At 73.0% G+C, this 112,499-nt stretch carries 104 protein-coding genes, 8 tRNA genes and 1 other RNA gene (2 of these 113 running past the window's edge); 52 read left to right on the forward strand and 61 right to left on the reverse strand.

Annotated elements, in window-relative coordinates; genetic code table 11:
- The 3 genes from ACFYT9_RS04730 to ACFYT9_RS04740 form a co-directional block, all read right to left on the reverse strand.
- Nucleotides 1–396, reverse strand: partial view of a MerR family transcriptional regulator gene (locus ACFYT9_RS04730; RefSeq protein ID WP_389160939.1) — the 5' end (the start) only. 546 nt of this gene lie to the left of the window's left edge; 396 of the gene's 942 nt are visible here — the first part of the coding sequence; the start codon lies at nt 394–396; its stop codon lies beyond the left edge, outside the window.
- 217 nt (nt 397–613) lie between these two features.
- Entirely contained in the window at nt 614–2,413 is a 1,800-nt protein-coding gene (locus ACFYT9_RS04735) for an SDR family oxidoreductase (RefSeq protein ID WP_389160941.1), read from the reverse strand.
- On the reverse strand, nt 2,413–3,258 hold the full coding sequence (locus ACFYT9_RS04740) for a M24 family metallopeptidase (RefSeq protein WP_376599177.1): 846 nt from the start codon (nt 3,256–3,258) through the stop codon (nt 2,413–2,415). Before ACFYT9_RS04740 ends, ACFYT9_RS04735 begins: the two co-directional genes overlap by 1 nt.
- 261 nt (nt 3,259–3,519) lie before the next feature.
- Here ACFYT9_RS04740 and ACFYT9_RS04745 point away from each other — a divergent pair, with 261 nt between their 5' ends.
- From ACFYT9_RS04745 to ACFYT9_RS04760, 4 genes are read left to right on the forward strand one after another with little or no spacing between them, the layout of a single operon-like run.
- Nucleotides 3,520–4,485 (forward strand): ABC transporter ATP-binding protein, encoded by a 966-nt coding sequence (locus ACFYT9_RS04745; protein ID WP_376599191.1) that lies wholly within the window; start codon nt 3,520–3,522, stop codon nt 4,483–4,485.
- Nucleotides 4,482–5,384 carry an ABC transporter permease gene (locus tag ACFYT9_RS04750; RefSeq protein ID WP_376599179.1) on the forward strand — a complete coding sequence of 301 codons (903 nt, stop codon included), beginning with the start codon at nt 4,482–4,484 and terminating at the stop codon, nt 5,382–5,384. Before ACFYT9_RS04745 ends, ACFYT9_RS04750 begins: the two co-directional genes overlap by 4 nt.
- A 49-nt stretch (nt 5,385–5,433) precedes the next feature.
- Nucleotides 5,434–6,345 (forward strand): ABC transporter ATP-binding protein, encoded by a 912-nt coding sequence (locus ACFYT9_RS04755; protein ID WP_387272117.1) that lies wholly within the window; start codon nt 5,434–5,436, stop codon nt 6,343–6,345.
- Nucleotides 6,346–6,361: 16 nt separating this feature from the next.
- Entirely contained in the window at nt 6,362–7,081 is a 720-nt protein-coding gene (locus ACFYT9_RS04760; protein WP_376599182.1) for an ABC transporter permease, read from the forward strand.
- 54 nt (nt 7,082–7,135) lie between these two features.
- On the opposite strand, the gene ACFYT9_RS04765 is transcribed toward ACFYT9_RS04760, so the two are convergent.
- Together ACFYT9_RS04765 and ACFYT9_RS04770 are read right to left on the reverse strand one after the other, a co-directional pair.
- On the reverse strand, nt 7,136–8,407 hold the full coding sequence (locus ACFYT9_RS04765) for a CynX/NimT family MFS transporter (protein ID WP_376599184.1): 1,272 nt from the start codon (nt 8,405–8,407) through the stop codon (nt 7,136–7,138).
- On the reverse strand, nt 8,404–9,114 hold the full coding sequence (locus ACFYT9_RS04770; protein ID WP_389160944.1) for a FadR/GntR family transcriptional regulator: 711 nt from the start codon (nt 9,112–9,114) through the stop codon (nt 8,404–8,406). Before ACFYT9_RS04770 ends, ACFYT9_RS04765 begins: the two co-directional genes overlap by 4 nt.
- Nucleotides 9,115–9,265: 151 nt before the next feature.
- On the opposite strand from ACFYT9_RS04770, the gene lpdA reads away from it, so the two are divergent.
- Both lpdA and ACFYT9_RS04780 read left to right on the forward strand, forming a co-directional pair.
- Nucleotides 9,266–10,669: a dihydrolipoyl dehydrogenase gene (gene lpdA, locus ACFYT9_RS04775; protein WP_389160945.1), complete on the forward strand. Its 1,404-nt coding sequence runs from the start codon at nt 9,266–9,268 to the stop codon at nt 10,667–10,669.
- Between the two features lie 126 nt (nt 10,670–10,795).
- Nucleotides 10,796–11,446, forward strand: a complete 651-nt coding sequence (locus ACFYT9_RS04780) for a rhomboid-like protein (RefSeq protein ID WP_387272126.1) — start codon at nt 10,796–10,798, stop codon at nt 11,444–11,446.
- Between the two features lie 133 nt (nt 11,447–11,579).
- Here the strand turns inward: ACFYT9_RS04780 and ACFYT9_RS04785 are convergent, their stop codons facing one another.
- The 9 genes from ACFYT9_RS04785 to ACFYT9_RS04825 all read right to left on the reverse strand — a co-directional run bounded on the left by ACFYT9_RS04785 (nt 11,580) and on the right by ACFYT9_RS04825 (nt 21,389).
- Nucleotides 11,580–12,386 (reverse strand): HAD family hydrolase, encoded by an 807-nt coding sequence (locus ACFYT9_RS04785; protein WP_376597882.1) that lies wholly within the window; start codon nt 12,384–12,386, stop codon nt 11,580–11,582.
- Nucleotides 12,383–13,672, reverse strand: a complete 1,290-nt coding sequence (serS, locus tag ACFYT9_RS04790; protein ID WP_389160948.1) for a serine--tRNA ligase — start codon at nt 13,670–13,672, stop codon at nt 12,383–12,385. The genes ACFYT9_RS04785 and serS overlap by 4 nt, the downstream gene beginning before the upstream one ends.
- Nucleotides 13,673–14,138: 466 nt before the next feature.
- The gene (gene pheA / locus ACFYT9_RS04795) at nt 14,139–15,074 is read right to left on the reverse strand and encodes a prephenate dehydratase (protein WP_376597886.1); all 936 of its coding nucleotides are present in this window, start codon (nt 15,072–15,074) and stop codon (nt 14,139–14,141) included.
- 102 nt (nt 15,075–15,176) lie between these two features.
- The gene (efeB, locus tag ACFYT9_RS04800) at nt 15,177–16,496 is read right to left on the reverse strand and encodes an iron uptake transporter deferrochelatase/peroxidase subunit (protein WP_387272130.1); all 1,320 of its coding nucleotides are present in this window, start codon (nt 16,494–16,496) and stop codon (nt 15,177–15,179) included.
- Complete coding sequence (locus ACFYT9_RS04805) at nt 16,497–18,416, reverse strand: copper resistance protein CopC (protein ID WP_389160950.1); 1,920 nt, start codon at nt 18,414–18,416, stop codon at nt 16,497–16,499.
- Nucleotides 18,417–18,439: 23 nt separating this feature from the next.
- Complete coding sequence (locus ACFYT9_RS04810) at nt 18,440–18,892, reverse strand: copper chaperone PCu(A)C (protein WP_389160952.1); 453 nt, start codon at nt 18,890–18,892, stop codon at nt 18,440–18,442.
- On the reverse strand, nt 18,889–19,623 hold the full coding sequence (locus ACFYT9_RS04815) for an SCO family protein (protein WP_389160954.1): 735 nt from the start codon (nt 19,621–19,623) through the stop codon (nt 18,889–18,891). Before ACFYT9_RS04815 ends, ACFYT9_RS04810 begins: the two co-directional genes overlap by 4 nt.
- 49 nt (nt 19,624–19,672) lie before the next feature.
- On the reverse strand, nt 19,673–20,443 hold the full coding sequence (locus tag ACFYT9_RS04820; protein ID WP_387272136.1) for a YcnI family protein: 771 nt from the start codon (nt 20,441–20,443) through the stop codon (nt 19,673–19,675).
- 169 nt (nt 20,444–20,612) lie between these two features.
- Nucleotides 20,613–21,389 (reverse strand): hypothetical protein, encoded by a 777-nt coding sequence (locus ACFYT9_RS04825; RefSeq protein WP_389160956.1) that lies wholly within the window; start codon nt 21,387–21,389, stop codon nt 20,613–20,615.
- Between the two features lie 271 nt (nt 21,390–21,660).
- Here ACFYT9_RS04825 and ACFYT9_RS04830 point away from each other — a divergent pair, with 271 nt between their 5' ends.
- Entirely contained in the window at nt 21,661–22,110 is a 450-nt protein-coding gene (locus ACFYT9_RS04830; protein ID WP_376597896.1) for an ATP-binding protein, read from the forward strand.
- A 125-nt stretch (nt 22,111–22,235) separates the two neighbouring features.
- Here ACFYT9_RS04830 and ACFYT9_RS04835 read toward each other — a convergent pair whose 3' ends face one another.
- Nucleotides 22,236–23,693, reverse strand: a complete 1,458-nt coding sequence (locus ACFYT9_RS04835) for an aminopeptidase P family protein (protein ID WP_389160958.1) — start codon at nt 23,691–23,693, stop codon at nt 22,236–22,238.
- 137 nt (nt 23,694–23,830) lie between these two features.
- A complete protein-coding gene (locus ACFYT9_RS04840; protein WP_387272142.1) occupies nt 23,831–25,312 on the reverse strand; it encodes a PP2C family protein-serine/threonine phosphatase in 1,482 nt (493 codons plus the stop codon).
- A gap of 493 nt (nt 25,313–25,805) precedes the next feature.
- On the opposite strand from ACFYT9_RS04840, the gene ACFYT9_RS04845 reads away from it, so the two are divergent.
- Together ACFYT9_RS04845 and ACFYT9_RS04850 are read left to right on the forward strand one after the other, a co-directional pair.
- The gene (locus ACFYT9_RS04845; protein WP_389160959.1) at nt 25,806–26,615 is read left to right on the forward strand and encodes a bifunctional DNA primase/polymerase; all 810 of its coding nucleotides are present in this window, start codon (nt 25,806–25,808) and stop codon (nt 26,613–26,615) included.
- A 248-nt stretch (nt 26,616–26,863) separates the two neighbouring features.
- Nucleotides 26,864–27,652 carry a hypothetical protein gene (locus tag ACFYT9_RS04850; RefSeq protein WP_389160961.1) on the forward strand — a complete coding sequence of 263 codons (789 nt, stop codon included), beginning with the start codon at nt 26,864–26,866 and terminating at the stop codon, nt 27,650–27,652.
- Between the two features lie 218 nt (nt 27,653–27,870).
- Here the strand turns inward: ACFYT9_RS04850 and ACFYT9_RS04855 are convergent, their stop codons facing one another.
- From ACFYT9_RS04855 to ACFYT9_RS04865, 3 genes are all read right to left on the reverse strand, one after another.
- Nucleotides 27,871–28,848: a DUF5926 family protein gene (locus ACFYT9_RS04855; RefSeq protein WP_376597904.1), complete on the reverse strand. Its 978-nt coding sequence runs from the start codon at nt 28,846–28,848 to the stop codon at nt 27,871–27,873.
- Between the two features lie 320 nt (nt 28,849–29,168).
- Nucleotides 29,169–29,774, reverse strand: coding sequence for an ATP-binding protein (locus ACFYT9_RS04860; RefSeq protein ID WP_389160963.1), 606 nt, complete (start codon nt 29,772–29,774; stop codon nt 29,169–29,171).
- 78 nt (nt 29,775–29,852) lie between these two features.
- Nucleotides 29,853–30,692, reverse strand: coding sequence for a glycerophosphodiester phosphodiesterase (locus tag ACFYT9_RS04865; protein WP_376597906.1), 840 nt, complete (start codon nt 30,690–30,692; stop codon nt 29,853–29,855).
- A 187-nt stretch (nt 30,693–30,879) separates the two neighbouring features.
- On the opposite strand from ACFYT9_RS04865, the gene ACFYT9_RS04870 reads away from it, so the two are divergent.
- The 11 genes from ACFYT9_RS04870 (at nt 30,880) to ACFYT9_RS04920 (ending at nt 42,615) form a co-directional block, all read left to right on the forward strand.
- A complete protein-coding gene (locus ACFYT9_RS04870; protein WP_389160966.1) occupies nt 30,880–32,358 on the forward strand; it encodes a S1C family serine protease in 1,479 nt (492 codons plus the stop codon).
- 119 nt (nt 32,359–32,477) lie between these two features.
- A tRNA-Ser gene (locus tag ACFYT9_RS04875) sits at nt 32,478–32,562 on the forward strand.
- 574 nt (nt 32,563–33,136) lie between these two features.
- The gene (locus tag ACFYT9_RS04880) at nt 33,137–33,661 is read left to right on the forward strand and encodes an O-acetyl-ADP-ribose deacetylase (RefSeq protein WP_389161100.1); all 525 of its coding nucleotides are present in this window, start codon (nt 33,137–33,139) and stop codon (nt 33,659–33,661) included.
- Nucleotides 33,662–34,240: 579 nt separating this feature from the next.
- The gene (locus tag ACFYT9_RS04885) at nt 34,241–34,546 is read left to right on the forward strand and encodes a hypothetical protein (protein WP_360316376.1); all 306 of its coding nucleotides are present in this window, start codon (nt 34,241–34,243) and stop codon (nt 34,544–34,546) included.
- Between the two features lie 217 nt (nt 34,547–34,763).
- Nucleotides 34,764–35,930 carry an acyl-CoA dehydrogenase family protein gene (locus ACFYT9_RS04890; RefSeq protein ID WP_389160967.1) on the forward strand — a complete coding sequence of 389 codons (1,167 nt, stop codon included), beginning with the start codon at nt 34,764–34,766 and terminating at the stop codon, nt 35,928–35,930.
- On the forward strand, nt 35,927–37,054 hold the full coding sequence (locus tag ACFYT9_RS04895; RefSeq protein ID WP_389160968.1) for a bifunctional MaoC family dehydratase N-terminal/OB-fold nucleic acid binding domain-containing protein: 1,128 nt from the start codon (nt 35,927–35,929) through the stop codon (nt 37,052–37,054). Before ACFYT9_RS04890 ends, ACFYT9_RS04895 begins: the two co-directional genes overlap by 4 nt.
- Nucleotide 37,055: 1 nt before the next feature.
- Nucleotides 37,056–38,165, forward strand: a complete 1,110-nt coding sequence (locus ACFYT9_RS04900; protein WP_389160970.1) for an acyl-CoA dehydrogenase family protein — start codon at nt 37,056–37,058, stop codon at nt 38,163–38,165.
- 110 nt (nt 38,166–38,275) lie between these two features.
- Complete coding sequence (locus ACFYT9_RS04905) at nt 38,276–38,674, forward strand: MaoC/PaaZ C-terminal domain-containing protein (protein ID WP_389161102.1); 399 nt, start codon at nt 38,276–38,278, stop codon at nt 38,672–38,674.
- The gene (locus tag ACFYT9_RS04910) at nt 38,671–39,837 is read left to right on the forward strand and encodes a lipid-transfer protein (protein ID WP_389160972.1); all 1,167 of its coding nucleotides are present in this window, start codon (nt 38,671–38,673) and stop codon (nt 39,835–39,837) included. The genes ACFYT9_RS04905 and ACFYT9_RS04910 overlap by 4 nt, the downstream gene beginning before the upstream one ends.
- 228 nt (nt 39,838–40,065) lie before the next feature.
- Nucleotides 40,066–40,677 carry a SigE family RNA polymerase sigma factor gene (locus tag ACFYT9_RS04915; RefSeq protein ID WP_376597526.1) on the forward strand — a complete coding sequence of 204 codons (612 nt, stop codon included), beginning with the start codon at nt 40,066–40,068 and terminating at the stop codon, nt 40,675–40,677.
- Between the two features lie 285 nt (nt 40,678–40,962).
- Nucleotides 40,963–42,615 (forward strand): long-chain fatty acid--CoA ligase, encoded by a 1,653-nt coding sequence (locus tag ACFYT9_RS04920; RefSeq protein ID WP_389160974.1) that lies wholly within the window; start codon nt 40,963–40,965, stop codon nt 42,613–42,615.
- A 173-nt stretch (nt 42,616–42,788) separates the two neighbouring features.
- Here the strand turns inward: ACFYT9_RS04920 and ACFYT9_RS04925 are convergent, their stop codons facing one another.
- Nucleotides 42,789–46,715 carry a PAS domain-containing protein gene (locus ACFYT9_RS04925; protein ID WP_389160975.1) on the reverse strand — a complete coding sequence of 1,309 codons (3,927 nt, stop codon included), beginning with the start codon at nt 46,713–46,715 and terminating at the stop codon, nt 42,789–42,791.
- A 150-nt stretch (nt 46,716–46,865) separates the two neighbouring features.
- Nucleotides 46,866–47,330, reverse strand: a complete 465-nt coding sequence (locus ACFYT9_RS04930; protein ID WP_389160977.1) for an SSI family serine proteinase inhibitor — start codon at nt 47,328–47,330, stop codon at nt 46,866–46,868.
- A 357-nt stretch (nt 47,331–47,687) separates the two neighbouring features.
- Here ACFYT9_RS04930 and ACFYT9_RS04935 point away from each other — a divergent pair.
- The 13 genes from ACFYT9_RS04935 to ACFYT9_RS04995 all read left to right on the forward strand — a co-directional run bounded on the left by ACFYT9_RS04935 (nt 47,688) and on the right by ACFYT9_RS04995 (nt 60,850).
- A tRNA-Ser gene (locus ACFYT9_RS04935) sits at nt 47,688–47,778 on the forward strand.
- Nucleotides 47,779–48,167: 389 nt separating this feature from the next.
- Nucleotides 48,168–48,240: transfer RNA gene (locus ACFYT9_RS04940), tRNA-Arg, on the forward strand.
- A gap of 138 nt (nt 48,241–48,378) precedes the next feature.
- Nucleotides 48,379–48,744, forward strand: coding sequence for a PH domain-containing protein (locus tag ACFYT9_RS04945; RefSeq protein ID WP_360315850.1), 366 nt, complete (start codon nt 48,379–48,381; stop codon nt 48,742–48,744).
- A gap of 146 nt (nt 48,745–48,890) precedes the next feature.
- On the forward strand, nt 48,891–49,742 hold the full coding sequence (locus ACFYT9_RS04950; protein ID WP_389160979.1) for a BRO family protein: 852 nt from the start codon (nt 48,891–48,893) through the stop codon (nt 49,740–49,742).
- A 109-nt stretch (nt 49,743–49,851) separates the two neighbouring features.
- Nucleotides 49,852–50,718 carry a DUF2797 domain-containing protein gene (locus ACFYT9_RS04955; RefSeq protein WP_389160981.1) on the forward strand — a complete coding sequence of 289 codons (867 nt, stop codon included), beginning with the start codon at nt 49,852–49,854 and terminating at the stop codon, nt 50,716–50,718.
- A gap of 229 nt (nt 50,719–50,947) precedes the next feature.
- Nucleotides 50,948–51,283, forward strand: coding sequence for an antibiotic biosynthesis monooxygenase family protein (locus ACFYT9_RS04960; RefSeq protein ID WP_387277426.1), 336 nt, complete (start codon nt 50,948–50,950; stop codon nt 51,281–51,283).
- Entirely contained in the window at nt 51,270–52,172 is a 903-nt protein-coding gene (locus ACFYT9_RS04965) for an amidohydrolase family protein (RefSeq protein WP_387277428.1), read from the forward strand. Before ACFYT9_RS04960 ends, ACFYT9_RS04965 begins: the two co-directional genes overlap by 14 nt.
- Before the next feature lie 193 nt (nt 52,173–52,365).
- Nucleotides 52,366–53,121 carry a response regulator transcription factor gene (locus ACFYT9_RS04970; protein WP_389160983.1) on the forward strand — a complete coding sequence of 252 codons (756 nt, stop codon included), beginning with the start codon at nt 52,366–52,368 and terminating at the stop codon, nt 53,119–53,121.
- A 5-nt stretch (nt 53,122–53,126) separates the two neighbouring features.
- On the forward strand, nt 53,127–54,722 hold the full coding sequence (locus ACFYT9_RS04975) for a sensor histidine kinase (protein WP_389160985.1): 1,596 nt from the start codon (nt 53,127–53,129) through the stop codon (nt 54,720–54,722).
- Between the two features lie 129 nt (nt 54,723–54,851).
- Nucleotides 54,852–56,135 (forward strand): glycosyltransferase, encoded by a 1,284-nt coding sequence (locus ACFYT9_RS04980; RefSeq protein WP_389160986.1) that lies wholly within the window; start codon nt 54,852–54,854, stop codon nt 56,133–56,135.
- Nucleotides 56,132–58,399, forward strand: coding sequence for an ArnT family glycosyltransferase (locus tag ACFYT9_RS04985; protein WP_389160988.1), 2,268 nt, complete (start codon nt 56,132–56,134; stop codon nt 58,397–58,399). The genes ACFYT9_RS04980 and ACFYT9_RS04985 overlap by 4 nt, the downstream gene beginning before the upstream one ends.
- Nucleotides 58,400–58,489: 90 nt before the next feature.
- On the forward strand, nt 58,490–60,016 hold the full coding sequence (locus tag ACFYT9_RS04990; protein ID WP_389160990.1) for an MFS transporter: 1,527 nt from the start codon (nt 58,490–58,492) through the stop codon (nt 60,014–60,016).
- A 60-nt stretch (nt 60,017–60,076) separates the two neighbouring features.
- Entirely contained in the window at nt 60,077–60,850 is a 774-nt protein-coding gene (locus ACFYT9_RS04995; RefSeq protein ID WP_389160992.1) for a TetR/AcrR family transcriptional regulator, read from the forward strand.
- Between the two features lie 197 nt (nt 60,851–61,047).
- Here ACFYT9_RS04995 and ACFYT9_RS05000 read toward each other — a convergent pair whose 3' ends face one another.
- Together ACFYT9_RS05000 and ACFYT9_RS05005 are read right to left on the reverse strand one after the other, a co-directional pair.
- Nucleotides 61,048–62,640 (reverse strand): MFS transporter, encoded by a 1,593-nt coding sequence (locus ACFYT9_RS05000; protein ID WP_389160994.1) that lies wholly within the window; start codon nt 62,638–62,640, stop codon nt 61,048–61,050.
- 88 nt (nt 62,641–62,728) lie between these two features.
- Nucleotides 62,729–63,208, reverse strand: a complete 480-nt coding sequence (locus ACFYT9_RS05005) for a MarR family winged helix-turn-helix transcriptional regulator (RefSeq protein WP_389160996.1) — start codon at nt 63,206–63,208, stop codon at nt 62,729–62,731.
- A 142-nt stretch (nt 63,209–63,350) separates the two neighbouring features.
- Between ACFYT9_RS05005 and ACFYT9_RS05010 the strand changes: the two genes are divergently transcribed.
- Nucleotides 63,351–63,578 carry a hypothetical protein gene (locus tag ACFYT9_RS05010; RefSeq protein WP_389160998.1) on the forward strand — a complete coding sequence of 76 codons (228 nt, stop codon included), beginning with the start codon at nt 63,351–63,353 and terminating at the stop codon, nt 63,576–63,578.
- Between the two features lie 108 nt (nt 63,579–63,686).
- Here ACFYT9_RS05010 and ACFYT9_RS05015 read toward each other — a convergent pair whose 3' ends face one another.
- Nucleotides 63,687–64,304 carry a TetR family transcriptional regulator gene (locus ACFYT9_RS05015; RefSeq protein WP_376597917.1) on the reverse strand — a complete coding sequence of 206 codons (618 nt, stop codon included), beginning with the start codon at nt 64,302–64,304 and terminating at the stop codon, nt 63,687–63,689.
- A 95-nt stretch (nt 64,305–64,399) separates the two neighbouring features.
- Between ACFYT9_RS05015 and ACFYT9_RS05020 the strand changes: the two genes are divergently transcribed.
- Nucleotides 64,400–65,347 (forward strand): oxidoreductase, encoded by a 948-nt coding sequence (locus ACFYT9_RS05020; RefSeq protein ID WP_389161000.1) that lies wholly within the window; start codon nt 64,400–64,402, stop codon nt 65,345–65,347.
- Here the strand turns inward: ACFYT9_RS05020 and ACFYT9_RS05025 are convergent.
- The 9 genes from ACFYT9_RS05025 to ACFYT9_RS05065 all read right to left on the reverse strand — a co-directional run bounded on the left by ACFYT9_RS05025 (nt 65,334) and on the right by ACFYT9_RS05065 (nt 71,236).
- On the reverse strand, nt 65,334–66,227 hold the full coding sequence (locus ACFYT9_RS05025; protein ID WP_389161002.1) for a hypothetical protein: 894 nt from the start codon (nt 66,225–66,227) through the stop codon (nt 65,334–65,336). The two genes, ACFYT9_RS05020 and ACFYT9_RS05025, sit on opposite strands and share 14 nt — an antisense overlap.
- A gap of 50 nt (nt 66,228–66,277) precedes the next feature.
- Entirely contained in the window at nt 66,278–67,201 is a 924-nt protein-coding gene (locus tag ACFYT9_RS05030) for an RNA polymerase sigma factor SigF (RefSeq protein ID WP_376597914.1), read from the reverse strand.
- Between the two features lie 236 nt (nt 67,202–67,437).
- Nucleotides 67,438–68,286, reverse strand: coding sequence for an RNA polymerase sigma factor SigF (locus ACFYT9_RS05035; RefSeq protein ID WP_389161004.1), 849 nt, complete (start codon nt 68,284–68,286; stop codon nt 67,438–67,440).
- A gap of 246 nt (nt 68,287–68,532) precedes the next feature.
- The gene (locus tag ACFYT9_RS05040) at nt 68,533–68,826 is read right to left on the reverse strand and encodes a Dabb family protein (protein WP_389161005.1); all 294 of its coding nucleotides are present in this window, start codon (nt 68,824–68,826) and stop codon (nt 68,533–68,535) included.
- Nucleotides 68,827–68,835: 9 nt separating this feature from the next.
- On the reverse strand, nt 68,836–69,000 hold the full coding sequence (locus tag ACFYT9_RS05045; protein WP_199806607.1) for a hypothetical protein: 165 nt from the start codon (nt 68,998–69,000) through the stop codon (nt 68,836–68,838).
- Between the two features lie 522 nt (nt 69,001–69,522).
- Nucleotides 69,523–69,610, reverse strand: a tRNA-Ser gene (locus ACFYT9_RS05050).
- A 66-nt stretch (nt 69,611–69,676) separates the two neighbouring features.
- Nucleotides 69,677–70,105 (reverse strand): tRNA adenosine(34) deaminase TadA, encoded by a 429-nt coding sequence (gene tadA / locus ACFYT9_RS05055; protein WP_376597782.1) that lies wholly within the window; start codon nt 70,103–70,105, stop codon nt 69,677–69,679.
- 47 nt (nt 70,106–70,152) lie between these two features.
- Complete coding sequence (locus ACFYT9_RS05060; protein WP_387277454.1) at nt 70,153–70,692, reverse strand: hypothetical protein; 540 nt, start codon at nt 70,690–70,692, stop codon at nt 70,153–70,155.
- A 325-nt stretch (nt 70,693–71,017) separates the two neighbouring features.
- Nucleotides 71,018–71,236: a hypothetical protein gene (locus ACFYT9_RS05065; RefSeq protein ID WP_376597779.1), complete on the reverse strand. Its 219-nt coding sequence runs from the start codon at nt 71,234–71,236 to the stop codon at nt 71,018–71,020.
- A 110-nt stretch (nt 71,237–71,346) separates the two neighbouring features.
- On the opposite strand from ACFYT9_RS05065, the gene upp reads away from it, so the two are divergent.
- Nucleotides 71,347–71,982 carry a uracil phosphoribosyltransferase gene (gene upp / locus ACFYT9_RS05070; protein WP_389161008.1) on the forward strand — a complete coding sequence of 212 codons (636 nt, stop codon included), beginning with the start codon at nt 71,347–71,349 and terminating at the stop codon, nt 71,980–71,982.
- A gap of 46 nt (nt 71,983–72,028) precedes the next feature.
- Here upp and ACFYT9_RS05075 read toward each other — a convergent pair whose 3' ends face one another.
- Entirely contained in the window at nt 72,029–72,655 is a 627-nt protein-coding gene (locus ACFYT9_RS05075; RefSeq protein ID WP_387277457.1) for a LytR C-terminal domain-containing protein, read from the reverse strand.
- 117 nt (nt 72,656–72,772) lie between these two features.
- Complete coding sequence (locus ACFYT9_RS05080; protein ID WP_003999914.1) at nt 72,773–73,069, reverse strand: type II toxin-antitoxin system VapB family antitoxin; 297 nt, start codon at nt 73,067–73,069, stop codon at nt 72,773–72,775.
- A gap of 97 nt (nt 73,070–73,166) precedes the next feature.
- Here ACFYT9_RS05080 and ACFYT9_RS05085 point away from each other — a divergent pair, with 97 nt between their 5' ends.
- On the forward strand, nt 73,167–74,966 hold the full coding sequence (locus tag ACFYT9_RS05085; protein WP_389161009.1) for a helicase HerA-like domain-containing protein: 1,800 nt from the start codon (nt 73,167–73,169) through the stop codon (nt 74,964–74,966).
- Between the two features lie 39 nt (nt 74,967–75,005).
- Here ACFYT9_RS05085 and ACFYT9_RS05090 read toward each other — a convergent pair whose 3' ends face one another.
- The 5 genes from ACFYT9_RS05090 to ACFYT9_RS05110 form a co-directional block, all read right to left on the reverse strand.
- Entirely contained in the window at nt 75,006–76,559 is a 1,554-nt protein-coding gene (locus tag ACFYT9_RS05090) for a M28 family metallopeptidase (protein WP_376597772.1), read from the reverse strand.
- A gap of 115 nt (nt 76,560–76,674) precedes the next feature.
- On the reverse strand, nt 76,675–77,313 hold the full coding sequence (locus ACFYT9_RS05095; protein WP_389161010.1) for an HhH-GPD-type base excision DNA repair protein: 639 nt from the start codon (nt 77,311–77,313) through the stop codon (nt 76,675–76,677).
- 96 nt (nt 77,314–77,409) lie between these two features.
- Nucleotides 77,410–78,345 carry a prolyl aminopeptidase gene (pip, locus tag ACFYT9_RS05100; protein ID WP_389161011.1) on the reverse strand — a complete coding sequence of 312 codons (936 nt, stop codon included), beginning with the start codon at nt 78,343–78,345 and terminating at the stop codon, nt 77,410–77,412.
- Nucleotides 78,346–78,355: 10 nt separating this feature from the next.
- On the reverse strand, nt 78,356–78,928 hold the full coding sequence (locus tag ACFYT9_RS05105) for an RBBP9/YdeN family alpha/beta hydrolase (protein WP_387277464.1): 573 nt from the start codon (nt 78,926–78,928) through the stop codon (nt 78,356–78,358).
- A 140-nt stretch (nt 78,929–79,068) separates the two neighbouring features.
- Complete coding sequence (locus tag ACFYT9_RS05110; protein WP_389161012.1) at nt 79,069–79,758, reverse strand: TetR/AcrR family transcriptional regulator; 690 nt, start codon at nt 79,756–79,758, stop codon at nt 79,069–79,071.
- Nucleotides 79,759–79,933: 175 nt separating this feature from the next.
- Between ACFYT9_RS05110 and wrbA the strand changes: the two genes are divergently transcribed.
- Nucleotides 79,934–80,542, forward strand: a complete 609-nt coding sequence (gene wrbA / locus ACFYT9_RS05115) for an NAD(P)H:quinone oxidoreductase (protein ID WP_376597764.1) — start codon at nt 79,934–79,936, stop codon at nt 80,540–80,542.
- A gap of 81 nt (nt 80,543–80,623) precedes the next feature.
- Here the strand turns inward: wrbA and ACFYT9_RS05120 are convergent, their stop codons facing one another.
- Both ACFYT9_RS05120 and ACFYT9_RS05125 read right to left on the reverse strand, forming a co-directional pair.
- Nucleotides 80,624–80,911 carry a metal-sensitive transcriptional regulator gene (locus tag ACFYT9_RS05120; RefSeq protein ID WP_376597763.1) on the reverse strand — a complete coding sequence of 96 codons (288 nt, stop codon included), beginning with the start codon at nt 80,909–80,911 and terminating at the stop codon, nt 80,624–80,626.
- Nucleotides 80,912–81,010: 99 nt separating this feature from the next.
- Complete coding sequence (locus ACFYT9_RS05125; protein ID WP_376597762.1) at nt 81,011–81,427, reverse strand: YciI family protein; 417 nt, start codon at nt 81,425–81,427, stop codon at nt 81,011–81,013.
- Between the two features lie 134 nt (nt 81,428–81,561).
- On the opposite strand from ACFYT9_RS05125, the gene ACFYT9_RS05130 reads away from it, so the two are divergent.
- Nucleotides 81,562–82,197, forward strand: coding sequence for a MarC family protein (locus ACFYT9_RS05130; RefSeq protein WP_389161105.1), 636 nt, complete (start codon nt 81,562–81,564; stop codon nt 82,195–82,197).
- A gap of 82 nt (nt 82,198–82,279) precedes the next feature.
- Here the strand turns inward: ACFYT9_RS05130 and ACFYT9_RS05135 are convergent, their stop codons facing one another.
- Complete coding sequence (locus tag ACFYT9_RS05135; protein WP_389161014.1) at nt 82,280–83,170, reverse strand: alpha/beta fold hydrolase; 891 nt, start codon at nt 83,168–83,170, stop codon at nt 82,280–82,282.
- 141 nt (nt 83,171–83,311) lie between these two features.
- Between ACFYT9_RS05135 and ACFYT9_RS05140 the strand changes: the two genes are divergently transcribed.
- Nucleotides 83,312–84,163, forward strand: a complete 852-nt coding sequence (locus ACFYT9_RS05140; RefSeq protein ID WP_376597759.1) for a helix-turn-helix transcriptional regulator — start codon at nt 83,312–83,314, stop codon at nt 84,161–84,163.
- Between the two features lie 214 nt (nt 84,164–84,377).
- On the opposite strand, the gene ACFYT9_RS05145 is transcribed toward ACFYT9_RS05140, so the two are convergent.
- The gene (locus ACFYT9_RS05145) at nt 84,378–85,442 is read right to left on the reverse strand and encodes an aldo/keto reductase (protein WP_389161015.1); all 1,065 of its coding nucleotides are present in this window, start codon (nt 85,440–85,442) and stop codon (nt 84,378–84,380) included.
- Between the two features lie 10 nt (nt 85,443–85,452).
- Nucleotides 85,453–86,244, reverse strand: coding sequence for an alpha/beta fold hydrolase (locus ACFYT9_RS05150; protein ID WP_389161016.1), 792 nt, complete (start codon nt 86,242–86,244; stop codon nt 85,453–85,455).
- Between the two features lie 190 nt (nt 86,245–86,434).
- Between ACFYT9_RS05150 and ACFYT9_RS05155 the strand changes: the two genes are divergently transcribed.
- On the forward strand, nt 86,435–86,908 hold the full coding sequence (locus ACFYT9_RS05155; protein ID WP_389161017.1) for a carboxymuconolactone decarboxylase family protein: 474 nt from the start codon (nt 86,435–86,437) through the stop codon (nt 86,906–86,908).
- A gap of 15 nt (nt 86,909–86,923) precedes the next feature.
- Here ACFYT9_RS05155 and ACFYT9_RS05160 read toward each other — a convergent pair whose 3' ends face one another.
- The 8 genes from ACFYT9_RS05160 to ACFYT9_RS05195 form a co-directional block, all read right to left on the reverse strand.
- Nucleotides 86,924–87,130 carry a DUF4287 domain-containing protein gene (locus ACFYT9_RS05160; protein WP_376597755.1) on the reverse strand — a complete coding sequence of 69 codons (207 nt, stop codon included), beginning with the start codon at nt 87,128–87,130 and terminating at the stop codon, nt 86,924–86,926.
- Between the two features lie 73 nt (nt 87,131–87,203).
- Nucleotides 87,204–89,462: an FtsX-like permease family protein gene (locus ACFYT9_RS05165; protein WP_389161019.1), complete on the reverse strand. Its 2,259-nt coding sequence runs from the start codon at nt 89,460–89,462 to the stop codon at nt 87,204–87,206.
- Nucleotides 89,459–90,133: an ABC transporter ATP-binding protein gene (locus tag ACFYT9_RS05170; RefSeq protein ID WP_389161020.1), complete on the reverse strand. Its 675-nt coding sequence runs from the start codon at nt 90,131–90,133 to the stop codon at nt 89,459–89,461. The genes ACFYT9_RS05165 and ACFYT9_RS05170 overlap by 4 nt, the downstream gene beginning before the upstream one ends.
- A 62-nt stretch (nt 90,134–90,195) precedes the next feature.
- On the reverse strand, nt 90,196–90,612 hold the full coding sequence (locus tag ACFYT9_RS05175) for a hypothetical protein (RefSeq protein ID WP_389161022.1): 417 nt from the start codon (nt 90,610–90,612) through the stop codon (nt 90,196–90,198).
- A 491-nt stretch (nt 90,613–91,103) separates the two neighbouring features.
- Nucleotides 91,104–91,538, reverse strand: coding sequence for a PIN domain-containing protein (locus ACFYT9_RS05180; RefSeq protein WP_389161024.1), 435 nt, complete (start codon nt 91,536–91,538; stop codon nt 91,104–91,106).
- The gene (locus ACFYT9_RS05185; protein WP_387277147.1) at nt 91,535–91,684 is read right to left on the reverse strand and encodes a hypothetical protein; all 150 of its coding nucleotides are present in this window, start codon (nt 91,682–91,684) and stop codon (nt 91,535–91,537) included. The genes ACFYT9_RS05180 and ACFYT9_RS05185 overlap by 4 nt, the downstream gene beginning before the upstream one ends.
- On the reverse strand, nt 91,663–93,750 hold the full coding sequence (locus ACFYT9_RS05190) for a helicase-associated domain-containing protein (RefSeq protein WP_389161025.1): 2,088 nt from the start codon (nt 93,748–93,750) through the stop codon (nt 91,663–91,665). The genes ACFYT9_RS05185 and ACFYT9_RS05190 overlap by 22 nt, the downstream gene beginning before the upstream one ends.
- Nucleotides 93,751–94,389: 639 nt before the next feature.
- Nucleotides 94,390–94,477: transfer RNA gene (locus ACFYT9_RS05195), tRNA-Ser, on the reverse strand.
- A gap of 118 nt (nt 94,478–94,595) precedes the next feature.
- Here ACFYT9_RS05195 and ffs point away from each other — a divergent pair.
- From ffs to ACFYT9_RS05225, 6 genes are all read left to right on the forward strand, one after another.
- Nucleotides 94,596–94,694: signal recognition particle sRNA small type (gene ffs, locus ACFYT9_RS05200), an RNA gene on the forward strand.
- A gap of 299 nt (nt 94,695–94,993) precedes the next feature.
- Complete coding sequence (locus tag ACFYT9_RS05205; protein ID WP_389161026.1) at nt 94,994–97,114, forward strand: DNA polymerase III subunit gamma and tau; 2,121 nt, start codon at nt 94,994–94,996, stop codon at nt 97,112–97,114.
- Between the two features lie 61 nt (nt 97,115–97,175).
- Entirely contained in the window at nt 97,176–98,426 is a 1,251-nt protein-coding gene (gene purD, locus ACFYT9_RS05210) for a phosphoribosylamine--glycine ligase (protein WP_376603476.1), read from the forward strand.
- 251 nt (nt 98,427–98,677) lie between these two features.
- Nucleotides 98,678–100,576: a hypothetical protein gene (locus ACFYT9_RS05215; RefSeq protein WP_389161027.1), complete on the forward strand. Its 1,899-nt coding sequence runs from the start codon at nt 98,678–98,680 to the stop codon at nt 100,574–100,576.
- 241 nt (nt 100,577–100,817) lie between these two features.
- Entirely contained in the window at nt 100,818–102,278 is a 1,461-nt protein-coding gene (locus ACFYT9_RS05220) for a N,N-dimethylformamidase beta subunit family domain-containing protein (protein WP_376603472.1), read from the forward strand.
- Between the two features lie 84 nt (nt 102,279–102,362).
- On the forward strand, nt 102,363–103,271 hold the full coding sequence (locus tag ACFYT9_RS05225; protein ID WP_387277137.1) for a phosphoribosylaminoimidazolesuccinocarboxamide synthase: 909 nt from the start codon (nt 102,363–102,365) through the stop codon (nt 103,269–103,271).
- Nucleotides 103,272–103,387: 116 nt separating this feature from the next.
- Here the strand turns inward: ACFYT9_RS05225 and ACFYT9_RS05230 are convergent.
- The 8 genes from ACFYT9_RS05230 to ACFYT9_RS05265 all read right to left on the reverse strand — a co-directional run bounded on the left by ACFYT9_RS05230 (nt 103,388) and on the right by ACFYT9_RS05265 (nt 107,955).
- Nucleotides 103,388–103,460, reverse strand: a tRNA-Gly gene (locus ACFYT9_RS05230).
- A gap of 22 nt (nt 103,461–103,482) precedes the next feature.
- Nucleotides 103,483–104,097: a response regulator transcription factor gene (locus tag ACFYT9_RS05235; RefSeq protein ID WP_351852383.1), complete on the reverse strand. Its 615-nt coding sequence runs from the start codon at nt 104,095–104,097 to the stop codon at nt 103,483–103,485.
- On the reverse strand, nt 104,094–105,359 hold the full coding sequence (locus ACFYT9_RS05240; RefSeq protein WP_389161029.1) for a sensor histidine kinase: 1,266 nt from the start codon (nt 105,357–105,359) through the stop codon (nt 104,094–104,096). Before ACFYT9_RS05240 ends, ACFYT9_RS05235 begins: the two co-directional genes overlap by 4 nt.
- Before the next feature lie 24 nt (nt 105,360–105,383).
- The gene (locus tag ACFYT9_RS05245; RefSeq protein ID WP_376599416.1) at nt 105,384–106,178 is read right to left on the reverse strand and encodes an ABC transporter permease; all 795 of its coding nucleotides are present in this window, start codon (nt 106,176–106,178) and stop codon (nt 105,384–105,386) included.
- Nucleotides 106,175–107,125, reverse strand: a complete 951-nt coding sequence (locus ACFYT9_RS05250; protein ID WP_389161031.1) for an ABC transporter ATP-binding protein — start codon at nt 107,123–107,125, stop codon at nt 106,175–106,177. Before ACFYT9_RS05250 ends, ACFYT9_RS05245 begins: the two co-directional genes overlap by 4 nt.
- Nucleotides 107,126–107,264: 139 nt before the next feature.
- Nucleotides 107,265–107,337, reverse strand: a tRNA-Gly gene (locus tag ACFYT9_RS05255).
- A gap of 81 nt (nt 107,338–107,418) precedes the next feature.
- Nucleotides 107,419–107,490: transfer RNA gene (locus ACFYT9_RS05260), tRNA-Gly, on the reverse strand.
- A gap of 123 nt (nt 107,491–107,613) precedes the next feature.
- The gene (locus ACFYT9_RS05265) at nt 107,614–107,955 is read right to left on the reverse strand and encodes an Lsr2 family protein (protein ID WP_387275290.1); all 342 of its coding nucleotides are present in this window, start codon (nt 107,953–107,955) and stop codon (nt 107,614–107,616) included.
- A 365-nt stretch (nt 107,956–108,320) separates the two neighbouring features.
- Between ACFYT9_RS05265 and purS the strand changes: the two genes are divergently transcribed.
- The 5 genes from purS to ACFYT9_RS05290 form a co-directional block, all read left to right on the forward strand.
- On the forward strand, nt 108,321–108,566 hold the full coding sequence (gene purS, locus ACFYT9_RS05270) for a phosphoribosylformylglycinamidine synthase subunit PurS (protein WP_015035032.1): 246 nt from the start codon (nt 108,321–108,323) through the stop codon (nt 108,564–108,566).
- Nucleotides 108,563–109,243: a phosphoribosylformylglycinamidine synthase subunit PurQ gene (purQ, locus tag ACFYT9_RS05275; protein WP_387275286.1), complete on the forward strand. Its 681-nt coding sequence runs from the start codon at nt 108,563–108,565 to the stop codon at nt 109,241–109,243. Before purS ends, purQ begins: the two co-directional genes overlap by 4 nt.
- Nucleotides 109,243–111,492, forward strand: a complete 2,250-nt coding sequence (purL, locus tag ACFYT9_RS05280) for a phosphoribosylformylglycinamidine synthase subunit PurL (RefSeq protein ID WP_376599410.1) — start codon at nt 109,243–109,245, stop codon at nt 111,490–111,492. The genes purQ and purL overlap by 1 nt, the downstream gene beginning before the upstream one ends.
- 94 nt (nt 111,493–111,586) lie before the next feature.
- The gene (locus ACFYT9_RS05285) at nt 111,587–112,084 is read left to right on the forward strand and encodes an ArsR/SmtB family transcription factor (RefSeq protein ID WP_376599409.1); all 498 of its coding nucleotides are present in this window, start codon (nt 111,587–111,589) and stop codon (nt 112,082–112,084) included.
- 17 nt (nt 112,085–112,101) lie between these two features.
- Nucleotides 112,102–112,499, forward strand: the 5' end (the start) of a protein-coding gene (locus ACFYT9_RS05290) for a M23 family metallopeptidase (RefSeq protein ID WP_389161032.1). 442 nt of this gene lie beyond the right edge of the window; 398 of the gene's 840 nt are visible here — the first part of the coding sequence; its start codon is at nt 112,102–112,104; its stop codon lies beyond the right edge, outside the window.

The following is a 112,499-nucleotide window of genomic DNA, read 5'->3' on the forward strand; positions in this document are numbered from 1 at the left end:
GCCCAGCTCGACCGCTTCCCTGACCGCCTCCTCGTCCGGCGTGCCGCCGAAGCGGGCGTCGAGCTCGGCGCGGGTGATCCGGGCGGCCTCCTCGTCCGTCCAGGGCCCCTGGACCTCCGCGACGAGCCCGAGCACCCCGCCCAGACCTCGGCCGGTGTCCCAGGCGTCGAGCAGCTCCTTGATCGAGGCCAGCGTGTACCCGCGGTCCAGCAGGTCCGCGATCTGGCGCAGCCGGGCCAGATGACTGTCCCCGTACACGTTCGACCTGCCACGCCGCTCCGGGCGGGGCAGCAGGCCGCGGTCCTGGTAGGCGCGGATGGTCCGCACCGTGGCCCCGCTGTGATGGGCGAGATCCTCGATCCGGTACTCCGGTCGCACTGCTGACTGCTCGGACAAACCCGCTCCCACCGGCCGATCGCTCCACCCCGCGCGGGGTCCCTCCTGCGAGGGATCGTACGACCGCCCCGCCCGCCCCGGCCCCGGACGGACGACCGGAACCCCTACCCCGCCCGCCCCGGCCCCGGACGGACGACCGGAACCCCTACCCCGCCCGCCCGGACCGCCCCCCAAACAGACGGCCGAACCCCGTCCCCGCCGGTCGACCGGCGTCCCGCTACGCCGGCGGCTGCCAGCGGGCCAGCGCGCGCAGGGCGCCCGGGGCCAGCCGGGAGAGGGCGTGGACGCCCCGGGCCTCCGGGGTGACCGGTACCACCGCCCGGTCGTGCAGCACAGCCCCCAGGATCGCGTCCGCGACCTTCTCCGGCGGGTAGTTGCGCAGCCCGTACAGCCGGGAGGCCTTCCGCTGCCGCCGCTTCTCCTCCGCCTCGTCCGTGACCCCCGCGAACCGGGCCGTCGCCGTGATGTTGGTGTTCACGATGCCGGGGCAGATCGCGCTCACCCCGATGGACCGGCCCGCCAGTTCGGCCCGCAAGCACTCGCTCAGCATCAGCACCGCCGCCTTCGAGGTGCTGTAGGCCGGGAGCGCCCGCGAGGGCTGGAAGGCCGCCGCCGAGGCGGTGTTGACGATGTGGCCGCCCTGCCCGCGCGCGGCCATCTGCGCCCCGAATATCCGGCAACCGTGGATCACGCCCCACAGGTTGACGTCCAGGACCCGCTTCCACTCCTCGCTGGTGGTCTCGAAGAAGGAGCCGGAAAGGCCGATCCCCGCGTTGTTGACGAGGACGTCGACGACGCCGTGGTCGGCGGCCACCTTGGCGGCCAGCTTCTCCATCGCCTGCTCGTCGGAGACGTCCACCGTCTCGCCCCAGGCGCCGGGGGCGCCGATCAGCCGTGCCATCTCCGCCGTCCGGGCCGCTCCCTCGCCGTCCCGGTCCACCGCGACGACCCGCGCCCCGGCCTCCGCGAAGGCGAAGGCGGTGGCCCTCCCGATGCCGCTGGCGGCGCCGGTGACCAGCACCAGTTGTCCGCCGAACCGCTCCGCGTACTCCGGTCGCACCCCGCGCTTGGCCGTCGCCTCCGCCACCGGCCGCGGCGCACGCGTCTGCGGCTCCTCGTGGGTGCGGACGAAGTCCGTGATCCAGTCGGCCAGCCGGTCGGGCCGGGTGCGCGGCACCCAGTGCTTCGCCGGCAGGCTGCGCCGGGTCAGCTCCGGCACCCAGGCACCCAGGTCGTCGTAGAGGCGCTCGGAGAGGAAGGCGTCCCCGGTCGGCGTGATCAGCTGCACGGGCACGTGCGCGAAGGCGTCGGCGCGCGGCCGGGAGAGGCGGGCCCGGACGTTGTCCCGGTAGAGCCAGGCGCCGTTGGCCGCGTCGCTGGGCAGTGACGGCGTCGGGTACTCGCCCGCCGGGATCTTCTCCACCCGCTCCAGGAGCTTCGGCCAGCGCTTGCCCAGCGGACCGCGCCAGGCCAGCTCCGGCAGGGCCGGGGTGTGCAGGGCGTACACGTACCAGGACTTGGCGCCCTGCCCGAGGAGCTGCCCGACCCGGCGCGGGGTGGGGCGGGCCATCCGGCGCTTCACCCAGTGCCCGAAGTGGTCGAGCGAGGGCCCGGAGATCGACGTGAAGGAGGCGATCCGGCCCTCGGTACGCTTCACGGTCACGAACTCCCAGGACTGCACCGAGCCCCAGTCGTGCCCGACCAGATGGACCGGCCGGTCGGGGCTGACCGCCTCGGCGACGGCCAGGAAGTCGTCGGTCAGCTTCTCCAGGGTGAAGCCGCCCCTCAGCGGCGCCGGCGCCGTCGAACGCCCGTGGCCCCGCACGTCGTACAGCACGACGTGGAACTCCTCGGCGAGCCGCACCGCGACCTCGGACCAGACCTCCTTCGAGTCCGGGTAGCCGTGCACCAGCAGTACCGTCGGCCGGTCGGCTTCGCCGAGCTCGGCGACGCACAGCTCGATCCCGCCCGTCCGGACCCGGCGCTCCCGCGCCCCGTCGAGTCCCGCGCCCGCCATCACACCGCTCCTTCGTTCCACCGCCGCACGTGCGGCAGGTCGTCATCCAGCCAGAACGCGCTCTGCTCGGGGTCCCTGGAGTCGGTGACGACCAGGATCTCCTCGAACTTCGCGCCCGTCCCCCGGAAACCGAGGTGCGGCTCGACCGCCCAGAGCCCGGGAGCGGGCGGGTGGTCGGAGAACTTGTACGGGGACCAGAGCGGCGACCAGCCGTCCCGGTGGCCGTGCACGGCGTCGCTCAGCAGGCCCTTGAGGGACTGCGTGCCGAAGCCGAACAGGGTCGGTGCGAACCGCCGCTCCTTCACCCGGTCGATCTTGTGGGCGATCACTCCGAACGGATAGGCCCGGTGCCGGTTGGCGTACCCCTGGCGGACCATGAGCCGGTCCACGTCCTCGTATATCTCACGCAGGCTGCGCCGCTCGCGCACCTCGCGCAGGATCAGCTCGCGGTGCTCGCGCAGGTCGGCGAGCAGCTTGTCGTGCAGTGGGTTGAGCCCGAGGCAGCCGCTGTAGCCGACGTCCGCGGTGTATCCCTTGTACACGGGTGCCATGTCGAGGATGAAGGGCATCCCCGCCTCGAGCCGCCGGTCGGTGGGGAAGAACTGCAGCGGGATCCTGAAGTCGGTGAAGGCGGTGCGGTCGCCGAACCAGGCGAAAGGCCGGTGGAACCAGTCCTTCACCCCGCGCTCGTACAGCCACTCGCGCTGCATCCGCGCCGCCTCGCGCTCGGTGACGCCGGGCCTGAGCTGGGCCGAGACCGCTTCCGCGCAGGCGTAGGAGAGCCGCTGTACTTCCCTGAACCCCCGCAGTTCCGCGGTCAGTTCGCTTGCCACTGCTGAGGTCATGCCACCCGCCCGTCCGGTGTGAGCGTCCGGTCGCACTACGCGTCCGTAACTTGACACCGATGAATGTGACAATGCCCGAGGGCTACGTCAAGGGGTGTGCATAACCCCCTGTGGAAAACTCGGCCCGCAACCACCGGCCGGGGCGCCGAACGACTTTCGTCGCGACCTTCTCTCAGGGTCCGTACGCCGGAAGTCGGAGAGGATTCGATCCGTAGGGCTGACGACCTCTGTGGGATTCGCCACTACCTTCGAACCGTGACTGTGATCGCCACCGAAAGCCTCAGCAAGCGGTTCCCCCGGGTGACCGCTCTCGACCGGCTCTCCCTGGACATCGGGCCCGGTGTGACCGGACTGGTGGGTGCCAACGGAGCCGGCAAGTCCACGATGATCAAGATCCTGCTCGGCCTCTCCCCCGCCACGGAGGGCAGCGCCGAGGTCCTGGGTCTCGACGTCTCCAAGCACGGCCCGGAGATCCGCGAGCGCGTCGGGTACATGCCCGAGCACGACTGCCTCCCGCCGGACGTCTCCGCCACCGAGTTCGTCGTCCACATGGCGCGGATGTCCGGCCTGCCGCCGACCGCCGCCCGCGAGCGGACGGCCGACACCCTGCGTCACGTCGGCCTGTACGAGGAGCGCTACCGCCCCATCGGCGGCTACTCGACCGGCATGAAGCAGCGGGTGAAGCTGGCCCAGGCCCTGGTCCACGATCCCAAGCTGGTCCTCCTCGACGAGCCGACCAACGGCCTCGACCCGGTCGGCCGGGACGAGATGCTCGGCCTCATCCGCCGTGTCTGGACCGACTTCGGCATCTCCGTGCTCGTCACCTCCCACCTCCTGGGAGAGCTGGAGCGGACCTGCGACCACGTCGTCGTCATCGACGGCGGCAAGCTGCTGCGGTCCAGCTCCACCAGCGACTTCACCCGCACCACCACGACCCTCGCGGTCGAGGTCACCGACTCGGACGCCCACCCGGACGGCACCGGCGCGCTGCGCGCCGCCCTCGCCGCCGCCGGCGTCACCCTCCACGAGGGCGTCGAGGAGGGCCTGCCCGGCGCCGGTCACATCCTGCTCCTGGAAGCCGCCGGCGAGGAGACGTACGACCTGGTGCGCGACACCGTCGCCGGCCTGGGCCTCGGCCTGGTCCGCATGGAGCAGCGCCGCCACCACATCGCCGAGGTCTTCCGCCCCGAGGCCGCCGCGCAGCACGAGGAGGTCAAGGCCCGATGAGCACTCCCGCCCCCGAGGCCGCCCCCGACACCACCCGGATCCACAACATCGGATACCGGTCCTACGACGGCCCCCGGCTCGGCCGCTCCTACGCCCGCCGCTCGCTCTTCTCGCAGTCCCTGCGGGGGGCGTACGGCCTGGGCCGCAGCGCCAAGTCGAAGGTGCTGCCGATGCTGCTCTTCGCGGTGATGTGCGCGCCCGCGCTGATCATCGTCGCCATCGCGGTGTACCTGAAGAGCGAGAAGCTCCCCATGCAGTACACCGAGTACGCGATCTACCTCCAGCTCGTCATCGCCGTCTACCTGGCCTCCCAGGCCCCGCAGTCGGTCTCCCGCGACCTGAGGTTCCGGACGGTGCCGCTGTACTTCTCCCGCCCCATCGAGCGGCTCGACTACGTGCTCGCCAAGTACGGGGCGATGGCCTCGGCGCTCTTCATCCTCACCGCCACCCCGCTGCTGATCATGTGGATCGGCTCCATGCTGGCCAAGATGGACTTCGCCGAGCAGGCCAAGATGTTCGGCCAGGGGCTCGTCTCCGTCGCGGTCCTCTCCGTGCTGTTCGGAGGCATCGGTCTGGTCATGGCCGCGCTCACCCCGCGCCGCGGCTTCGGCGTCGCCGCCGTGATCGCCGTCCTCACCATCTCCTACGGCGCGGTCTCCACCCTCCAGGGCATCTCCTACGCCACCGAGAACACCGAAGCGATCACCTGGCTCGGGCTCTTCTCGCCCCTCACCCTCGTCATCGGCCTGCAGAACGCCTTCCTCGGCGGCCCCGCGGCCTTCCCCGGAGAGGCGGAGGTCAGCGCCGGCCTGGGCGTGGTCTACCTGCTGTTCGTCCTCGCGCTCATCGCCGCCTGCTACGGCATCCTGATGCGCCGCTACCGAAAGGTCGGACTGTGAGTGCCCTCCCGTTGCCCGCCACCACCCCTCTAAGGAATGGGCTGCGCCCATGAGCACCCTCAACATCGACCACGTCTCGCGCTGGTTCGGAAACGTCGTCGCGGTCAACGACGTCACGATGTCGATCGGCCCCGGCGTGACCGGTCTCCTCGGCCCCAACGGCGCCGGGAAGTCCACGCTCATCAACATGATGGGCGGCTTCCTCGACCCCTCCACCGGCAGCGTGACCCTCGACGGCGAGCCGGTCTGGCGCAACGAGTCGGTCTACCGTTCCATCGGCGTCGTCCCCGAGCGGGAGGCGATGTACGACTTCCTCACCGGCCGCGAGTTCGTCGTGGCCAACGCGGAGCTCCAGGGCCTCGGCGACGCGGAGGCCCAGCGGGCCCTCGCCACCGTGGAGATGGAGTACGCGCAGGACCGGAAGATCGCCACGTACAGCAAGGGCATGCGGCAGCGCGTGAAGATGGCCTCGGCCCTCGTCCACGAGCCGTCCGTGCTCCTCCTCGACGAGCCGTTCAACGGCATGGACCCGCGCCAGCGGATGCAGCTCATGGAGCTGCTGCGCCGGATGGGCGCCGAGGGCCGCACGGTGCTGTTCTCCTCGCACATCCTGGAGGAGGTCGAGCAGCTCGCCTCCCACATCGAGGTGATCGTCGCCGGCCGGCACGCCGCCTCCGGCGACTTCCGCCGGATCCGCCGCCTGATGACCGACCGCCCGCACCGCTATCTGGTCCGCTCCAGCGACGACCGGGCGCTCGCCGCCGCGCTGATCGCCGACCCGTCCACGGCCGGCATCGAGGTCGACGCGGCGGAGGGCGGACTGCGGATCCAGGCCGTCGACTTCGGCCGGTTCACCGAACTGCTGCCGAAGGTCGCGCGCGAGCACGGCATCCGGCTGCTGACGGTCTCGCCCTCGGACGAGTCCCTCGAATCCGTCTTCTCGTATCTCGTCGCGGCCTGAAAGGAGCATGACCCCGATGTACGACCCCACCGTCGCCCGGCTCACCTACCGGGCCCTCCTCGGCCGCCGCCGGGCGGCGATCCTCTTCCTGCTGCCCGGCCTGCTCCTGCTCATCGCCACGGCCGTCCGCGTCATCAACGGCGCGGACGACCAGGTCGCGGCCGACCTCCTCGGCGGCTTCGCGCTCGCCACGATGGTGCCGCTGATCGGCGTCATCGCCGGCACGGGCGCGATCGGCCCGGAGATCGACGACGGCTCCATCGTCTACCTGCTCTCCAAGCCGGTGAAGCGGCCGACGATCATCGTCACCAAGCTGATCGTGGCCATCGCCGTGACCATGGCCTTCTCGGCCGTGCCCACGCTGATCGCCGGCTTCATCCTGAACGGCAACGGGCAGCAGGTCGCCGTGGCCTACATGGTCGCCGCGCTGGTCGCCTCCATCGCCTACAGCGCGCTCTTCCTGCTGCTCGGCACGATCAGCAGGCACGCCGTGGTGATCGGCCTCGTCTACGCCCTGGTCTGGGAGGCCCTGTTCGGCTCCCTGATCGCCGGCGCCCGCACCCTCAGCGTCCAGCAGTGGGCGCTCGCCCTCGCCGAGAAGGTCACCGGCGAGGGGCTGATCAGCTCGGACGTGGCCCTGCCGACGGCGTCGGTGCTCCTGGTCGCCGTCACCCTCGGCGCCACCTGGTTCGCCGGCCACAAGCTGCGCACGCTGAAGCTGGCGGGCGAGGAGTAGGACCGGCCCGGACGGGACGTCAGGGCGAGGAGCAGGACCGGCCCGGACGGGACGTCAGACGGTACGGTCGCGGGCGGCGAGCAGACCGACGCCCGCGGCCGCCGCGCAGACGCCCAGCACCAGCGAGATCGGCAGCGTCCACGAGCCGGTCGCCTGGTGCAGGGCACCGGCCGCGAGCGGCCCCACGGCCGCCAGCAGGTAGCCGACCGTCTGGGCCATCCCGGAGAGCCGGGCCGCGGTCGGGGCGTCCTCGGTACGCAGCACGATCAGGGTCAGGGCGAGCCCCAGGGCTCCGCCCTGACCGATGCCGAGGACGGCCGACCAGAGCCAGGCGCCCTCGGCCGGGGCGACCAGCAGCCCGGCGTAACCGGCCCCGACCATCGTCGTCACCAGCACCACCAGCGGGCGCTGGTCCCGCATGCGGCCCGCCAGCAGCGGGACCGCGAAGGCCCCGGCGATCTGGATCAGGTTGTTGAAGGCGAAGACCACACCGGCCTCGGACCGGCTCATCCCGTGGTCGGTGAAGATCGTCGGCATCCAGGCGATCAGCACGTACGACCACAGCGACTGAAGCCCCATGAAGAGGGTCACCTGCCAGGCGAGCGCCGAGCGCCACACGCGCGTGGGGGCGGCGCCGGCGGCCGGGACGGCCCGTACCTCGTGACCCGTACGGCCCCGGGCGATCAGCACCTGCGGCAGCCAGGCCACCGCCGCCACGACGGCGAGCAGCGACCAGAAGCCGAGCGAGCCCTGCCAGCCGCCGCCGAGTGCCTCCTCCAGGGGGACGGCGGCCGCCGCGGCGACCGTCGCGCCCGCGACCATCGCCCCCGTGTAGACCGAGGTCATGGTGGCGGCCCGCTCCGGGAAGTCCCGCTTGATCAGCCCCGGCATCAGCACGTTGAGCAGGGCGATGGCGGTGCCGACGAGGACCCCGCCGCCGTACAGCGCCGTCACCGAGGGCAGCAGCCGCAGCAGGATGCCGCCGGCGAGCAGCAGGAGCGCGGCGAGGACGATCCGCTCGGCGCCGAAGCGGCGCCCCAGCCAGGGCGCGACCAGCGCACCGAGGCCCAGGAAGAGCACCGGGATCGAGGTGATGAGCGAGCCCGCGGTCGAGGAGAGGCCGAAGGCCCCGGCTATCTCCCCCACCAGCGGCGCCACGCTCGCCAGAGCCACCCGCATGTTGAGCGAGGCGAGCACGATCCCGACGAGCAGCAGCACCGGGTGGGCGAGCAGCGCCCGCCGCGCGGCCGCCCCGGCGGACGACGGCCGTACGTCGGCCTCGGCGTCGACCAGTACGCGCGCGGGGCCCGTTTCCGTCCCCTTCACGCGCGTGCCTCCGGTTCCGGCTCGGCGGCCGTCTCCTCCATGAGCGCCGCCACCGTCTCCGCGGGCACCCGCAGCAGTTCACGGGCCTGCCGCTCGGCCGCGTCCGCGTCGCCCGCCTCGACGGCGGCGACCAGGGCCTCGTGGGCGTCGATGTCGACCGGCGGCATCGCGCGGTCGCCGAGCGCCTCGACCAGGACCTCGTGGACCTGGGTGGAGAAGAAGCGGTAGACCTCGATGAAGGCCTTGTTGTGGGTGGCGGCGACCACCGCGAGGTGGAAGGCGAGGTCGGCGTCGGCGTCCCGGTCGCCCTCCTCGCGCAGCGTGGTCAGGGCGGCCCGCAGCCGCAGCAGGTCATGGGTGTCCCGCCGCTCCGCCGCGAGCCTGGCCGCCTCCGCCTCCAGGGCGGTCCGCAGCTCCAGGACGTCCCGGGCGCCGGCGTGCCGGACCCCGCGCAGGACGGCCGCCGGGTCGGCGGTGGAGCGGACGAAGGTGCCGTTGCCCTGCCACGACTCCAGGAGCCCGGCGTGGACGAGCACCCGGACCGCCTCGCGGACGGTGTTGCGGCCGACGCCGAGCTGCTGGGCGAGGTCGTGCTCGGTCGGGATGCGGTCCCCGACGGCCCACTCGCCCTCGGCGAGCTGCGCCCGCAGCTGCTCCACCGCGGAGTCCACCAGCGAGGTGCGCCCCGCCGCTCTCAGTGCCGCCATCCGCTCCGTACCTCCCGCGATTCGCCCGGTTGCCCAGTCATCCTACAAGTAATCCACAGCGGTGGCCGATCCACCGGGGCACCGCCCGGCGACCGGACTACTGTGGGCTCGTACGTGCACCGAACACCCTCACCACCCTCGGGAGTCAGTCATGTCAGACCGCTTCGACGTCGTCGTACTCGGAGCTGGCCCCGGCGGCTACGTCGCCGCCATCCGCGCCGCCCAGCTGGGCAAGCGGGTCGCGGTCGTCGAGGAGAAGTACTGGGGCGGTGTCTGCCTGAACGTCGGCTGCATCCCCACCAAGGCGCTGCTCCGCAACGCCGAACTGGCGCACATCTTCAACCACGAGGCCAAGACCTTCGGCATCAAGGTCGACGGCACGGTGACCTTCGACTACGGCGACGCCTACCGCCGCAGCCGCACGGTCGCGGACGGCCGCGTCAAGGGCGTCCACTTCCTGATGAAGAAGAACGGCATCACGGAGTTCGACGGCCGGGGCACCTTCCTGGACGCGAACACCCTCCAGGTGGCCAAGTCCGACGGCACCACGCAGACGATCACCTTCGACAACTGCATCATCGCCACCGGCGCCACCCCGCGCCTGCTGCCCGGCACCGCGCTCAGCGACCGCGTCGTCTCGTACGAGCAGCAGATCCTCGCCGAGGACGCCCCGAAGTCGATCGTCATCGCGGGCGCCGGCGCCATCGGCATCGAGTTCGCGTACGTGCTCAACAACTACGGCACCAAGGTCACCATCGTCGAGTTCCTCGACCGGGTGGCCCCGCTGGAGGACGAGGAGGTGTCGAAGGAGCTCGCGAAGCAGTACCGCAAGCTCGGCATCGACGTCCTGACCTCGACCCGCGTCGAGGCCATCGACGAGTCTGGCCCGCAGGTCCGCGTCACCGTCACCGGCAAGGACGGCGCGAGCAAGGTCCTGGAGGCCGACAAGGTCCTCCAGGCCATCGGCTTCGCCCCGAACGTCTCCGGCTACGGCCTGGAGAACACCGGTGTCGCCCTCACCGAGCGCGGCGCCATCGACGTCGACGGCCGCTGCCGCACCTCCGTGCCGAACATCTACGCCATCGGTGACGTCACCGCGAAGCTGATGCTCGCGCACACCGCCGAGGCCATGGGCGTCATCGCCGCCGAGACCATCGCGGACGCCGAGACCATGGAACTCGACTACGTCATGATCCCGCGCGCCACCTACTGCCAGCCGCAGATCGCCAGCTTCGGCTACACCGAGGCGCAGGCCCGCGAGAAGGGCTACGACGTCAAGGTCGCCAAGTTCCCCTTCATGGCGAACGGCAAGGCGCACGGCCTCGGCGACTCCACCGGTTTCGTCAAGATCGTCGCGGACGCCAAGTACGGCGAGATCATCGGCGCCCACCTGATCGGCCCCGACGTCACCGAGCTGCTGCCCGAGCTGACCCTGGCCCAGCAGTGGGACCTCACCGTGCACGAGGTCGCGCGGAACATCCACGCCCACCCGACGCTCGGCGAGGCCGTCAAGGAAGCGATCCACGGCATCGCCGGCCACATGATCAACTTCTGAGACCCGGTCGTTTCCCGAGGCCCCGCCCGGCCTCACAGGTCTCCCACGGCTTCAGGTGATAGGCACTGGGAAGTGCCGAGCGAAACCTTCCCGGGTGGCGAACCGTCCCGACCGATCAGGTCGTGGGTGCGTTCGTCACCCGGTACGCATCTCTGGCTCGCCGTCATCACGGCCACGAGCCTCACCCTCGCGCTGGCCCCGGCCGGCCTGGACGCCCACCTCCTCCACCGGAACAGCAGCAACCTCCACCAGCTCGCCCACCACCCGGTCCGCGCGCTGCTCGGCAGCGCCTTCTGGATCGAGAACCCGGCGGACCTGCTGCTGTACGCCCTGCTCTTCGAGACGCTGCACGCGCCCGTGGAGCGCTGGCTGGGCACGGCCAGGTGGCTCTTCACCGTCGCCGGCGCGCACATCGCGGCGACCCTCGTCAGCCAGCAGGTCGTGCTCCTGGCGATCCGCGACCACGACGTGCCGCGCAGCATGGCGCACGTCGTCGACATCGGCGTCAGCTACGGCCTCGCCGCCTCCGCCGGGATCCTGACCTACCGGATCGTCCGGCCCTGGCGGTGGCTCTACCTGACCGCCGCGGTGGCCTTCTTCCTCGTGCCGCTGCTCGCGAACCGCACGTACACCGACCTCGGGCACGCGATCTCGCTCGCGATCGGCCTGGCCTGCTATCCGCTCACCCGGCACCCGCCCACCCGACACCCGGGGATGCCGGTGTCGTCACCGCACGGAAAACCGATCGACCCCGAACGGGGTTCCGGAGCACACTAGTTGTGCGGGGGAAACGGGGGATCCCCCGGTGGCGGCCGCTTCGAGCGCGCGGATCTACGGTCCGCGCGGGCCGCGACCGACGAAGGCCCGCTCCCAGGGGGAGCGGGCCTTCGCACGGAATCTCCTGGACGGGTCAGCCCGCTAGCAGGCGTTCCAGGACGACCGCGATGCCGTCCTCCTCGTTGGAGGCGGTCACCTCGTCCGCCACGGCCCGCAGCTCCGCGTGCGCGTTGCCCATCGCGACCCCGTGTGCGGCCCAGCCGAACATCGGGATGTCGTTGGGCATGTCGCCGAAGGCGATGGTCTCCGCCGCCTTCACCCCCAGCCGGCGCGCCGCCAGCGAGAGACCGGTGGCCTTGCTCAGACCCAGAGGCAGGATCTCCACGATCCCCGGGCCCGCCATGACCACGTCGACCAGCCCGCCGACGGTCGCCCGCGCGACGGCGGTCAGCTCGTCGTCGGTCATCGCCGGATGCTGGAGGTAGAGCTTGGTGAGCGGCGCCGCCCACACCTCCGCCGGGTCCTCGTACGGCACGTAGGGCAGCGGCCCCTCCTGGGACCGGTAGCCGGGGCCCACCAGGACCTCGCCCTCCAGGCCGTCGCGGCTCGCGGCCAGCGCCACCGGGCCGACCTCCGCCTCGATCTTGGAGAGGGCGAGCCCGGCGAGCTGCCGGTCCAGGGTCAGCGAGGTCAGCAGCCGGTGCTCGCCGGCGTGGTAGACCTGCGCGCCCTGGCCGCACACCGCGATCCCCTCGTAGCCGAGGTCGTCGAGGATGTGCCGGGTCCAGGGCACGGCCCGGCCGGTGACGACGATGTGCGCGGCGCCCGCCGCCGTCACCGCGGCGAGGGCTTCCCGGGTGCGGTCCGAGACGGACTCGTCGGCCCGCAGCAGCGTGCCGTCGAGGTCCGTCGCGACCAGGCGGTAGGGGAAGGCGCTCACTTGGCGATCGGCTCCAGGACCTCGCGCCCGCCCAGGTACGGACGGAGTACCTCGGGGACGCGCACCGAACCGTCGGCGAGCTGGTGGTTCTCCAGGATGGCGACGATGGTGCGCGGGACGGCGCACAGCGTGCCGTTCAGCGTGGCGAGCGGCTGGACGGTCTTCTTGCCGCCCTTTTCCTCGCGCATGCGGACGGAGAGGCGGCGGGCCTGGAATCCGTCGCAGTTGGAGGCCGAGGTCAGCTCGCGGTACTTGCCCTGCGTCGGGATCCACGCCTCGCAGTCGAACTTGCGGGAGGCCGAGGAGCCGAGGTCGCCGGTGGCGACGTCGATGACCTGGAAGGGCAGCTCCAGGGAGGTGAGCCACTGCTTCTCCCAGTCCAGGAGCCGCTTGTGCTCGTTCTCCGCGTCCTCGGGCGCGACGTACGAGAACATCTCGACCTTGTCGAACTGGTGGACGCGGAAGATGCCGCGGGTGTCCTTGCCGTACGTGCCGGCCTCGCGGCGGAAGCAGGGCGAGAAGCCCGCGTACCGCAGCGGCAGCTTGTCGGCGTCGATGATCTCGTCCATGTGGTACGCGGCGAGCGGGACCTCGGAGGTGCCGACCAGGTAGTAGTCGTCCTTCTCCAGGTGGTACACGTTCTCCGCGGCCTGGCCGAGGAAGCCGGTGCCCTCCATGGCGCGCGGGCGGACCAGCGCGGGGGTGAGCATCGGGATGAAGCCGGCCTCGGTGGCCTGCGCGATGGCCGCGTTGACCAGGGCGAGCTCCAGGAGGGCGCCGACGCCGGTCAGGTAGTAGAAGCGCGAGCCGGAGACCTTGGCGCCCCGCTCGACGTCGATGGCGCCGAGCGCCTCGCCCAGCTCCAGGTGGTCCCGGGGCTCGAAGCCCTCGGCCGCGAAGTCGCGGATGGTGCCGTGCGTCTCCAGGACGACGAAGTCCTCCTCGCCGCCGACCGGCACGTCCTGGTGGACGATGTTGCCGAGCTGGAGGAGGAGCGTACGGGCCGTGTCGTCGGCCTCGTTCTGCTCGGCCTCGGCGGCCTTGACGTCGGTCTTGAGCTGCTCGGCCCGCTGGAGGAGCTCGGCGCGCTCCTCCGGGGTGGCCCTGGGGATCAGCTTGCCGAGCGCCTTCTGTTCGGATCGGAGCTCGTCGAAGCGGACGCCGGACGACCTGCGCCGCTCATCGGCGGAGAGCAGGGCGTCGACGAGGCCGACGTCCTCTCCACGGGCGCGCTGGGAGGCGCGAACACGGTCGGGGTCCTCACGGAGCAGGCGAAGGTCAATCACCCCACCAGGCTACCGGTGTGCGCTCGCGCGCCCCCACCGGATATGTGGGCGCGTGTTGGTATGCCCGAATTGAGTTTCTTGTGACAGCCCTCGGAATTCCAGTGAGCCGAGTTATCCACAGGGTGTGAGGAAGTTCTGTGGATTTCGACTCCGCCACCTCCGAATTGCGTGATCAAACACGATTCACGCACTCATTTCGAGGGGAATCGCTCGCTCCGGAGGGTGAGTGACGGGGGGTCGCTCTGACGTGGACAACGGTGGCCCCTGTGGACGGAGTCCATCTGCGCGAGGGGTGGCGCGGGCGATTTGTCGACCTTGTCGAGGGCGGGTGTCGACTTGTCCCCAGCCTGCGCCTTCAGTCTGTGGATAACTCTTGGGGGAAACCGAAAAGTATGCAGGTAGGACTAATGATGCTTGCCTGTGGATGACCGAACGCACGACGCGCGCCGATCGGTCACCATCGCGGTCAGGCCCTTCCGTCCTGGGCCCTCGCCAGCCAGTCGGAGGCAGCCGTGAACTCCTCGTCGGAGGTGCCCCGCCGCAGCGGCCTGACGTCCGCGCGGGACGCGCCCGCCCGCGGATACGAGCCGAGGAAGCGCACCTGCGGACAGATCCGCTTCAGACCCATCAGCGCCTCGCCGACCCGCCGGTCCGAGACGTGGCCCTCGGCGTCCACGGCGAAGCAGTAGTTCCCGATCCCCGCCCCCGTCGGCCGGGACTGGATCAGCATCAGGTTCACCCCACGCACCGCGAACTCCTGGAGGAGTTCCAGAAGGGCACCCGGATGATCGTCACCCAGCCACAGCACCACCGAGGTCTTGTCCGCGCCGGTCGGCGCCGCCGGCCGGGCCGGACGGCCCACGAGCACGAAGCGCGTCTCCGCGTTCTCCGCGTCGTGGATCTCCTTGACCAGTGCCTCCAGGCCGTACGTCGCCGCCGCGAACTCGCCCGCGAAGGCCGCGTCGAACCGCCCCTCCTGCACCAGCCGGGCCCCGTCCGCGTTGGACGCGGCGGACTCCCACACCGCCTCCGGAAGGTGCTTGCGCAGCCAGTTGCGCACCTGCGGCTGGGCCACCGGGTGACCCGTCACCGTCTTGACGTCCGACAGCGAGGTCCCGGGGCGCACGAGGAGCGCGAAGGCGATCGGCAGCAGCACCTCGCGGTAGATCATCAGCGGTTCGCCCGAGGCCAGCTCGTCGAGGGTCGCCGTCACCCCGCCCTCGACCGAGTTCTCGATCGGCACGAGCGCGGCGGCCGCCTCCCCGTTCCGTACGGCGTCGAGCGCGGCCGGGACGGAGACCATGGGGACGAGCTCCCGCGTGGCCGCCTCGGGCAGGCTCCGCAGCGCGGCCTCCGTGAACGTGCCTTCGGGGCCGAGGTAGGTGTACCGGGTGGCGGACATACCGTCACCCTAATGCGCCCCGGCCCCCGGCCCCGCCCCGTCTCAGCCCTCAAACGGGTCCCGGCCCGAAGGCGGTCGCCCGCCCGCGGCCCGCGACGGGCGTCAGCTCTCCAGGAGGCGCTGGCCGACGTACTCGCCCTCGGCGGCTCCGCCCGGTACGGCGAAGAGGCCGCTCGACTCGTGCCGGATGAACGGGGACAGCGCATCGCCCCGGTCGAGCTTGCGCTGCACCGGTACGAAGCCGCGCAGCGGATCGGCCTGCCAGCAGATGAAGAGGAGCCCCGCGTCCGGGGTGCCGTCCGCGCCGATCCCGTCGTGGAAGGAGAAGGGCCGGCGCAGCATCGCCGCACCGCCGTTCTGTTCGGGGGCGGAGATCCGGGCGTGGGCGTTGTCGGCGATGGCGAGCTTCCCGTCCGGGCCCCTCTTGTCCAGGTCCAGCGGGGTGGTCTCCGAGCCGCCGGACAGCGGCGCCCCGTCCGCCTTGCGGCGGCCGATGGTCCGCTCCTGCTGCTCCTGCGACAGCCCCTCCCAGTCGTCCAGGAGCATCCGGATCCGTCGCACGACCGCGTACGAGCCGCCCGCCATCCAGTCCTGGGAGCCGGTCGCCCCGGCGGGGACGAAGATCCGCCGGTCGAAGTCGGCGTCGGCGGGCTTCGGGTTGTTGGTGCCGTCGACCTGGCCCATCAGGTTCCGGGCGGTCATGGGGCGGGCGGTCGCCCCGGCCGAGCGGTTGAAGCCGTTCATCTGCCAGCGCACTCGTGCCGCGTCCCCGGCCTCCTTCTGGAGCGCGCGCAGCGCGTGGAAGGCCACCAGGGCGTCGTCCGCCCCGATCTGCACCCACAGATCGCCCTCCGACCGCTTCGGGTCGACCGCGTCGGAGGAGAAGGCGGGCAGCGGGTCGAGCTGCGTCGGCCGGCGGGCGGCCAGTCCGGTCCGGTCGAAGAAGGTGCGGCCGAAGCCGAAGGTGACGGTGAGGGAGGACGGGCCCGCGTCCAGCGCGATCCCGGTGTCCGCGGACGGCGCGTCCCCGGCCATCAGCGTCCGGGCCGTCGCCGACCAGCGGCGCAGCAGCGCCGCGGCCTCCTTGCGGCCCGCGCCCGGGGCGAGGTCGAAGGCGACCAGGTGGCCGCGCGCCTGGAGCGGAGTGGTGATGCCGGGCTGATGTTTCCCGTGAAACATCACCTCGGTGGCCCCCACGGAGGTGAGGGCCTGTGGTCCACCGGCCCCCGGCGCGGAGCTGTCGTCGGAGCCGGCCGCCGTGATCCCGGCACCACCGGCGGCGCCGATCACGAGGCCGGCCGCGCCCGCCGCGCCGACGGTGCCGAGCAGCCGGCGCCGGGAGATGTCGAGGTGACCGCCGTCGGGCACGGGGTCGGCGGCCTGGTCGGACGCGGGGCCGGTCACGGGGTTGCTCACGGGCATTCAGCCGATCTTGACGTTCTTCTCGATGGTGGTCTGGTCGATGTCGGAGGTACGGACCGTCACCTGGATCCGCCATTCGCCGGGCAGCGGCAGCTGTACGCCGCTCGCGCTCCAGTGGCCGGTCTGGATCCGGTCCGGGGCGACGGGCAGCGGACCGACGCCCTTCTCCTCCAGGGTGAGGTTCACCTTGATCTCGGGGACGTCCAGCGGCTTGCCGTTGGGGCGGTCCACATAGAGGTGCAGGGCGTTGGCGCCGGTGCGGCCGGGGTCGAGGCTCAGCCGGACGACGCCCTTGCCGTCCACGCCGCCGGTGTCGAAGGGCAGCCGGATGTCGACCGGACGATCGGGCACCGCGGCCGATCCCGCCGTGGAGCCGCCGGTCCTGGCGGCCTCCTCCTCGGTGCGGCCCGGTTCGGTGGCGGTGAGGACGGTGGTCACGGCGAGCAGGACGACGGCCACGGCGGCCTCGGTCAGCACCGAGCGGCGCAGCCCGGTCCGCTCGGGGTCCGCGTCCCGCGCCTTCTTCCGCCGGGCGGTGGCCATGGCGGCGCGCTGCCGGGCGAGCTGGGCGGCCCGCGCGGAGTCCGGCGCCTCCTGGGAGTCCAGCTCCTGAAGCTCCTCTTCCTCGGAGTCCGGCTCCGTCTCCGGGCTCGTCTCCGGGCCCGCCCCGGCGGTGCGTTCCGCCAGGCGCTGGGTCCAGCGGCGGGATATCCAGGCGATGCCGACGAGCACGCCCATCAGACCGATCTTGACCAGCAGCAGCTGCCCGTAACGGGTGCCGGTGAGGGCGGACCAGGAGCCGACCTGGCGCCAGGACTGATAGATGCCGGTGGCCACCAGCACGGCGACCGAGGCGAAGGCGACGCGGGAGAAGCGCTCGACGGCCGAGCGTTCCACCGAGGGCGCCCGGTAGAGGGCGACCAGCAGGGTGGTGAGCCCGCCGAGCCAGGCCGCGACCGCGAGCAGGTGCAGGATGTCGACGGGCATGGCGATGCCCGTCTGGATGCCGGTGGAGGCGTGTTCGGCCAGCGCCCAGGTGCCGGCGATGCCCGCGGCGACCACGGCGCCGCCGAGGCCCAGGCCGAAGGCGAGGTCCTTGCGCTCCTTCGGGTCGGTGCGCCGGGCGTACGCGCCGAAGAGGACGGCGACGAAGAGCGCGGCCGCCCCGAGCAGGAGCAGCCGGGAGGTGAGCGCGGCCCCGGTCTTGGTCTGGAGCACGGCCTGGAGCACGGCCAGGTCGAAGGCGTCGGCGAGCTTGCCGGAGCCGGTGTACGGGCCGCGCAGCAGCAGCATCACCAGGGTGGCGCCGGTGAGGGTGAGCCACCCCCGGACGACGGTCTGCTGGACGGGCCGGACGCTCGCCCCGCGCGGCCAGCAGAGCAGCACGAAGGCGCCGCCGCCGACGAGGACGGCGAAGCTCGCGTACGACAGGTAGCGGGCGATCCCGTAGAGGGTGCCGACGAGCCCTCCGCCGGCCGTCTGCTCGGGCAGGGCGACCGATGTGGCGGAGGGGGCGCCGATGGAGAAGGTGAAGGCCCCCGCGACGGGGTGGCTGTCGGCGGAGACGGCCTGCCAGGCGACGGTGTAGGTGCCGTCCGGCAGCCCGGCCCGCAGGGCCACCCCGTACTTGACGACGGCGCCGCTGCACAGGTCGATGATCTCGCCGGTGTCGGCGCGCCGGCCCGAGGGGTCGAGGACCCGGATCGAGTCGGCGCCGATCGCGACCTGTTCCGAGAAGGTGAGACCGACCTCCTTGGGCGCGGTGGCGACCACCGCCCCGTCCCCCGGGTCGCTCCCGGTCAGTGCCGCGTGCGCGGAGGCGGGGGCGGCACCGGCGAGGAGCACGCCCAGGAGCGCGGCCGCGAGAACGAGGAGCCGGGCCAGGGCGGTGCCGAGGCGCGGGGCGGTGGGTGTCGTCACTGTGTCACTCCGTCAACGAGAGATCAGTGCTGCTGCGGGTTGTGGGTGGCGGCCTCGACGGGGAGCTCGACCTTGATCGGGTCGGCCTTCTCGAAGTGCAGCTCGACGCTGACCTTGTCGCCCTGCTTCGGCTTGTTCTTCAGTGCCATGAACATGATGTGGTTGCCGCCGCGTTCCAGCTTGAGCTCGCCCTCGGCAGGGATGTCGAAGGACTGCACCTGCCGCATCTTCTGGTCCTTCGTCTCGTGGATCTGGACGTCGTCGGAGAGCGGGCTGGTCACGGAGGTCAGCTTGTCGGCGGTGCCGCTGTCGTTCTTGATCGTGAGGAAGCCGCCGGCCATGTCCATCACCGGCTGGGGCATGAACGCGCCGCTGACCTCCAGCTTCGGCTTGTCGTTCGCCGAGGAGCACCCGGTGAGCGCGAGAGCGGCGGCGAGGGCCACGGCGGCGGACAGGGCGGTGGTGCGGCGGGTCACGGGTTCTCCCCCTTGATGAGCTTCGGCAGGTCCTTGGCGTACTCGTCGACGGTGGTGTTCTCCCCGTACAGGACGTAGCCCTGGTCGGTGGTGGGGGAGAACGCGACGACCTGGGCGCCGTGCATGGAGACGACGCTGCCGTCCTTCTCCTTCTTCGGCGGGTCGATGCCGATGCCCATGGCGCGGGCTCCCGCCTGGATCTTCGGGAACTCGCCGGTGAGACCGACGAAGGACGGGTCGCCGGCGGCGGGCAGCCACTTGGCCAGCGACGCCGAGGTGTCCCGCTCCGGGGCGGTGGTGACGAAGACGACCTGGAGCTTCTCCTGGTCGGCCTTGGGGAGCTGCTTCCTGGCGACGGCGATGTTGCTCATCGTCAGCGGGCAGACGTCGGGGCAGTGGGTGTAGCCGAAGTAGATGAGCGTCGGCTTGCCCTTGGTGCGCTCGCGCAGGTCGTACGTCTGGCCCTTGGTGTCGGTGAGGACGAGGTCGGGCTTGGTGTACGGCCGGTCGAGCACGGTCGCGGCCTTGCCCTGCTCGGTGCCGCCCTCGATCTGGACGACGCCGGACGAGACGCTGTCCTTCTTCTTGTCGTCGCCGAGGCCGACCGCGCCGACGACGACGACGGCGGCGACGATCGCGGTGGCGGCGACGATCAGCGGAGTGCGCCGCCCGGGGCGGCCTGTGGTGCCGTCCCCGCCGCTCTGCGACGGGGACGTCTTCTCAGTGGACATGGGGTGACTGTCTTTCGGGGTCTGGTGCTGGGCGTGCGGGGCGGTGCCGTCAGGCCGAGCGACGGCGACCGGCGAGGACGCCGAAGGCGACGCCGGCGATGCCGACGAGGATGCCGACGACGCCGAGGACACGGGCCGTGGTGTCGGTGGAGGAGGCCGAAGCGGTCTCGGTGTGGTCGCCGGCCTTCTCCTCGTGCCCGGCTCCCTCGCCGTGCCCGGCCTTCGCGTCGGCGGAGGCCGAGGCGGTGGGCGCGGCGGAGGTGGCGGCGCCGCCGTGGTGGTCCTCGCCGGCGGCCGAGAGCTTCAGGACGGGGGCCGGGTTCTGCGGCTCCTCGGCGCCCTTCTGCTCCTCGATCCAGCGCACGACCTCGTCGTTGTCGTAGGTCTGGATGGCCTTGAGGACGAGCTGGTCGGTGTCCTCCGGCAGCTGGCCGAGGGAGAGCGGGAACTGCTGGAACTGGCCGGGGCCGATCTTCGAGCCGTCCGCGGTCCAGGTGACCTTGGAGACGGCCTCGTTGATCTGCTTGCCGTGTGTGGTCAGCGGCTTGTCCAGCTTGGACTTGGTGACGACGGCCTTCCAGCCCGGCACCGGCTGCGGCATGACGGAGGCGAGCGGGTGGTCGAGCGGGAAGTTGACCTCCAGCTTCACCGTGGAGGCGTTGTCGCGCTCGTTCGGGACCTTGATGTTCACGGTCGCGTAGCCGCCCTTGGCGGCCTCGCCCTGGGGCTGCACGCTGACGTGCGCGAAGGCCGTGCCCGAGAGCAGGACGACGGAGGCGGCGGCGGTGGCGGCGGCGAGAGCGGCGCGGGACAGGTTCATGGAAGACACTCCGGCTCGGTGAGGGGCCCGTGGAAGGGACCCGGAAGAGGAAGGCGGTCCGGTCCGGCACACCGGGCCGCGGGCGGAGCCGGGCGGGCGGGTGCGGACAGGCGCGGCCGGCTCCTCCGCGGAGGACTCCCCCGTGGGGGTTCCCGTGGAGCGGACCGCGTCAGGCTGCGAGGACGCAGGGGGCGGCCGGCGGGCCGCGGCGGATCACCGTGTGCTGGAGTGCCCCGGCCACGGGCGGCGGCGAGGGGTCGAGGGAGGTACGGATCCGGCCACGCGGGCCGGACGGGGCCAGCGTCGCCAGACCGGCGAGCAGCGCCCGTACGAGTCGGAGCGCGGCGCGCAGCGAGCGCACCAGCGTGCTTTCGGCCAGCTCGGCCGCGCCCTGCCCGGAGAGTTCGACGAGCCGGACCAGGGCGAGGTCGCCGCGGCGCAGCAGCCAGCCGGCCACCACGGCGGCGAGCAGGTGCCCGAGAAGCATGGGCAGGCCCGGCAGCAGCGCGTCGGTCGGCGCCATGACCCCGTGCGCCCCGGCGTGGGCCTGCGCGGCGGCCGGGGCGATCCCGGCGCGGTCGAGGATCCCGGCGGCGTCACCGGGGGTGAGCGAGGCGGCACCGGCCCCGCAGACGAGCTTGGCCGCCATCCGTACCAGCGCGTCGTCGGCCTGGGTGCTCAGGGCGAGCTGCCGCTGGCCGAGGCCGAAGAGGAGATGGAGCCCGAGCTGCCCGCCCGCGAGGGTCGCGACGACGAAGCCGAGGGAGCGCTCGCGCCCGGTGAGCAGGACCGTGATCCCGAAGACGCCGAGGAATCCGGCGAGGAGGGACCACAGGGCGATGCCCGCGCAGGCAGCGAGGGCGTGTCCCAGCGCGGACAGCACGACGCAGACCGCGGTGAACACCGCGGCCCTCAGCAGCCGTGGAGCGAGCGCGGGGGCAGACATGGCGGCCCCATCATCGCACCAGGGCACCCGCCTCCATGCGGCAGGTCCACAAGGTCGTTCTTGAGGGTGTTCGGGATGACATACACCCGCCTCCGGGACGACACGCGCCGGTCTCCGGGGCGCCACCTACGGGGTCTGCGGTACGACATACACCGGCCTTCGGGCCCGTCACATCCGCCGAACGGGCGCTCTTGGCCGGTTCGGGCGCTTACGGACCGCCGTCCCCGGCAATAGCTAGGGGTATGTCGAGCCGCTGCCGGGAGGCTGGAGCATGAGCATCTGGTGGTCACTCCATCTGCGGCGCGAGGCTGCGAGCGTGCCGCTCGCCCGGCGCCTGTTCCTCGGCACCATGGAGACGGCCGGGGTCGATCCCGACGTGTCCTACGAGCTCTCGGTGGCCCTCACCGAGGCGTGTGCCAACGCGGTCGAGCACGGTGGCGGCGCGTCCGCGGGCCGGGGCTCGGAGGCGTACCGGGTCACGGCCTTCCTCGACGGCGAGACCTGCCGTATCGAGGTCGCCGACGCCGGTCCGGGCTTCTCCGGGACGCGGGCGGAGCCTGTCCCCGCCGCCGGTCCGGACGCCGAGCACGGTCGCGGGCTGCGGTTGATCGAGGAGCTCTCCGACCACGTCCACTTCGGCCGTTCGGGCCGTGGCGGCGCGGTGGTCAGTTTCGACAAGATCCTCAAGTGGCGGGACAGCCCTTCCCTCCTGATGGCCTGAGGCGCGGGCGGACGGCGCCTGAGGGACACGGGCGGACGGCCCCTGAATGGCACGGACGGACGGCCCGAGGCACGGGAAAGGCCCCCGCCGGAGTCCGGCAGGGGCCTCACCCACACGGCGGAGGGTCAGCCCTTCATGGCCGCCATCCACGCCTCGACCTCGTCCGAGCGGCGCGGCAGCTGGTCCGACAGGTTCCGGTTGCCGTCCTCGGTGACGAGGATGTCGTCCTCGATCCGGACGCCGATGCCGCGGTACTCCTCCGGCACGGTCAGGTCGTCGGCCTGGAAGTAGAGCCCCGGCTCGACGGTCAGGCACATGCCCGGCTCCAGCGTGGTGTCGACGTACGCCTCGGTGCGCGCGGCGGCGCAGTCGTGGACGTCCATGCCGAGCATGTGGCCGGTGCCGTGCAGGGTCCAGCGGCGCTGGAGGCCCAGCTCCAGGACGCGCTCGACCGGGCCCTCGACGAGGCCCCACTCCACGAGCTTCTCGGCGAGCACGCGCTGGGCGGCGTCGTGGAAGTCGCGGTAGGCCGCGCCGGGCTTCACCGCGGCGATGCCCGCCTCCTGCGCCTCGTACACCGCGTCGTAGATCTTGCGCTGGATCTCCGTGTACCGGCCGTTGATCGGCAGGGTGCGGGTGACGTCGGCGGTGTACAGCTCGGTGGTCTCGACGCCGGCGTCGAGGAGGAGCAGGTCGCCGGAGCGGACCGCTCCGTCGTTGCGGACCCAGTGGAGGGTGCAGGCGTGCGGGCCGGCCGCGCAGATGGAGCCGTAGCCGACGTCGTTGCCCTCGACGCGGGCGCGGAGGAAGAAGGTGCCCTCGATGTAGCGCTCGCTGGTGGCCTCGGCCTTGTCGAGGACCTTCACGACGTCCTCGAAGCCGCGGGCGGTGGAGGCGCACGCCTTCTCCAGCTCGGCGACCTCGAAGGCGTCCTTGACCAGACGGGCCTCGGAGAGGAAGACCCGCAGCTCCTCGTCGCGCTCGGCGGTCACCTTGTCGGTGAGGGCGGCCTCGATGCCGGCGTCGTGGCCGCGCACGGCGCGGACCGGGCCGGTGGCCTCCTTGAGGGCGGCGGTGAGCTCGCGCACGTCCTTCGCCGGGATGCCGAGCAGCTGCTCCGCCTCGGTGAGGGAGTGGCGGCGGCCGACCCACAGCTCGCCCATGCCGTCGAGCCAGAACTCGCCGTTCTCGCGGTCCGAGCGCGGCAGCAGGTAGATCGTGGCCTCGTGACCGGTCTCGGCCGGCTCCAGGACCAGGACGCCGTCGTGGGTCTGGTCGCCGGTGAGGTACGCGTACTCGGTGGCGGCGCGGAAGCTGTACTCGGTGTCGTTCGACCGGGTCTTCAGGTTGCCCGCCGGGACCACCAGGCGCTCGCCCGGGAAGCGGGCGGAGAGCGCGGCCCGGCGCGCGGCGGTCTCGGCCGCCTGCGGGATCGGCGCGAGCCCGGTCAGCTCCGTGTCGGCCCAGCCGGACTTCATGTTCTCGGCGAGCTCGTCGGAGACGCCCGGGTACAGGCCGTTCTTCCGCTGCTTGATCGGCTCTTCGGCCTCGTCCGGGGTCTCCGGAGTGAGCTCATCGGCCACGGGTCTGCCTCCTCTTGGTACGACACTGAACCCCCTCCATCGTACGGTCGTACGGAAGGGGGCCCAGGGCCGGAAGACCCGTTACCGCGTGGTCACCGGCCGGGATCGGTCGACTACCCCGTGGTCGTCGGCCGGGATCAGTCGAAGCGGGCGGCGAGCAGCACCACGTCCTCGCCCTCCACGGCCGGGTCGATCCCGTCCGGGAGCACGGTCCGCAGCACGTGGTCGGCGACGGCGCCCGGGTCGTCCCGGTCCGTCCGGGGCACGCTCGCGGCGGCCGCGTGGAGCCGGGCGAAGGCCCGGTCGATGGGGTCGCCGGTACGTCGCAGCAGCCCGTCCGTGTAGAGCAGCACCGTTTCTCCAGCGGCGGGCGACAGCTCCACGCTGGGTGCCTCCCAGCAGGAGAGCATCCCGAGCGGGGCGGAGAGCGAGGTCTCCACGAACTCGGTGCGGCGCTCGCCGACGAGCAGGGGCGGCGCGTGCCCGGCACCCGCGAGGACGAGCCGGCGGCGGGCGGGCTCGGCGTAGGCGAAGAGGGCGGTGGCCGAGCGGGCCGGTTCGGTGAGCCGGAGCAGCAGCTCCAGGTCGGAGAGGACGGCGACCGGGTCCTCGCCCTCCATCACCGCGTACGCCCGCAGCGAGGCCCGCAGCCGGCCCATCGCGGCCAGCGCGCTCGGACCGGTGCCGGAGACGGACCCGACGGCGAGCCCGAGGGCGCCCTCGGGCAGCGGCAGCGCGTCGTACCAGTCGCCGCCGCCGCGGGGGCCGGTGCGGTGACGGGCGGCGAGCCGGACCCCGGGGACGCGGGGGAGCCGGCTCGGGAGCAGCTCCTCGGCGACGGTGGAGACCTGGACGCGGGCGCGCTCGACCTGGAGGAGACGGGCGAGGTGCTCGGTGGCGAAGCGGCCGTAGAGGCCGACGAGGTGGCGCTGGCGGTCGGTGGGGGCGGCCGGTTCGTCGTAGAGCCAGACGCCGGCGCCGATCCGGCCGGCCTCCTCGGTGGCGAGGGGGAGGGCGTAGCTGGCGGCGTAGCCGAGCCGGGCGGCGACCTCGCGGTGGCGCGGGTCGAGGCCCTCCTCCGTGCGCATGTCGTGGATGGCGATGGGCTCGGGGACGCGGCTCGGGTCGGACGGGTCGGGGAGCCCGTCGAGGAGGCGGCCGTAGCTGGTGGCGCCGCGGGGGACGGTCTCGATGGTGCCGAGGTCGGCGTGGGCGAGGCCGAGGCCGATGGTGGCGGTGGGGCCGAGGCCGTCGGCCGGTTCGAGGACGGCCATGCCGCGGCGGGCGCCCACGAGGGCGGCTCCGGCGCCGAGCACTTCGTGGAGGGCGTCGTCGAGGGTGGCGGTCTTGATCAGCCGCTCGGTGAGCTCGTGGAGGGTGGTGAGGTCGGAGACCCAGCCGGCGAGGCGGTCCGTGATCAGGGCGCCGGGCGCGGAGGCCGCGTCGGCGGGAGCCGCGGCGGCGGGAACGCCCGCAAGGGGCGCCTTAGTGTGCGGTGGCGCGGGAACCGTGGAATCGATTCCGGCCACTTTCGGGACGTGCTTCGGCAGGTGTGGGGAGCTCATCTCAGTCGGCTTTCCGACCGGTGCGTTTGACGCCATGGCATCGCAAACCCCCATGTCATATTGCGCCGCTCGATGTCTCCACATGTACACGCACCCGAGGAGCGATGTCCAGCATTGTCCCTGTGGGACTTGTGGTGTCCGGGTGGTGTTCCGGGAGGTCGTGCGCAGGGGTTGAAGTGGGCCGGAAGTTGGCCGAAAATTACCCCCGGTGTGCACCATTTGCGGTCGACTGGCGTCGTTTGAAAGCGCGTCATTCTGAGCGTGTGGGGTACGTAATCGATGACAGGCGGGGGCAGTTGACTGTGCCCCGGGATCGAGAAGCGGAACCCCGGCGTCGTACGTGCCGCAGGCCGCGGCCCGTCCCCGCGTGGCGGGGATCGTGTTCCGAACCGGCTCCGACCCGACTGTGACCCGGCCTCGTTCCGGCCGGCCCCGCATCCGAGCGGGGCGACGCACCGCCGACGCTGTACGCGCTGATACGCACGGTGAAGAGATCTGCACATGGTGTGATGTGGATTCGGCGTTCAACGGAAAGGAACGAGCGCTCATGCGCGAGATCCTCGGAAGGCGACGCAGGTACCGGTTCCGGCGCAAGGCGAGGGCCGCACGACTGGACGCGGCGGTCACCTTCGCGGTCCGGTGGGACTGGCCCGTCCTGCCGGGCGTGGGAGTCCAGGAGCCCGCCCGTACGACGAAGACCTCCGGCCGGGGCCGCCTGATGGCGATGCCCGGTATCGGGAGGGCGGAGCGGTCCGGCGGCGGTGCTGCCGCCGAGCGGACCGGCGGGACCGATCGGCCCGGGGGCGCGACCCGGACCGGCGGAGACGGTCCGGTGTGCGCCTGCCCCGACACCGGCTGCGTGGTCCCCGGCGCCCACCCCCTCGACCCCGGGCTGCTCGCCGCCACCACCGACGAGCGGATGATCCGCTGGTGGTGGACCCGGCGCCCGGACGCCCCGATCGTGCTGGCCACCGGCGGCCGTGCCCCCTGCGCGGTGAGCCTCCCCGCCCTCGCCGGCGCGCGCGCCCTGCTCGCCCTCGACGGGATGGGCATGCGGCTCGGCCCGGTGGTGGCGACGCCGACCCGCTGGTCGATCCTGGTCGCCCCGTACGACCTCGAACGGCTCGGCGAACTGCTGTACGCGAAGGACAGCGTGCCCAGTTCGCTGCGCTTCCATGGAGAGGGCGGCTATCTGTTGTTGCCGCCGTCCGTGGTGGGCGCCGGCCAGGTCCGCTGGGAGCGGGCCCCGCTCGCCGGCTCCGCGCGCCCGTGGCTGCCGGACGTCGAGGCCGTCGTGGACGCCCTCGTGGAGGCGAGCACGGCGACACCGGGCGGCGGGAGCCGGCTCGCGTACTGAGCGGGGCTCGCTGATCGGCGCGTGTACGGAGCGGGGGCGGGCGGCGGGGTCGGCTGTGTGGCCACGCGCGCGTGGCGGGTGACTTCGGAAGCCACCCGCGTTCACCCGAACGGGTGTGTCCTGGGCCGACGCGCACGGGAATCGGGCGCGCGGCCCGCCGGGCGCCCGCCCGACGCCGGTAGGTTCGCCCCACCGCCCGTGATCGTTCCCGCCCCCGGGACGCTCCCCGAACAGAGCAGGTGGGTCGCATGAGTCGGCTGAGCCCGGCGCAACTCCGCATGGCCGGCCTCGGCACCGCCGTCGTGATCGCCGTGCTGGTCCCGCTCGCCGCGAAGGCCGGTCAGTCGGACGGCACCGGCACACCGCCACCACCGGCGGCGGCCCCCGGAGCCCCGGCGCATCCGCCCGTCCCACCGGCCCCCGCGGACGCGAAGCCGGGCGGCCCGGGCGCGGGTGAGCTCGCCGGAGACCTGCTCGGCGGCCTCCGGCCCGGCGACGATCCCGTTGCGGCCGAGGAGGCCCGTACGGCCGGGGAGCCCCGTACGGACGGAGGCGCTCGCATCGGCGCCGGGGAGCCCCGTACGGCCGAGGGCGCCCCCACGGCCGGGAGCGGCGGGCCCTCCGCGGCGCTCGCGCCGAGCGCCGCGACCGGGAGCCGTACCGCCGCGCCCGGCGGGGCGCCCGAGCGGGTCAGCCGCTGCGGTCCCGAACTCGCCTCGCCCAAGGGCGTCGAGGCGCAGACGTGTGTCCTGTCCGAGGGGCCGGACGTCTGGGCGCGTACGTACTACCGCAATGCCACGGGCCACGAGATCGACGCGATTCTGACCCTCATGGCACCCGGTGGACGGACCGTACAGGTGCGCTGCGCGGTGCCCGCGAAGGACGAGCCGGACACCTGTGAAACGCCGAGGGAAGCGGGAGCGGGAGCCGCCCGTTCGCATACGGCGGTGGCGGAATTCGCGGTGAGGGACAAAGGCGGCGATGCGCCGCTGCTGCTGCGGTCCGGCAGCAACACGGCCGACGAGCAAGCGAGTTGAGAGATCGCCCCGGCGCGACGGCGGGGCGGACATGGAAACGCCCGATCGCTGGCGACGGGGGATGCACCAGCGACCGGGCTTCCAGAACGGTAACAAGAGATCTGCTGTTCGCAAATTCGATCTCGGTTATTCGGACAGGGATTTACCGCTCCGTAGGTTCCGCTGTGGCGGAAGTCACCGACTGGTCGGTCTGTCAGTCACCGATACCGCCTGGGGTATCAGCTGAGAGTCACCTGACGGTTCGTGAGGCCGCCGCGCGCGCGGCGCTCCTCGGCGGTCAGCGGAGTGTCCACGGCGAGCGCCTCGGTCAGCCGCTCGGCGAACTCGGCGGCCGGCTTCTCGCACTCCTCGGCGGTCATCGCCGACGGCAGGTCCCACACCGGCACCATCAGACCGTGGGCGCGGAAGGAGCCGACGAGGCGGGTGTCCGCGCCGAGCGAGGTGGTGCCGGCGGCCTGGAGGCGGGCGAGCGCGTCGAGGAGCTTCTCCTCCGGGTGCGGCATGACCCAGCGCAGGTGGTTCTTGTCCGGGGTCTCGCACCAGTAGGCGGCGTCGACCGAGGCCAGCTTCACGGTGGGGATCGCGGCGGCGTTGGCCCGCTCCAGGGAGGCGGCGACCTCGGGGTCGGCGCCGTCCGCCGACTGCGGGATCCAGAACTCGAAGCCGGTGTGGACCTCGGGCGCGAAGGCGGCGTCCACGTCGAGCAGGTCCTGGAGGCGCGGGCCCTCGGGCTCGACGCGGCGCGGCGGCACCGGGTTGCCGGGCTCGGTCTCCAGCGCGCGCTGGAGCGTGTCGGCGAGGTCGCGGGACAGGTCGCCGGAGGTGCCGTCGTTCTGCAGGGCGAGCAGGACGGAGCCGTCGTCGCGGCGGAGCGCGGGCCAGGCCATCGGCAGGACCGTCGCGAGCGTCACCGACGGCACGCCCTCGGGCAGCCCGCCCTTGAGGGTGAGCGGGACGGTGGCGGCGGGCACCAGCTCGCGCAGCGCGACCAGGTCGCACTCGCCGGGCAGGCCCTCGAAGGGGCGCTGGACGTGCTCGGTCGCGGCGTGCGCGGCGGCCCGGCCGTGGCACGCCTTGTAGCGGCGGCCCGAGCCGCACGGGCACGGCTCGCGCGCGCCGACGACCGGGATCTCCCCGCTCGTGACCTGTGCCTGGCCGCTCTTGCCGGCCTTCGTCTGGGGGCGCTTCTTGGCCATGGTGTGGCTTTCTCCCGATCGCGGTGCTGTGTCGGGCGCGAGCCTAGCCGCCCGGACGCCCCCGAAGGCTCAGCCGTGCCACGACCACCCGGCGGCGCGACCCCGCCCCCGGACACGCGTCCGGAACGGGCCGCCGCGAGGGAGCACGCGCTCCTCCGCGCCGACTCCGACCGGGTACGTGCTTCTCCGCTCCGGCCCGGGTGGGGTACGTGTTCCCTCACGGCGGGCCCGGTCGGGTACGGACCCGTCCGCTGACGCGCCCGCCGGTACGGGCTCCGTGGCGCGGAGCCCGGGTGGGCGGCGGGTGCCGGAGGCGCCCGTCAGTCCAGGTCGCCGTACGCGTCGAGGAGGTCGAAGCCGGAGCCGCCGGCGCCGACCCGGGCCGCGAAGTCCTCGCGGCGGTGGCCCTCGGTGACGACCACCCAGACCGTGACCTCGCCCGTCGCGCTGTCGCGCACGCCCCAGTCCTGGGCCAGGGCGCCGATGATGTTGAGCCCGCGTCCGCCGCGTGCCGTGACCGAGGGGGTCGACGGGATCGGTCTCGTGGGACCGCCGCCGTCCGTCACCTCGACCGTCAGCCCGCCCGACGGATCCAGCCGCCAGGCCGCCAGCACGTCGCCCTCTCCCCGGTCGCCCCGGCCCAGCGGCCTGCCGTGCCGGCAGGCGTTGCTGAGCAGTTCGGACAGGATCAGGACCGCGTCGTCGACGACCGATTCCGACACCCCGCCGCGGTACAGCTCGTCCCGCATCCGGTGTCGCGCTTCCCCCACGCCCGCAGGGCCATGGGGTACGGCCATGCTCGACGACGTGGGCACCTTCTGTGCCACCACCAACGCCACCCCCGAGACCTCCTTCGCCCCACGCCACCGTGTGGATGCCCCGGGGACCGCGACCGGAAACCGCCTGTTCCGGGTGGGGTGGAGCACAAGTGACGATCGCGTACGCGTCGAACGCGCCGGTGCACACCCCCGGGGCGGCTCCCGTCGCCCCGCCGGAGCCGTGACTCAGGCGCGCCCGAGGTGCGCGAGGACCTGCTTGGGACGGTTGGTGATGATCGCGTCGACCCCGAGCCGCAGGCAGAGTTCGACGTCCTCCGGGTCGTCGACGGTCCAGACGTGGACCTGGTGGCCGGCCTTCTGCAGGCGCAGGATGACGGCCGGATGGTGGCGGACGATCCGGATGGACGGCCCCGCCACGCGCGCGCCCGCGGGCAGGCGCCCGTCGCGCAGGCGGGGGGTGACGAACTGGGTGAGGGAGACGGTGGGGAGGGTCGGCGCGGCGGCGGAGATCCGCTGCAACGAGCGGGCCGAGAAGCTCATGACCCGTACCGGGGACTCCTCGGCCGCCACGGGCGCGTCCAGGCCGAAACGCTTCAGGAGCGCGAGGAGCCGGTCCTCCACCTGCCCGGCCCAGCGGGTGGGGTGCTTGGTCTCGATGGCGAGCTCGACCCGCCGCCCGGCGTCGGAGACGAGCTCCAGGAGCCGTTCCAGGGTGAGGACCGAGGTGTACTCGGGGTCGCCCCAGTCGGGGCTCTCGCCCGTGGCGCCGGCTTCCTGGTCCTCCTTGAACGCCTTCCAGGCGCCGAAGTCCAGGGCGGCGAGGTCGGCCAGTTCGAGCGCCGAGACGGCCCCGCGGCCGTTCGATGTACGGTCGACCCGGCGGTCGTGGACGCAGACCAGGTGGCCGTCGGCCGTGAGCCGTACGTCGCACTCCAGGGCGTCGGCGCCGTCCTCGATGGCCTTCACGTACGCGGCCAGGGTGTGTTCCGGCGCGTCCTCCGAAGCCCCTCGGTGGGCGACGACCTGGACGGGGCCGGGGTGCGGTTGCTGCCGTGCGTGGGTCACCGCGTCATGGTGCCATTGGCGGGGCGGCCCGGGCACGCGGAACCTGTCCGTTCTGTCCGGTTATAAAGAATAGGGTGCGGATGCACAGCTCCGTCTTACCGTGGCCTGACGTCACGTGGGAAAAGCTGGTCCCAGCACCCTGGAGCGACTGTCACCGTCCCCGCGCCGTGAACGAGGAGAGCGAGCTGTGAGCACCGAGAACGAGGGCACCGAGGTTCCGGCGGACCCGACTGCCCCGTCCGCCCCCGCCACGCCTCCCGCCCCCGCCGCGCCGCCGGCCACCCCGCCGGTCGGGCAGGCCCCGCAGCAGGCGCACCAGCCGGCCCCCCAGCCGCAGCACCCCCCGCAGCCGGCCGTGCCGCCCGCGGCGGACGCGCCGACCCAGGTGCAGCCGACGGTCCCGCCCGTGCCCCCGACTCACGCACCGGCCCCGGCGCCCGAGCCCGCGGTGGCGGCCGCGGGCGGCGGTGCCTGGCCGCCCGCCCCGCCGGCCGTACCCGCCTGGGGCGAGCCCGTGCCGCAGCTGCCCGCGGAGCAGGCCGGCCCGCGCAAGCGCTCGGGCGGTCTCGTCGCCGCGGTCCTGGTGGCGGCGCTCGTCGCCGGCGGCATCGGCGGGGGCGTCGGATACTGGGCCGCTCAGCGCGAGGACGACGGCCGGGGGTCGACGACGGTGTCCTCGGGCGAGGCACCGGCCTCTTTCAAGAGAGAGCCGGGCACGGTCGCGGCGGTCGCCGCGAAGGCGCTGCCGAGCGTGGTCACCATCCAGGCGAAGTCCGGCGACGCGCAGGGCGACGGCGGCACCGGCACCGGCTTCGTCTACGACCAGGAGGGCCACATCGTCACCAACAACCACGTGGTGGCGTCGGCGGCGGAGGGCGGCGCCCTCTCGGTGACCTTCTCGGACGGCAGGACGTACGACGCGGAGGTGGTCGGCCGGGCCGAGGGGTACGACGTGGCGGTGCTCAAGCTGAAGGAGGCCCCGAAGGGGCTGAAGCCGCTGCCGCTGGGAGACTCGGACAAGGTGGCGGTCGGCGACTCGACGATCGCGATCGGCGCGCCCTTCGGCCTCTCCAACACGGTGACGACCGGCATCATCAGCGCCAAGAACCGCCCGGTGGCCTCGGGTGACGGCGGCGGCAGCAACTCGTACATGAGCGCGCTCCAGACGGACGCGTCGATCAACCCGGGCAACTCGGGCGGCCCGCTCCTCGACGCGAGCGGCGCGGTGATCGGCATCAACTCCGCCATCCAGTCCACCGGCGGCGGCTTCGGCCAGACGCAGGCGGGCTCGATCGGCCTCGGCTTCGCGATCCCGGTCAACCAGGCCAAGACGGTCGCCGAGCAGCTGATCAAGACCGGCAGGCCGGTCTACCCGGTGATCGGCGCGACCGTGAACATGAACGACAAGGGCGAGGGTGCCAGGATCGCCGAGCAGGGCGCCGGCGGCACCGAGGCGGTCACGCAGAACGGCCCCGCGGCCAAGGCGGGCCTGAAGGCCGGCGATGTGATCACGGGCTTCGACGACCACCCGATCGACAGCGGCCCGTCCCTCATCAGCGAGATCTGGACCCACAAGCCGGGCGACTCGGTCAAGATCACCTACGAGCGCGACGGCAAGTCGGCGACCACGACGGTCGTCCTCGGCGAGCGCACCGGGGACAGCTGACCCACGCGCGCGTAGGCAGGTTCGGCACAAGAGGGGGCGGTGCCGGGGCTTCCCCGGCGCCGCCCCCTCTCCCCACCCGGTACGCTGTAGCCCGCTCCGCCCAAGCGGTCGGGAGCGAGGGTGGGTTGCCCGAGCGGCCTAAGGGAACGGTCTTGAAAACCGTCGTGGCGCGAGTCACCGTGGGTTCAAATCCCACACCCACCGCGGGATGCGAGAGCCCCCGTCCGGCGATGACCGGGCGGGGGCTCTCGTCCGTCGCCGGGACGCCGGAGATGGTCTTCACGTCGGTGTCCGAAGGTGGTGTCCTGGGACGGTGTCCGCAGGCGGTGTCCGGGACGGTGTGGCGGGAGGGCGCGTGGTCGGGGAGCGGGCGGGGTTCGTCAGGTTCCAGGGGGTCGTCAGGCATCCGCGGGGGCACTTCCCCGGGGTCTTCGTCCTGGCCAACGAGCTCGCGGCGCAGGGCAGGCTGAGCGAGGAGCAGTACCGCTTCTGGCGGGCCGGCAACGACTGGTACGACGCCCACTATCCCAACCCGACCCACGTCGACCCCTCCGTGTACGACCCGGCGCTGCACCCCGGAGCGGTGGCCTGGTTCAAGGCGTCCGCGCACGAGCTCATCGCGCGCGTGGACGGCTATCTGGACCTGCTCGCCGCCCATGGGGTCGAGTGTCGGCGTCTGGAGTCCTCGGATCCCGGGCGCATCCTCTACGAGGACGCCTATCAGGTCGTCGTGGCCGCGGAGGGCGGCCGCGGGAGCGGTGAGCGGGAGGAGAGCGGCGTGGTGAGGATCGTGCTCGTACGGGGGGACATCACCGCGGAGGCGGTGGACGCGGTGGTCAACGCGGCGAACTCCTCCCTGCTCGGGGGCGGCGGGGTCGACGGTGCCATCCACCGGAAGGGCGGGCCGGAGATCCTCGCCGCCTGCCAGGACCTGCGTCGCTCGCACTACGGCAAGGGGTTGCCGACCGGGCGGGCGGTCGCGACGACGGCGGGACGGCTGCCCGCGCGGCACGTCATCCACACGGTGGGGCCGGTCTGGTCGGCGGACGAGGACCGCTCCGAGCTGCTGGCCTCCTGCTACCGGGAGTCCCTGAAGGTGGCCGACGAGCTGGGGGACCGCACGGTCGCCTTCCCTGCCATCTCCACGGGCATCTACGGCTGGCCGATCGACGACGGCGCGCGGGTCGCCGTCGAGGCGCTCCGGCAGGCCGAAGCGGCGGGGACGGAGGTCGAGGAGGTGCGATTCGTGCTCTTCGACGCGGTCGCGTACGCCGCCTTCGAGGCCGCCGTCGCCGAGGGGTAGCCGGTCGCCGAGGGACAGCCGTTTCGGAGGATTGCCGGTCGCCGAGGGACAGCCGGTTTCGGAGGATTGCCGGTTCCGGAGGATTGCCGGTCGCCGAGAGCTGACGAGTGGCGAGGGCTGTCGAGTGGTGGGGGCTGTCGAGCGGAGAGGGCGTCGAGTGGCGGAGCTGTCGAGCGGCGATGCGGGTTCGAGTTTCCTTTCCCTTTTTCTGTCCCTGTTCGAGGTGGAGAGGGGTGTCGGTGTCGAATCCCGGTCCGGTTTGTCGGGGGTTCTGCCGTAACGCTTCCTCCCTTGCCGCGTAACGGATCCGGGGGCACGGCGGCGGCCCCGGCCGCTGTGAGCTGGGGGTTTCTCGGCTACGAAGGGTTTATCGGCTTGTCCTCACGCTTGCGGGGGAATCAGCCGCTCCGGGGTGGTTCGCCGGGGATTCGGTGGGCAACTCTGGAGTCGCGACGTCGAGCAGAAAACGACCGGGGCGGTCGGCCAACCTCCCTGGTCAGGGCCGGAGTTCACGGCCTTCCTTCAGAGATCGATCATTCCGTGCACAGCAGACTGGCTTCAGTTCCCGGAGGAACAGACATGGCAAGCATCCGTACCGCCCGCATCGTCGCCGCCGTCGCCGCCCTGCCGCTCGCCGCCGCCTTCTTCGGTGGAGTGGCGCAGGCCGACAACGGCGGTTTCGCGGACGACGGATCGAACACGAGCGTCGCCACGATCATCGGCAGCGGCGTGGGTGGCGACAACAACGGCAACTCGACCACCACGCAGCAGGTGGCGACCGGCTCCGGTGCCTCCAACCAGAACAACACGGCGAGCGTCAACGGCTCCGCCTTCACCCACATCGCCCAGTCGAACAACGTGGTCAACTTCCACCCGTGGTGGTGACGACCCCACGGGGCCGGCCCGAGGGGGCGTGACCGCGGTGTGAACAGCGGCCTGTGCGGCGGTACTTCGGTACCGGCGCGCGGGCCGCTTCGGCGTTCCGCGCGGCGCTCGCCGGTGACGGTGCCCGAAGCCCTCGCCCGTCGCCCGCGTCCTTGACAGGGAAGCCATATCTGACGGACAGTCAGAAACCTTCGCCGTCACCCCGGGAGGCCGTCCCGTGCACCTCGCCCCGACCGAGCGGCAGCTCCTGCTGCGTGCCGAACTCCGCGCGTACTTCCGCGAGACGATGCCCGACGGACCGCCGCCGGCGACCGACGGCGCCGCTCAGCGCCGGCTCCTGCGGCGGATCGGCGCCGACCGGCTCCTGGGACTCGGCTGGCCGGAGGAGTACGGCGGCCAGGGGCGCGGCCCCGACGAGCAGTTCGTCTTCTTCGACGAGGCGTACCGGGCCGGCGCCCCGGTCTCGATGGTCACGCTCAACACCGTCGGTCCCACCCTCATGCGCTACGGCACCGAGGAGCAGAAGGCCACGTTCCTGCCCCGGATCCTGCGCGGCGAATGCGTCTTCGCGATCGGCTACAGCGAGCCCGAGGCGGGGACGGACCTGGCCTCGCTCCGCACCCGGGCGGCCCGGGACGGCGACTCCTGGGTGGTCGACGGGCAGAAGGTCTTCACCTCCAACGCGCAGAACGCGGACTGGATCTGGCTGGCCTGCCGCACCGACCCCGACGCGCCCCCGCACCGGGGCATCTCGATCCTCCTCGTGCCCACCGAGTCCCCGGGCTTCTCCTGGACGCCGATCGAGACCGTCGGCGGGCTCACCACGACCGCGACCTACTACGACGGCATCCGGGTCCCCGCCGGAAACCTGGTCGGCGAGGAGAACGGCGGCTGGGGGCTCATCACCAACCAGCTCAACCACGAGCGCGTCGCACTCGCCGCGATCGGGATGCAGGCGGAGGACTTCTTCGCCGCCGCCCTCGACCGCGCCCGTACACCCGATCCGGTGACCGGCCGGCGCCGGATTGACGAGCCGTGGGTGCGGATCCGGGCGGCCGAGGCGCATGCCCGGCTGGCCGCGACACGCCTGCTCAACTGGCGTCTCGTGGGGGATGTGGGGGCGGGCCGGCTGACCCCCGGCGACGCCAGCGGCGTGAAGTTCGCGGGAACCGAATCGGCGGTGGAGGTGTACCGAATATGTCAGGAGATCGCGGGTGACGCGGGGACGGTGCGAGCGGGATCGCCGGGGGAGCGGGACGGCGGCGAGCTGGAGCGCATGAACCGTGCCGCCCAGATCAACACCTTCGGGGGAGGGGTGAGCGAGGTGCAGCGGGAGATCGTGGCGCAGGCGCGGCTCGGCATGCGGGGGAGGGGGCGGCGATGAGCGGGGAGCGGCGAGCGGGACAGGGACGGCGGCCGCAGGAGGGACCTGACCGGGTGGACGACGGCGGGCGGGGCGGAGGGTCGAATCGGGCCGGTGACAGGCCGGACCGGGCGGGTGACAGGCCGGACCGGCAGGGTGGCGGGCCGGACCGGGCAGGCAGCGGGTCGGACCGGGCAGGTGGCGAGCGGGATCGGCTGTACGAGCGGCTGAAGGCGTACGAGGGGCGGCCGGCGGCCGTCGGGGGGCGCGGCAAGGACCCGGTGAACCTGCCGATGATCCGGCACTGGTGCGAGGCCATGGGGGACACCCACCCGGCGTACCGGGGGCCCGGCGCGGTGGCGCCGCCGACGATGCTCCAGGCGTGGACGATGGGCGGCCTCTCCGGGCACGAGGACCGCTCGGAGGCGTACGGGGAGCTGCTGGGCCTCCTCGACGGGGCCGGGTACACCTCGGTGGTCGCCACCGACTGCGAGCAGGAGTACCTGCGCCCGCTCCGGCCCGGCGACGAGGTCACCTTCGACGCCGTCGTCGAGTCGGTCTCGCCGCGCAAGACCACCAAGCTCGGCACCGGCCACTTCGTGACCACGCGGATGGACGTGCGGGCGGGCGGGGAGCTCGCCGGCACCCACCGCTTCCGGATCCTCAAGTACGCCCCCGCCCCGCGCCCGGCGAAGCCCCCGGCGCCCCCGGAGCGCCCCCGGCGGCCCCGCCCGGTGATCAACCGGGACAACGCCGGGTTCTGGGAGGGCGTCGCCGCGCACCGGCTGCTGATCCAGCGGTGCACGGCCTGCGGGACGCTCCGCTTCCCCTGGCTGCCGGGGTGCGGGGACTGCGGGGCACCGGAATGGGAGACCGTCGAGGCGAGCGGCGACGGCAGGGTCTTCTCGTACGTGGTCATGCACCACCCGCCCTTCCCCGCCTTCGATCCGCCCTACGCGGTCGGGCTGATCGAGCTGGCCGAGGGCGTCCGGATGATCAGCAACGTGGTGGGGGTGCCGTACGACAAGGTCCGGATCGGGATGCCGGTCCGGCTGGAGTTCCTGCGGGTCGACGAGGAGCTGGAGCTGCCCGTCTTCCGTGCCGTGGACGACCGGGACGCCGTGGAAGGCGAAGGGGAGCGCTGACATGGACTTCACGCCCACCGAGGAGCAGGAGGCGGCCCGGGAGCTGGCCGCCAGGATCCTCGGCGACCACTCCACCCACGAGCGGCTCGCCGCCGCCGGCGGTGCCACGGACGCCGGGCTGTGGAAGGCCCTGAGCGCGGCCGGACTGCCCGCCGCCGTCGAGGAGATCGGGCTGCTCGGGCTCGTCCTCCTCCTGGAGGAGCAAGGGCGGGTGACCGCCCAGGTGCCGCTCGCCGCGACCGGGGTGTACGGGATCCTCGCCGTCGCCCGGCACGGCACCGAGGAGCAGCGCGCCCGGCTCCTGCCGGGACTCCGCGACGGGACGACCGTGGCGACCGGGGCCTTCCCGGCGACCGGGGCGGTTACGGCGACCCGGGCGTCTGCGCCGACCGGAGAGGGGGCGGCCGGCGGATCGGGCGGGGGCGCCGACGGGGGTACGGTGCGCTGGGGGCGGCTGACCGGGACCGTCGCCTGGGTGCCGTGGCTGCGGGACGCCGCCTTCGTGCTCGTGCCGGACGCGCGGCGGGCGCTGTGGCTGGTGCGGACCGAGGACGCCGGGGTGGAGCCCGTCGAGCTGACCGCGCCCTGGTCGGCGGGGCGGCTGGTGCTCGAAGGGACGCCCGCCGAGCGGCTCGGCGACGGGGCGGGGGAGGCGGGTCCCTACGAGGACGTGCTCGCCTCCGCCCGGACCGCGTTCGCCGGGCTCCAGGCGGGCGTCTGCGCCGGGTCGCTGGCCCGGGCCGTCGCGTACACCTCCGTACGGGAGCAGTTCGGGCGGCCGCTCGCCACCCGGCAGGCGGTGCAACTGCGGGCCGCCGACGCCCATATGGACACCGAGTCCATCAGGGTCACCGCCTACGAGGCGGCCTGGCGCTCCGACGCGGGCCTCGACTGCTCCCGGGCCGCGCTGACGGCCGCCTGGTGGGCGTCCGAGGCGGGGAAGCGGGTGGTGCACAGCGGGCAGCACCTGCACGGCGGGATGGGCGCCGACCTCGACCACCCCGTCCACCGGCACTTCCTGTGGGGCCGGCAGCTCGACGCCTACCTGGGCGCCGGGACCGAACTCCTCGCCGAGCTCGGCGACCTGCTCGCGAAGGGGGACCCGTCGTGACGGAGAGCGGGGAGGGGGCTGTGCGCGAGGAGGCCGAAGGCAACGAGGCCGTGCGCGGCGAGGCCGTGCGCGAGGGCGCCGGGACGGAGGGCGCCGTGCGGGCCGGGGACGTGCGGGCCGGGGACGTGCTGGCGCCGCTGGAGATCCCGGTGACCCGTACCCTCGTCGTCGCCGGGGCCGTCGCCTCCCGCGACTACCAGGACGTCCACCACGACGCCGAGGCCGCCCGCGCCAAGGGCTCCCCGGACGTCTTCATGAACATCCTCACCACCAATGGCCTCGTCGGCCGCTACGTCACCGACCACTTCGGCCCGGGATCGGTGCTCCGCAGGGTCGCCATCCGGCTCGGTGCCCCCAACTACCCAGGCGACACGATGACGTTGACCGGCTCGGTGGCCGAGGTGGCCGCCGGTCCCGACGGCGCCGTCACCGCCCTCGTCCGCATCGCCGGGGCCAACGGCCTCGGCCACCACGTCACCGGCACGGTCACCGTGGAGGTGCCCCGATGAGCCTGAGCCACCCCGATCTCCTCGGCGGCCGGGCGGCCGTCGCCGGCATCGGCGCGACCGCGTTCTCCAAGGACTCCGGCCGCAGCGAACTCTCCCTCGCCGTCGAGGCGGTGCGCGCCGCACTCGACGACGCCGGGCTCGCCCCCGGCGACGTGGACGGGCTCGTCACCTTCACCATGGACACCAATCCCGAGATCACCGTCGCCCAGGCGGCCGGGATCGGCGAGCTCACCTTCTTCTCCCGCGTCCACTACGGCGGCGGCGCCGCCTGCGCCACCGTCCAGCAGGCCGCGCTGGCCGTCGCCGCCGGGGTCGCCGAGGTCGTCGTCTGCTACCGCGCCTTCAACGAGCGGTCGGGCCGCCGCTTCGGCTCCGGCGTGCAGCAGCGGGAGCCGTCCGCCGAGGGCGCGGCGCTCGGCTGGCAGCTGCCCTTCGGACTGCTGACCCCCGCCTCCTGGGTCGCCATGGCCGCCCAGCGCTACCTGCACACCTACGGACTCACCCCGGAGGTCTTCGGGCACGTCGCCGTCACCGACCGCCGGTACGCGGCGACCAACCCCGCCGCCTGGTTCCACGGCAAGCCGATCACGCTCGCCGACCACGCGGCCTCTCGCTGGATCGCGGAGCCGCTGCGCCTCCTCGACTGCTGCCAGGAGACCGACGGCGGCCAGGCGATCGTCGTCACCACGCCGGAGCGCGCCCGCGACCTGCGGCACCCGCCCGCCGTCGTGCTCGCCGCCGCCCAGGGCGCGGGCCGCAAACAGGAGGCGATGACCAGCTTCTACCGGGACGGGCTGGCCGGGCTGCCCGAGATGGGCGTCGTGGCGCGCCAGCTCTGGCGCACCTCGGGACTTCGCCCGGCCGACATCGACGTGGGCGTCCTCTACGACCACTTCACCCCGTTCGTGCTGATGCAGCTGGAGGAGTTCGGCTTCTGCGGGCCGGGGGAGGGCGGGGAGTTCGTCGCGGCGGAGGCACTGCCGCTCAACACCCACGGAGGGCAGCTCGGCGAGGCGTACCTCCACGGGATGAACGGCATCGCGGAGGCGGTGCGGCAGCTGCGGGGCAGCTCGGTGAACCAGATACCTGGCGCGGCCCGGGTCCTGGTCACGGCCGGTACGGGCGTGCCGACCTCCGGCCTGGTCCTGGGCGCGGACGGCTGACGCCCGACAGGTGACGGCCGGCGCCCGAACGGAGCCCGAACGGAAGGGGTGTCGGCTGACGGACGAGGATGCGGAGGGCGCGGTTCCTCGGGGCGACCCTGACCCCGGGTTGACGGCGGCTCCACCCAGAGGAGGTGGGGGCACCCCGAGGACTCCGACCTGAGGGGGAGCCCGGTTCGGGACCTGGGGCCGATCCGTCCGGTACCCCTCCGCTCCTAGCGTGGAGCCATGACTCCGCCACCCACTGGCCCCGTCTGCGCCGGCGCCTCGACGGTCGCCACCCGGACCGTACGGCGCACGGCCCCGCGCACCTCGCCGGGCCAGGGCCCGCGCCCGTTCGCGTACCCCTCGTTCTCCTCGTTCGTGAAGGCGCGGGGGCCGCTGCTGCTGCGTACCGCCCGCTCGCTGACCGCGAACCCGAGCGACGCCGAGGACCTGCTCCAGACCGCGCTCACCAAGACCTTCGTGGCCTGGGAGCGGATCGAGGACCACCGGGCCCTCGACGGGTACGTGCGCCGGGCGCTGGTGAACACCCGCACCTCGCAGTGGCGCAAGCGGAAGGTCGAGGAGTTCGTCTGCGACGAGCTGCCCGAGCCCGCCGGGCTGCCCGAGCCCGACCCGGCCGAGCGGCAGGTGCTGCACGACGCCATGTGGCGGGCCGTGATGAAGCTTCCGGAGCGGCAGCGGCAGATGGTCGTCCTGCGGTACTACGAGGACCTGAGCGAGGCCCAGACGGCCGAGGTGCTCGGAGTCTCCGTGGGCACGGTGAAGAGCGCGGTCTCGCGCGCGCTGGGCCGTCTGAGGGAGGACCCGGAGCTCACCGCGGGCGTCGCGGCCTGAGCGACGCCCGCGGCCGACCGCGAGCCGCCCGCGTACCGCCCGCGGCCGTCCGGCGTTCCGCCCGCGGCGCCCCGCGTACCGCCCGTGGCCGTCCGGCGTTCCGCCGCAGCGCCCCGCGTACCGCCCCGCGTACCGCACACCGGAGCGCGTCCATCAGGCCCGTCGTTGACATCCGCCAGTGATCACTGGCAATTTCGGTACTCCCGGGTAGTGACATACCGCGCGGTACGTGCGCAGAATCTGCACATCCTTACTGCCACGTAGCGCCCACCGGGAGGACGCCCCGTGTACAGCACCATGCAGGACGTACAGCTCGTCATCAGCCGGATCCTCGAGCACGGCCGACGGATCCACGGCGGGTCCACCGTCACGACCTGGACCGGGGAGCCGGAGCCGCAGCGCCGCACCTTCGCCGAGATCGGCGACCGCGCCGCCCAGCTCGCCAACGCCCTCCGCGACGAGCTGGGCGTCCAGCAGGGCGAGCCCGTGGCGACGCTGATGTGGAACAACGCGGAGCACGTCGAGGCGTACTTCGCCCTGCCGTCCATGGGCGCCGTCCTGCACACCCTCAACCTGAGGCTTCCCCCCGAGCAGCTGGTCTTCATCGTCAAGCACGCCGCCGACCGGGTCGTCCTGGTCAACGGTTCGCTGCTCCCCCTCCTCGCCCCGCTCCTGCCGCACCTGACGACGATCGAGCACGTCGTCGTCGCCGGCCCCGGCGACCGCTCCCTCCTGGAGGGCGTCGCCCCGCGCGTCCACGAGTACGAGGAGCTGATCGCCGGCCGTCCGACCGGGTACGACTGGCCCGAGCTGGACGAGCGCGCGGCCGCCGCCATGTGCTACACCTCCGGCACCACCGGCGACCCGAAGGGCGTCGTCTACTCCCACCGCTCCATCTACCTGCACTCCATGCAGGTCAACATGGCCGAGTCGATGGGCCTCACCGACCGCGACACGACGCTCGTCGTCGTCCCGCAGTTCCACGTCAACGCCTGGGGCCTGCCGCACGCCACCTTCATGACCGGCATCAACATGCTCATGCCGGACCGCTTCCTCCAGCCGGCCCCGCTCGCCGAGATGATCGAGAGCGAGAAGCCGAGCCACGCCGCCGCCGTCCCCACCATCTGGCAGGGCCTGCTCGCCGAGGTCACCGCCAACCCGCGCGACCTCTCCTCCATGCGCCAGGTCACCATCGGCGGCGCCGCCTGTCCGCCCTCCCTCATGGAGGCGTACGACCGGCTCGGCGTCCGCCTCTGCCAGGCGTGGGGCATGACGGAGACCTCCCCCCTCGGCACGATGGCGCACCCGCCGGCCGGGCTGACCGCGGAGGAGGAGTGGCCCTACCGCATCACGCAGGGCCGCTTCCCGGCCGGTGTCGAGGGCCGGCTCGTCGGCCCCGCCGGCGAGCACCTGCCCTGGGACGGCGAGTCGGCCGGTGAGCTGGAGGTCCGCGGCAGCTGGATCGCCGGCGCGTACTTCGGCGGCATCGGCGCGGACCCGCTGCGCCCCGAGGACAAGTTCAGCGAGGACGGCTGGCTGAAGACCGGCGACGTGGGCGTGATCAGCCCCGACGGCTTCCTCACCCTCACCGACCGGGCCAAGGACGTCATCAAGTCCGGCGGCGAGTGGATCTCCAGCGTCGAGCTGGAGAACGCGATCATGGCCCACCCGGCCGTCGCCGAGGCGGCCGTCGTCGCCGTCCCGGACGAGCGGTGGGGCGAGCGCCCGCTCGCGACCGTCGTGCTCAAGGAGGGCGCGGAGGCCGACTACACGACCCTGCGGGACTTCCTCGCCGACGAGGGCGGCATCGCGAAGTGGCAGCTGCCGGAGCGCTGGGCCATCGTGCCGGCCGTCCCGAAGACCAGCGTCGGCAAGTTCGACAAGAAGGTCATCCGCAGGCAGTACGCGGAGGGCGAGCTGGACGTCACCCAGATCTGACGGCTGACGGCTGACGGCTCACGCCTGACGCCTGACGGCTCACGCCTGACGAACCGGACCGGGCAAGGGGCCTCAGGTCTCACGCCCGGACCGGGCAGGTCCCGGATCTGACGCCAGGAAAACGGCAGCGGGGGGAGGGCTTCACGCCCTCCCCCCGCTGCCGTCCGCCGCGCTCAGTTGGTGCCGATCTTCGCCAGCAGGTCGACGATCCGGGCCTGCACCTCGGCGCTGTTGGAGCGCTCGGCCAGGAAGAGGACCGTCTCGCCCGACGACAGCTCCGGCAGCCGCTCGCCGTCGAGGTCGGCCGAGGTGTAGACGACCAGCGGGGTGCGGTTGAGCTGCCCGTTCGCCCGCAGCCAGTCGATGATCCCGGCCCGTCGGCGGCGCACCTGCATGAGGTCCATGACCACCAGGTTCGGCCGGATCTCGCCGGCCAGCGCGACCGCCTCCGTGTCCGTGGCCGCCCGCACCACCTGCATGCCGCGCCGCTCCAGGGTGGCGGCGAGGGCGTCGGCGATGTGCTCGTTCTCCTCGATGACCAGGACCCGCGAGGGGTGCTGCTCGCTGTCGCGCGGCGCGAGCGCCTTGAGCAGGACGGCGGGATCGGCGCCGTACGCCTCCTCCCTGCCCGCCTGCCCGAGTCCGGCCGCGAGCAGCACCGGCACCTCGGCGGCGACGGCCGCCTGCCGCAGCGACTGGAGCGCGGTCCGGGTGATGGGCCCTGTGAGCGGGTCCACGAAGAGCGCGGCCGGGAAGGCGGCGATCTGCGCGTCGACCTCCTCGCGGGAGTGCACGATCACCGGCCGGTAGCCGCGGTCGCTCAGCGCCTGCTGGGTGGCGACGTCCGGTGCGGGCCAGACGAGCAGCCGGCGCGGGTTGTCGAGCGGCTCCGGGGGCAGTTCGTCGTCGACGGGGAGCGGGGTGGGCCGGTTGTCGACCTCGACCGCGCCGCCGGGACCGTCGAGCGGCTCGGGGCCCTCGGCGGATCCCTCGGCGGGCGCTCCTATCGCGTACGCCCGCCCGCGCCCCTCGGACCCGGCGGCGGGCGCCGCCGGCACGGGCAGGGGCGCGGGTACGGGCGGGGACGCCGGTACGGGCGAGGCCGGAGCCGGCGGATCGGCCTCCGGCGGCGTCGCCAGCTTGCGGCGCCGGCCCGAACCGCTGGACGGCGCGGCGACGGGAGTCCCGGCCTGCGCGGGCGGCGCGAAGGGCACCCCCTGGCCGAGCGTCCGCACGCTGAACGCCCGCCCCTGCGTGGAGTCCTTCGGCAGCGGCGCCGGGGCGGGACCCGAGGCCGGAATCGGCGTCGGAGCCGGAGCCGGAGCCGGAGCCGACGTCGGAGCCGGATTCGGCATCGGCAGCTCGGGCGGCAGCGGTACGGAGCCCGTGCCGGTGCCCTTCGCGGGCGTGTCCGTCGAGGCGGCGGGTGCCGAGGGCGCCGGAGCAGCGGGCGGTACGACCACCGGGGCGGCGACCGGCGCGAGACCGGTGGCCGGGACCGGGGTGGCCGGCGCGAGGGAGCCGGGCCCGGCCGGAAGCGGATGCGGCTGCGGCGGGGTGTGACCGGAGGGGGTGGCCACGTCGCGTACGGATGTGTCCCGTACCGCCGCGTGCCCGTCCTCGTCCCGTACGGCCTCCGGCTCCTGCTCCTGCTCCGGGGCCTCGCGGTCGGCGTCGGCCGGCGGCAGCGCGAACGGCGTGCGCGGTCCGGCCTCGGCCGCCGCGGCCCGCTCCTGCGCGGCGGCGAGCGCGCGCCGCCGTCGCCCGGTCGGCCGTTCGGCGTCGTTCCCGCCGTGCACGGCGACCGTCCCCTGCGGGGCGGCCGGGAGGGGCGGGGCCAGCGCGGGCGGACCGGCCGGCTCGACGGCGACGCCCTGCGGCGGCACGGCGGCACCGAGTGCGGGCCGTTCCTGGGCGCCCTCGGCGGCGGTCACCACGGCACCCTCCGCGGGACGGCCCCGGCGGCGGCCGGTCGGTTCGACGCCGGCGGACTGCTGGGCGGGGATGAGTTCGGCCGGAGCGGCGGCCTCTTCCGTACGGGCGCGGCGGCGTCCGCCACCGGCCGCCGGAACGGCCACCGTCCCGGCTCCGCCCTCCGGGGAGACCGGGCTCTCCAGGAAGGCGTCGGTGGAACCGCGGCGGGCCCGGCGTCGCCCGGAACCGCCCGAGGTCCCGCCGTCCGAAGCCTCGGCAGCCTGCGCGGACCCAGAAGCCTGCGCGGGTCCGGAAGCCTGGACGGGCCCAGCGGTCTGCGCGGACCCGGAAGCCTGCGCGGACCCGGAAGCCTGCGCGGGCAGCGCGGGCACCCCCGCACCCGGCTCACTCACTGCGCCCGGCCCGTCCGGCACACCCGGCCCGCCAGGCCGCCCCGGCCCACCAGGCGCACTCGACACGCCCGACGCGCCCGACGTGCCCGAGATGCCCGATGCGTTCGACGCCCCCGGCCCACCCGGCGAAGTGCTCGGGGCCTTAGGGGACTCCAGGGCCTTCGCGTTCCGCGCGCCTCCCCGCTGGTCGGCCGCGGGCTTCGGCTCGGCAGCGGGAACGGTTCCCCGTCCCGCGCCGATCGGCACCTCCAGGACGTACGCGCCGCCGCTCGTCCCCGGCACCTCGTGGGTCTGCACGACACCGCCGTGCGCCGCCACGATGCCGCGCACGATGGGCCCGTGGACCGGGTCGCCGCCGGCGTACGGACCCCGGACCTCGATGCGTACGACCTCGCCGCGCTGTGCCGCCGCGACCACGATCGTCGAGTCGGCGGGGGTGCCCTGCGCCGAGGCACGGGTCTTGCCGGTGGCGTCCACCCCGGCCACGTCGGCGACGAGATGGGCGAGCGCGGTCGTCAGCCGGGCGGCGTCGATCTCGGCCTCGATCGGCGGCGCGTGCACCGCGAACTGCGCCCGGCCGGGGCCGATCAGCTCCACGGCCGCGTCGATGCCGCCGGTCACGATCTCGTCGAGCAGCGCGACCTTCCGGTCCAGCTCCTCCTCGCCCGCGTCCAGACGCTGGTAGCCGAGGACGTTGTCGACGAGCGCGGTCATCCGGGCGTATCCGGCGACCAGGTGGTGCAGCACCTGGTTGGCCTCGGGCCACAGCTGCACGCCGTCGTCGGCGGCCAGCGAACCCAGTTCGCCGCGCAGTTCCTCCAGGGGCCCGCGCAGCGACTCGGCCAGCACGGCGGTCAGCTGGGCGTGCCGGGAGGCGAGGGCCGCGTACTTCTCGGCCTGCGCCTCGCGCTCGGCCGCGTGCCGCTCGGCCCGGTCGGCGAGCTCGACGGCGTGCTTCTCGACCAGCTCCTCGTGCGGCCTGCGGTCGGTGAAGGTCATCACGGCGCCGACGAGCTGGTCGCCGTCCCGCACCGGAGCGGTCGTCAGATCGACCGGCACGCGGTCGCCGGCCTTCGACCAGAGCACCTGGCCGCGCACCCGGTGCTTGCGGCCGGACTTGAGCGTGTCGGCGAGCGGGGACTCCTCGTACGGGAACGGCGTGCCGTCGGCGCGCTTGGCGAGGATCAGCGGGTGGAGCTCGGCGCCGCCCAGCTCACCGGCCCGATAGCCGAGGATCTGCGCGAACGCGGGGTTCACGAGGACGACGCGGCCGTCGGTGTCCGTGCCGACGACGCCCTCGGAGGCGGCGCGCAGGATCATCTCGGTCTGCCGCTGCGAGCGGGCCAGCTCGGCCTCGGTGTCGAGGGTGCCGGTCAGATCGCGGACGACGAGCATCAGCAGCTCGTCACCGGTGTAGCCGCTGTACGAGTCGTACGCCTCCCGCCCGTCCTCCAGGTTGGCGCTCGTCACCTCGACCGGGAACTCGCCGCCGTCGGTCCGGCGGGCCATCATCCGCATCGGTTTGGTGCGGCCCCGCTCGTCGGCGGGGTCGGGCAGGCGCATGGAGCCGGGGATCAGGCGCGAGTCGAACGTCGGCAGCAGATCGAGCAGCCCGCGTCCGACCAGAGCGGTGCCGGGCGTCTCGAACATGCCGAGCGCGATGGTGTTGGCGTTGACGACCGTGCCGTTGCAGTTGACGAGCACGAGACCGTCGGGCAGAGCGTCGAGTATGGCTGCGAGGCGAGCAGCGCCTCGGGATGGCCTGCTGCTCACGACGACGTTTCCTCCCTGACGCCTGCAATTGCCTGCGAGCTGTGCCCGCGGTGTTCGCCGTCCGGCATGTGCCGGGTCGGCGGGCCGGCCCCATCTTGCCCCTCGGGCGGCGGCCCTGTCACTGAGGGAGTCTAACGACACCCCCGATCGTCAGCCCCGGATGCTCGGAAGGAGCGGTTCCACGTTCTCCCAGCGGTCGATCTCGCAGCCGTTCGCGCGGGAGAAACGGGCGTCGATCCGCCGACCCTGCCATGTGCCCGTCACCTGGGCGGTCACCGGCCCTCCGTACACCTGCGCGCACATCCGGTCCGCCGCTACTGGCGCGAAGGGGTTCTCCCCGGCGCGCGCGAAGCCCTCCAGAAGCTCACAGGCACGCTCCGCCGCCGGGTGATCGCTCCCGGCCCGGTCGCCGCAGGTCAGCTTCCAGCTCCCCTCGGCGGCCGGGTTCCCGCTCCCGCTGACGGCGACCGTCAGTGAGTCGGGCGGCGAGAGCAGCGGAAGCGGCGGAAGAGGTACGGCCGCGGCGGCGCCGGCGAGGCCGGCGGCGACAGCGGTGACAGCGGTGACGAGGGAGGTGACCAGGGCGGTCGCGAGAACGGGGCGGCGCAGCGGCATGGAACGACTCCGGATGCGTGGGGGCGGGCCGGGCGGGCCGGTCGGGGAGCGGACGAGGTCGGTCGGGAGCGGGCGGGGCACGCCGGGCACGACCACCGCGCCCCCGCCCCTCTAACGCTCCGGCCGCTGCGGCGTTGCGCAACCGGGGTGCGCCGGGCGGGGAGGCGGGAGGACTGCCGGGAAGGCGGACGGCGACGCGGACGAGGGTGGACAGGCACGCGGACGAGGGCGTGGACAGGGACGCGCCGGGCTTTGCCCTGGGCACCGCCCGCCTAGTACGGTGAAAGCGATTGGTGACACGAGGCGTGCCTGTGTCATCATCTGCACGCACCGTCCGCGCATGCGCGGGGGTGTGGAGGAGGCGTCGCCTAGTCCGGTCTATGGCGCCGCACTGCTAATGCGGTTTGGGCTTTACCGCCCATCGAGGGTTCAAATCCCTCCGCCTCCGCCCTCTCGGAAGCCCCGGCCCCACGGCCGGGGCTTCCGCCGTTCCGGCGACGGACCCACGGCTCCCGCCCCACCTTCCCGTCGAGCCCCTCCCGTCGAGCCCGTCGCGCCTTCTCGTGCGGCCCTCTTGCCCTCGGGCCCGATCCGTGCGGCGCCGCCGCGGGGCTCCGCGTGTGACCCCGGTCTCTTCGCGCCTCCACGGCCGCGTTTCCGCCCCCGGAACCCCCTGCCCCGCCCGCCCGTGCGACCGCTCCCCTGAGTGCGTTTTCGCAGGTCAGAAGGGGTGGGGTAATCGGATTTCACATGGCGGCGGGACTCATGTAATGTTCTTCCTGTCGCCGGGACAGCGGGCCGAAAGGGCCGAAGAACGGAAACAAGAACTAAAAACAAGCACTCGTAGCTTAACGGATAGAGCATCTGACTACGGATCAGAAGGTTGCAGGTTCGAATCCTGCCGAGTGCACACAGATGAGAGGCCCCGGACTTCGTTCCGGGGCCTCTTGCGTTGTGCGCGGAGCGGGAGAGGGCGTTGCCAGGAGGGGGAGGTGTGGGGTTAGGTTCAGGTGATCGTCTTTTTGACTGAAAAGTGGGGGGTAGGGCCATGGCGCTCTTCGGGAACGCGCACGCGATCGATCCGGCGCAGGCGCAGCAGGACTACGCGCGGCTGCTCGGGCAGGGGGAGCAGGTGCACGCCGCGTACCTGCTGATCCGCGACACCATCTTCTTCACCGACCGGCGGCTCGTGCTGGTCGACAAGCAGGGCATCACCGGCAAGAAGGTCGAGTACCACTCGATCCCGTACCGGAGCATCACCCACTTCGCCGTCGAGACCGCCGGCACCTTCGACCTCGACGCCGAGCTGAAGATCTGGATCTCGGGCCAGCAGCTGCCCGTCACCAAGACGTTCACCAAGGGCGTGGACATCTACGAGGTGCAGGCGATCCTCACGCAGTTCGTCGCCCGCTGAGCGTGAATCGGACGGATCCGTCGGGATCCGGACGGATGGGAAGGCCCCGGGTTTACCCGGGGCCTTCCCCTTTTGGGTGAACCCATCTGATTTGCATGTCAGTTGAATATGCCTTCGGCCTACCGTGCGGGTGGAGGTGATGATCGTTGGACGCGATCGACATCGATGACTTCGTACGGGCCGCCGCCGGGGGCCGGTTGAGGCGACTGACCGCCGTCGACGGGGTGCACTGGTTCCCCGTCGTGGACGTGGCCCGGAGGCTCGGGTACGCGGGGCCGCGCGAGGCGCTGCGGAGCGTGGCGCTGCCCGCCTGGTGCCTGGCGCCGGCCCGTGAAGTGGCCCCGGGACCGGACGTACTCGCGCGCAGCGGCATCCGCGGTACCGCGCGCATGGTGAGCCTCCCCGGGCTCGTGCAGCTCGTCACGGCCTGCCGCTCGCCCGAGGCCGGGCCGTTCCGGGCCTGGGTGGGCGAGCTGGTGGCCGAGGTGCAGCGGCACGGCGGCTACGGACTCGAACCGGCACCGGCACACAGCGGGTTCGTCCTGCCGCCCGAACTCGTCGACGTCCTCGTCCGGCTGGAAGGACGGCTCGACGAGGGCGCCGCCGGACTCGCGGGCCTCGCCGGGCACGACTCCTACGCGGAGCTGCTGCGGGAGACGCGGCTCAGCCTCTCAAGGGTCGCCGACTCCCTTGAGCGCTCCTTCGCCGTTCCCCGCCAGCGGGGCGCCGAGAGCCCGCCCCGGCTCAGTGCCCAGGAGCTCGTCGCATCCTGGGAGAGCAGCGGCGACATCAGCGGAGACATGCGGGTCGTCGCCGGCTTCCTCGCCCCCGCCCTCGTCCGCGGCGGCGTCCGCTGCCGGCCCCAGGACGTCACCCGCCGCACCGGCCTCTCCGGCGAGCGCGTCCGCGACTGCGTGCGGCTGCTCATCGAACGGGGCTGCATACGCGAGGTCGGCGACCCCTGCCCGGACGGGACCCGGATCTACGTACTGCCGTGAGCGGCGGCGCGCACCGCGGTGAGTGGTCTCCGCGTACGGCCGTGAGCGGCGGCGCGGTGGGGCCGTGGCGGAGACTGGGGGCGAGAGCGAAGAGGGAGGTGCCGGGGGCGTGTGGCGGAGTGGCGGGCTCGGGTGGAGCGGGGGCTCGGCCGGGCTGCGGTGGTGGGGCGGGCGCGTGAGCCCGGTCGCGTACGGGCAGGACCTCGCCTTCCGGGCCGTGGGCGGCCGGCTCTGCGCCGGGGCGCGGGGGAACGCCTGCCCCGTCGCCGCCGCCGTGCCCGGGCGGTCGACCGGCGGGCTGTGCCCGGAGTGCGCGCGACTCGACCGGGCGCACTCCGTCGCCGCCGACACCTTCGCCGACGACCCCCGGCCCTACCGGGTCTACCTCGCCTGGTTCGGGACCGGCACCGTCAAGGTCGGCATCACCGGGGAGCACCGGGGCGACGCGCGGCTGCGTGAACAGGGGGCCGTCTCCTTCTGCTGGCTCGGACGCGGGCCGCTGATGGCCGCCCGGCGGACCGAGGAAGTGCTGCGGCAGGCGCTCGGTGTGCCCGACCGGGTGTCGTACGAGCGGAAGCGGACGCTGCGGGTCGGGCTGCCCGGAGCCGCCGCCCGTGCGGCGGAGATCGAAGCCCTGTACGGGCGTGCCCTGGACGTCGGCGGCTGGGGGGAGACGCTGGACGTGCTGCCGTTCACCGCGTACGACCACGAAGCGGTCTTCGGCCTCGGCGCGCTGCCGCCGCTCGACGGGACCGTCACCGAGCTGGTCGACGGCGGGATCGTCACCGGGCGGGTGCGCGCCGCCGCCGGGCCCGATCTGCACCTGCTCGCGCCCGACGGGCGCCACCTCGTGCTCGACGGACGGCTGCTCGGCGGCTGGGGGCTGGAGCGGGTCGGGCCGGACGACGCCTGGAGCGTGCCGGTCGGCGCGCCGCCGCCGGAGGACAGGGGCGAGCGGCAGGACGGACTGTTCTGACCCGTCGGCCGGCGTGCCGTACCGGCCGGGCTTCGGGCTCCGGGGGCCGGCGTGCCGTACGGGCCGGGCTCCGGGGGCCGGGAGGTCGTGCGTTGAGTGGGTGTTCGGGGTGGCCGGGACGGCGCGCGTGGAGTGGTGTTCCGGGGGGCCGGACGCCGTTCGTAAAGTCTTGGATCCCTTTGGCCGGTGGCCGTGGACACCGGGTGGGCGGCCCGGCGAGGGTGATCACATGACCCAGAAGTTGATCTCCGGGCTCGAACCGCCCTACTACACGGCCGTGTTCACCTCCGTCCGGCCCGATGCCCCCGAGGGGTACGCCGACACCGCCGCCGAGCTGAACGAGCGCGTCGCCGGGGTCCCCGGCTTCCTCGGCTACGAGGCCGCCCGCACACCCGGCGGCATCGGCATCACCGTGGCCTACTTCCGCGACCTGGAAGCCCTCGACGCCTGGCGCCTCGACTCCGTGCACGCGGCGGCGAAGAAGCACGGGCGCGAGCACTGGTACGACGCGTACAGCGTCCACATCGGCAAGGTCGAGCGGAGCTACGGCTTTGAGCGGGAGTGAAGCCGCGGAGACCCCGGAGGCCGTGGCCGTCCGGGAGCTGACGGCCGGGCTCGGGCTGCCGGGGCTCGTGGACGTGCACACCCACTTCATGCCGAAGAACGTCCTCGACAAGGTGTGGGCGTACTTCGACGCCGTCGGGCCGATGACCGGGCAGCCCTGGCCCATCACCTACCGGGAGGAGGAGAGCCGGCGGGTCGAGCTGCTGCGCGGCTTCGGCGTGCTCGCCTTCACCTCGATGCTCTATCCGCACAGGCCCGGAATGGGCGCCTGGCTCAACTCCTGGGCGGCGGACTTCGCCGCGCGGACGTCCGACTGCCTGCACACCGCGACCTTCTTCCCCGAGCCCGGAGCCGCGGGGTACGTGCGGCAGGCGCTCGACGCCGGCGCCCGGGTCTTCAAGGTGCACCTCCAGGTCGGCGGCTTCGACCCGAACGACCCGCTGCTCGACGAGGTGTGGGGGCTGCTCGCCGAAAGCGGGACGCCGATCGTCATCCACTGCGGCTCCGGGCCCGCGCCCGGCGCCTTCACCGGGCCGGGACCGGTCGGGGCGCTGCTCGCCCGGCACCCTCGGCTGCGGCTGGTCGTCGCGCACATGGGCATGCCGGAGTACGAGGACTTCCTCGGGCTCGCGGAGCGGTACGAGGGCGTGCGTCTGGACACCACGATGGCCTTCACGGACTTCAGCGAGCGGCTCGCGCCCTTCCCGCGCGAGGCGCTGAGGCGGCTGGCCGGGCTTCAGGACCGGGTCCTGCTCGGCTCCGACTTCCCGAACATCCCGTACCCGTACCTCCATCAGCTCCACGCCCTGGAGCGGCTCGGGCTCGGTGACGACTGGCTGCGGGCGGTGCTCCACGACAACGGCGCCGCGTTGTTTCACGTGAAACCCTGAACGAGAGCCGCCCCCGGGTCTCACGTGAAGCCGTGAGCGAGTCGTCCCCGCTCCCACGTGAAGCCGTGAGCGAGCCGAGCCGCCCCGTTTCACGTGAAACCCCTGCGCGGGGGTGGCCGAGGCCGGGCCGTTTCTCAGGGAATTCACAGGAAAGGGCAAGAGGGCTCTCAGCGGCGGCGGCGAGCGTGGGCCCATGACCGTCACCACTCGCAGCACTTCAGCCCGCCGCGGCACCCGCGCCGATCTGCTCCGTGCCGACGGCACCGCCGTCCGCGTCCTCGTCGTCGACGACGAGGCGTCCCTCTCCGAACTGCTCTCCATGGCCCTGCGCTACGAGGGCTGGCAGGTCCGCAGCGCGGGCGACGGGGCCGGTGCCCTGCGGGCGGTCCGCGAGTTCCGGCCCGACGTCGTCATCCTGGACATCATGCTCCCGGACGCCGACGGGCTCAGCCTGCTCGGTTCGATCCGGCGCGAGCTGCCCGAGGTGCCGGTCCTCTTCCTGACGGCGAAGGACGCCGTCGAGGACCGGATCGCCGGGCTCACGGCCGGCGGCGACGACTACGTCACCAAGCCCTTCAGCCTGGAGGAGGTCGTCGCCCGGCTGCGCGGCCTCATCCGGCGCTCTGGGGCGGCGCAGGCCCGCAGCGAGTCCCTGCTGACCGTCGGAGACCTCACCCTCGACGAGGACAGCCACGAGGTCACGCGGGGCGGCACCTCGATCCACCTCACCGCCACCGAGTTCGAGCTGCTGCGATACCTCATGCGGAACCCGCGCCGGGTGCTCAGCAAGGCGCAGATCCTCGACCGCGTCTGGTCGTACGACTTCGGCGGCCAGGCCAACGTGGTCGAGCTCTACATCTCCTACCTGCGCCGGAAGATCGACGCCGGGCACCCGCCGATGATCCACACCCGGCGGGGGGCCGGCTACCTCATCAAGCCGGGCGAGTAACCACCGTGCGCCTCCCGCTCCGGGGCCGCGTCCGGCGCCCCTGGTCGCTGCGGACGCGGCTCGTGGTCGCCGCCGTCGGGCTGATCGCCGTCGTCGCCACCGTCATCGGCACGGTCACCACCATCGCGTACCGCTCCTACCTCTACGACCGGGCCGACGAGCAGCTGACCGAACTCTCCCGGCGGGCCGCGGGACCGCCGGTCGAGATGCCGGGGCCGGAGCACGGCCGGGAGCGCGATCTGTCCGTCTTCCTCGACTCGCCGGGTTCCCCGATAGGGACCGTCGGCGCCGTGGTGGAGGGCGGGGAGATCACCGAGGCGGGGTACTCGACGGAGGTCGCCGGCGGCGGCACGGCGGACCGACCCCCCTTCCGGGCCGCGGCGCTGGACTCCGGCCAGGTGGCCGCGCTCGCCGGCGTCCCCCGCGACGGCCGCGCACACACCGTGGACCTGCCCGGGCTCGGCTCGTACCGGGTCCTCCACGCCGAGGGCCGCAACGGCTCCTTCCTCGTCGGCGCCCCGCTCGCCGAGGTCGAGAACGCCCTCTCCACCCTCGTCCTCGTCGAGCTCAGCCTCACCGCCGCCTCCCTCGCCGCCGCCTCCCTCGCCGGGACGGTGCTGGTACGGATCGCGCTGCGGCCGCTGGCCCGGGTCGCCACCACCGCGGCCCAGGTCGCCCGACTGCCGCTGGAGAGCGGCGAGGTGGCGCTCCACCAGCGGGTCCCGGAGGCCGAGGCCGATCCCCGGACCGAGGTCGGGCAGGTCGGCGCCGCGCTCAACCGGATGCTCGACCACGTGCACGCCGCGCTCGACGCCCGCCAGCAGAGCGAGACCCGGGTCCGGCAGTTCGTCGCCGACGCGAGCCACGAACTCCGCACCCCGCTCGCCTCCATCCGCGGCTACGCCGAACTCACCCGGCGCGGACGGGAGGAGTGCGGGCCCGACACCCGGCACGCCCTCGGCCGCATCGAGTCCGAGGCCACCCGTATGACGGGGCTGGTCGAGGACCTGCTGCTGCTCGCCCGGCTCGACGCCGGGCGCCCCCTCTCGTACGAGCCCACCGACCTCGTCCCGCTGGTCGTGGACGCCGTCGGGGACGTCCGTGCCGCGGGGCCCGGCCACCACTGGCGCCTCGAACTGCCCGGCGAGGACGGGCCGACGGCGGTGCGCGCCGATCCCGCCCGGGTCCAGCAGGTGCTGCTCAACCTGCTCGCCAACGCGCGGACCCACACCCCGCCCGGCACCACCGTCACCGCCCGGGTCCGGGGCGAGGACGCGGCGGTCGTCGTCGAGATCGAGGACGACGGGCCCGGCATCCCGCCCGAGCTGCTGCCCACGGTCTTCGAGCGGTTCGCGCGCGGTGACGCCTCCCGCTCCCGGCAGGCCGGCTCCACCGGGCTGGGCCTCGCCATCGTGCGAGCCGTCGTCGTCGCCCACGGCGGCGAGGTGACCGTCGACTCCGGGCCCGGCCGGACCGTCTTCCGGGTGCGATTCCCGGCGGCGGCCCCGGCCTCCCGAGAGGCCCCGGCCCCCCGAAAGGCCGCGGCCCCCCGAGAAGCCGCGGCCCTCCGGGAGGCGGCGGAGACACCGTCCGTGGTCTGAGCGGAGGCGCGGGACACCGTCCGGCCTCCGGCCGGAGACCCTGGCGGCGACCCCGGACGCCACGGACCCACAGCCGGATCACAGGCTCATCACACAGCCGTGACAGCGGGCCCGGCGAGGGTCGTGGACATGCGAACCCACACCCTCGCGGGGCCCGCGACGCAGGCCCCCGGCGCACTCCCGGCCCGGGAGCACCTGCCGGTGAGCGAAGCGGGACGGCCCGTTCTGGACGTGGTGATCCCCGTCTACAACGAGGAGAAGGACCTGGAGCCGTGCGTCCGCCGGCTCCACGCGCACCTGAAGCGCACCTTCCCGTACGGCTTCCGCGTCACCGTCGCCGACAACGCCTCCACGGACGCCACGCCCGCCCTCGCCGCCGCCCTCGCCGACGAGCTGCCCGAGGTCCGGTCCGTACGGCTCGAACAGAAGGGGCGCGGCCGGGCGCTGCGGACCGTGTGGTCGGCCTCCGACGCCCCCGTCCTCGCCTACATGGACGTGGACCTGTCCACCGACCTCAACGCGCTGCTTCCGCTCGTCGCGCCGCTCATCTCCGGCCACTCCGACCTGGCCATCGGCTCCCGGCTCGCCCGCTCCTCGCGGGTGGTGCGCGGGCCCAAGCGGGAGTTCATCTCCCGGGCCTACAACCTGATCCTGCGCGGCTCGCTCGCCGCCCGCTTCTCCGATGCCCAGTGCGGCTTCAAGGCGATTCGGCGCGAGGTCGCCGAGCAGCTGCTGCCGATGGTCGAGGACACCGGCTGGTTCTTCGACACCGAGATGCTGGTGCTCGCCGAGCGGGCCGGGCTGCGCATCCACGAGGTGCCGGTCGACTGGGTCGACGACCCCGACTCGACCGTGCACCTCGTGCGGACCGCCACCGACGACCTGAAGGGCGTCTGGCGGGTGGGGCGGGCGCTCGCGACCGGCTCGCTGCCGCTCGACCGGCTCGCCCGGCCCTTCGGCGACGACCCGCGCGACCGCGACCTGTCCGGCGTCCCCGGCGGGCTCGCCCGCCAGCTCGTCGGCTTCTGTGTGGTCGGCGTGCTCTCCACGCTCTTCTACCTCGCCCTCTACTCCCTCTTCAGGCTCGGCGCCGGCGCGCAGATCGCCAACGCCGCCGCCCTCCTCGTCTCCGCCGTCGCCAACACGGCCGCCAACCGCCGGCTCACCTTCGGCGTCCGCGGCCGCGACCGGGCGGTCCGTCACCAGGCGCAGGGGCTCGTGGTCTTCGCCATCGGCCTCGCCCTGACCAGCGGCTCGCTCGCCGCCCTCGGCGCGGCGACCGGCGACCCGGCGCACTCCACCGAACTCGCCGTGCTCGTCGTCGCCAACCTCGCCGCGACCGTGCTCCGCTTCCTGCTCTTCCGGCTCTGGGTCTTCCCGGAGCGCCGACACCCCACGGGGGACCCCCGATGACCGCACCGATCCCGGCCGCGACCCCGGTCGTGACAGCGGCCGCCCACACGGCCCCCCGGGCCTCCGGCCGGCTCGCCCGGCTGTGGCGCGGCCGCCCCGAGGACGCCCCCTGGGCGCGCCCCGCCCTCCTCGGCCTGCTCGCCGTCACCACCGCGCTCTACCTGTGGAACCTGAGCGCCTCCGGCTACGCCAACTCCTTCTACTCGGCGGCCGTCCAGGCCGGCGGCGAGAGCTGGAAGGCGTTCTTCTTCGGCTCGCTCGACGCGGCCAACGCCATCACCGTCGACAAGCCGCCGGCCGCGCTCTGGCCGATGGCGCTCTCCGTCCGCCTCTTCGGGCTCGGCTCCTGGCAGATCCTGCTGCCCGAGGTGCTGATGGGCGTGGGCACGGTCGCCGTGCTGTACGCGGCCGTCCGCCGCCGCTTCGGCGCGGGCGCCGGCCTGATCGCGGGCGCGGTCCTCGCGCTGACCCCGGTCGCCGCGCTGATGTTCCGCTTCAACAACCCGGACGCGCTGCTCGCGCTGCTCATGACCGTGGCGGTGTACGGCGTGCTGCGGGCCCTGGAGTCGGCCGAGAGAGGGACGAAGTGGCTGGTCGTGGCGGGGGTGGCGTTCGGGTTCGCGTTCCTGACGAAGACGCTCCAGGCGTTCCTGATCCTGCCGCCGCTCGCGCTCGTGTACGCGGTGTGCGCCCCGGTCCGGCCGCTCCGGAGGTTCGGCCGACTGGGCCTCGCCGGGCTCGCGCTGATCGTCTCCGGCGGCTGGTGGGTGGCGCTCGTCGAGCTCTGGCCGGCGGGCTCGCGCCCGTACATCGGCGGCTCGCAGAACAACAGCTTCCTGGAGCTGACCTTCGGCTACAACGGCCTCGGCCGCATCAACGGCAACGAGGTCGGCAGCGTCGGCGGCGGAGGCGGCCCCGGTGGGGGCGGGGGCGGCCGCTGGGGCGAGACCGGGCTGCTGCGCATGTTCAACGACTCCGTCGGCGGGCAGATCTCCTGGCTGCTGCCGGCCGCGCTGATCCTGCTCGCCGCCGGACTCGTCGTCACCTGGAAGGCGCCGCGCACCGACACCGCCCGGGCCGCGTTCCTGGTGTGGGGCGGGGCGCTGCTGATGACGCTGGGCGTCTTCAGCTTCATGGCCGGCATCTTCCACGAGTACTACACGGTCGCCCTGGCGCCGTACCTCGCCGCCCTGATCGGCATGGGTTCGGCGGTGCTGTGGGAGGAGCGGACCCGGCTCCTCGCCTCGGCGACCCTCGCGGTCGCGGTGGGCGTGACGGCCTGGTGGGGCTGGGTGCTGCTCGGCCGTACGCCGGACTATGTGCCGTGGCTGCGGTGGGCCGTGCTCGGCGCGGGCGCGGTGGCCGCGCTCGGGCTGCTCGCGGCGGGCCGGCTGGACCGGCGCCTGGGCCTCGCCGCGGCGGGCCTCGGCCTGGCGGCGGGACTCGCGGGGCCGTTCGCGTACACCCTGGAGACGCTCTCCACCGGCCATCAGGGCTCCATCGTCACGGCCGGCCCGGCAGGCGCCGGCTTCGGCGGCCGGGGGCCGGGCGGCGGCGGGGGCGGTGGCTTCCCGGGCGGCAGCCGCGAGGGTGGTCAGCGCATGGACGGCGGCCAGGGCGGGGGCGGAGGCCGCGACGGCGGCATGCAGCCCCCGAACGGCTTCCCGGGCGGCGGCAGCCAGATGCCCGGCTGCCAGGGCCAGAACGGCCAGGGCCAGAACGGCCAGGGCCAGAACGGCCAGGCCCCGGGAGGCCAGGGGCAGATGCAGCCCCCCACCGGCCAGGGCGCCGGCCAGAGCGCCGGCCAGGGCGCCGCTCAGATGCCGACCGGCCGGATGCCCGGCGCGGGCGAGCGCGGTGGCATGGGCGGAGGCGGCGGCATGGGCGGTCTCCTCAACGGCGCCAGCGTGGGTACGGCGGCGAAGGCGAAGCTGCTCCAGGACGCCGACGCGTACACCTGGGCCGCCGCCGCGATCGGCGCCCAGAACGCGGCGAGCTACCAGCTCGCCACCGAGAAGCCGGTGATGGCGATCGGCGGCTTCAACGGCAGCGACCCCTCCCCGACCCTCGCCCAGTTCAAGCAGTACCTCGCCGAGGGCAAGATCCACTACTTCATCGGAGGAGGCGGCATGGGCGGAGGCATGGGCGGCGGCGCGGGTGGCATGGGCGGAGGCTCCGAGATCAGCGGCTGGGTCCAGGAGAACTTCACCTCCACCACCGTCGACGGCACGACCTTCTACGACCTCACCAGCCAGAAGCGGTAGTAGCAGTAAGAGCAGTAATCGCTATACAGCGTACGAGAGTCCTTGTACGGTGTACGAGCCTGAGTCTCGTACACCGTATAAGGAGTTTTCATGACGGCCACGGCCACACCCACGGCCACCGCCGGCCACCCCCAGCGCTGGCTGATCCTCGGCGTCATCTGTCTCGCCCAGCTCACCGTGCTCCTCGACAACACGATCCTCAGCGTCGCCATCCCCTCGCTGACCACGGAACTGCACGCCTCCACCAGCGACATCCAGTGGATGATCAACGCCTACTCGCTCGTCCAGTCCGGCCTGCTCCTCACGGCCGGCAACGCGGCCGACCGCTACGGCCGCAAGAAGCTGCTCGCCGTCGGCCTCGCGCTCTTCGGCATCGGCTCGCTCGCCGCCGGCCTGGCCGACTCCAGCGCCCAGCTGATCGCCGCCCGCGCGGGCATGGGCGTGGGCGGGGCGCTGCTCATGACCACCACCCTCGCCGTCGTCATGCAGATCTTCGACGACTCCGAGCGCGTGAAGGCCATCGCCCTCTGGGCCACCGTCAGCTCCCTCGGCTTCGCCGGGGGACCGCTCATCGGCGGCGTGATCCTCGACCACTTCTGGTGGGGGATGATCTTCCTCGTCAACATCCCGGTGGCCGTGATCGGCCTGGTCGCCGTCCTCAAGCTCGTCCCGGAGTCGAAGAACCCTCAGGGCGACCGCCCCGACCTCCTGGGCGCGCTGCTCTCCACGATCGGCATGACCGCCGCCGTCTACGCGATCATCACCGGACCGGAGCACGGCTGGACCTCCGCGGAGGTGCTGGTCCCGGCGGCGATCGGCGTCGTCGTCCTCGCCGCGTTCGCGCTGTGGGAGCTGCGGACCCCGTACCCGATGCTCGACATGCACTTCTTCCGCGACCAGAGGTTCGTGGGCGCGGTCGCCGGCGCCATCCTGGTGATGTTCGGGATGGGCGGCTCGCTGTTCCTGCTCACCCAGCACCTCCAGTTCGTGCTCGGGTACGAGCCGCTGGAGGCCGGGCTGCGGATGGCGCCGCTGGCGCTGACCGTGGTCGTCCTCAACCTCAGCGGCATCGGCCCGCGGATCGTGATGAAGCTCGGCACCCCGCTCACCGTGACGGTCGGCATGACGCTCGTCGCGGCCGGTCTCGCCTCGATCGCCCTGATCGGCGGCGGCACGGACGGCGCCTACTGGGGGATGCTGCTCGGCCTGGTCCTCATGGGCACCGGCCTCGCGGTCTCCAACCCGGCGATGGCCAACGCGATCATGAGCGCGATCCCGCCGGAGAAGGCGGGCGTCGGCGCGGGCGTCAACGGCACCCTCGCCGAGTTCGGCAACGGCCTCGGCGTCGCGGTCCTCGGAGCCGTCCTCAACGCCCGCTTCGCCGCCCTCGTCGCCGTCACCGCGACCTCCCTCCCGGCGGCCCTGGCGGCGGCCGGCGGCGAGGCCGAGCGGGCCCGGATCTCCGACGCGTTCGCCTCCGGGCTCCAGACCAGTCAGCTGGTCGGCGCGGTCGCGGTCCTCGTCGGCGGTCTGCTCGCCGCCTTCCTGTTGAAGCGGGCGGAGCGGGCGGGGCAGGCGGAGCAGCCCGTGGCGGCCGAGCCGGTCTCCGCTGCCTAGCATGGTCCCGACGCATGGTCACCACGGTTGACCACGAGTGCTGACGGACGGAGAAACCGCATGGTCAAGGCCGCGGACCGGGCCAAGAACCCGACGGGCTCCAGCGTCTGGCTGGAGCAACGGGCCCCCCGCGCCGGCGGCGGACCCGCCGGGCTCGACCGGGACCGGATCGTGGCCGCCTCCGTCCGGATGCTCGACCGGGACGGGCTCGCCAAGCTGTCGATGCGACGGCTCGCGGCCGAGCTCGGGGTCACCGCGATGTCCCTGTACTGGTACGTGGACACCAAGGACGACATCATCGAGTACGCGATCGACACCGTGTACGCGGAGATCGACCTGGACGCGGTGGCCGCGGGGGCCGACTGGCGCGAGCGCCTCAGGACGCTCGCCCTGCAGTACCGCAGGATGCTGGTCCGCCACCCGTGGATGTCGCCGTGCGCGGGCCAGTACCTGAACATCGGCCCGTACGCGATCGCGGTCGGGGCCAAGATCCAGGAGGCGATCCGGGAGACCGGGCTGCCGCTCGGCGGGCAGCCGGGCGCGACGGCGGCCCTCTTCCAGTTCGTGTACGGCTACGGGACGATCGAGTCGCAGTTCGAGCGGCGGGCGGCCGAGGCGGGCATGTCGCAGGACGACTTCTACACCGGCTCCGTCGCCGCCTTCCGTGACGACCCGCAGTTCCGTGAGGTGCTGGAGCCGATGACGGACATCCTCGACGAGCGGGCCTCGCACGGCAGCGTCAGCGCCATCTGGGAGCGGGACTTCGCCTATGCCCTGGACATCCTGGTGGCCGGCATCGAGGTGATGGTGGCGCGCGAAGCCCCGGGGACGTGACGCAGCGGCGGGCCGTGACCTGTCGGATCACCGGGCCGGGACATGACGGAGAGGCGGGCCGTGACCTGCCGGATCACCCGGCCATGACATGACGGACCACCGGCCCGTGACATGACGGAGCGGCGGGCCGTCCCCTGCCCGCCGCTCCCTTTCGCCCGGCCGCGCCTCCGCTCGAAGCGCGGCCGGGAGCCTGTGCGTTACCCGGCGTCCGCCGCCGTGGTCGTGCTGCTCTTCAGCGCGACCTCCTTGATGAAGAGCGTCACCACGAAGGCGAGCAGCGCGAAGGGCGCCGAGTAGAGGAAGACGTCGCCGACGCCGTGCCCGTACGCGCTCTCCATCACCGTGCGGATCGGAGCGGGCAGCTTGTCCATGTCGGGGATGGCGCCGCTGCCGCCGCCCTGGCCCATCGCCGCCGCGGCCTTCGGGCCGAGCTCGGCCATGCCCTCCTTGACGTAGTCGGTGACCCGGTGGGCCATGACCGCGCCGAGCGCCGAGACGCCGATCGCGCCGCCGAGGGAGCGGAAGAAGGTGACGACGGAGGAGGCGGCGCCGAGGTCGGCGGGGTCCACCTGGTTCTGGGTGCAGAGCACCAGGTTCTGCATCATCATGCCGAGGCCGAGGCCGAGGACCGCCATGAAGATCGCGATGTGCCAGTAGGTCGTGTCGTACCGGATGGTGCCGAGCATCCCGAGGCCGCCGGCGGCCAGGGCGCCGCCGCTGACCAGCCACGCCTTCCACCGGCCGGTCTTGGTGATGATCATGCCGGAGGCCGTCGAGGAGACGAAGAGGCCGGCGATCATCGGGATGGTGAGGACGCCGGACATGGTCGGCGACTCGTTGCGGGCCAGCTGGAAGTACTGGCTGAAGAAGACGGTGCCGGCGAACATCGCGACGCCGACGAAGAGCGAGGCGAGCGAGGCGAGGGTGATGGTCCGGTTGCGGAAGAGGCGCAGCGGGATGATCGGCTCGGACGCCCGCGACTCGACGAACACGAAGAGCGCGCCGAGCAGCACCGAACCGGCCAGCATGGCGGCGGTCTGCCAGGACATCCAGTCGTACTTGTCGCCGGCGAAGGTGACCCAGACGAGGAGCAGGGAGACGGCGGCGCTGATGAAGAAGGCGCCGGCCCAGTCGACCTTCACCTCGCGCTTCACGACGGGGAGCTTGAGGGTCTTCTGGAGGACGACCAGGGCGATGATCGCGAAGGGCACGCCGACGTAGAAGCACCAGCGCCAGCCGAGCCACTCGGTGTCGGTGATGACGCCGCCGAGCAGCGGGCCGCCGACGGTGGCGACGGCGAAGACCGCGCCGAGGTAGCCGCTGTAGCGGCCGCGCTCACGGGGGGCGATCATCGCGGCGAGGATGATCTGGGAGAGGGCGGTGAGACCGCCGACGCCGATGCCCTGGACCACGCGGCAGGCGATGAGCATGCCGGTGGACTGCGAGAGGCCGGCGACGATCGAGCCCGCCACGTAGATGGTCAGGGCTATCTGGATGAGCAGCTTCTTGGAGAAGAGGTCGGCCAGCTTGCCCCAGAGCGGGGTGGTGGCGGTCATCGCGAGCAGGGTCGCGGTGACGACCCAGGTGTAGGCGGACTGGCCGCCCTCCAGGTCGGTGATGATCTGCGGCAGGGCGTTGGAGACGATCGTCGAGGACAGGATGGCGACGAACATGCCGAGCAGCAGCCCGGAGAGCGCCTCCATGATCTGACGGTGCGTCATCGGAGCGGAGGTGTCTCCGGTTTCGGCCGGGGCGCCCCGCACACCGGTGTCGGGTGTGGTCGTAGCCATGAAGTTCCTCTGGTTTCCAGCGTGTTCGAGCGAGCGGAAGCGTGGACGCGCGCTGCCCGGCGTGGGTCGGGCGTGGGTCGGGCGCGGGTCAGGCGTGGGTGGCCCGGCAGTCCCCGAAGGAGTCGCGGAGTCGGGCGAGCAGGGTGGTGAGCAGTGCGACGTCGTCGTCGGACCACTCCGCGAGGTAGTGGGTGAAGGCTTCGGTCACCCGGCGGTCGAGCTCGGTGAGCATCGCGAAGCCCTCGGGGCTCAGCCGCAGGATGCGGGAGCGGCCGTCGTCGGGGTCGGGCAGCCGCTCGACCCAGCCGCGGGAGACGGTGTGCGCCACGTGCCGGCTGCACACCGACATGTCCACGGCCATGAGCTCGGACAGCCGGCTCATCCGCATGTCCCCGTGACGCTTGAGCATGGCGAGCACGGCGGCGGCACCGCCCTGGCAGTCGCCCGGCAGGACGCGGGCGACACCGCGCTTCACGGCGCCGATCGCGCTGATGGCGCGCGCGAGGTCCTCGTAGCGGCTGCTCGGCTCCACGGGGACCCCTTCCAACTTGTTGCTTAGGGCAACCATAGAGATGGATGGTTGCTCCAGGCAAACTAATTCGGTCAAACGGCGCTAAAGAATCGGCAAAGGGGAGGCGCGGGAGAGGCGCGGGGGAGGACGGGGACCGGGGCTTGGGCCCCTCACCCCGCTTTCGCTAGGGTCCTGGCACATGGCACACAACCCGCAAGCACCGTACGGCCAGGGCGCCCAGGGCCCCGAGGGCTACGACCCCGCCGGCAGCACCCAGATGTTCCGCGCCTTCGTCGACGAGGGCACCCCGCCCCACCAGCCGCAGCAGGCCGCGGCTGTCTCCGGCGGCCCGCGCGTCGGCGTCATCGCCGGCGTGATCGCCGCGATCGTGATCGTGGCGGGGGTCGTCTGGCTCGCCGTCTCCTGACCCGCACCACCGAGGAGGGGCCGGTTCCGTACGTACGGAACCGGCCCCTCCTGTCGTTCCGGTTCGTCCGCCCGAACCGGGCCCCCGCTCCCCGGCAGGCGCCCGCCCCTACTCCCCGGCGGCGTCCAGCGCCGGGGTCAGCAGGGCGAAGGCCCGCGCGATGAGGTCGAGCGGATCGGGCTCCCCGGCGTCCTCGCTCCACCGGCGCAGCACCGTGTCGAAGGCGGTGAGCGCGATCCCCGCGGCGAGCGGCGGGTACAGCCCGGCCGGATCGGTCCCGCGCCGGGCCGCCAGCTCCCCGGCCAGCTCCTCGCGCCAGCCGGCCTGGTGCTCCAGGAAGCGGGCGAGCAGGGCGGGGGTCCGCAGGATCAGCCGGACCACGGGCAGGGTGCGGTCGGCGTGGTCGCCGCAGGCGGCGAGGGGCACGGAGACGGCGTGCAGCAGCGCGACCGAGGGCGGTTCGGCGGCGGGCCGGGCGGCCAGCTCCGCCCGCATGTCGGCGCCCATCCCGGCGAGGAACTGGACGACCACGTCCTCCTTGGAGGCGAAGTAGCGGAAGAAGGTCCGCTTGGAGACGCCGGCGGCGGTCGCGATCTCGTCGACCGTGACGGCCTCGAATCCCTTGTGCGCGAAGAGCTGGAGCGCGGTCTCCGTCAGTTCGGTCGCGACGAGCTGACGCTTGCGCTGGGCGAGGGTCGGGGTGCTGGGGCCGGGTGAGGTGCTCACCCGCCGATGCTAGCGCGCGAACGCGAGCATCGTGCCGCTGATGACATTACCCGCCATGTTTGACACCAAGTGACACCCAAGGCAATGTGTGCCGCATGACTGGTACGCGTACGCAGCACTGGACCGCCGACGCCATCCCCGACCTCGCCGGCCGGGTCCACGTCGTCACCGGGGCCACCGGCGGCCTCGGCCTCGCGACCACCCGCGCCCTCGCCCTGCGGGGCGGCCGGGTGGTCCTCGCCGTACGGGACGAGGAGAAGGGTCTCCGGGCCGCCGCGGCCCTCGCCGCCGACGGGATCGCCCCCGGCCTCCTGACCGTCCGCCGGGTCGACCTCGCCGACCTGGACTCGGTGCGCGCCTTCGCCGGGGCCCTGCGCGCCGAGCACCCGCGCCTGGACGTCCTCGTCAACAACGCGGGCGTGATGGGCCCGCCCCGGACGCTCAGCGCCCAGGGCCACGAGCTCCAGTTCGCCGCCAACCACCTCGGCCACTTCGCCCTCACCGGTCTGCTCCTCGACCTCCTGCCGGAGGACGGCCGGGTGGTCACGGTCAGCTCGCTGGTGCACCGGCAGGGCCACCTGCGCCTCGACGACCCCGCCGCCCTCGCCGCCGAGCGCGGCTACGCCCCGATGGCCTTCTACAAGCGCTCGAAGCTCGCCAACGCGGTCTTCGGCCTGGAGCTGCACCGCCGCCTCGCCGCCGCTGGGCGTCCGGTCCGCAGCGTCCTCGCCCACCCCGGCTACACCGCGACCGGCCTCCAGACCAGGGACGTCACCGGCTTCGCCCGCTTCTTCTACGGCCGGATCGGCAACCCGCTCCTCGCGCAGCGCCCCGAGCGCGGCGCCCTGCCCCAGCTCTACGCGGCGACCGCGCCGGACGCGGCGGGCGGCGACTTCATCGGCCCGGACGGCGCCGGCGAACTCCGCGGCCTCCCGACCCGGGTGAAGCCCTCGGCCGCGGCGGCCGACCCGGAGGCCGGCCGCCGCCTCTGGGACCTCTCCGAGGAGCTGACCGGGGTCCGCTACGGACTCACCGCCAGGTAGCGGTCACCTCGCGGGTGTCGATCCGCATCCCGAGCGGCACCCGCCAGGGCTCCACGCAGACCGTGTAGGTCTCCGTCCGCGCCGCTCCGGCGGCGATCGGGGCGGGCAGCGGCTGGGAGGTGCTGACCGTGCCCCAGTCGACGCCGAGCGCGCCGATGATGTGGGTGGCGAAGGTGGCGGTGCCGGCGGCGGCGGGGGAGCCGCCGGTGTTCCGGAAGGTCACCGTGACCCGCTCGCACCAGCGCTTCTCGCCGTCGGCGGTGACCGGCGCGGAGACGGTGAGCGCGGCGGGGCCGGGCGGCGGCGGGGTGGTGGCCGGCGGCCGGGGCGCGGGAGTGGTGGGCGCGGGGGCCGGCCCGGGGGTACGGGTCGGGGTCGTGGACGGTCGCGGCGAGGACCCGCCGCCGGGCGACGCGCCGCCGCCGGAGGAGCCGCCGGGCGCCGCCGCGGACTCCGTACGCCCTCCGGAACCGCCGGCCTGCCCCGTACCGGAGCCCGACCCGGAGCCCGACCCCGAGCCCGTACCGGAGCCCGGTCCCGACCCGGATGCCGCACCCGACTCCGGGCCCGCAGCAGAGTCCGAGCCCGAGGCCGTACCGGAGCCCGTGGTCCTGCCGGGGCCGGGGGACGGTGAGGCGCCCGGCGGCGATTGCGGGGCCGGGGGAGGGGAGGAGGTGCTGGAGGTGGTGCCGCTCGCCGTGGGGCTGTCCAGCGGGACCAGTGTGACCGCGCCGGAGGGGGCGACCGCGCCGCCGGGCGAGGGACCGGCGCCGACCGCCGCGAACCCCTCGCCGTCCCCTCCGCCTCCGCACGCGGTGAGCGCTCCGCCGAGGCAGAGCGCCACCGCCACGAGTACGGGCTGCTGCTTCCTGCGCCTCATGCGCCCCAGTGTGGCTGACGGAGCGTCAAGAAGAGGCGGCCTTCGGGAAGTCAGTCGGAGATCAGGCCCTCGCGGAGCTGTGCGAGCGTGCGGGTGAGCAGCCGCGAGACGTGCATCTGCGAGATGCCGACCTCCTCGCCGATCTGCGACTGGGTCATGTTCGCGAAGAAGCGGAGCATGATGATCTGCCGCTCCCGGGGCGGGAGTTTGGCGAGCAGCGGCTTCAGCGACTCGCGGTACTCGACGCCCTCCAGGGCCGCGTCCTCGTAGCCGAGGCGGTCCGCGAGGGAGCCCTCGCCGCCGTCGTCCTCCGGGGAGGGCGAGTCGAGGGAGGAGGCCGTGTACGCGTTGCCCACCGCGAGGCCGTCGACGACGTCCTCCTCCGACACCCCGAGCACGGCGGCGAGTTCGGGCACGGTCGGCGAGCGGTCGAGCTTCTGCGCGAGCTCGTCGCTCGCCTTGGTGAGGGCGAGCCGCAGTTCCTGGAGCCGGCGCGGCACCCGCACCGACCACGAGGTGTCGCGGAAGAAGCGCTTGATCTCGCCGACGACCGTCGGCATCGCGAACGTCGGGAACTCCACGCCCCGCTCGCAGTCGAAGCGGTCGATCGCCTTGATCAGGCCGATGGTGCCGACCTGGACGATGTCCTCCATCGGCTCGTTGCGCGAGCGGAAGCGGGCCGCCGCGTACCGCACGAGCGGGAGGTTCAGCTCGATGAGGGTGTCGCGGACGTAGGTCCGCTCCGGGCTGTCCGAGGCCGCGCCCACCTCGTCCAGGGCGCGCAGCCGCAGGAACAGGGAGCGGGAGAGGGTGCGGGTGTCGAGGGCTTCCGGGGCGACGGCCGGGGCCGGGGACGGCAGTGCGCCGCTCTCGGCCGCGGTCGGAGCCGTCGTCTGCGTGGGTACGGGCTCAGGCACGAGGACCGGAACGGGCGTGAGCGTGAGCACCTTCGAGCTGCCCTGATCTGCGGACATGCCACCCCCTAGAGGTCGCGGACGGTCGCGGTGGGCCGCGACCATCGGAGGAACGCAGCTTCCACCTGAATACCGGCCGTGGGGCTGCGGCAAACGCGTCCCCAGCAGAATGTCACATGTCGGCAACACGCTGTAGTGACTTGTCGACAAGGAGAGGGCGCATATCCGCAGGAAACAAGGGGTGTACGGCAATTGGGGCGCCGGCGAACTGCTCCGAACCGGTCTACCCGTTCCGGTTACGCCTCGATCTTGTTTGCGGATCTCAGCCGGGCGAAACTGCGGGCGAGGAGCCTTGACACGTGCATCTGCGAAACCCCGAGCTCCTGGCTGATCTGAGACTGCGTCAAATTGCTGTAGTAACGCAGCATCAGGATCCGCTGCTCCCGCTCGGGCAGCTGGACGAGGAGGTGCCGGACCAGATCGCGGTGCTCGACGCCCGCGAGCGCCGGGTCCTCGTAGCCGAGCCGGTCGAGCAGTCCGGGCAGCCCGTCGCCCTCCTGGGCCGCCTCCAGGGAGGTGGCGTGGTACGACCGTCCGGCCTCGATGCAGGCGAGCACCTCGTCCTCACCGATCCGCAGCCGCTCGGCGATCTCGGCGGTGGTGGGGGAGCGCCCGTGAGCGGTCGTCAGGTCCTCGGTGGCGCCGTTCACCTGCACCCACAGCTCGTGCAGCCGGCGCGGCACGTGCACGGTGCGGACGTTGTCGCGGAAGTACCGCTTGATCTCGCCGACCACGGTGGGCATGGCGAAGGTGGGGAACTGCACGCCCCGGTCGGGGTCGAAGCGGTCGATCGCGTTGATCAGGCCGATGGTGCCGACCTGGACGACGTCCTCCATCGGCTCGTTGCGCGAGCGGAAGCGGGCCGCCGCGTACCGCACCAGCGGCAGGTTGGCCTCGATGAGCGCCCCGCGCACCCGGTCGTGCTCGGGGGTGCCGGGCTCCATGTTCTTGAGCTGCCCGAAGAGCACCTGGGTGAGCGCCCGGGTGTCGGCGCCCCGGCTGCTCCGTTCCCGGGGGCGCGGGGTGTCCGGGGCCCCGCCCGCCTCGTGCTGGGGCGGGACCTGAGGCGCTGTACTGGCCGGCACGTTCACGCCACCCCTTTGGCTGGTGTAGCTGGTCGACTGGGACAACTACGGTCAAATGTCCAACTCATCCGTCAAAAGCGGTCATAGCATCACAAGACATGTCCACTGTGTGCAAGCACCGCATCACCACGTGTTGAAGGCATGGTGGACGAAGAACCGGAGGCCAGGCGCGCGCGAGGCGGCAACGCGCGAGACCCCCCGCCCGGACGGCGGGGGGTCTCGGAGACGTACGGGGCCGAATGGCCTCTAGAAGGGGTAGTCCGCGATCACCCAGGTGGAGAACTCGCGCCAGAGCGCGACGCCGGCCTGGTGGGCCGGGTGGTCCAGGTAGCGCTGGAGCGCCTCCGCGTCCTCGACCGCCGAGTTGATGGCGAAGTCGTAGGCGATCGGGCGGTCCGACACGTTCCAGTCGCACTCCCAGAACCGCAGCTCGGGCACCTGGCCGCCGAGCGCGCGGAACGCCTCGACGCCGGCGACGACCCGCGGGTCGTCACGCGTGACGCCCTCGTCGAGCTTGAAGAGGACCAGATGGCGGATCACGGAGGGCTCCTAGTTGATGAGTTCGGTCATGAACTCTCCGACACCCTTGGCGGCGCTGGAAAGGCCCTCGAAGCCTATCTGGACCAGATCGGCGGACCGGTCCGGGGACGTGATGATCGCGTACAGCACGAAGACCCCGAACGCGTAGACCGCGACTTTCCTCGCCTGGGACATCCGTCCTCCCCCTCCGCTGCCGGGACCCCGTCTCGGCGGTGGCCCACTCTAACCGAGCCTTTATGGACCAAGGGCCCGGGCTTCTGGGTCTTTCGCCGTCCCCCGAACGGGTGCGGGGGGAGCAGGATGGATGTCGAGCCCGGCGGATCTGGCAGGAATCCGCGGGGCACATGGAACCGGACCGCACTGCGGGGTCCGCGCCGCGAGCTTCCCCCCTGACTGCGGCGCAGGACTTGTCGGCCCGGTTCTCATCGGGGGGAGCGGCTTGTCCCCCCGATGCCGCTCCCCCCGTCCCTCACTCAGGGCGGACGCGGGCAGGACGCGTGAAGGGCCCCGGCGACGCCGCCGGGGCCCTTCGTCGTTCCCAGGGCCGTGCGCGGGGCCGCCCGGGGCCTCGCGGGCCCTCGCGGGCCAACTCCCCGGTCCTGACGGGGAAAGCCGAAGGGCGCGCGGGGAACCGCAGAAGGGTGCGGCGCGGGGAACGCCGAAGGGCCCGGCGCTTTCGCGTCGGGCCCTTCGTAGTGGCGGTAGCGGAGGGATTTGAACCCTCGGTGAGTTTCCCCACACTCGCTTTCGAGGCGAGCTCCTTCGGCCGCTCGGACACGCTACCGAGAGAGAGCTTAGCCCAAAGTCGCCCAGCCATGAAATCCGTATCCATCCATGGCTGCTCCGCAGGTCAGCGGTCGCGGAAGAAGGCGGTGAGCTGCTCGGCGCACTCCTCGCCCAGGACGCCCCGGACGACCTCGGGGCGGTGGTTGAGGCGGCGGTCGCGGACCAGGTCCCAGAGGGAGCCGGCGGCGCCCGCCTTCTCGTCGTCGGCGCCGTAGACGACCCGTTCGACCCGGGACTGGACCAGCGCGCCCGCGCACATCACGCAGGGCTCCAGGGTCACGACGAGGGTGCAGCCGGTCAGCCGCCACTCGCCGGTGGCGGCGGCGGCCCGGCGCAGCGCCAGGACCTCCGCGTGGGCGGTCGGGTCGCCGGTGGCCTCCCGCTCGTTGCGGCCGCGGGAGAGGAGTTCGCCGGAGGGGGAGAGCACGACCGCGCCGACCGGTACGTCACCGGCCGGCACGGCCGCGGCCGCCTCGGCGAGGGCGAGACGCATGGCGTCCCGCCAGAGGTCCGGCACGGGGCCGGGCACTGCGGGCGGCACTAGCGGACGGCCTCCAGGATGTCGGAGGCGCCGATGGCGTCGGCGATCTCCCCGAGGGCGTCCTCGGTCACGGCGAGCAGCCCCCGCTCGGACAGGCCGAGGTCGGCGAGGATCCGGCCCTCGCCGAGCGGACCGGCCGGAGCGATGCCGGCGCTGCCCGCGGACGCGTCGTCATCGTCCTCGCCGGGCGCGGGCTCCGGCTCGCCGTCCTCGGTGCCGTCCAGGGCGGTGAGCCTGTCGAGCTCGCTGTCCGGGTCGTCGTCACCGAGCAGTTCCGAGGTGAGGATCTCCCCGTACGAGGAGCGGGCCGCGGCCGCCGCGTTGGAGACGTAGACCCGGGGGTCGTCCTCCCCGTCGACGCGGACGATGCCGAACCACGCGTCCTCCTGCTCGATGAAGACGAGGACGGTCTCACCCTCGTCGGCCGCCGCCTCACGGGCCAGATCGGCCAGGTCCGCCAGCGTCTCCACGTCGTCGAGCTCCGTATCGCTCGCTTCCCACCCGTCTTCGGTGCGCGCGAGCAGTGCGGCGAAGTACACCTGACTCTCCCACTGATCAGAGGTGTGATGATCCGGCGGCGCGCTCCTGAGCCCCGCCCAATCGGCATCGTGACAGAAACGACGGCTTCAGGAGAGGTCTTCGGCTCTTGCGTCGTGCATCAGTCTGAACCACACCGCGTTCGGGTGGGCGTGCGACCCCGGCGCGCGGAGGGGGCGCGCTCCCCGGGGCCGCCGGAGCCGTGACCGGGGTGTCACCGCGCCGCCGCCCGGCCTCCACCGTGCCGCCGCCCGGCCGCCGCCGGGGCATCGCCGTGATGCCACCGTGTCGTCGCCGTGTCGTGGCCGGGGGGCGCCTGCCGGGCCGTCACCACCGGAAGGTGCGCATGCGCATGGCCTGTCTCATCCGGGCGGCCCGGGCGCGCCGCGGCTGCACGCGGTCGCGCAGCGCCTTGGCCTCGCCGAGCTCACGGAGGAACTGGGCGCGGCGCCTGCGGCGCTCCGCGTCGGTCTCCGGCTGTGTCTCCGGCTCCCGGGGCTCCGTGCCGCCCCGGACCTGGCCGGATGTGTTCTTCGGGTCGGGCATCGGCCACACCACCCCATCACTGGGTCCCTGTGCCCCCACCTTGCCGCAGGGGCGCGGTTCGGTGCCAGTGGTGGGCGGGTGCCAGTGGTGCGGCGGGCTACTGTGGGGTCATGCGTCTCCACGTCGTCGATCACCCGCTGGTCGCCCACAAGCTCACCACCCTGCGCGACAAGCGCACGGACTCCCCGACCTTCCGCCGGCTCGCCGACGAGCTGGTCACCCTGCTCGCCTACGAGGCGACCAGGGACGTGCGGACCGAGCAGGTCGACGTCGAGACCCCCGTCACCCGGACGACCGGGGTGAAGCTGTCGTACCCGCGTCCGCTGGTCGTCCCGATCCTGCGCGCCGGGCTCGGCATGCTGGACGGCATGGTCCGGCTGCTCCCGACGGCCGAGGTCGGCTTCCTGGGCATGATCCGCAACGAGGAGACGCTGGAGGCGTCGACCTACGCCACCCGGATGCCGGAGGACCTCTCGGGCCGCCAGGTGTACGTTCTCGACCCGATGCTGGCGACCGGCGGCACGCTGGTCGCGGCGATCCAGGAGCTGATCCGGCGCGGCGCGGACGACGTGACGGCCGTGGTGCTGCTGGCCGCCCCGGAGGGCGTCGAGGTCATGGAGCGTGAGCTCGCGGGCACGCCGGTGACGGTCGTGACGGCCTCGGTGGACGAGCGGCTCAACGAGGCCGGCTACATCGTCCCGGGCCTGGGCGACGCCGGCGACAGGATGTACGGCGCCGCGGAGTAGCGGCACCGGATGCCCGGGGTGCGGTGCCGCCGGAGGGCGGCTCCGCTCAGCAGCGGGCCGGCGCGGGCTTGGGCTTGTTCAGGGCCACCAGGGCCGCGTCCGCCGTCGCCTTGGGCGACAGGGCCTTGAACGCCGTACCGATGATCAGGTCGACGTCCGCCGTGCCGCGGGCGTCGACCTTCGTCGTGGTGCCCGCGAGCTGGGTGCCGAGGACGGCGAAGGCGCCCTTGCTCGCGGTGGGGGCGCCGAGCAGCAGTCCGGCGCCCTTGACCTTCTTGTCGTAGGCCGCGGGCGCGTTCCCGATCTTGCCGATGGCGAAGCCGCGCTTCTTCAGCTCGTCGGCGGTCGCCTTGGCGAGTCCGCTGCGCGCGGTCGCGTTGTAGACGTTCACCGTGACCTGGGCGGGCTTGGGCAGCGTGGCGGCGGCCGCGGTGCTCGGGGTGGGAGCGGGCTTGCAGTCCGCCTGCTTCCCGGCGACGGTCTTCACGCCGTCGTCGCCGGAGAAGACGTCGACGAGCTGGAGCGTGCCCCAGCCGGCCGCGCCGAGCACGACCACGGCGGCGGCGGAGGCCAGGACGATCCTGCGCCGGCGGTGGGGGCGACGCATGCGCGGGTAGACATCCCCCGTGATGCGGTACTTTCCGCCCATGCCGGGGGGAGTGAGCATGCTCATGGGCGCAGCGTAATGCCGCCCGTGCGCGATGCCTACTTGATGATCATGTGATCGCGGCCGGATGGGCGTGAACTGCGCCCGAAAGGATCAGTGCGGGGCGCCGTCCGGTGGGCCGGGTCAGTCCAGTTCCAGCACGCGGGCGTGGAGCACCTGCCGCTGCTGGAGTGCCGCGCGGACGGCGCGGTGGAGTCCGTCCTCGAGGTAGAGGTCGCCCTGCCACTTCACGACGTGCGCGAAGAGGTCGCCGTAGAAGGTGGAGTCCTCGGCGAGCAGGGTCTCCAGGTCCAGCTGTCCCTTGGTGGTGACGAGCTGGTCGAGGCGGACCGGGCGCGGGGCGACGTCCGCCCACTGCCGGGTGCTTTCCCGGCCGTGGTCGGGATACGGCCTGCCGTTTCCGATGCGCTTGAAGATCACACGGAAAGCCTACCGGGCGAGCGGCTCCCGGCGCAGCCACGCGGAACCGGTGGGATGCTGGTGCAGACCATGACATAGCAGACATTGGGGTGCCGCCATGAGCGAGACGGAGCAGCCGCCGCCGGCCTCGGAGCCGCCGCCGACGACCCCGGAGCCGCCCGGCACCACCGACGCGGCGCCCGCTCCGACGCCCCCGGCACCCCCGGCGCCCCCGTCCCCCGCTGAGGCACCCGCCACCGAAGCGTCCCCCGCCGAAGCGCCCGCCACCGAAGCTGAGGCGCCCGCCACCGAAGCGCCCGCCGGCGCGCCCCCGTCCGCCGGGCTCCCCGCCCCCGTCGCGGAGATCGCCGCCGGGTACGCCTTCGAGGGGCCCGCGCTCGATCTGGGTGCCGTGCTGTGGGACGGCGCGTGTCACCCGGACGCGCCGGTACGCATCCCGCTCCCGGTCCTCAACCGGCACGGTCTCGTCGCCGGGGCCACCGGCACCGGCAAGACCAAGACCCTCCAGCTGATCGCCGAACAGCTCTCCGCCCAGGGAGTCCCGGTCTTCCTCGCCGACATCAAGGGGGACGTCTCCGGCGTCTGCGCCCCCGGCGAGGACGGCGAGAAGGTCCGGGAGCGGGCGGCGCAGGTCGGCCAGGAGTGGACCCCCACCGGCTTCCCCTGCGAGTTCTACGGCCTCGGCGGCACCGGCCCCGGCATCCCCGTCCGCGCGACGGTCACCAGCTTCGGCCCCGTGCTGCTCTCCAAGGTCCTCCAGCTGAACCGGACCCAGGAGCAGTCGCTCGGCCTGATCTTCCACTACGCCGACTCCAAGGGCCTGGAGCTGGTGGACCTGAAGGACCTGCGGGCGGTGGTCGCCTTCCTCGTGTCGGACGTCGGCAAGCCCGAGCTGAAGGGGATCGGCGGTCTGTCGACGGTGACCGCGGGGGTGATCCTGCGCGCCCTGACCGCCTTCGAACAGCAGGGCGCGGGCGGCTTCTTCGGGGAGCCGGAGTTCGACACCTCGGACTTCCTGCGGACGGCCCGGGACGGGCGGGGGACCGTCTCGGTCCTGGAGCTGCCGTCGGTGCGGGAGCGGCCGCAGCTCTTCTCGACCTTCCTGATGTGGATGCTCGCGGACCTCTTCAACGACCTGCCGGAGGTCGGCGACCTGGAGAAGCCGAAGCTGGTCTTCTTCTTCGACGAGGCCCACCTCCTCTTCAAGGACGCGTCGAAGGCGTTCCTGGAGTCGATCACGCAGACGGTCCGGCTGATCCGCTCCAAGGGCGTCGGCGTCTTCTTCGTGACCCAGACCCCGAAGGACGTGCCGGCGGACGTCCTCGCCCAGCTCGGCAACCGGGTGCAGCACGCGCTGCGCGCCTTCACCCCGGACGACGCCAAGGCCCTGAAGGCGACGGTGCGCACCTTCCCGGAGTCGGCGTACGACCTGGAGGAGGTGCTGACCTCGCTCGGTACGGGCGAGGCGGTGGTCACCGTACTGAGCGAGCGGGGCGCGCCGACCCCGGTGGCGGCGACGCGGCTGCGGGCGCCCGAGTCGCTGATGGGGCCTGTCGACGCGGCCGTGCTGGAGGCGGCGGTGCAGGGCTCGCCGCTCCACGGGCGGTACGCGCGGGCGGTGGACCGGGAGTCGGCGTACGAGCGCCTGACCGCGGACGAGGAGGCGCGCACGGCGGAGGAGGAGGCGCGTACGGCGGAGGAGGCGCGGGTCCGGGAGGAGAAGGCCGCGGCGAAGGCCGCCGGAACGACGCGGGCGAGGGCCCCTCAGGAGGAGCCCTCGCTCGTCGAACAGGTCGTGGGCAGCGGGATGTTCAAGTCCCTCGCCCGGTCGATCGGCACCCAGCTGGGCCGGGAGATCAGCCGCTCGATCTTCGGGACGGCCCGCCGCCGGCGGTGACCACCGGATCCGGTGACGGAACCGGTGGTCCTGCCGTGGCTACTCGGTGACCTCGTGGTGGTCGTCGTGCAGGCCGCCGCCGCTGCCCGCGTCGCCCTCGGTCGGGACGGTGACGACCGGCTTGCGCAGCGAGGAGATGTCGTGGGCGTAGGTGCCCACGGCGTTGGCGATGACGTCGATGTTGATGTCGAACGCCTTGCGGTTGACGTTCTTGATGTCGTCGCCCTTTGCGTGGTAGTTCACGTCGTAGGCGACACCGGCCTCACCGCCGAACTTGGCGACCTGCTCAGGGGTCTTGATGCCCTCGGCGCCGGTGAAGGTGCCGCCGGAGGGGATGCCGACCTCGATGAACGGGCCGTAGTCGGAGCGGCCGGTGAAGTCGGTGCCCTCGTGCGGCTGCCCGTTCTTGTCGAGGAACTCGTTGATGTCGCGCTCCAGCTGAGCGGAGCCCTCCGGCCCCGCGCCCGCGCCGACGTTGTCCGAGTTGTCGCCGTCGTACACGAACTGGCCGTAGTTCGGCGAGGCGATCATGTCGAAGTTGAGGTAGAGCTTGATCTCCTTCTTGTCGAGCTCCGTCAGGTTGGCGACGTAGTGCTCGGAGCCGAGGAGGCCGTTCTCCTCCGCGGACCACCAGGCGAAGCGGACCTTGTTGCGGACCTTCTCCTTCGACTCGGCGAGCTCCAGGGCGGCCTGGAGGAGACCGGCGGAGCCGGAGCCGTTGTCGTTGATGCCGGGGCCCGCGGTGACGGAGTCCAGGTGCGAGCCGAGCATCACGGTGTTGGCGGCGTTGCCGCCCTTCGTCTCCGCGATGACGTTGTTGGTGGAGCGGTTCTGGTTGAGCTGGCGGACCTCGAAGGAGAGGTTCACCGCGCCCTTGGCGAGGTCGGCGGCGAGCTGCTCGCCCTCGGCCTGGGAGAGGCCGGCCGTCGGGACCTTGCCGGCGTCGGCGGCACCGAGGGTGCCGGAGAGCACGCCCGCGGTGTTGTTGTAGATGATCGCGCCGACGGCACCGGCCGCGGCGGCGTTCTCCTGCTTGATGGCGAAGGCGCAGCCGCCGCGCTTGATCAGCGCGATCTTCCCGGTGAAGGTGCCGGAGGCGAAGTCCGCCGGCTCGCAGCCGCTGGTGCCGTCGGCGTCGACCGGGGCGGCCGCCAGACCGGCGGTGATGCCGCCGACCGGGGTGGACTTGGTGTAGGTCATCGCGCGGATGTCGAGCGCGCGGGGGGAGGCGCCGACGACGGACGCCTTCTCGGCGAGGGTCTCCGTGTAGACGAAGTCGAACCGCTCGTACGAGACGTTGTAGCCGGCCTTCTTGAGCTGCGTGTACACGTAGGCGGCCGAGGCGTCGTGGCCGAGCGAGCCGGCCGCGCGGTGACCGCCGGCCGAGTCGGCTATCGCCTGGAACTTCTGCAGGTGCTTGAAGGCGTCCTGGCCGGTGGTCTCCCGGACCAGCTTCTTCGCCAGCTTCGCGGCGTCCCGGGCGGGCGCGGCGGCGGGGTCCTTCACGGCGGTGGCCGGGGATGCGAGGACCAGGGGGGTGGCGAGGGCGGCTGCGGCGAGGATGGCCGCGGCGCGACGCTGCGATGCGTTCACAGAAGTCCTTCCCGATGGGGACGAGGTTGAGGGGAAGTTAGCCACCGGGAGGGCTTTCTGTGAACACGTTCGGCGCAATTCATGTCACCTTGAACAGGATTGACATCTGGAATTCTCAGTTCCCGGACGATTGGCCGTCCTTGTTGGTCTTGGTGGCCTTGCTGCCCTTGGTGGCTTTCGCGGCTTTGGCGGCGGCTTTCACCTCCTGCTTGTGGGCGCGGACCAGGGCGAGCGACTCCGGCCCCGTGATGTCGGCGGCCGAGCGGTGGGCGCCCTCCTCGCCGTACGGCCCTGCCGCCTCCCGCCAGCCCTCGGGCCGGACGCCGTACTGCTTGCCGAGCAGGGCCAGGAAGATCTGCGCCTTCTGCTTCCCGAAACCGGGCAGTGCCTGGAGCCGGGCGAGCAGCTCCCCGCCGGTGGCGGCGGTCCGCCAGACGGCCTCGGCGTCCCCGTCGTACTCCTCCACCAGGTACCGGCACAGCTGCTGGATCCGCTGGGCCATCGACCCCGGGTAGCGGTGCACGGCCGGCTTCTCCGAGAGGAGCGCGGCGAAGGAGTCGGGGTCCGCCGCGGCGATCTCGTGCGCGTCGAGGTCGTCCCCGCCCAGACGGGTCGCGACGGTGTACGGGCCGGAGAAGGCCCACTCCATCGGAACCTGCTGGTCGAGCAGCATGCCGACGAGCGCGGCGAGCGGGGAGCGGCCGAGGAGCGCGTCGGCCTCGGGCTGCTGGGCGAGGTGGATCTCGGGGCTCATGTTCCGATGATCCCGCCGGGCGGGCGGCGGCGCCCGGTGGAAGGTCCGTTCCGGGGCGTGCGCCCGGGCGTCCGCGAGGTGCTGTGGGGCGTGCGCTCAGGCGTCCGCGAAGCGTTCCAGGGCGGCGACGATCAGTCGCCGGGTCTCGTCCCCGCCGAGGTGCCCGGCGCGCTCCACCACGTGCAGCTCCGCCCCGGGCCAGGCCCCGGCGAGCTCCCAGGCGGTGGAGGGCGGCCCGCCCATGTCGAGCCGCCCGTGGATCAACACGCCGGGGATGCCGGCGAGCCGGTGCGCGTCCCTGATCAGGGCGCCCTCCTCCAGGAAGGCGCCGTGGGCGAAGTAGTGCGAGCAGATCCGGACGAAGCCGAGCCGGGTGTCGTCGACCCGGTCGGTGTACGGGGTCCCCATGCCCTCCATCGACAGCACGGCGTCCTCCCAGGCGCACCAGTCGGCCGCGGCCCGCTCCCGGACGGCCCGGTCGGGGTGGTTCATCAGGGCCGCGTACGCCCCCACCAGGTCCTCCGCGTGGTCCGCGCCGGCCCGGAACCGCTCGTGCGCCTCGGGGAAGAAGCGCCCGGCACCCTCGTACAGCCAGGCCGTCTCGGAGCGGCGGGTGGTGGTGACGGAGGCGATGACGATCGCGCGCACCCGCTCCAGGTGCGCCTGCGCGTACGCCAGGATCAGCGTCGAGCCCCAGGAGCCGCCGAACAGCAGCCAGCGGTCGATCCCCAGGTGGACGCGGAGCCGCTCCATGTCGGCGACGAGGTGGGAGGTCGTGTTCACGGAGAGGTCGGTGGCGGGGTCGCTCGCGTGCGGGAGGGAGCGTCCGCAGCCGCGCTGGTCGAACTGCACGATCCGGTACTTCTCCGGGTCGAAGAGCCGGGGCGCGGTCGGGGACGACCCCGAGCCCGGCCCGCCGTGCACGACGAGCGCGGGCCTGCCCGCGGGGTTCCCGTGGACCTCGTAGTGGACGCGGTTGCCCTCGCCGACGTCGAGCAGGCCGCTTTCGTGGGGGGAGCTCACGGTACGCATCCGCCCGACGCTACTCGGTGCCGGTGATCCGGGTCCCGGGGTTCTCGCACCAGCGGAGCACGGTGGGCCACGGTCCGAGGCCGCTGTCGGGGGTGAGGTGGCCGCCGCCCGGGACGAGGTCGGTGTCGAGGCCGAGCGGGGCGCCGTAGACGAGGCCGGCGCCGTCGGGGCAGTACGGGTCCCCGTCGCCGTGCACGAGGCGCGCGCGGACGCCCTCCTCGGTGAGGTCGAGGCCGTCGGCGAAGGCGGCGATCTCGGGGATGGAGGCGGTGACGGCCGGGGAGGGCGGGGCGACGAGCAGCACCCGGTCGGCCTCCGGCCGGCGTCCGCCCGCCCGCAGCCAGAGCAGCACGGAGAGGCTGTGCGCGAGGACGACGAACTCGCCCTCGGCCGGCCGCTTCCCGTGCTCCTCCAGAGCCGCCAGCCAGTCGTCGAGGACGGGCGCGTCCGGGGAGGGCAGCTGCGGGTAGCGGACCTCGTGGCCGCGGGCGCGCAGCTCGCCGGCGAGCCAGTGCTGCCAGTGGCCGGCGGGCCGGTGGTTCTGGAAGCCGTGGAGGATCAGGAAGGTCTTGGGTGCGGTCATGGCCCGATGGTGGGGCGCGGACGGAGCGGGGGTCCAGGGCGTTCCGAGGCGCGGACGTGCGTCACGGCCCGCTCCGTGCGGCGGGCGGGACGGGCGTCACGGTCCGGGCCGGAGCGCCAGCAGCTCGCGTACCCCCGCCGTCACGGCCCGGGCCGGAGCGCCAGCAGCTCCCGTACCCCCGCCTTGACCCGCTCGGCGGGGAGCGCCTGCTCCACCGAGAGGTGGTGCATCAGGTCCGGCGAGAAGGGCGCGAGCAGGAGGTGGGCGAGGAGGGCGGAGTCGGCGCCGGGCCGGAGCCGGGAGACCAGCATGGCCGCGTGCGTGTGCATGACCTGGTACGCGCCGCTGTGGTAGCGGGCGCGGGGCGCGGCGGAGTGCGCGGCGAGCAGGATCGCGCGCTGCTCGGCGACCCGGTCGACGAGGGCGTCGAGGAAGGCGTCGAGCCGTTCGTCGGCGGGGGCGCCGGGGCCGAGCGGCGGCGGGCCGCTCATGTACGCCTCCTGGAACCGGCGCTCGCGGTCGTCGAGGAGCGCCCACAGCAGCTGGGAGACGTCGCCGAAGCGGCGGTAGACGGTGCCGACGCCGATGCCGCTGGCGTGGGCGACCTGGTTCATGGTGACCGCGTCGGGGCCCTTCTCGGCGACGATCCGGGCGGCGGCGTCGAGGATCCGGCGCCGGTTGCGGGCGGCGTCGGCGCGCTCGGGGGCGGGGCCGGAGCCGGTGCCCGGCCCGGGCACGGTCGGCAGCACGGGGAGGAGCAGCGGCGCGGGGCCCTCGTCGGCCCCCGGTGTGCCCGGTGCGCCCGGTGCGCCCGGTGTTCTCGTGCTCATCGACCCGTCCCTGCCCTTCGTCGCGCCCCCGTCGTCGGTGTTCCGTCCTCCGAGCATACCTGCCGCCCTTGCAATCCGGATTGCCATCCGCTTAGTCTCGGAAGCAGCTAACCGGAAACCAATCCGCTTACGTGCCGCCGTCGTGTCCGGCGTCGTGTCCAGCGAGGAGCCCGCCATGTCCGTCAAGGTCGCCGTCGTCTACTACTCGTCCACCGGTGCCGTGCACCAGCTCGCCCAGGCCGTCGCCGAGGGCGCCGAGAAGGCGGGCGCAGAGGTCCGCCTCCGCCGCGTTCCCGAGCTGGCCCCGGACGCCGCGATCGACGCCAACCCGGCCTGGCGCGCCCACGTCGACGCCACCGCCGACGTCGAGCTCGCGACGCTCGACGACCTGGAGTGGGCGGACGCCTACGCCCTCGGCTCGCCGACCCGCTTCGGCAACGTGGCGGCCCAGCTCAAGCAGTTCGTCGACACCACCGGCGGCCTGTGGCAGCGCGGCGTCATGGCGGACAAGCCCGCCACCGCCTTCACCAGCGCCCACAACCTCCACGGCGGCAACGAGTCCACGCTGCTCGCCCTCTACAACACCTTCCACCACTGGGGTTCGGTCATCGTCTCGCCCGGCTTCACCGACCCCGCCGTCTACGCGGCCGGCGGCAACCCCTACGGCACCGCCCACCCCGCCGCCAACGGCGCCCCCGCCGAGGAGGTCCTGGCCGCCGCCCGCTACCAGGGCGCCCGCCTCACCACCATCGCCAAGCGCCTCAACGGCCTCGCCGTCGACTGACCCGCCCCGCCCCGGACACACCGAAGCGCCCCCGGCTCCGAGGCCGGGGGCGCTTCGTCCGTACGACGACCGGAATCCCGATCAGGCCAGCGACAGGAACAGCTTCTCCAGCCGGGCCCGCATCTTCTCCGGGTCCTCGCCGTCCCGCTTGCCGTTCTCCATCTCCGTCAGGCACTGCTGGAGCCCCGTCGCGATGATCGCGAACCCGGCCCGGTCCAGCGCCCGCGAGGCGGCGGCCAGCTGCGTCACGACCTCCTCGCAGTCGCGGCCCTCCTCGATCATCCGGATCACGCCGGAGATCTGCCCCTGCGCCCGGCGCAGCCGGTTCAGCACGGACTTGAGCTCCGCGCCCGCGAGATCGAGTTCCACAACCACTCCTCAGCAGATACCCCGGGGGGCAGTCCGACCCCCACCGCGGGGACCCGTCGACTTCCAAGGATGACACCCGCCGCCCGTCCGACCCGGCGCTCAGTCCTGCGCCGGCCCCGCCTCGTCGATGCGGCGGATCACCACCGGGTACTCCGGCGCCCCGGCCGGCTGCGGGCAGCGGCCCACCCGGGCGGCGATCTCCGTGACCCGCTCCAGGCTCGCGCACTCCAGGACCCAGTAGCCGGCCAGGACCTCCTTGGTCTCCGCGTACGGGCCGTCCGTCACCACCGGTCGCCCCTGCGCGTCCACCGACACGAACCGGGTCTCGCCCGGGTCGGCCAGGCCCTGCCCGTCGAGCATCTCGCCGCTCTCCAGCAGCTCCTTGTTGAGCGTGTTCATGAAGTCGAACATCGCGGTCAGGGACTCCTTGTCCCAGGCCGGGCTCTGCGCCGAGCCGCGCCCGGACATCGCCTCGTAGTCGGCGTGCGAGCCCTGCACCATCACCAGGTACTTCATGGTGTCCTCCCACTCTTCCTCTTCGCGGACCCTCTTCAAGGCCCTTCCGAAGGAGAGTCGGAACCGGCGCCCGGATCTCGACACCGCGCGGACGACTTCGCCAAATCCGTGCCGAATCACCCGACCGCCCCATGATGTCGGCTGTGAACCCCTTCACCTTCTCCGCCGCGTTCATCACGTTCTTCTCCGTCGTCGGCCCGCCGAAGGTGCTCCTCGCCTTCGCCGGTCTCGCCCAGTCCCACCCGGTCAGACAGCTCCGCACCATCGCCCTCATCGCCTCCGGCGCGGCGGTGGCCGTCGGCATCGTCGCGGGCATCACGGCCCCGTGGCTGCTCGACCTCTTCCACATCAGCACCCCCGCCCTCCAGCTCGCCGGCGGGGTCATCTTCTTCATCTACGCCGTCGGCCTCGTCCTCGGCCTGCACCTCGGCTCCGACGGGCCCCACCAGGACTCCCCGGACGTCGTCAGCGGCGTCCGGGAGCTGCTGATGCCGTACGTCGTCAGCCCGCTCGCGATGACCGCGGTGCTCATCGAGGCCGCGGCCCGCGACGGCGTCGGCTGGCGCTCGACCGTGGTCGGCGCGTACGTGGCGGTCATCGCCCTCGACCTCGTCTGCGTCCTCTCCCTCGCCGCGCTGCTGCGCCGCACCCACCACGCCACCATCGAGCTCTTCGGCCGCCTCCTCGGCCTGCTGCTCGCCGCGGTCGGCGTGGACCTCTTCCTCGACGGCCTCTCGGAACTGGGCGTCCCGGGCCTCGACCGCCACTGAGAGGCGGGGGAGGGGGCGCAGGAGGGGGCAGGAGGGGAGCGCAGGAGGGAGCGAGGAGCGCCACGACGCGCTCGACGCGGCCTCACCTGTCCAGGAAGCCGGTCACCGTCCGCACGAACTCCTCCTCCTTCTCGAAGAAGACCACGTGCCCCGCGTCGATCTCGGCGTACGCGCTGCCGCCGATCGCCGCCGCCAGCTCGCGGCTGTTCTCCACCGGGACGGTCGCGTCCCGGGTGCAGCCGACCACCAGCGTCGGCGCGGAGATCCGGGGCAGCAGCGCCCGGACGTCCACGCCCAGGTCGAGAGCGACGTGCCGCAGGGTGCCCGGTGTGGGCGGCATGTTGGGGATCAGCGCCTCGACGCCCTCGCGCCCCACGCCGTTGAGGAAGCTCCGGCTGAACCCCGTCATGGTCACGCTCCGCCCGAACCCCGCCGGGTCGTGCTCGCCCAGCCGCTCCCACAGCGTGAACAGGTTCCGCAGGTACTCGTCGGCATCGGTGTACGCCCACCCGGCCACCAGGATCAGCCGGTTGACGAGGTCCGGGCGGAGCGCGGCCACGGCCGCCGAGACCGGGGCGCCCATCGAGAACCCGAGCAGGTCCACCGGTCCGCGTTCGGCGTCCTCGATGACGGCGATCACCTGCGCCGCCAGCCCCTCGACGGTCAGTGCGCCGCCGTCGTCGACGGTCCGGTCCGCACCGGAGAGGTCGGGGGTGATGACGGTCCGGGAGGAGGTGAGAAGGGGCGCGGTCCGCCCCCAGTTGACGACGGCCCCGCCCGACCCGGTCCCGTGCACGAGCAGCAGGGCGGGCACGGAGCTATCGGGGTGCGCGGTCCCCTCGGGGTGCGAGGGGTGCGGAGGGTGCACAGTGGCTGCGATGGCTGCGATGGCCGCGGGGTCCACGGTCGTAAGGCTCTCGAAAGCGTGGACGTCGTAGTGGACGCGGGCGGTGCCGACGGTGACGGTGGCCATGGTGATGCGTACTCCCCAGAAGCGGCGGGTTGGCTGACACCGAGGACGATGCCGCCGTACGGAAGCCCCCGGGAGAGCCCTCCTCACCCTGGGATCCCCGGTCCCTGGTTCGGCCTCCGCCGCTCCGGCAGGATGATCGTCATGGCCACGACGATCGACCGGCGCGAACTCGCCGACTTCCTGCGCCGCCGCCGAGAGCGGGTCACCCCCAAGGACGTGGGCCTCCCGGCAGGCCCGCGCCGCCGCACCCCGGGCCTGCGCCGCGAGGAGGTCGCCCAGCTCGCGGGCATGTCGGCCGACTACTACATCCGCCTGGAACAGGCCCGCGGCCCGCAGCCCTCGCCTCCGATGCTCGCCGCGCTCGCCCGTGCGCTGCGCCTGGACGCGGACGAGCGCGACCACCTCCACCTCCTGGCCGGCCACCGCCCCCCGGCCGGTCCGGTCGCAGGCGACCACGTCGCCCCCGGCCTCCTGCACCTCCTGGACCAGCTCCCGACGACCCCCGCGCAGATCCTCGGCGACCTCGGTGACGTCCTCGCCCAGAACGCCCCGGCCCGCGCCCTCCTGGGCGGCGTCTGCACGGTGTCGGAACACGGCCGGAACGTCGTCTGGCGCTGGTTCGCCGACCCCCTGGCCCGTACGGCGTACCCGCCGGAGGAGCACGCGTACTACAGCCGGCTCCACGTCGCCGACCTGCGCGCCGCGTACGGCCGGCGCGGCGGAGACCCGGCCTCGACCCGCCTGGTGGAACGACTCCGCGCCGCCAGCGAGGAGTTCGCGACCCTCTGGGCCGAACACGAGGTGGCGGTCCGCCGGCACAGCCGGATGCGCGTCGAGCACCCGCTGATCGGCCCGGTCGACCTGGACTGTCAGGTCCTGCTCGCCCCGGAGGGCGAGCAGCGCCTGGTCTTCTTCACCCCGCCCCCGGGCACGGACACGGCCGACCGACTGGCGCTGCTCGCGGTGGTGGGCACGGACCAGTTCACACCGTGACGCCCACCCGCTCAGCCCCCCCCAGGGACCCCCCCGGACCCCCCGGACCCCCCGGCCCCCCCGGACCCCCCGGGACCGCCCCCCGGGCCCCCGTGGACCGACCCCGCACGGCCGGTCGGACTGCGCCGACGGCCATCCGTACCGCCGGGGCGCCCGTACCGAGTCCGTACCGAGCCCGTACCGCCCCCTTCTTCCCCCCCTCCCTCCTTCCCCCTCAGGAACCGGCGGCGGCCCGCTCCACCAACGGCCGCCGCCGCAGGCCGGGTTCGGTGAGGGAGGGGGGCCGCCAGGCGCCGTCGGCCCGGTAGAGATCGGTTCCGGGCGGCACGATCGCGTCGATCCGGTCGAGCACGTCGTCGTCGAGGACGAGCGCGGCGCCCTTCAGCAGCCCGTCGAGCTGCTCCATCGTCCGCGGCCCGAGGATCACCGAGGTCACGGCCGGGTGCGCGGCGACGAAGGCGACCGCGAGCTCGGGCAGCGAGCAGCCGATCTCCTCGGCGAGCAGGGCCAGTTGCTCGACGGCGTCGAGCTTCGCCACGTTCTCCGGGAGGGCGGGGTCGAAGCGGTGCGGGGTGATCGCCGCCCGCCCGCGCGAGAGATCGACCTCCCGTCCCTTCCGGTACGCCCCCGACAGATACCCGGAGGCCAGCGGCGCCCAGGTCAGCACGCCCATCCCGTACCGCTGCGCCAGCGGCAGCACCGCGGTCTCCACCCCGCGCGCGAGCAGCGAGTACGGCGGCTGCTCGGTCCGGAACCGCCGCAGCCCGCGCCGCTCGGCGACCGCGTGTGCCTCGACGATGCGCTCGGCCGGGAAGGTCGAGCACCCGAAGGCCCGGATCTTCCCCTGCGAGACCAGGTCCCCCAGGACGTCCAGGGTCTCCTCCACGTCGGTCCGGTGATCGGGCCGATGCACCTGGTACAGGTCGATGCGGTCCGTCCCGAGCCGCGCCAGGCTGGCCTCTACGGCCCGCACGATCCACCGCCGCGACAGCCCGCCCCGCCCGGGCCCCTCCCCGCCGACGGGGAAGTACACCTTGGTCGCGAGCACGGTCTCGTCCCGCCGCCGCGGATCGCGCAGCGCCTTCCCGACGATCTCCTCGGACTCGCCCGCCGAGTACATGTCGGCGGTGTCGACGAAGTTGATCCCCCTGTCGAGGGCGGAATGGATGATCCGTACGGCATCCCCGTGGTCGGGATTCCCGACCGACCCGAACATCATGGTCCCCAGGCAGTAAGCACTGACCTCGACCCCGGTCCCACCAAGTACCCGATAGCGCATGCGCCGCACCCTAGGCCCTGGAGTCAACTCCAGCGCAAGCCCGCCGTGTTGGCCGCGCATCTCCGCCAAGGACCTCCCGGAGGAACGCCGCCACCACCCCGTACACCTCGCCCGGCCGCTCCAGGTGCACGTCGTGCCCGGCGCCCGGCAGGGACAACCCGCGCAGCCCGGACTGCCGCCGCGCCATCGCGTCCCACAGCTCCGCGCGGATGATCCCCTTCTCCCCGAGGACGCAGAGCAGCGGCACGTCGATGGCGTCCCACTCCTCCCACCAGGCACGGACCGCGTTCTCGCGGAGCGAGGCGGCCAGGACGTCGGCGTCGAACCGGGGCCACCACCCGCCGTCCCGTTGCTCCAGCCCGCCGGCCCACCCCTCCCCGGCGCCCCCGCCTCCGAAGTACGCGACGGCCGCCTCCCGGCTGGGGAACGGCACCGGCCACCCCTCCAGCCACTCGACGACCCCGGCCACCTCCTCGGGCGACGACCGGTCGGGCCCGGCCTCGATCAGTACGGCTCCGGCGACGCCGGGACGCCGTCGCGCGGCGGCGAGCAGCGCGGCCAGGCCGCCGTACGACTGCCCGACGAGCACGACCGGCCGCCGCCCGCCGGCTCCGTACTCCTCGACGAGTCCCAGCACGTCCTCCGCGTAGGCGGCGCGGGAGACGTCCTCGGGCCGCCGCTCGCTCGCCCCGTGCCCCCGCTGGTCGAGCGCGACGACCCGGTACCCGTCGGCGCTCAGCCGCCCCGCGAGCCCGTCCCACTCCCCGCAGTGCCCGGCAAGCCCGTGCAGCAACAACAACACAGCGACGTCACCCTCGCTCCCACCCCCACCCCACTCGCGCAGCGACAGCCGCACACCCCCACGCACGAACTCCCGAGTGATGTAGCTCACGCCCACGCCGCCCCCACCCCTGTCACATCCGCGCGACCCGCTCCGTCATCCCCATGTAAGCCCACGCGGCGACGAACGCCCCACCCCACGGAGGAACCCCATGGACGCCCGCCTCGACCTCTTCGCCAGCCCGATCGCCGCCAAGGTCGTCAAGCACCTCGCCTCGGCCGGGTTCGGCATCTCGGACGCCGTGCTCCCGCACAGCACCCAGGAACTGGTGAAGATCCGCGCGAGCCAGATCAACGGCTGCGGCTTCTGCCTCGACATGCACACCAAGGACGCCGCCGCGGCCGGCGAGACCGCCCTCCGCCTGCACATGGTCGCCGCCTGGCGCGAGGCCAAGGTCTACACGGAGGCCGAGCGCGCGGCGCTCGAACTGACCGAGCAGGGCACCCGCCTCGCCGACCACCACACCGGCGTCACCGACGCGGCCTGGGAGAACGCGGCGAAGCACTACGACGAGGAGCAGCTCGCCGCCCTGGTCTCCCTGATCGCCCTGATCAACGCCTTCAACCGCATCAACGTCATGACCCAGCAGCCGGCCGGCGACTACGTCCCGGGCCAGTTCGCCTGACCCCCCGCCTGCCCCCTACTTCTGCTCCGCCCGCACGGCGGCCACGAGCGCGTTGGCGTGCCCGTGCCCGAGCCCGTACTCGCTCTTCAGCCAGCCCACGAGCTCCATGTGCTTGGTCAGGGGCGAGGACCGGATGACCTCGAACCACTCGGACACGGGCCGCCCGTACTTCTCCTCGATGGAGGGAAAGTAGCTGGCAGGACCCTTGGCAGCACCGGACACGACAACCTCCGAACAACGCACGACGACAACAGCGACAGCTTCAACACAGACAAGACTCCGCCGCCCGCCGAAACTAATCGCGCCGGATGTGCTCGGGATCCACATGCCGCCGAACCATCGGTACGGAAGCGAGGCCGGCGACGACGAGGACCCCCACCGCGCTCCCCACCAGCAGCGGCAGCCCCTCCCAGTCCCAGTGCACGGCCCCGCCCCCGGTGATCAGATAGCTCGACTCCGCGAGCCACCCCGCCACGACGGCCCCGCCCAGCCCCACCCCCAGCGGCACCACGACCTGCACGACCTGCACCACCCGCAAGGTCCCACCCCGAGCCCCCAGCAACGCCAGCGCGGCCACCTGCCCCCGCCGCTCCAACGCCCGATCGGCCACGGAAACCACGAACGCGGCCACCCCCACCACAAGCCCCAACACCATCCCCACCCCCAACAACCCCCGCACCACGGTGAGCTGCGCCAGTGCCTCGACCGCGATCCCCACCGCCTCCACCTCAGCAGTTGGCACCACCGCCCCCACCCCGTCGAGCACCCCCCGCACGGTCTCCGCATCGGCATCGGACACCAGCGTGAGCGTGCCTCCGGAGGCGGCGAGGCCGGAGGGCAGGAGGCCGGGAGGAACGAGCAGGGCGCCTGACACGACGACTGAGGGCTGATAGGCCCGCACGTCGACGCGGGCTTCGGGCACGGTGAGCACGGCGTTGTCGCGACCGTCCCGTGTCGCGAAGGCGAACCGGTCACCCGGTTTCGGATCACTCTCGAACGACGTGCGTTCGTCGCGCAGTTGCATGACGCGATCCGGCAGGCATCCTCGCACCGATTCGGTAGCCGCCTTCAACTGCTCGCACGTGGCGACGACGATCTCGAGGGACGGCTTGAAGACGTCGCCGGAAGAGGTGAGGGAGTGGTACGAGGCGAAGGCCGATTCCACCCCTGGTACGGCAGACAACTCGTTCCGCTGGTCCTGGCTCACATGGGTCAGGGCGACGGCGTACTCCTGGACGGGAGCCGTACGCCGGCTGACCTGGTCGAGTTCGACGAGCACGCCCTGCGTGAGGGAAGCTCCGAAGACCAGCAGCACCAGCCCGGTGACGACCCTGAGGGACGAGCCCGGATCCACCTCCGTACGCCGCATGGCCAGGGTCACCGGCAGAGAGGCGGTCACTTCGGCAAGCCGACGGGCGAGCCACGCGGTGATGGGCGCGAGACCGAGGACCAGCCCGGCACCGGTCACCAGCACGGCACCGGGAACGAGTACGGAGCTTGCGGATCCACCGGAAGGGTCGCGACCGAGCAGGCTCATCGCGCAGTAGCCGATGATCACCCCCAGCCCCGGAACAAGCAGGAGCGTCCCGGATTTCCGCGGCGGCTTGCGCTCGGCCGTGCGGCGCACCGCGATCGGGGAGAGCGCGGCACGACGGGCGCTGAGCAGCCCGACGACCCATGCGAGCGCCGGGCATCCCAGCAGGCACACGGCCACGGTCGTCCACTCGGGCCACCCGTCCGCCGGATACCACCGCAGCCCTGGCAGACCGACTGTCGCCATGACCTCGTTGACGCCGAGGCATCCGGCGAGTCCGAGCAGCGCCCCGAGGAACGCCGCCGCGACGCTCTCGCCGGCATTGACGCGCACCGTGTCTTTCGCGCTGAGACCTACCAGACGTAGCGCCGCCAGCCGCCGTGCCCGTGATTCCCCGGAGAGCCGGGCGCACACGGAGAGGAAGATCACGAGGGGCAGCAGGACGATGCACCCGAGGGTGAACCGGAGGATGTCCAGCGTCTCGGTATCGAGGAGCTCGTGGACGACGTAGGAGGCGCCCACCCGTCCGAGCGGTTCTGGTTCGGTGAGTCTGTCGGCTGTGGTGCCGATGTACGCGTAGAGCTCGTCGGGCCCACCGAGGCCCTCCGGCCCGATCGCCGCCGTCACCTTGCCCGGCACCAGCCCGGCGATGTCCGGCGTCGAGGACAGGAGTTCACGCAGCTTCGGCGAGACGATGGCCTCGCCGGCGCGGGGTAGCGCCTCGATCCCGGGAGGGAGCGGTGCGGGTCCCGGGCCGGTGCGGGCGAAGAAGGTCCGCTTCAGCGGCCGCGATCCGTAGGGATCGGAGAACTCCTGGTAGAGGACGCTGCCCTGTTCGGCCGGGTAGAGCTCTCGCGCCTGTGTACGCGCGTCGTGCGCGCCGATGATCGTGGGGATGGTCAGGACGGCGGCGAGGCAGGCCACACCCACTGCGGACCCGCAAGTCATGAGGAGGAAGCGGGCCCGCCCTCGGCGCCCGCCACGCCAAACGAGGCGCAATCCGAGCAGGAACGGGTTCACACAGCCACCCGCTGGGTGATGGTGCCGTCGGTCATCGTGTACTGGGAGTCGGCGCGGGAGGCGACCCCAGGGTCATGCGTGACGATGACGACGGCGGTCTGCTGGCTTCGAGCCAGGTCCAGGAACTCTTCCAGTACGGCGGAAGCGTTGGCACTGTCGAGCGCCCCGGTCGGCTCGTCCGCGAAGACCACGTCCGGCTGATGGACGAGGGCTCGCGCCACGGCCACGCGCTGGGCCTGGCCTCCCGACAGGCCTGATGCCCTGCGTCGCAGGAAGTCACCCATGCCCAACCGCTGCAGAACCCGTGCGGCGGCGGCGTGCGCACGGTCCTTGGGGACCCCCGCCAGGCGCAGGGGGAGAGCGGCGTTCTCCTCGGCGGTCAGTTCGGCGAGCAATTCCCCGTACTGGAAGACGAATCCGATCCGCTCCCTGCGTAAGGCGCTCAGCTCGGCGTCGGGAAGTGAGGAGAGCGGGACTTCGTCGAAGATCACCGAGCCACCGGCAGGCGGCAGGACGCCGGCGAGGCAGTACAGGAGCGATGACTTCCCCGACCCGCTGCTGCCCGTGATCGCAGCCACTTCACCGCGGGCGAGCGTGAAGTCGACACCGCGGAGCGCGTGCTGCTCGCCGTAGAAGAAGTCCACGCCTTCGGCACGGAGGATGACATCCATCGTCAGGATCCTTCCCAGAAGGAAGGGGAGCCGCGAGCGCGGCTCCCCCAGGCGGCGGACGATCAGCGGCGGCGGAACTCTCGAAGATGTGAGCAGTTGTCGGGTCGCAGAGAGCCACGGTCGCGGCACGCCTGGATCCGTGCGTCCTGGGTCTCGAGCACCGCGCCGTCGAAGAAGACGTGATCGACATGCACCGACTTCTTCTGGACGCCCTTGACTCGCGTCCAGTCGTACGCCTCCACCTTGGCCCGCAGGTAGACGTTGTGGCCGTCGCCACGGTCTGTGTCGTTCAGGTCGCCCCTGACGTGGAAACCGCCTCGGTGAACGAACTTCGCCTCCCACTTGTACTCGCCTGCGAACGCGACGCCCCGTGAGGTCATGTGAAGCCCCTTCCAGGAGTCCGCCACCGCCACCCCCGCCCCGCCGAAGAACAGCCCCGCGACGACCGCCGCGGTTACCGACTTCCTCAACTTCCCCATGAGTTTCCCCTGATTGCTTAACGAGCCGACTGGTCGTCACAGAAAGTATCGGCTTCGCTACGGTCGGAAAGGCGCAGGAACGTGCCTCCATCGGATGACCCCCCGATCTGGTGAACGGAACGTCGAAAAAGCATCTCTTCGCAGGCGGTTTCGGTGCGCGGGGTGAAGTAAAAGGCCAGGTCAGCGGCTTAGGGGCGGGGATCGAGGGTCAACGGAACCGGGTTCCGGCCCCGTCGGCCCGCAGGGGCGCGCACGCGCATCGACCTCACCCCGGGAACGCTTAAGGGCCGGCGGGAACGAGATTCGAACTCGCGGGGGGGGGGGGTGCCCCCGGCACGCTTTCCACACGTTCGTACCGGGGGGCAGGCTGGGGTCGTACCCGTCCTGAACTGCGGCGGATCGCTCGGAGTAGCCCCGCTCGGACGGGGTCGGACAGGTAGGAAAGACCAGAAGTGGACCTGCGAACAGAAGGAGCTCGGCGTCTCTGTGCCCTACTTGCCGGCGCCCGGTCCGTACCACTGAAGGGCCTGGCCGGTGACCGCCGCGATGCATTCGAAGTCGCGGTCGCAGTGCAGGAGCGTCAGCCCTTGCGGTTCCGCCGTAGCGGCCACGGCCACGGCCACGGCCAGGTCCACGGCTCCGGCGCTGCGGTGCTGTCCTCGCTTGGTGAGCGCTTCCTGTACCTGCCAGGCGCGGTCGTAGGCGCGGTCATCGACCGGCACCCATCCGAACAGCAGGCGCAGGTCCTCGATGCCTTGAGCGCGGTCTGCCGCGGAGCGGGCGCTGGAGAAGAATTCGAGCTCCGTGATCGGGCACGTCGCGATGAGCCCGGCGGCAGCCGCCTGGTCCCAGCCGAACTGCTCGGCGTCGGTGCGCATGAAGCGGGCCAGGGCGCTGGTGTCGATCAGGAACCGTGCGGCGTTCACCGACGGTAGTCACCCTTCTCCTGGAAGAGCTCCAGGTCGAAGGCGCCGTCGGCGGAGGCCGCGCGCAGTCGGGCGAGTGCGAGCGCCCTCCGCCGGTTGATGCCGCAGCTCCTCGGCGGGGGCGCTACGCCAGGTCGTCTGCCCACGCCGGCATGACACTGTGGATGCGGGAGAGCGTGAAGACGCGTTCGGCGTCGCGCAGGTGGCACCACGCTTCCAGGTAGGGCGGGTCGAGTTCGATGTGGCCGAGGTCGCGCACGGTGCGGCTGCCCGAGGCGGCGACGTACTCGACGGTGATGGCCGAACCCGTGTCGATGGCGTGGGCGAGTTGGCGGACGTCGGTGTACGTCAGCTGCTTTGCGTGTCCGGCGACGATCTCCTCGGTGTCCGTGCCGAAGGGAATTCCGGCGCCGAATGGATCGGGCTCCGGATCGGTCGGCGGGGTGGCCGGCAACCGGACCGCCAGCGCGGACGGATCGACCCCGGCGGGCGCCTCCGCCGTTCGGCGTGCTGAGCGTCCGGTGTCCGCGTTCGTGGGGGCCGTGCGAGGGGCCGGAACGGCGACGGCCCGTCGAGGAGGCACCTTCTCGATGCGTACGGTCCCGTCCGCGGCCTCGGCGACGGGCGCATAGCCCTGGCCCCGGAGCGCGGCGAGTGTCTTGTCGGGCGAGCTGCCGCTGACGAGCACCGTCGGGGCGAGCTGCCGCAGCCCGAGCGCGGAGAGTGCCCGGTGGGCGGCGAGCTCGGCCAGGAGCGCGGGTTCGTCGCTGTGGATGACGCAGGCGGCGGGGGCGATGCGCAGACGGCCGTGACGGCGGGCGGCGTCGGCGAGGAGATAGGACAGCGGCTGCGGCAGGGTGCCGTCGGCGACGGCGGTCAGCTCGGCCGAGATCTCGGCCGGAGCGCGACCGGTGTCCAGGGCGCGGCGGACGCTGTCGGCGCTGAAGCGCCATACGGAGGCCGTGCCGCTGGTCTCCCGGTCGGCGGTCGAGTCCAGGAGCCCGGCCAGGCGCGCGGAGGGCGTACCGGTGACGACGGCGGTGAGGTCCCCGCCGAACCGGGCCGTTCTCGTGGCCTCCGGCAGCAGCCGCCGACATGCGACGGCCAGTTCCTTCCGGTCGCCGGTCACCAGGGCCGCGCCGAGCCGGGAGAGGGCGCCTCGGGCGATGACGCCCGTCAGCTCGGCCTCGCGGACGGCTGCGGCGAAGGGCGTCTCGTCGTGGATCGACGGATGAGCGAGCGGACGGTGCCAGGCGACGAGCGGACCCAGATCGGTGCAGACCCGTACACCCTGATCCTCCGGAAGCGCCGCCGCCGCTGCGAGCAGCCCGTGCCGGGCCTGCAGGCAGGCGCCGCAGCGAGGAGCTCCGGCCACGGCAGGAAGCGGCTTGTCGTCCTCGTCGCGGGCGTGCGAGGCAGTGAACTGCAGGTTCCACCACGCATGAAGCAGGTCGGCGAACTGCGCTGCCGGTTCCTGCGCCGCCCAGGTGTCGTATGCCGTGGTGGGTGCGATGCGGTCGCCGTCGGCGCCCAGCAGCCCTGCGGAGTGGGCGATCTCCAGGGTGATGCGTACCACCGCGTCGTCGGCCTGCGCGGCCTTGCCGATCCGCCTCAGTTCGCGCGCGCCGATCCCGCCGGACTTCAGCCGGGCCGGTGGAGTGGCCGAGCAGGCCGACAGGACCGAGGCGGCGTGGGCGGCGAACGCCGTGGCCGCCCACGCTGCCTCCCCTTCCACCTCCACCGCGGGGACGGGCACCAGCTCCGCCACGGGCGGTACGGGGTCGAACGGCGCACGCCAGTCCGGCCCGCGCATCGTGAGTGTCACTTCGGCGGGCATGCGGGCCGGCCCGTATCCGTGGTGGTTGTGGATCAGGAACCCCCTGTCCAGGGCCCATCGCTCGCCCGGTGGGACATCGGCCATGGGAGCCCCGAGCACGACGAAATCCGTGTGCTGTGCTGCGGACTTCGCTCGTCGCTCCAGCAGCTGCCGGGCGGCCGAAGGAGCCTTCGCGATCACTGCGGCGACGCGCTGCGGATCGCCGTGGTGTTCCAGGACGGCGGCCGTGCGCTGCTGCCGGGTGCCGGGCGGCTTGATGCCCAGCGCCACGAGCATGCCGCGCAGCTCCTCGGAGGTCACGCCTTCCAGCAGCTCCTCCAGCGGAGCGTCCAGCCCGAGAGGGGCGCCCCACGCCTGCCCCAAGGGGGCGGCCATGTGGAGGTTTCCGTCGCCGTCCGGCCAGACCAGTGCGTGATCGGCCAGAGTCTCCAGAACGGCGTCCAGTTCCCGAGTGGCGGTGGGTGACGTCGCTCCCATTGCCCTCGCCAGGGCGCCGCGCGACAGGGGAGTTCCCAAGGCGGCCATGGTCTCGGCCACTTGCAGACAGGGCAGCGGTAGCTGTGGCAGGACGAGCGCCACCGAACCTGGCCGCAGAAGACGTTCCGCGGACTCCTCCACGGAACGCGGCTCCGGTGGCGCCATGGCGTCCTTCCGTATCCCTAACACGCGCGACAGCCGTGGGGCGTCAAGGCCGGCCAGCCAGGCCGTCAGCGTGGATCGGGACGTCATGGGAGCACCTCACGAGGCCGGGGAGCACGGCTGGGGCCGGGGCGGCCCCGAGCGGCCCCGAGCGGAGCCAAGAATCGCGCATTCGACGGGTTTCCCGTCGCCCTCCGGTGAGGAGTTCACCCGCAGGGGGCGGGCTGTCGATGGGGATGGAATGCGGGAGATCTTGGCGCGCCGTACGAGATGTCGTGAACGACTGGGACGAACGAGACCGGAACTGAGACCGGGAACGTCGAAGGGCCCCACCGCGAACGGTGGGGCCCTTCGACAACGTGCCCGGTGAGGCACTGGCGGAGGATACGAGATTCGAACTCGTGAGGGGTTGCCCCCAACACGCTTTCCAAGCGTGCGCCCTAGGCCTCTAGGCGAATCCTCCGTGGAGAACATTACATGACCGCGGAGGGTGCTCGCGAACGTGATCGCCGGGCGGTCGGCGCGTGATCGGCGAGGTGGGGGAGGGGGTCGGGGCAAGGGCTCGGATCGGGTAGGCTGAGCGGAGCCCCTCACGCGGCGCTATCTGACTGAACTCCCCCAGGGCCGGAAGGCAGCAAGGGTAGGTCGGCTCTGGCGGGTGCGTGGGGGGCGCTTGCGTTCCCCGGGGCCGTTCCCCGGGCCGCGGCTGCCGGTGCCTGGCCGGCGTGCCCTCGGCGGCGCTGCTCTGCCGGTGCTGCTCTGCCGGTGCTGCTCGGCCGGTGCTGCTCGGCCGTCGCCGCCCCGCCTTCGTCGCCCGGGTCTCCGCGCCGTCGCCGCCCCGCCTTCGTCGCCCGGTCGCCCGCCGCGCCTCGCCGCCGGCCCTCGACCTCCGTACCCCGCCGCCCGGGCGGCCCGCCGTCGCGCGCCGTCCCCTTCCTCCTTTCTCGCGTTGTCGGCGGGCGCCTATAACCTCGTATACGTGTCGTCTCTCGCGCTGTACCGCCGCTACCGTCCCGAGTCCTTCGCCGAGGTCATCGGGCAGGAGCATGTCACCGACCCGTTGCAGCAGGCCCTGCGGAACAACCGGGTCAATCACGCGTACCTGTTCAGCGGGCCGCGCGGGTGTGGCAAGACGACCAGCGCGCGGATCCTGGCGCGGTGTCTGAACTGTGAGCAGGGGCCCACGCCGACGCCGTGCGGGGAGTGTCAGTCCTGTCGGGACCTGGCGCGCAACGGGCCGGGGTCGATCGACGTCATCGAGATCGACGCCGCTTCGCACGGTGGTGTGGACGACGCCCGTGACCTGCGCGAGAAGGCGTTCTTCGGGCCCGCGTCCAGCCGGTACAAGATCTACATCATCGACGAGGCCCACATGGTCACCTCGGCGGGGTTCAACGCCCTGCTGAAGGTGGTCGAGGAGCCGCCGGAGCACCTCAAGTTCATCTTCGCCACGACCGAGCCCGAGAAGGTCATCGGGACCATCCGGTCGCGGACCCACCACTATCCCTTCCGGCTGGTGCCGCCCGGGACGCTCCGTGAGTACCTCGGCGAGGTGTGCGGGCGGGAGGGGATCCCCGTCGAGGACGGGGTGCTGCCGCTCGTCGTGCGCGCCGGTGCCGGGTCCGTGCGTGACTCGATGTCCGTGATGGACCAGCTCCTCGCCGGCGCCGGCGAGGAGGGTGTGACGTACGCCATGGCGACCTCGCTCCTCGGTTATACGGACGGGTCGCTGCTCGACTCCGTCGTGGACGCCTTCGCGTCGGGTGACGGCGCCGCCGCCTTCGAGGTCGTCGACCGGGTGATCGAGGGCGGGAACGACCCCCGGAGGTTCGTCGCCGACCTGCTGGAGCGGCTGCGGGACCTCGTCATCCTGGCCGCCGTGCCCGACGCCGGGGAGAAGGGGCTCATCGACGCGCCCGCCGACGTCGTGGAGCGGATGCAGGCCCAGGCGTCCGTGTTCGGTGCAGCCGAGCTCAGCCGCGCCGCCGACCTCGTGAACGAGGGGCTGACCGAGATGCGCGGCGCCACCTCGCCGCGCCTCCAGCTGGAGCTGATCTGCGCGCGCGTGCTGCTGCCCGCCGCCTTCGACGACGAGCGGTCGCTGCTCGCGCGCCTCGACCGGCTGGAGCGCGGGGCCGCTGCCGCGCCGCCGGCCGCCGTCGCCGCGCCCGTCTTCACGCCGGCCCCGCCCGCGGGACCGCCGATGGGGTACGTCCCCGGTCCCGAGGCCCACACGCCGATCGCCCCGCCGCCGCCCCCGCAGCAGACCGCGCCCGCGCCCGTACAGGCGCCGTCCGACACCGGGCGGCCCGGTGCCTGGCCCGGGGCCGCGCGGCCGGGCGGCTGGCCGACCGCCGCGCCCCAGTCCGCCGCGCCCGCGCCCGCTCCCGTACAGGCGCAGGCCCAGCCGCAGCAGCCGCAGGCCGCCGCGTCGTCCGGGGACATGGCCGCCGGCGCCGCCCAGGTGCGGAACATGTGGCCCTCGATCCTCGAAGCGGTCAAGAACCGGCGCCGGTTCACCTGGATCCTGCTGAGCCAGAACGCGCAGGTGGCCGGCTTCGACGGCACCACCCTCCAGGTCGGCTTCCTCAACGCCGGTGCCCGGGACAACTTCGCGAGCAGCGGCAGCGAGGACGTCCTCAAGGCCGCGCTCGCCGAGCAGTTCAACGTGCACTGGAAGGTCGAGGCGATCGTCGACCCGTCGGGCGGCTCCGCGCCCCCGCCCGGCGCCGGGAACTTCTCCGGTGGCGGTGGCGGAGGCGGGAACTTCTCCGGTGGAGGCGGCTTCTCCTCTGGAGGTGGCGGTGGAGGCGGTGGAGGCGGCTTCGGACGCCCGTCCGCGCCGACGCCCCCGCCCCCGTCCGCCCCCTCCCCGGCGGCGCCCGCCTCCGCACCGGCACCGCCCGCCCCGCAGGCCGCCGCGTCCGCGCCGGCCCCGGCGCCCGCCCCCGTACCGCGGGCGCAGCCGCAGCCGGTGGCGCCCGAGGACGACGTGCCGGAGGAGGACGACCCGGACCTCGTGGAGTCGGCGCTCTCCGGGCACGAGCTGATCGTGCGCGAGCTCGGCGCGACCGTTGTGGAGGAATACACGAACGACTAGGGCCGTCTCGCTCGGTGGCCCGCACAAGGTCGTTCCCGGCCGGCGGGCTACCCTGGCTGGCGTGAAGGTCCTCGTCATCGGCGGCGGCGCCCGCGAACACGCCCTGTGCCGCTCTCTCTCCCTCGATCCCGACGTCACCGCTCTGCACTGCGCGCCCGGCAACGCCGGAATCGCGGAGGTCGCCGAGCTGCGTCCCGTCGACCAGCTGGACGGCGGCGCGGTCGCCGCGCTCGCCACCGAGCTGGGCGCCGACCTGGTCGTCGTCGGACCGGAGGCCCCGCTCGTCGCCGGCGTCGCCGACGCCGTCCGCGCGGTCGGCATCCCGGTCTTCGGCCCCTCCCAGGAGGCGGCGCTGCTCGAAGGGTCCAAGGCGTTCGCCAAGGACGTGATGGCCGGCGCCGGCGTGCCCACCGCCCGCAGCTACGTCTGCACCACCCCCGCCGAGATCGACGAGGCCCTCGACGCCTTCGGCGCCCCGTACGTCGTCAAGGACGACGGCCTGGCGGCCGGCAAGGGCGTCGTCGTCACCGAGGACGTCGAGGCGGCCCGCGCCCACGCGCTCGCCTGCGACCGCGTGGTCATCGAGGAGTACCTGGACGGCCCCGAGGTCTCCCTCTTCGCGATCACCGACGGCACCACCGTCCTCCCGCTCCAGCCCGCACAGGACTTCAAGCGCGCCCTCGACGGCGACGAGGGCCCCAACACCGGCGGCATGGGCGCCTACTCGCCGCTGCCGTGGGCCGACCCGAAGCTGGTCGACGAGGTCCTGGAGACCGTCCTCCAGCCGACCGTCGACGAGCTGCGCCGCCGCGGCACCCCCTTCTCCGGCCTGCTCTACGCCGGTCTGGCGATCACCAGCCGCGGTGTGCGGGTCATCGAGTTCAACGCCCGCTTCGGCGACCCCGAGACGCAGGTCGTCCTGGCCCGCCTGAAGACCCCGCTCGCGGGCGTCCTGCTGCACTCGGCCAACGGCACCCTCGCCGACCAGGCACCGCTGGCCTGGCGCGACGACGCCGCCGTCACCGTGGTCGTCGCCTCGCACAACTACCCGGACACCCCGCGCACCGGCGACCCCATCGAGGGCCTCGCCGAGATCGCGGAGCGGGACGCCCCGCACGCGTACGTGCTCCACGCGGGCACGAAGCGGGACGGCGACGCGGTCGTCAGCGCCGGCGGCCGGGTCCTCTCCGTCACCGCCACCGGTTCGGACCTGGCCCAGGCCCGCGAGCGCGCCTACGCGGCAGTCGGCCGCATCCGCCTTGACGGGTCCCAGCACCGCACGGACATCGCGCTCAAGGCCGCCGGGGCCTGAGCCCGAGCGGGAGTACGGGCGCGGCCGCGCAGTCAAGCGCACGGCCGCGCCACCGGCGCCACCTTTACCCAAAGCCATTCGTTCGGGTGACGACTCGCCCATCTGGATGACTGCCGCCGACGCCCCAACTAGGGTGCGGCGCAGGCGTTCCGGCACTTGGCCCACCGGCATTGCGATGTCGGTGTCGGGTGCCACAGTGGGGGAGTGAGCAACACCACCACGGGTAGTCCCGTCGAGGACAGGCAGAGGGGGTGAGGTACGGCGTGTCCGGCAGCGGCTTCGGAAACGGCGGCAGCGAGAGCGGCCTCGGCGAGGAGTGGGGCGTGCGGGCCGCGCGCTCCCGCGCCCTCGCCGTCCTCCGCGTCCGGGGGCGTGCGCTCGGCGCCGCCATCCTCCCCGCGGCCGTCGCCGTCGTGCTGTACGCGGGCGAGGTCACCGGCCACTTCACGGGTGCGGGGTGGACCACCGCCCGCTGGATCGTCAGCGTCCTCGCGGTCCTCGTCCTCCTCGCCGCCACGGCCGTCGCCCTCGTCGTCGCCCGCGCCCGCCCGGCCGTCACGCCGACGGTGGAGCTCACCGAGGCCGCCGCCCCCGACCTGCACCGTCTCGTACGGGACCTGGCCGAGCGGCTCAGCGTGCCCGCGCCCTCCGCGATAGCCCTCACCCCGGACTGCGACAGCTGGCTGGAGGACCGCTCCCACCCGGCCCACGCCCGGGCCGGAGCGACGGGCGCGACCGGCGCCGGCCGACCGGCCGGAGCGGCCCGGGGCGGAGGCGGGAGCGGCGCCCCCGTCCTCGTCATAGGCTCCCCCTTCCTGTGGTGGATGCGCGTCGGCGAGCTGCGCGCGGTCCTCGCCCCGGTCGTCGCCGGTACGGGCCCGGCCGCCGACCCCGACATAGCCGCCGCCCGCCGCTTCGTCCGCGGGCTCGACGCGGCCGTCGCCGTCCCCGCCGAGCCCGGCCTCGGCCCGGTGCGCCGGTGGGGCGCGCGGGGCGTCGGCCGGGTCGCCCGGCTGCTGCTGCGGGCCTGCGGCACGCACGCCGCCGAGATGGAGCGCGGGGTCGCCGCGGCCGGCTCCGAGCGGGCCCAGGCCGTGGACCACGGGGCCCGGATCGTCGCCCAGGAGCAGGTCGGCCTCGCCTACGCGGGCTGGGACCGGCTCCTCACCCGGGTCGCGCTGCCCGCCTGGCGGATGGGCCGCTGGCCGTCCCGCCTCGACGCGGGCGTGGTCTCCGCCCTGACCGAGCTGTCGAACCGCGACCGCCTCGCCGAGGGCTTCTCCTCCCGGCTCGGCGAGCGCCCGGCGTGCGACCTCCTGGAGGAGCCCGGCGTCGTCGACGAGGCCGCCTCGCTGCTCGCCGCCAGGCTCTTCCACGGCGGCCCGGCCGAGCCCGGCCCGGACTGGGCCCCGGTCGAGTGGAGCCGGTACCCGGAGGAGGTCGTCGACCGGAAGTGGCGCGCGGACGCGGCACGCCTCCACGACATCCTCGACCGGCTGACGGCGAGTACCGTCCCCCCGACCTCCGAGGGCCCGACCCTCACCCGCGTCCTCAGCCATCTCACGGCGGCGCCGCTCCCCGGCCCCGCCCCCGAGCCCGGCCACCCGTGGGAGGGCGACGACCTCCCCGTCGTACCGCCCGGCCTGGAGGAGACCGAACACCCGACGGAGGCCGAGGCCGAGGCCGAGGACGAGGACGAGGACGGGGGCGAGGACGAGGGCGAGACGGGGTACGGGCTCGGCAACCCCGCCGCCGACGTGCTCTCCGCCGCGCTCAGCGCCCAGGTGGCGCGCGAGGAGGCCGAGCGGGAGGCCCGCGTCGCCGCCCTCGCCCCGGCCGCCGGCGAACCCGCCGGGTTCACCGGCCCCGACGGACCCTGGCCGCTCGCTCCGCTGCTCCCGCCCCGGACCGGCCGGGACCTGCTCGCCGACCACGTGACCGCGCTGGTCTGCTGCGCCGCCGTCGACACCACCGGTGCCGCGCCCGGCCTGGACTGGCTCGACGGGCCCATGCTGCTCGTCGACGGCGAGCGGGCGGCCGACCTCGGGCCGCGCGTGCTCGCCCTGGTCGAGGAGGGCGACCCGGCCCCCCTGCGGGCCTGGCTCAGCACCACCGGCGTACGCCCCGAGAAGCCCGTCCGTCTCGTCTGACAGCCGCCGGCCGACGCGGCACCGCCCCGCCCCCTACCGGAGGGTCGTGTTCCACCTTCATCGATTTCACGACGAACGGTGACGGAGCGCGTGCGTTATGTGATGTGCTGGAGACCGGCACTGACAAAGGCACCGCGCAAAGGCACCGGGCAGGGGCACCACACCCGGGCACCGCACAGGAGCACCATCCGCGGGCAGGAGCCGGCGGCACTGACCGGGGGAGTCGAGGAGGGGCGCGTCAATGGGGGCGGAACAGATCAGGCGCTGGGAGTCGGGCGCGCTCGCGCACGCGGTCTCCGATCCCTTCGGCCAGGGCCCGCTGCCCTGGCTGCGCGGTTCGGAGAACTACTTCGACGACACGGGGCAGATGGTCCCCTGGTACGCCGACGAGACGCTGACCGGCGGCGGCGCCGGCGGGCCCCGCACGGCCGACGACGTACGCCGGCAGATCAAGGGCTTCGCCTCCGGCGGCGCGGTGGCGCCCGGCGAGTCGATCGACTTCCACATCACCGTGGACCCGCCGCAGCCCTTCTCGGTCGACGTCTACCGGATCGGCCACTACGGCGGCGACGGCGCCGCGAAGATCACCACGAGCCCGCGGCTCTCCGGGATCGTCCAGCCGCCCCCGCTCACCGCCGACCGCACCGTCTCCTGCCACCACTGGTGGCAGTCGTGGCGGCTCCAGGTGCCGAGCTACTGGTCCATCGGCGCGTACGTCGCCGTCCTCACGACCGCCGACGGCTACCGCTCCCACATCCCCTTCACGGTCCGCGACTCCCACCCGGCGGACCTCCTCCTCGTCCTTCCGGACGTGACCTGGCAGGCGTACAACCTCTACCCGGAGGACGGTCGCACCGGCGCCAGCCTCTACCACGCCTGGGACGAGGAGGGCCGGCTGCTCGGCGAGGAGGACGCGGCGACCACCGTCTCCTTCGACCGGCCGTACGCGGGCGCGGGGCTGCCCCTGCACGTCGGCCACGCCTACGACTTCATCCGCTGGGCGGAGCGGTACGGCTACGACCTCGCCTACGCCGAGACCCGCGACCTGCACGCCGGCCGCGTGGACCCGACCCGCTACCGGGGCCTGGTCTTCCCCGGCCACGACGAGTACTGGTCGGCCCCGATGCGCAAGGCCGCCGAGCGCGCCCGCGACCAGGGCACCTCGCTCGTCTTCCTCTCCGCCAACACCATGTACTGGCACGTGGAGCTGGGCCCCTCGCCGTCCGGCGTGCCGGACCGGCTGCTCACCTGCCGCAAGCGCCGCGGCCCCGGCCGCCCCGCGCTCTGGCGCGAGGTGGACCGCCCCGAGCAGCAGCTCCTCGGCATCCAGTACGCCGGCCGGGTGCCCGAACCGCATCCGCTCGTCGTGCGGAACGCGGAGCACTGGCTCTGGGAGGCGACCGGCGCCGGCGACGGCGACGAGCTCCCCGGCCTCGTCGCGGGCGAGGCGGACCGCTACTTCCCGCGCACCGCGCTCCCCGAGCACGACAGCCGCATCCTCCTCGCCCACTCGCCCTACCGGGACGGCGACGGCGCGCTGCGTCACCAGGAGACCAGCCTCTACCGGGCGCCCTCGGGGGCCTGGGTCTTCGCCTCCGGCACCTTCGCCTGGTCGCCGGCGCTGGACCGGCCGGGCCATGTCGACTCCCGCGTGCAGCGCGCCACCGCCAACCTCCTCGACCGCATCTGTAAGAGGGACTGACCGGGCGCGCCGCCCCGGTCGGCGGGCCCGGTCGCGCGTGCGAGAGAATCGGACCGTTCCTGGATCAACCTACGCGGAGGAACCGTGTCCGGATTCGTAGAAAAGCCCGAGCCCGTCGAGGTTCCGGGCCTGACCCACCTGCACACGGGCAAGGTGCGCGACCTGTACCGGAACGGGGCCGGCGAGCTCGTGATGGTGGCGAGCGACCGCATGTCCGCGTACGACTGGGTCCTGCCCACGGAGATCCCGGACAAGGGCCGCGTCCTCACCCAGCTCTCCCTGTGGTGGTTCGACCGGCTCTCCGACCTGGTGCCGAACCACGTCCTCTCCACCGAGCTGCCGGCCGGCGCCCCCGCCGACTGGGCGGGCCGCACCCTGATCTGCAAGTCCCTGGACATGGTCCCGGTCGAGTGCGTCGCCCGCGGCTACCTCACCGGCTCCGGCCTGGTCGAGTACGACGCGTCCCGCACCGTCTGCGGCCTCGCGCTGCCCGAGGGACTCACCGACGGCTCCGAGCTGCCCGCGCCGATCTTCACCCCGGCGACCAAGGCCGCCGTCGGCGACCACGACGAGAACGTCTCCTACGAGGAGGTGGCCCGTCAGGTCGGCGCCGAGACCGCCGCCCAGCTGCGTCGGACCACCCTCGCCGTCTACGGCCGGGCCCGGGACATCGCCCGCGAGCGGGGCATCATCCTCGCCGACACCAAGTTCGAGTTCGGCTTCGAGGGCGGGACGCTGGTCCTCGCCGACGAGGTGCTGACCCCGGACTCCTCCCGCTTCTGGCCGGCCGACCAGTGGCAGCCGGGCCGGGCCCAGCCCTCGTACGACAAGCAGTTCGTCCGGGACTGGCTGACCTCCCCGGCCTCGGGCTGGGACCGCAAGAGCGAGCAGCCGCCGCCGGCGCTCCCGCGGGAGATCGTGGACGCCACTCGCGCCAAGTACCTGGAGGCGTACGAGCTGCTGACCGGCAAGCTCTGGTCCGACAGCTTCTAGCCGCTGCGGCTCCGTCCCGTACGGGTCCCCTGACCGGGGCCCGTACGGCGGCGCCGCTCACTTCCCCCGGAACACGACGAAGGCCCCGGTTCGATGAACCGGGGCCTTCGACTCTGAGCGGACGACGAGATTCGAACTCGCGACCCTCACCTTGGCAAGGTGATGCTCTACCAACTGAGCCACGTCCGCATGCGCCGTAGCGCGCTGCTAACTATACCCAACCTTTCGACCGCGCGAGACGCACCGCCGCGTGACGGTTCTCCGCACCGAGCTTCGCGGCGGCGGAGGAGAGGTAGTTCCGGACCGTGCCGGGGGAGAGCGCGGCCCGCCGGGCGATCTCCGCGACGGGGGCGCCGTCGGCGGCGAGTTCGAGCACCTCGGCCTCGCGGGCGGTCAGCGGGGAGTCCCCGGCGGCGATCGCGTCGGCCGCCAACTCCGGGTCCACATAACGGTTTCCGGCGTGCACGGTACGGATCAGCTCGGCCAGCCGCTGGGCGCTCACGGTCTTCGGGGCGAAGCCGCGCACGCCCGCCGCGAGGGCCCGCTTGAGGTGGCCCGGGCGGCCGTGGCTGGTCACGATCATCGTGCGGCAGTCCGGGAGTTCGTCCCGAATCGATGTGGCCACCGTCACACCGTCCGCCCCTGGCATCTGGAGGTCGAGGACGGCGACGTCGGGCCGGTGGGCGCGGGCCATGGCGAGCGCCTCGGGTCCGGTCGCGGCCTCGGCGACGACGATCAGATCGTCCTCCAGGGCGAGCAGCGCGGCGAGCGCGCCCCGGATCAGGTGCTCGTCGTCGGCGAGCAGGACGCGTACGGGCTCGGTCACGCGACCGTCTCCTTCTCCTGTCGGGTGCCGGCGGACTCCGGCACGGCCAGTGGCACCCGGGCGGTGACGCGGAAGGACTGCGGATCCGCGAAGCCGGCCTCCAGGGTGCCGCCCACCGCTCCGAGCCGTTCGCGGAGTCCGGTGAGGCCGGAGCCGGTACGCCCGGGGGCGGCGGCCCCGTCGCGTACCGCCGCCCCGTCGTTCTCGACGGTCAGCAGCACCGCGTCCGGTGTCCGCCGCAGGGTGATCGCGCACCGGCGGGCGTCGCCGTGGCGCAGCACGTTGGTGGTGGTCTCGCGGACGACCCAGCCGAGCGCGGACTGCACCGGGTCGGGGAGGGGGAGGGCGGGGGCGTCGACGGCGCAGTCGATGCCGGCGGCGTCGAGGACACCGCGGGCGCCCTCCAGCTCGACCCGGAGGTCGGCCTCGCGGTAGCCGCGGACGACCTCCCGGACCTCCCGCTGGGACTCCTGGGCGATCCGCTGGACCTCGACCATCTGGTCGACGCTCTCGGGCCGGCCGCGCCGGGCGAGCTGGACGGCGAGCTCGCTCTTGAGCGCGATCACCGAGAGGTTGCGGCCCATGACGTCGTGCAGGTCGCGGCCGAAGCGGAGCCGTTCCTCGGCGACGGCGAGCCGGGCCTTGAGGTCACGGGAGCGCTCCAGTTCCTGGACGACGCCGAGCAGCCAGGAGGAGAAGCCGCAGGCGGCGGCGTAGCCACCGCCGCCGATCAGGACGCCGGCGAGGGTGACCGCGGCCACCGCCAGGCCGTGGCCGAAGACGGCGACCGGCAGTGCGGCGGCGACGGCGGTGGCGAGGACCGCGCCCGCCATCTCCCGTACCCGGTCCAGGCAGAGGACGAGCGCGCCGGCGGTGAAGATCGAGGTGACGACGATGACGCCGGCGTTCACCGAGGCGTCGGGCAGCGCGCCGCCCGTCCACAGCCCGACGATCGCGAAGTCCGCGGTGGCGGTCGCGGCGGCGAGGACCACGGCGAGCCGGACCGGCCGCGGCCGGGTGCCGCCGGTGTGGTCGAAGGCCCGGGAGGCGAGCGTCACGCAGAGCCCGCAGTGGATCACGATCCACAGGAGGAGGCCGATCACGCCGGCCGTGCCGAGCTCGCTGTCCTCACCGCGGTTGAGGGGGAGGCCGCCGAGCGCGATCAGCTCGACCGGCGCCATGAGGTGGAAGGTCCACCGCGTGTACAGCTCGACCTTCCCGGCGACGCTGCGCCGTGACCACCATCCCGTCATCGTGGGCATCCGATCCGTTTCCCTCCGGTCCCGCTAACGCCGGGGCTCCCAGCGGAACCAGCGGCGGACCGCCCATGCCGTCAGGACGCCCCACGCCACTGTATTGAGCGCGGCGGTGAGCAGGCTGCCCGAGTGGGCCGTGCCGAGCCAGCCGGCCCGGACGAACTCCATGACGCCGCTGAGCGGGAGGAGCTGGGCGAGGTCGGCGGCCATGCCGGGGAGGGCGTCACGGGGGACGAAGAGGCCGGAGCCGAAGGAGGAGACGAGGAAGAGCGGCAGGGTGGTGAGGCCGGCGCTCTCGACGGTGCGGGTGATGGTGGTGGTGAGGGCGGCGAGTCCGCCGAGCAGCGCGATCATGGCGGCGAGGCCGAGGACGAGCAGGTCGGGGCGGGCGGGCGCGGCGGCGTCGAGGAGGGTGAAGCCGCCGACGGTGAGGATCGCGCACTGGAGGAGCGCGATGGCGGTGGCGGGCAGCGCGGCACCGGTCAGGATCTCGGTGTCGGTGGCCTCGCCGGTGCGCAGCCGCTTGAGGACGAGTTCCTCGCGGCGGGCGACGAGGCTGGAGGTGAGGCTCATGTAGACGACGAGCAGCAGGACCATGCCGGTGCCGCCGATGAGGGTGGCGGCGCCGATCGAGATGCCGAGGGTGGCTTCGTCGATGCCCTTGAGGGAGGACCGCAGCAGGAAGATCATCAGCAGCGGCATGGCGGCGGCGATGAAGAGGTTGTTGCGGTTGCGGCCGAGGAGGGTGAGTTCGGCGCGGCCGAGGGCGGCGAGCCGGGTGAGGGTGGTGGTCGGCCGCCCGGTGGTGGGGGTGGTGGCGCTCATCGGGTCACGGTCTCCTTCGGGCCGGCGGGGGTGTCCTCCGTGCGGGAGGCGATGTCGAGGAACGCCTCTTCGAGGGAGGCGGAGCGGGCGTCGAGCCCGTCGAGCCGGACGCCCTGGTCGCGGGCCCAGCCGAGCAGTTCGGTGAGGTCGTCCTGGAGGGCGTGGGTGCGGATCTCGATCCGGTCGCCGTCGGCTGCGGCCTTCAGGTCGAGCGGCAGCCGGGCGGCGGGCACGTCGGCGGGGAGCGTGAAGCGGATCCGTGCGGGCTGGGCGGCGGTGACCTCGGCGGGGGTGCCGGAGAGGACGATCCGGCCGGCGTGCATGATCGCGAGCCGGTCGGCGAGCGACTCGGCCTCCTCCAGGTAGTGCGTGGTGAGGAGGACGGTGGTGCCTTCGGCGCGCAGGGAGCGGACGAGTTCCCAGGTGTCGCGGCGGCCCTCGGCGTCCAGGCCGGTGGTGGGCTCGTCGAGGAAGAGGACCTCGGGGCGGCCGAGGAGGGCGCAGGCGAGGTCGAGGCGGCGGCGCTCGCCGCCGGACAGCTGCTTGATCCGCACCTTCTCGCGGCCGGTGAGGCCGACGGCGGCGAGGGCCTCGCCGGCGGGCCGGGCGCCGCTGGTGACGCCGGCCCACATGCGTACGGTCTCGGCGACGGTGAGGTCGGAGGGGAAGCCGCCCTCCTGGAGCATGACGCCGATGCGCGGGCGGACGGCGGAGCGTTCCCGGTACGGGTCGTGGCCGAGGACGCGGGCGGTGCCGCCGGTCGGGGCGGCGAGGCCCTCCAGGAGTTCGACGGTGGAGGTCTTGCCGGCGCCGTTGGTCCCGAGGAGGGCGAAGATCTCGCCCCGGGGCACGGTGAGCGAGATGCCGCGCACCGCCTGGAACCCGCCGTCGTAGGTGCGGCTCAGGTCGGTCGCCTCGATGGCCGGTGTGGGGGCTTCAGCTGTCATGGCTCCAGCCTCCCGTCCGTGGAGGGGAAAGGGCAGTGCCTGCTGTCAGCAGCTCCGACTGACAAATGTCATGGGCGGCAGGGGAGAAGGTCGGAAACGACGAAGGCCCCGGTTCGATGAACCGGGGCCTTCAACCCTGAGCGGACGACGAGATTCGAACTCGCGACCCTCACCTTGGCAAGGTGATGCTCTACCAACTGAGCCACGTCCGCATTGCCCCCGACCAGCTCTCACTGGGCGGTGCGAGCACCACTGTACCTGATCCACCGGAGTGGTCGGTAACCGTGATGCAGAGCGGGTGACAGGGATCGCACACTGCGCCTTCCCCCTGGAAGGGGGACGTTCTACTACTGAACTACACCCGCACGCTGCGTGAGGTTCGGCTTTGCGGCCTCGCCCCTCGGCGTGTTCCAGACTCTAGCGGATCATGGGGGGTGGAATGCAAATCCGCCCCCCGGCGCCGCCGCGCCGCCCGCCGCCGGAGGCCGTCAGCTCGCCTCGCGGAAGGCCTCGTAGACCCGCTTGGGGATGCGGCCCCGGGCCGGCACGTCCATCTTGTTGGACTGGGCCCAGGCGCGGACCGCCGCCGGATCGGGGGCGAGGGCGGTGTGCTTGAACGCGGCGGTGGTTCCGGTCGCGCCGGCCGCCGCCTTGCCCGTCTGCTTCCGCCCGGCCGCGAGGTAGGGCGCGAGGGCCTTGCGGAGTTTCTTTGCATTGGCAGCATTCAGGTCGATCTCGTACATCTTCCCGTCGAGACCGAACGCGACCGTTTCCGCCGCTTCTCCGCCGTCGATGTCGTCGGAGAGGGTGACCACCACTCGCTGCGCCACGGATATCGGTCCTTTCCTGTGGCCCGCCACCTGTCCAGGGCTATGGGTGCGCCTCTGACGTGCGGTGACACCAGGCCGCCGGCTGCCCAGGGACAATGCTGTTTTCTACTGGATTCCTTTGTACAGCGATGGGCGTCGCATTGTGAAGCCCTGTCAATTGTCTCAGCGTGTCCCGGGGCAATGGAGGCCGCAATATTTCACGCGCATTTCATGTGCGGCGGGGTGTGGAGGGTTTGGAGTGGATCACCGGTGGGGGCGGCTTCCGGCCTGGGCATTTGTAGGATCCTTCAGATCTCTACCCGCGTAGAATTTGGAGGCAGGTACGCTGAGGGAACCGCCCACGCAACACACCACCGGGAGTGCCAGTGGCACGCGTCGTAGTCGACGTCATGCTCAAGCCGGAGATCCTCGACCCGCAGGGACAGGCGGTGCAGCGTGCACTGCCCCGCCTCGGGTTCGCCGGAATCGCCGACGTCCGTCAGGGGAAGCGCTTCGAGCTGGAGGTGGAGGGACCGGTCGACGACGCCGCCCTCGCCCGCATCCATGAGATGGCCGAAACCTTCCTCGCCAACACCGTGATCGAAGACTTCGTCGTGAAGGTCGAGTCGTGACCGCTCGCATCGGCGTCGTCACCTTCCCCGGCACGCTCGACGACCAGGACGCGCTGCGCGCCGCCCGCCTCGCGGGCGCCGAGCCGGTCTCGCTGTGGCACCGCGACAAGGACCTCAAGCAGGTCGACGCCGTGGTCCTCGCCGGAGGTTTCTCCTACGGCGACTACCTGCGGGCGGGCGCCATCTCCCGCTTCTCGCCGGTGATGGAGACCATCATCGAGCAGGCGAAGGCCGGCATGCCGGTCCTCGGCATCTGCAACGGCTTCCAGATCCTCACCGAGGCCCACCTGCTGCCGGGCGCGATGCTGCGCAACAACCACCTCCACTTCATCTGCCGCGACCAGAAGCTGCGGGTGGAGAACGCGGAGACCGCCTGGACCTCGGACTACTCCGCGGGCCAGGAGATCGAGGTCCCGCTCAAGAACATGGACGGCCGGTACGTCGCCGACGAGCGCGTGCTCGACGAGCTGGAGGCCGAGGGGCGGGTGGCCTTCCGCTACCTGGACATGAACCCCAACGGCTCGCTCCGCGACATCGCGGGCATCACCAACGCCGCGGGCAACGTGGTCGGCCTCATGCCGCACCCCGAGCACGCCGTCGAACCGCTGATCGGCACCGGCAAGACGGACGGTCTCGGATTCTTCACCTCGATCCTCAAGAAGCTGGTCAACGCCTGATGAGCCTCGACACCGTCAAGCACGCGAGCGAGACGCCGGACAGCGAGCAGCCCTGGAAGGAGCTCGGCCTCAAGGAGGACGAGTACGCGCGCATCCGCGAGATCCTCGGCCGCCGTCCCACCGGCGCCGAGCTCGCCATGTACTCGGTCATGTGGTCCGAGCACTGCTCCTACAAGAGCAGCAAGGTCCACCTGAAGCAGTTCGGCGAGAAGACCCCCGCCAACGACGCCATGCTCGTCGGCATCGGCGAGAACGCGGGCGTCGTCGACGTCGGCCAGGGGTACGCGGTCACCTTCAAGGTCGAGTCGCATAACCACCCCTCGTACATCGAGCCCTACCAGGGCGCGGCCACCGGCGTGGGCGGCATCGTCCGCGACATCCTCGCCATGGGCGCCCGCCCGGTCGCGGTCGTCGACCCGCTCCGCTTCGGCGCGGCCGACCACCCCGACACCAAGCGCGTGCTGCCCGGTGTCGTCGCCGGCATCGGCGGCTACGGCAACTGCCTGGGCCTGCCGAACATCGGCGGCGAGGTCGTCTTCGACTCCTGCTACCAGGGCAACCCCCTGGTCAACGCCGGCTGCATCGGCGTCATGAAGCACGAGGACATCCACCTCGCCAAGGCGTCCGGCCCCGGCAACAAGGTCATCCTGTACGGCGCCCGCACGGGCGGCGACGGCATCGGCGGCGTCTCGGTCCTCGCGTCCGAGACCTTCGACGACACCAAGCCGACCAAGCGCCCGGCCGTCCAGGTCGGCGACCCGTTCCAGGAGAAGCTCCTCATCGAGTGCACCCTGGAGATCTTCCAGGAGAAGCTCGTCGCGGGCATCCAGGACCTCGGCGGCGCCGGGCTCTCCTGCGCCACCTCCGAGCTGGCCTCGGCCGGCTCCGGCGGCATGCGCGTGGACCTCGACAGGGTGCACCTGCGCGACGCGACGCTCTCTCCCGAGGAGATCCTCATGAGCGAGTCGCAGGAGCGCATGTGCGCGATCGTCGAGCCGCAGCACGTCGACCGCTTCCTGGAGATCTGCGAGAAGTGGGACGTCATCGCGGTCGTCATCGGTGAGGTCACCGAGGGCGAGCGCCTGGAGATCTTCTGGCACGGCGAGCAGATCGTCGACGTGCCGCCGCGCTCCGTCGCCCACGAGGGCCCGACCTACCACCGGCCGTACGCCCGCCCGGAGTGGCAGGACGCGCTCCAGGCCGACGACGCCGGCAAGCTCCCCCGGCCGCAGGACGGCGCCGAGCTGAAGGACCAGGTCCTCAGGCTCGTCTCCTCCCCCAACCAGGCGTCGAAGTCCTGGATCACGGACCAGTACGACCGGTTCGTGCAGGGCAACACGGTCCTGGCGCAGCCCGAGGACGCGGGCATGGTCCGCATCGACGAGGAGACCAACCTCGGCGTGGCCATGGCGACCGACGGCAACGGCCGGTACGCCAAGCTCGACCCGTACACCGGCGCGCAGCTCGCGCTGGCGGAGGCGTACCGCAACGTCGCCGCCTCCGGCGCCAAGCCGCTCGCCATCTCGGACTGCCTGAACTTCGGTTCGCCCGAGGACCCGGCCGTGATGTGGCAGTTCGCCGAGGCCACCCGCGGTCTCGCCGACGGCTGCTTCCAGCTGGGCACCCCGGTCACCGGCGGCAACGTCTCGCTGTACAACCAGACCGGTGAGGTCGCCATCCACCCGACGCCGGTCGTGGCCGTCCTCGGTGTGATCGACGACGTGAACCGCCGCACCCCGATCGCCTTCGCGGAAGAGGGCCAGCTCCTCTACCTGCTCGGCGACACCAAGGAGGAGTTCGGCGGTTCGGCCTGGTCCGAGGTGATCCACCAGCACCTCGGCGGCATGCCGCCGGCCGTGGACCTCGACCGGGAGAAGCTGCTCGGCGAGATCCTGATCTCGGGCTCCCGCGACGGCATGATCGACGCGGCGCACGACCTGTCCGACGGCGGTCTCGTGCAGGCGGTCGTCGAGTCCTGCCTGCGCGGCGGGAACGGCGCACGCCTGATCGTCCCGGAGGGCCTGGACGCCTTCACCTTCCTCTTCTCGGAGTCGGCGGGCCGCGCGGTCGTCGCCGTCCCCCGCAGCGAGGAGCTCCGCTTCACCGACATGTGCGGCGCCCGTGGTCTGCCGGCGACCCGCATCGGCGTCGTCGACGGCGACGCGGTCGACGTCCAGGGCGAGTTCGCTCTCTCCCTGGAGGAGCTGCGCACCGCGCACGAGGCGACGATCCCGGGCCTGCTGGCCTGAGACCACGCCGTAGGAGGAACCCCCGCTCCGCTCGGGCGGGGGTTTTTCCGTGCCCTGTTGTACGGAATTACGTGATGACGTAATCTCTGATGTCATGGAGATCGAGGAGCGCGTCGCCGCGCTGGAGGCCCGGGTCGCCGCGCTGGAGTCCGGCGCCGCCGCCGCGACGAGCGGGGCGTACGAAGGCGACTTCTGGGCGCTCGACGGCTGGAAGGAGCGCCTGGCGGGAGCGGAAGCCGCCGACGGCGGGGTCCTCTTCACCGGAGCCGTACGCCTGCCCACCGGGGAGCGGTACGAGTGGCAGACCGGAGCCCTCACCGAGGACGTCCTGGACGACGAAGGCCCGGTCGAGGCGCTCGCCGCGCTCGGACATCCCGTACGGCTCCGGCTGCTGCGGGAGATCCTCGGCGGCCGGCGCACGGTGGCCGAGCTGTCCGAGCTCGCCGACCTCGGCACGACGGGCCAGATCTACCACCACCTGCGCCAGCTCACCGCCGCGGGCTGGCTCCGACCCGGCGGCCGGGCCCGTCACGAGGTCCCCGCCGAACGGGTCGTCCCCCTCCTCGTCGTCCTCGCCGCCGCCCGCCGCTGAACCGACCGGAGCCCCTCATGTCCTCACGGAAGATCCGCAAGAACTGCGCCGTGCTCCACCGCCTGCTCTGGGCGCTCTTCGTCGCCCAGGCGCTCGCCTCGGTCGTGGTCGATCCGCCCTACCCGTACGCCGTGGGGTGGCTGCCCTTCCTCGCCGCCGCCGCGCTCGGCACGGGCCTCTCCGTCACCGCCCGCCGCGCCGCGGCCGGCGTTCCGCGCGAACCCGTCGAGGTCGGCCCGCCGGTCACCGGCGTCTGGTCGGCGCTCAACAGCCCCGCCGACCGCGTGCCCAGCCACGGCACCCGCGCCTACGGACAGGCGTACGCGATCGACATCGTCGCCGAGGACCCGGACCGGCCCCGGCCGGCCTTCGCGGCCCTCGCCCCGCTCGCCCGCCGCCCCGACGCGTACCCCGC

It is taken from the genome of Streptomyces sp. NPDC004435, assembly GCF_042873895.1.
Classification (GTDB): domain Bacteria; phylum Actinomycetota; class Actinomycetes; order Streptomycetales; family Streptomycetaceae; genus Streptomyces.

Bases quoted from the DNA above. Each gene is read 5' to 3' on its own strand.
- ACFYT9_RS05240 (WP_389161029.1), bottom strand. From the start codon at position 105,359: ATGCCCACGATGACGGGATGGTGGTCACGGCGCAGCGTCGCCGGGAAG.
- upp (WP_389161008.1), top strand. From the start codon at position 71,347: ATGCGTCTCCACGTCGTCGATCACCCGCTGGTCGCCCACAAGCTCACC.
- ACFYT9_RS04895 (WP_389160968.1), top strand. From the start codon at position 35,927: ATGAGCGGGGAGCGGCGAGCGGGACAGGGACGGCGGCCGCAGGAGGGA.
- ACFYT9_RS05285 (WP_376599409.1), top strand. From the start codon at position 111,587: ATGGAGATCGAGGAGCGCGTCGCCGCGCTGGAGGCCCGGGTCGCCGCG.
- ACFYT9_RS05105 (WP_387277464.1), bottom strand. From the start codon at position 78,928: ATGACCGCACCCAAGACCTTCCTGATCCTCCACGGCTTCCAGAACCAC.
- ACFYT9_RS05005 (WP_389160996.1), bottom strand. From the start codon at position 63,208: ATGGTTGCCCTAAGCAACAAGTTGGAAGGGGTCCCCGTGGAGCCGAGC.
- ACFYT9_RS04910 (WP_389160972.1), top strand. From the start codon at position 38,671: ATGAGCCTGAGCCACCCCGATCTCCTCGGCGGCCGGGCGGCCGTCGCC.
- ACFYT9_RS05245 (WP_376599416.1), bottom strand. From the start codon at position 106,178: ATGAGCGCCACCACCCCCACCACCGGGCGGCCGACCACCACCCTCACC.
- ACFYT9_RS05065 (WP_376597779.1), bottom strand. From the start codon at position 71,236: ATGCCCGACCCGAAGAACACATCCGGCCAGGTCCGGGGCGGCACGGAG.
- ACFYT9_RS05175 (WP_389161022.1), bottom strand. From the start codon at position 90,612: ATGGGGAAGTTGAGGAAGTCGGTAACCGCGGCGGTCGTCGCGGGGCTG.
- ACFYT9_RS04840 (WP_387272142.1), bottom strand. From the start codon at position 25,312: ATGGGGGTTTGCGATGCCATGGCGTCAAACGCACCGGTCGGAAAGCCG.
- ACFYT9_RS04755 (WP_387272117.1), top strand. From the start codon at position 5,434: ATGAGCACCCTCAACATCGACCACGTCTCGCGCTGGTTCGGAAACGTC.
- ACFYT9_RS04970 (WP_389160983.1), top strand. From the start codon at position 52,366: ATGACCGTCACCACTCGCAGCACTTCAGCCCGCCGCGGCACCCGCGCC.
- ACFYT9_RS05085 (WP_389161009.1), top strand. From the start codon at position 73,167: ATGAGCGAGACGGAGCAGCCGCCGCCGGCCTCGGAGCCGCCGCCGACG.
- ACFYT9_RS04750 (WP_376599179.1), top strand. From the start codon at position 4,482: ATGAGCACTCCCGCCCCCGAGGCCGCCCCCGACACCACCCGGATCCAC.
- pheA (WP_376597886.1), bottom strand. From the start codon at position 15,074: ATGTCCGCCACCCGGTACACCTACCTCGGCCCCGAAGGCACGTTCACG.
- ACFYT9_RS05110 (WP_389161012.1), bottom strand. From the start codon at position 79,758: ATGAGCACGAGAACACCGGGCGCACCGGGCGCACCGGGCACACCGGGG.
- ACFYT9_RS05045 (WP_199806607.1), bottom strand. From the start codon at position 69,000: ATGTCCCAGGCGAGGAAAGTCGCGGTCTACGCGTTCGGGGTCTTCGTG.
- ACFYT9_RS04985 (WP_389160988.1), top strand. From the start codon at position 56,132: ATGACCGCACCGATCCCGGCCGCGACCCCGGTCGTGACAGCGGCCGCC.
- ACFYT9_RS04900 (WP_389160970.1), top strand. From the start codon at position 37,056: ATGGACTTCACGCCCACCGAGGAGCAGGAGGCGGCCCGGGAGCTGGCC.
- ACFYT9_RS04740 (WP_376599177.1), bottom strand. From the start codon at position 3,258: ATGACCTCAGCAGTGGCAAGCGAACTGACCGCGGAACTGCGGGGGTTC.
- ACFYT9_RS04945 (WP_360315850.1), top strand. From the start codon at position 48,379: ATGGCGCTCTTCGGGAACGCGCACGCGATCGATCCGGCGCAGGCGCAG.
- ACFYT9_RS04850 (WP_389160961.1), top strand. From the start codon at position 26,864: ATGAGTCGGCTGAGCCCGGCGCAACTCCGCATGGCCGGCCTCGGCACC.
- ACFYT9_RS05145 (WP_389161015.1), bottom strand. From the start codon at position 85,442: ATGCGCTATCGGGTACTTGGTGGGACCGGGGTCGAGGTCAGTGCTTAC.
- ACFYT9_RS05250 (WP_389161031.1), bottom strand. From the start codon at position 107,125: ATGACAGCTGAAGCCCCCACACCGGCCATCGAGGCGACCGACCTGAGC.
- ACFYT9_RS04855 (WP_376597904.1), bottom strand. From the start codon at position 28,848: ATGGCCAAGAAGCGCCCCCAGACGAAGGCCGGCAAGAGCGGCCAGGCA.
- ACFYT9_RS04980 (WP_389160986.1), top strand. From the start codon at position 54,852: ATGCGAACCCACACCCTCGCGGGGCCCGCGACGCAGGCCCCCGGCGCA.
- ACFYT9_RS04820 (WP_387272136.1), bottom strand. From the start codon at position 20,443: ATGAACCTGTCCCGCGCCGCTCTCGCCGCCGCCACCGCCGCCGCCTCC.
- ACFYT9_RS04815 (WP_389160954.1), bottom strand. From the start codon at position 19,623: ATGTCCACTGAGAAGACGTCCCCGTCGCAGAGCGGCGGGGACGGCACC.
- ACFYT9_RS05030 (WP_376597914.1), bottom strand. From the start codon at position 67,201: ATGTCCGCAGATCAGGGCAGCTCGAAGGTGCTCACGCTCACGCCCGTT.
- ACFYT9_RS05095 (WP_389161010.1), bottom strand. From the start codon at position 77,313: ATGAGCCCCGAGATCCACCTCGCCCAGCAGCCCGAGGCCGACGCGCTC.
- ACFYT9_RS05170 (WP_389161020.1), bottom strand. From the start codon at position 90,133: ATGGATGTCATCCTCCGTGCCGAAGGCGTGGACTTCTTCTACGGCGAG.
- tadA (WP_376597782.1), bottom strand. From the start codon at position 70,105: ATGCGTCTCGCCCTCGCCGAGGCGGCCGCGGCCGTGCCGGCCGGTGAC.
- ACFYT9_RS05075 (WP_387277457.1), bottom strand. From the start codon at position 72,655: ATGAGCATGCTCACTCCCCCCGGCATGGGCGGAAAGTACCGCATCACG.
- ACFYT9_RS04915 (WP_376597526.1), top strand. From the start codon at position 40,066: ATGACTCCGCCACCCACTGGCCCCGTCTGCGCCGGCGCCTCGACGGTC.
- ACFYT9_RS04830 (WP_376597896.1), top strand. From the start codon at position 21,661: ATGAGCATCTGGTGGTCACTCCATCTGCGGCGCGAGGCTGCGAGCGTG.
- ACFYT9_RS05190 (WP_389161025.1), bottom strand. From the start codon at position 93,750: ATGGCCGCCCCCTTGGGGCAGGCGTGGGGCGCCCCTCTCGGGCTGGAC.
- ACFYT9_RS04845 (WP_389160959.1), top strand. From the start codon at position 25,806: ATGCGCGAGATCCTCGGAAGGCGACGCAGGTACCGGTTCCGGCGCAAG.
- ACFYT9_RS04770 (WP_389160944.1), bottom strand. From the start codon at position 9,114: ATGGCGGCACTGAGAGCGGCGGGGCGCACCTCGCTGGTGGACTCCGCG.
- ACFYT9_RS04995 (WP_389160992.1), top strand. From the start codon at position 60,077: ATGGTCAAGGCCGCGGACCGGGCCAAGAACCCGACGGGCTCCAGCGTC.
- ACFYT9_RS05135 (WP_389161014.1), bottom strand. From the start codon at position 83,170: ATGGCCACCGTCACCGTCGGCACCGCCCGCGTCCACTACGACGTCCAC.
- ACFYT9_RS04930 (WP_389160977.1), bottom strand. From the start codon at position 47,330: ATGCCGCTGCGCCGCCCCGTTCTCGCGACCGCCCTGGTCACCTCCCTC.
- ACFYT9_RS04825 (WP_389160956.1), bottom strand. From the start codon at position 21,389: ATGTCTGCCCCCGCGCTCGCTCCACGGCTGCTGAGGGCCGCGGTGTTC.
- ACFYT9_RS05020 (WP_389161000.1), top strand. From the start codon at position 64,400: ATGACTGGTACGCGTACGCAGCACTGGACCGCCGACGCCATCCCCGAC.
- ACFYT9_RS05130 (WP_389161105.1), top strand. From the start codon at position 81,562: ATGTCGGCTGTGAACCCCTTCACCTTCTCCGCCGCGTTCATCACGTTC.
- wrbA (WP_376597764.1), top strand. From the start codon at position 79,934: ATGTCCGTCAAGGTCGCCGTCGTCTACTACTCGTCCACCGGTGCCGTG.
- ACFYT9_RS05140 (WP_376597759.1), top strand. From the start codon at position 83,312: ATGGCCACGACGATCGACCGGCGCGAACTCGCCGACTTCCTGCGCCGC.
- ACFYT9_RS05010 (WP_389160998.1), top strand. From the start codon at position 63,351: ATGGCACACAACCCGCAAGCACCGTACGGCCAGGGCGCCCAGGGCCCC.
- pip (WP_389161011.1), bottom strand. From the start codon at position 78,345: ATGCGTACCGTGAGCTCCCCCCACGAAAGCGGCCTGCTCGACGTCGGC.
- ACFYT9_RS04760 (WP_376599182.1), top strand. From the start codon at position 6,362: ATGTACGACCCCACCGTCGCCCGGCTCACCTACCGGGCCCTCCTCGGC.
- efeB (WP_387272130.1), bottom strand. From the start codon at position 16,496: ATGCCCGTGAGCAACCCCGTGACCGGCCCCGCGTCCGACCAGGCCGCC.
- ACFYT9_RS04735 (WP_389160941.1), bottom strand. From the start codon at position 2,413: ATGGCGGGCGCGGGACTCGACGGGGCGCGGGAGCGCCGGGTCCGGACG.
- purL (WP_376599410.1), top strand. From the start codon at position 109,243: ATGAGCCTCGACACCGTCAAGCACGCGAGCGAGACGCCGGACAGCGAG.
- lpdA (WP_389160945.1), top strand. From the start codon at position 9,266: ATGTCAGACCGCTTCGACGTCGTCGTACTCGGAGCTGGCCCCGGCGGC.
- ACFYT9_RS05220 (WP_376603472.1), top strand. From the start codon at position 100,818: ATGGGGGCGGAACAGATCAGGCGCTGGGAGTCGGGCGCGCTCGCGCAC.
- ACFYT9_RS05155 (WP_389161017.1), top strand. From the start codon at position 86,435: ATGGACGCCCGCCTCGACCTCTTCGCCAGCCCGATCGCCGCCAAGGTC.
- ACFYT9_RS04960 (WP_387277426.1), top strand. From the start codon at position 50,948: ATGACCCAGAAGTTGATCTCCGGGCTCGAACCGCCCTACTACACGGCC.
- ACFYT9_RS05025 (WP_389161002.1), bottom strand. From the start codon at position 66,227: ATGAGGCGCAGGAAGCAGCAGCCCGTACTCGTGGCGGTGGCGCTCTGC.
- ACFYT9_RS05000 (WP_389160994.1), bottom strand. From the start codon at position 62,640: ATGGCTACGACCACACCCGACACCGGTGTGCGGGGCGCCCCGGCCGAA.
- ACFYT9_RS05125 (WP_376597762.1), bottom strand. From the start codon at position 81,427: ATGAAGTACCTGGTGATGGTGCAGGGCTCGCACGCCGACTACGAGGCG.
- ACFYT9_RS04990 (WP_389160990.1), top strand. From the start codon at position 58,490: ATGACGGCCACGGCCACACCCACGGCCACCGCCGGCCACCCCCAGCGC.
- ACFYT9_RS04885 (WP_360316376.1), top strand. From the start codon at position 34,241: ATGGCAAGCATCCGTACCGCCCGCATCGTCGCCGCCGTCGCCGCCCTG.